Below are 115,343 nucleotides of genomic sequence, written 5' to 3' on the forward strand. Positions count from 1 at the left end.
CAAAAGGGATGTCGCTAATCCAGGAACACATATACCCCGTTTCATTTTGAAATTCACGTATAAAGATAAGTCAAAAGAAGTTGTTTTAGACGCGGATTACGAGGGAAATCCGAAAATGAAAGATGCAGCTAAATCCACTATCGATCATGTAATGACCATGCTTGCAGAAGTAAAAGCGAGATAAAGAATATTAGTGATAATTTTCACCGATTTGTTGGTCTTGGTGTTTGTGCTTGAATAATACTGCAAATGCAATTGCAATCGCGAGTGTATAGACAGCGAATGCGATCCAGATATGATGCCAATCTTTTAGAAATATGGCATGATCAAAGGTCCCATTCGATATATTCACGTCTCTCGAAGAGATGAAGTTCAATAAATTGGGATTATCTGATGTGGTATCCAGGTAATTTGATAATTCATTGACATTGTTAAAAGATAACGTGTAATACTTATCGATAAGCCATCCCGATGCGAGTGAGCCAAAGACAGCTCCAAAGCCGTTTGTCATCATCATGAATAAACCTTGCGCAGAAGATCTGATCTTCGAATCTGTGGTGGTCTCTACAAAGAGGGAACCTGATATGTTGAAAAAGTCGAACGCCATTCCATAAACAATGCACGATAAGATAATCATCCATAATCCGTTGAAGGGATCTCCATAAGCAAATAGCCCAAAACGTAATACCCAGGCTACCATTGATATAAGCATCACATGTTTTATCCCAAATTTTTGTAAAAAGAATGGAATTGCCAAGATGAACAGTGTCTCCGAAATCTGAGAAATAGACATGATAATGGTAGAATATTTTACCACGATAGCGCCTGCATATTTAGGATAAAACTTAAATTCATCGAGAAAAACATCCCCATACGCATTGGTTAACTGTAGTGCCGCCCCCAAGAACATAGAAAAGATGAAAAACAACGCCATTTTATAATTTCCGAACAATTTGAAAGCTTCCAAACCAAGTAGCTGCGTGATACTTGCATTGTCTTTGGTCAGATGTTGAGGAGGGCATTTAGGAATGAAGAAAAGCGAATAGACAGCAAGTGTGATAGATCCCGCAGCTGCAATATAAAATTGATATTCGGTGGCTTTATTTTCCGTCAGGTTCGTTATCCACATCGCAGTAATAAAGCCTATTGTTCCCCATACACGAATCGGAGGGAAAGCTTTGATGAGGTTGTATTGACCCTGTGTCAGCGCTGTATATGCAATAGAATTGGATAAGGCTAAGGTGGGCATGTAGCAGCACATCGCTGCGAGTATGATGTTAAAAAACGTTGAAGGCTCGTTGACCTGTGTAAGATAGATCATACATAAGGCATATAAAAAATGTAATGTGATATATAGTCGCTCTGCATTGGCCCATCTGTCTGCAATAATACCAATTAGTGTAGGCATAAAAAGTGAGGCAATACCCATAGTGGAAAATATAGCTCCAAATTGCGTGCCGTCCCACTGTTTTGTCCCAAACCAATAATTGGCTATTGTAATTAGCCATGCACCCCAAACAAAAAATTGCAGGAAATACATGATGGTTAGTCTCAACTTTGTAGACATGTGTATTTGTTACGATTTTCTACGTTCGATTTCGTCTCGAATCTTGGCAGCAGTTTCATACTGCTCATTCTCAATAGCTTTTTGGAGTGTTTTTTCTAACTGCTCGTCAGTGAGTGCGGCATAAGGGGATACCTCTGGCTTAATAGGAGCTTGTTCTTTTTCTGTGGGAGCTGACGGTGTAATAGCTTCGGAAGGAGAGCTGATATTCTCTAAGAAAGCAAAATCGTTGCTTTCTATAACGATTCCGGCAGAAGACATAATAAAATCATAGGTGTAGATCGGAGAATCAAAGCGCACGGCTAATGCAACAGCATCCGAAGTACGTGCATCAATTTCTGTGGTTTTCCCATCTTTTACACAACTGATTTTGGCAAAAAAGATTCCATCCACCAAATTGTAAATTAATACCTCATTGATGTGGATATCAAAAGTTTCGGCAAAGGATTTAAAAAGATCATGCGTAAGCGGACGACTTGGTGTCATCTTTTCAATTTCAACGGCAATGGATTGCGCTTCAGCGCTTCCGATAATGATAGGAAGCCTACGATTACCATTTACTTCTCCCAATACCAAGGCGTATGCACCCGACTGTGTCTGGCTATATGACAAGCCCACTATATCTAGCTTAATTTTCTTCATCCTAAAACACCTTACGGTAATACAAAGATGTAAAATATTCATGGCAAATTAAAAGACCTTAACAGTTTTCTGCTCAGGTCTTTTAATAACACTTAATCTATTGACTAATTCCCTTTGTACGCTTTAAGCGCAGCAATAAGTTGCGGTACAACGACGAAAGCATCACCTACTATCCCGTAGTCCGCCACTTTGAAGAATGGTGCTTCAGGATCTTTATTGATCACAACGATTGTTTTGGAAGAACTTACTCCGGCAAGATGTTGGATGGCTCCTGAAATACCTATAGCAATATAAAGATTGGGACTGACGACTATTCCGGTTTGGCCTACATGCTCAGCATGAGGTCTCCAGCCCGCATCGGAAACGGGTTTAGAGCAAGCTGTAGCAGCACCCAATACCTCCGCTAGTTCTTCTATCATTCCCCAGTTTTCAGGGCCTTTAAGTCCCCGTCCTGCCGAAACAACAATCTCCGCTTCCGGAAGAGAAATTTTATCAGTAGCACGTATGATTTCTTTTACTATTGTACCAAAATCTGTCGAAGCGATCTCAGGTACGAAATTTTCTATCTGTGCCGATGTTTTACGTTCTTCAATTTCAAATGCGTTTGGAGATAAGGTGATTACTTTAATCGGTGAAGTAAGAGTTACTGTTGCAATAGCTTTACTTGAAAAGGCAGTTCTTTTCATCTCGGCCACCTCGGCGTTAAAGGAGGGAACACTTATTGCTCCTGACACTAAACCAGCTTCGAGTTTTGCCGCAACGCGGGGAGCTAAGCCTTTTCCACTGAATGAGTTGGATAATACAACGATATTTGCCTGCTCTTTTTGTGCAGCAGCGACAATTATAGAAGCATATACCTGATTGACAAAAGATTTAAGATTGTCATTTGTCACCGTTAAGACTTTACTGATTCCATAGTTTTCTAGCTTTTGCAATTCAGCATCGGATACATCTCCTATGGAGATAGCTATGGCTTGGTCCTGTTGTAAATTTGCAATTTGTGATGCATAAGATGCCACCTCAAAAGCCGATTTTTTAAGTACCCCTTCTGTATTCTCTATATATACTAATACTGACATGTCATTTCTTAATTTAAGTAATTAAATAACTTTTGCTTCGGTATGCAATAAGTTTACTAACTCATTTATATCGCTTTCTGCTATCAATTTGACCTTACCTCTTGTAGCTGGTGTTTCATAATAGCTGAAAGATGTCAAAGCTTCCACTGGTATCGGTTCGATGATCTCGAAGGGTTTCGAACGAGCACCCATAATCCCTCTCATGTTCGGGATTTTTGGTTCGGCTACTCCTTCAGCGGTGCCGACAACAACCGGTAAATTTGCAGTCAATACTTCTTTGCCACCTTCTATCTCACGTTCGATAGTTGCTTCATTGCCTTCAATAGTTAATTTTTTAGCAATGGATACCGAGGGAATAGAAAGGAGTTCGCCAAGCATCGCAGGTACCTGTGCTCCGTTGTAGTCAATGGATTCCTGTCCGGTTAAAATCAAATCAAAATGATGAGCTTTCGCATATTCTGCGATTTGGTTGGCAACAAACCAAGCATCGTAAGGAGTTGTATTTATGCGTACAGCTTGGTCAGCGCCAATCGCAAGGGCTTTGCGGATGGTAGGCTCTGTTGTAACATCACCCACATTGATTACGGTAACTGTTCCGTTGGCTCCTCCATTTACAAGATCAACGGCTTTAGATAACGCAATTTCATCGTATGGATTTATAATGAATTGTATGCCAGCGTTATTAAATTCGCTGTTGTTATTCGTAAAAGTTATTTTAGATGTCGTGTCGGGGACATTGCTGATGCAAACCAATATCTTCATAATTAATAGCGTTTTATACAAACCTACTATTTTATCCGAATCTTCACTTGTCTGTTTCGGTCAATTTTTTGTCATTTTGTATGCTTGCATAGTAATTTGTTGTGTCGGTTTTGAGTCGATGTTAAAATGTAGGGAGTACTGTAATAAATGAAGGATTAAATTATGCAGTTTAGCAATATCCCTCGCTCCACCTGTCCGCCATTGGCCATGGCAGGGCTCCAATCTTTTTCTTGAAAAAAAGGTTGACAAAATTCAAGACTGTTTAGCCTATGTTCGATCCGCCAACTTGGAGCTACCACAGCGACCTCCCGAGGTCCTCATTCCTTTGGCCCCCCCCCCCGCACTAGACTTTGGGATGTCTTGGATCGTGCAAACCTAAATGTGATCAGGATGGTAGCTCCACGGGCTTGATCTCCATGTGCTAAAAGGTCATCCTTTTTTTACTTTACTGAGCATTGAAGTATCTTTAAACACTAACACCTCTAAAAAAAAACACCCTAACCGCTGTCATCATAAGTCTTCGTTTTGTTTTTTATGATGGAATGAGTTAATTTGTGCAAATCATAGAAATTATATTTCATGGATAGATTAACACAGCTATTGTCGTTTGTAGCAGAAAGTCCTCAAGATCCTTTTTTAAAGTATGCGCTCACGATGGAATACCTAAAGGCCGGAGATATGCAGAAGGCGGAACAGGGTTTTAAAGATCTGGTAGAAAATTTTTCCGATTATGTAGGCACATATTATCACTATGGGAAATTTTTAGAAAAAGAAAATAATAAAGAGGAAGCGTTAAAGATTTATCAACAGGGGATGCAGGTGGCTCGTAAAACAAGGAATATGCATGCTTTGGGAGAATTGCAAAATGTGTATAATTTGGCATCAGGTTTTGAAGATGATGATTATTAATTCTTAAAAGATAATACGATTACTGAATTTTGGTATCCTTTTTGAACTGCATAACCAAATGAAGTAAATGCGAGTATTTTCCACGATATTATTTTCTATTCTAGCTGTTTTTTTATTGTTTATTAGCTGTATAAATAATAAGAAATCATCCAGTACGCTTGACAAAAAAGAAAATTTGGAGTTTCTTTCTGCAAATGTTGTTGGTCACTATTCAGGTAAACTACCTTGTGCAGATTGCGAGGCAATCAATACGATATTAGAATTAAGTAAAGATCATTCTTACGAATTGAGATATGTATATGTGGGGAAATCATCTGATAAGTTTATAAAAAATGGAAACTGGAAAATAGAAAAGAATAATCTGGTTCTAGACGGGCTGGACTACGAATATAAGATCGTTGATGGCGTATTGTGGCAGCTCGATTTAGCGGGTAATATGATTACAGGAGATTTAGCCGAAAATTATCAATTAGAGAAGATAAAATAATAACATAAAAGAGGAGACTATCGGTCTCCTCTTTTATGTTATTAGACGTATTCACAAAGCTCTTTAAGCTTTGCAACTACAAAATCTATTTCGTCCTTCGTGTTGTTCTTACTGAAGGAAAATCTTACTGAGGGCCGTGAACTATCCGCTTTAATGCCACGTAAAACATGCGATCCGATATCAGAACCCGAGCTGCATGCACTTCCTCCCGAAGCAGATATACCGGAGATGTCTAAATTAAACAAGAGCATATCGCTCATATCCGTGCAAGGTAAGGAGACATTCAATACAGTGTACAGTGAGTTCTCAGCGTCTGTATTTCCATTGAATTTGACAACAGGAATAGCATTTTGCAATTCTGATTTCATATAATCTTTTAGACCTTGGATATACTGTCTGTGTTCAGACATGTCACGGTAGGCTATTTCCAACGCTTTTGCAATACCTACAATACCATATACATTCTCTGTTCCGCCACGCATGTTACGCTCTTGCGCTCCTCCATAGATAAGAGGTTTGATTTTATTCTTCCCATTAATATATAAAAAACCCACACCTTTTGGCCCGTGGAATTTATGCCCGGCTCCGGTAATAAAATCAATCTTTAAATCGGATAAGTCGTGTGTATAATGTCCCATCGTCTGCACCGTATCCGAATGGAAGACTGCATTGTATTGTTCACAGATTTCCGAGACACGCTTGATATCTGTTAAATTGCCTAATTCATTATTGGCATGCATAATAGATACAAAAGTCCGCGGATTAGTAACAAGTAGTGATTCCAAATGTGACAAATCAATGTTGCCTTTCTCGTCCAAGTGGAGAAAGTCCAAGTGTATTTTGCCTGTTTTTTCCAGCTCTTCTAATGTATGAAGTACGGCATGATGTTCTATCGGAGATGTGATCGCGTGTGTAATACCAAAATCTTCTATGGAGCGTACAATAGCCATATTATCTGCCTCGGTACCTCCAGAAGTAAAAAATATCTCGGAGGGAGAAGCATGCAATAAGTTAGCTATGGTTTTTCTTGCTTTTTCGATGATTGTTTTCACCTGCCGTCCATGAGAATGGATTGAAGAAGGGTTTCCAAAATCGTTTTTCATGGTTTCTACCATCACTTCTAATACCTCGGGATCCAAGGGTGTTGTAGCGGCATTATCTAAATATACGTGCATGGGACAAATTTAAGGAATGTAATGTAATTTAATGCCATTTATTTGGATTTTGGTCTTAGGAGCAAGGAAAATGATATTAAACTACCGATTAGCGATAAATATACAATCATATCACCTAATTTTGTGTAGACGGTAAGTTCCTCATTTAAATTTATTTCCTGAGACAAAGCGGCAGGTACCCACCATGCTGTTTTTTGAACGATATCACCCCGTTGGTTTATAAAACCTGAAATCCCTGTGTTAGCAGATCTTGCTACCCAGCGCCTATTCTCAATCGCGCGAAGTTTTGCATATTGAAGATGTTGGTCTTTACCGGAAGTGTTCTGCCACCAGCCATCATTAGTCACGATGGTGATAAACTGAGCACCTTTTTTAATATACTGTGCTACATAATCGCCCCAGATCGATTCGTAACATATTACCGGAGCTGCACCGATTCCACTTGCCGAGTAGAATACGGTAGGTGTCGGGTCACTGCCGTAACCGCCGGTAGTCCCCCCAAAATGATCGAATAAAGGTTTCATGAATGATAATGCGTTGCCAAATGGCATTTGTTCGACTCCGGGTACCAATTTTGATTTGTGATAGAACTGAAGCTTTGACGATCTATCAATGAAGACAGAAGCATTATAGCTGTCGAGAAACATATTGGCATAAGGTCTCGCGGTATGTGTCGCCTGGTCAGAAAACAGACGGTAACTTTCAATCCCTGAAAGTACGTTTCCATTGTGGTATTTATCCAAGAAATTGGTTATTTGCAGATATGCCGGATAACTCCTGAACTCTTCTTCGTTAATACCCCCTCGGGCGGAGATAGCCGTTTCGGGCCAAATGAAAAACTCCGTATTGGGTTTTGCTACACCTTCTGATAAAGTGATGAGGTTGTTTAGTTGATCCTCGGGAGGGATATGCCCAAATTTACCGTAAGGATCAATGTTGGGCTGTACGACAACAATTTCAGAAGGATTGATATGTTCTTCATAAATAGTGTACTGTATAATGGATACGACACTCGGGATTAGTACAGTAGCGGAAATTGAAATGACAAGCTTTTTTGTAGATAGCGATTCTGTTTTGCTGATACGTTGCCATACCAGGAGAAAAATGAGAATGTTCGTTAACCATATCCAGAGTGTGCCACCATATACGCCGGTCATATCATACCATTGTATCAACTGATGAAAATTAGCGAAACCATTACCCAAGGTCATCCATGGAAAAGAAAGATCCCATAGTTGGTGCAGGTATTCGTAGGCTATCCAAAAGGATGTCAACCCTAAAAAACTTAAAAATATTGTGTTGCGTTTACGCAATTGGTAGTATAGCCGAAACACTGCGGCCATCAACAAGGGGGCTAATCCGAATGGGATTAAAGAAATTAGTATGGATACCCAAGACGGTAAATAAGCATTCATGGCATTGAATACCCAATATATAGACGCTGTATTCCAGATAAAACCGGTTATAAATGCCAGCGTAAAGATCTTTTGGCCTTTTTTTGCAAGTGAACTGCGCATCACACGTTCACACGCAATCAATAACGGAACAAAGCCGATGAAAAGTAAGATACTACTATACGGTATCGGTGGCCAGGCCAACCAAAGTATAAAGGCACTTAAAAGTGCCAATAGGTAATTGTTCTTCATTTGTAAATCATGTTAACCTATCGACTAGCTACTTGTCGGTAGAACAGTGTATATATAGCCGAACTCTCGTTTTGCTATAATTTCGAAAGTATTTCTGCTTTCTTACTTTCGTATTCCGCTTGTGTAATTAGCTGTTTGTCGTACAGTGTTTTCAGCTTCTTTAATTTTGAGGTTAATTCGTCCTCTTCTTCTGGCTTCGGAACTGTTGCTCGATGAACCGTCTGCGCCGGAGCCGTGAAGCTGCTTGTGCCATCAGTTGCTGTTTTATCCTGTTCCGCTATAATTTTAGGAGCAGGTGCCACAATAGGAGGTCTCTGTACGTTCGCTTCATTTTCTGCCGGATCCGTACGGAATGGCCTGGCTTGTTCAGGCTCTGTAGGTGAGGGAGTGGGAGCTTTTTCAATAGGTGTACTGTTTTCAGCCTGACTTTTACTGCTTTCCAATGCATCTTTGATTAACTGATACAGCTTGCGTGCTTGTGTTTTTGGAATATAATCTATGCTGAGATTCTCCCCGGTAAACGGAATGACGGTGACCTTGGAACCAAAAATCTCTTCTTTAATTGCAATATCTTTAATGTCTTTCCAGGAGAAAATTTCAAAATTAGTTGCTAACCCAAATTTGGTAAACTCACATAAAAAGATACGTTTATTACTAATGGTGATACTATCTGGCAGTAACGTCACCGCAGGTTTTTTTTGCAAAGCGATATAGTTAATCGATTCGCCATGCGTTAACATGTCGATGATCTTGGTGTATATTTTCTCGATGACCTTCGGATCCTGACCGTCCTGTATGTATTTGTCTATGCTCATTTTATTTAATCGCTGTCGTTTATCTGTTGAACAAATTTTAGTACTAAGTTAAGATATAATTGTGAAAGATTTTTCATTTACAGATAGGTCGAACCATACGTCGCTCCTTAACTTTATTCCTTATTCTTAATCTCTATCTCGGTGCCCGCTACACAAAATACAAATTCGCCTTTGATGGGGTTGTTTTCAAAATGGTTTTTTAACTCTTCCAGTGTGCCACGCACATTTTCTTCGTACATTTTGCTCAATTCCCGTGATATAGAAGCCTGCCTGTCTGCTCCGAAGTATTGTATAAACTCGTCAATAGTTTTGAGCAGACGATGTGGTGATTCATAGAATATCATCGTCCGTTTTTCCGCTGCAAGCAGTTTCATTCGGGTTTGACGGCCTTTTTTTACGGGCAGGAATCCTTCGAAGCAAAACTTGTCGTTGGGCAGGCCCGAGTTGACCAATGCAGGCACGAAGGCTGTTGCGCCGGGGAGACACTGTACGGTAATACCTTCTTTTATGGCCGCCCGAACCAATAAAAATCCAGGATCTGATATAGCGGGTGTGCCGGCATCCGAAATCAACGCGATCTGTTGACCTTCTTTTAAAAACCGGATAATTTCGGCTACCGCCTTATGTTCATTGTGCTGATGATGCGCAAATACTTTTTTATCTATACCAAAATGTTTTAATAGCGGCGCACTTGTGCGTGTATCCTCGGCCAGGATCAAATCTGATTCTTTCAGTACACGTATGGCGCGAAACGTCATATCTTCCAAATTACCGATAGGGGTGGGGACTAAGTATAGCATAGTCAAAGGTAATAAAATAGTGTCGATTATACGATGCGGTGGATGAAAAGTAACCGATATGCTGAGCGCGAAATAGTAGAAAAGGAGGCAAGTGTTGGGTATTTTTGGGTTAATTTATTTAATCTTTGGTGTATCTTTTTAATCAAAAAAATCTACAAAAAACGTTTTTAAAACTCACCGAAGTCATTTTTTAAAACACTTCGAAGACTTTGTAAACTTGTCCACAGGTTTTGGAAAGTTTACGAAGCGTTTTTTTATTTTACCACGGTCGTTTTAGGCTTTTTTTTGGCAAAAAAAAAGCCTGCACCCATCAGGTGCAGGCTTAGGCCTGTAATGGAGCATGTTGAATTACTCGGTTTTCTTAAAAGTTAAGCCTTGCAGCAACGTCTTTAGCTGCTTGCCCGGGTGGAAAATCAAACGTGTACGAACGATGTTCGTGGCGTTGACCTCTTCTCTTGTATCGTTACCGGTGCTGTTCGAGCCCAGGCGAAAGGAACCCAGATTGCCCAGACGGACAATGTATCCCCGCGAGATGTTGCGCGGAATCTCCCTTAGCAGACTCTGCAGCACAGCATATACATCGGCTTCGTTTATAGACGAAGCATGTGAAATATCAGAAGCTAGATCTTCCAATACGATTTCTCCCGCATGTACCGGACGTGCGTAGAACTTTTTGGGAGCAGTAAGATCTCCCGGTTTACCGATTTCGACTACATTGTACTTAATTGCCATAATTGAAAAAATTAAATTTAAACACTAAACATTTACTTTATTCTTGTTGCAACGATACAAACATAGCGCATGGGGTTGACGCCGATGGGGTAATTTTGTGCCAAAATTAGGGGTACCCCCAAAAACTTTTTGGCACAAAATTACCCCTTTGTGTCTCAAAGACAGGATCCGGAGAGCCGTTTTTATTCATAGCGCGATAGATTGTTGGGAATCCAGTTCCTCTACCTTCCGTCAGATCGAGCTCTTTCAGAAAATCACCAATACGACGGTTACGGTAGTCTCGGGCAACTATACGTTTTTGATGGTTAAGTATTTGAGCATCTACAGGTGGAACAGGTCCGGGAAAACTTAAAAGCTCAATTTTATCTGGCCATATCTGTACTTCAATAGGACTTCCTATTTCGTAGCTCTTATGATACACCGCATTTGCCAATGCTTCCTCTACGGCTTCGTAAGGGAAATTGTAGAAACGTATAGCTTCTGCTTGATGGGGTACTTTGATAACGTTTTCATAGATGACAGTCGCTTTCAGGAAAGCTAAGCAGTTCCTCAATTGGACATGCAACAGGCCTTTAAAGTAATGCTCTGTAAATGATCGGTCGCTATCATCTTGGTGTACGACCAGCTCTATCCACGCTCTAGGAAAAAACTTTTCCGGAGTCCGGTTGAAAAACAACAAGCCTACATTTACCGGGTAACGATCTTCATCAGCACCTTTGGCAATGTGCATACTTCTAGAAAGATCAGCCAATGACATCTTTTGGCTCTCTTCATATAGCGTACTAAACTAAGGCGTACCAGATTATTAATATTTTTAAGATGTATATTCCAATTTATAATCTAAATGCCAAAATAAAATACAGCGTGAAATTCACCAACAACGACATAACCTATCTTCTCAATCTTTTTAAACGTCGCAAAGATGTATTCGCTTTGCGCTGGGAGAAGGGAAATAAAAGCGGCCATCTTAAGATATTTTGTATCTTAAAACACTGAATATTTGTTAACTTTGGACTCATGGGTACAACCAACACGACAAACCATATAGGCAGAAAAATGCAAAAAAAAGACCTCCATGTCACTTTCGGTTTCGCTGGAAATGCTACACTTATCCAAAGCCAAATAATCGATATCGAAAAAGGTGAGATACGAAACTTTAACGACCCACTTTCTCAGGGACCACTGTGTGATCTCGACGATGTGGAGGCAATAGAAAATCGAAAACGTTGGTTGCAAAACGTTTTTGGTTCCATACAATCAGAAGGCGGGTCTAATTTTATCGATGACAATCTAAGTCTTTTAAGGGAACTCATTGACACCTCCAATACGTATGAAAAGATATACTTATGGGTTGGTGATGAAGCCGATGAAAAGATTACTACAGCAAGACTGCTTTTTCATTTGCAGGATTTATCTATTCCTATCTATCGACTCAATTTCGATAAGATGGAATTTCAAAATGAGAAGGGTGTAAAATTGTATCCCACTTCGTTACAAGTAATGCGCGTAGAGGATATTTCAGAAGCTTCCCAACACTTTGATGAATTGAGCGCTGGTGATAAACAGTTTTTTGTTTCTATTTGGGAACATCTTCGCACAGATCAATCGGTAGTACATCTTTTTAACAGATCTGGCAAGTATGTGTCCGGCGAGGATACATTTTTCGATCAATATCTGTTAAATCACTGCACTGATAAACCTAAGCGTTCACCATTCATTGTTGCTGATACACTTTTTGATATTTGGGAAGAGTTCCGTGGCGGGTGCGTAGGTGATAGTTTTTTGTATCATCGTTTGAATGAGCTGGCACATGGCGGGAAGATTGAAATCTCAAACCGGCACGAAGATCCCGAAAGAGCTAAAGTGGTATATGATGTGCGAAAGTTAAATTAGTATTCTCGCTTCGTCTTCTTATCTTTGTGCCTATTAAAAAATAAATATTTATGTTGCAATTAAATTATATCCGTGAGAACAGGGATACGGTAATCGAAAGATTAGGCGTTAAGAATTTCAAGGATTTGAATTTGGTCGACGAAATCATCTTATTGGATGAACAACGTCGCAGGATTCAAAGTGAATCAGACGCATTATCAGCAGAGGCCAATTCTTCCGCTAAGCAAATTGGGGAATTGATGCGCCAGGGTAAGAAAGAAGAAGCTGAAGCCGTGAAATTGCAATCGTCGGGATATAAAGAGCAGATAAAGAATTTGTTGGCTGATCTGGAAGGCACGGAAAAGGAATTAAATGATAAATTGCTTCATTTGCCAAATCTGCCTCATACATCTGTGCCAAGAGGCGTAGCAGCGGAAGATAATGAAACCATTTTTGAGCATGGTAATATTCCTGATTTAGGGGAAGATGCACTTCCGCATTGGGAATTGGCTGCAAAATATGATATTATCGATTTTGAGTTGGGAACAAAAGTGGCGGGAGCAGGATTTCCGGTTTATAAAGGAAAGGGAGCCCGCTTACAACGCGGTTTAATTAATTTCTTTTTGGACGAAGCCGAAAAAGTAGGTTTTAAAGAGGTACAGGTGCCTATTGTAGTGAATGAAGCATCTGCCTATGCGACAGGGCAATTACCGGATAAGGAAGGTCAGATGTACCATGTTACGCAAGATGATCTGTATTTAATTCCTACGGCAGAGGTGCCTATTACGAATATCTATCGCGATGTGATTGTGAAGGAAGAAGATTTTCCGATCAAACACTGTGGATACACACCTTGTTTCCGTCGTGAAGCAGGATCGTATGGTGCCCATGTACGTGGTTTGAATCGTCTGCACCAATTTGATAAGGTGGAAGTCGTACAGATCGTTCATCCGGATAAATCTTATGAAGTAGTGGAAGAGATGAGTCTGTATGTGCAGTCTTTATTGCAAAAGTTGGAATTACCGTATCGTGTCTTGCGTCTTTGTGGAGGGGATATGAGCTTTGCATCCGCTTTAACTTACGATATGGAAACCTACAGTACTGCACAAAAGCGTTGGCTGGAAGTTTCTTCTGTTTCTAATTTTGAAACCTATCAGTCTAATCGTCTAAAAGTGCGTTTTAAAAATGCAGAAGGAAAGATGCAATTGGCCCACACCTTGAATGGGTCAGCACTGGCTTTGCCACGTATTGTAGCAACTTTATTGGAAAATAACCAAACTGATAGAGGAATCAAAATACCTGAGGTACTGGTACCGTATGTAGGTTTTGAATATATTGATTAAGATCAGGGGAGCCCTTCAAGGCTCCCCTAATCATTTATCGCCTCGGTTCCATCCTTACCAGATACTGGTCATTTTCATCTTCGAAGAGAATTTGAACAACCCAGTTTTCCGCTCTGGCGATCTCGACAAGCATCTTTTGATCGAGGTATAACCATTTAAAAGGCTCGCCTTTATTTCCGTTGTATTCGTATTGATAATTTATTTCACCAAAATAGTGAACTGGTCGTTGAATGCGGTACTCTTCGTAAAGGTAAGAGATATCTGAACTGTCAAACAGCAACTGGCCTTTTTCGCTTAATAATGATTTGCTGTGTTGGAGCAATTCCCGAAAACCGTCTGTCGTACCGGCAAGCCCTATTCCATTCATTAAGAAGAGCAAGGTGTCAAACTGTTGATTTTTTAATCGGAAAAAATCTTCCTGCAGGATGTGTTGTACACCGCGTTCGCGCATGATATTGCAGGCCGTAGCCGAAACTTCCAATGCCGTAACGTCAAAATTCTTTTCTTGAAGATACAGTGCATGGGATCCAACTCCCGCGCCCACATCCAATACCTTGCCATCGCAGAGCGATAAGGCGATGAATTCGAGTTCGGGAAACTCCTCTTCATCCCGATAAAAAACTTCTATGGGCATTTCCTCTATATCGCCATAGCTGCTATGGAGTAAAAGCGGTTTTTTTAATGCTCCATTCGTATGGAAATCGAATAAGGCTTCTCCGTAAACGTCTCTATGCATAGTCGTTGAAAGGTTATCTAAGATGGAACTGAATTTTGCCATATAAGCGTTGTTATTGCCTGCAAACTTAGATAATTATACCGATTATTTATGAAAAAAGCAAGCTGGATTATATCCAGCCCGCTTTTGTTTCAATTAAACTTATAGAAATGTCGTATTATCGGCTTCCCCGACCACTGCTTCTCTCGTTGCTATTGCTACTACCACGATTGGTAGATGAAGCGGACGTTTGACGGCTTGGCGCCGAGCTTCTCTCCACGCTGGAGCTGGCTGCCGGACGCGATTCACGTACACTTGCCTGTTGTACGCGTTGTGGTGCACTTTGTTGGGTACGCGGCTGACTGCGTTGTTCCCTTTGTTGTTGCTGACGTTGAACCGGTGGCGTGGTTTGTTGACCATTACCTCTTTCTACGGATGACCGGTTCGGTGTTCTAGCCTCCTGTTGCGGAGCGGCAGTAACTTTTTCCGGTCTGCTTTCTCTTTGTTGATTTTGAACGGCTGCATTAGGGTTCCTGTTTACAGTAGCACGATCTGATCGATCTGCCTGCTGCGTAGAGGAACTTGTCGCATTACCGGGTTGACGGTTGTTTCCGTTCGTAATCGTTGCATTCCCATTGCGGTCTATTCTCATTTCACCCGTATTATTCGTTCTTGAGTCATTAGTCCGGCCGATGGATGCATCTTGACGATTAGTGTTTCTATTATTTTCTACTTGTCCTCCAGCATTATTGCGACTGTTGCTGCGGGAAGTAGTTGCTTCCGGGCGACGGTTATTATCTCGGGCAATGGTATTGTCACGTGATGAAGAACGTGTACTTCTATTCTTGTCAAGTTCAGGTCTGTAGATAGAAACCGAACGGCTGTCGGTGCGTGAAGCTCCCGGACGATCGGAATGACGTACATTTCTTACGGTAATACGTTGTCCCAGTCTGCGTTCTAAATCTCTACGCGACGGCCCACCATAGTAGTGATGATTGTTAACTACATAGGTGTTATGTATGATAGTTGTCCGGTTAAAGAAGTTAGACCTTCCGGGGTAACAATATCTGTATACGTCTCTTGCAAAAATATGGCGTGTAGGTGCAAATATCCATAAATTTATAGGTAATCCGATAGATACACTCACGTTGAGACGTGGCGCCATCGGAGCCCATCCGTAGTACCCATCTCCAGAACGCCAGTCTACCCAAGCTGGCCCCCATTCGTATCCGGGTATCCATCCCCAACCTCTGTAATTGGTATATATCCACCTGCCGTAATGGAAAGGAGCCCACCCCCACGGATAGTTCGAGACCCAAGTGTTACCATATTCGGTCATCGTCCAATACCCATTAGAACTATAGGGACGAAAATCTGCACCGGCATCGGGAAACCAGATGTCTCCATAGGATGGGTCGTTGTCCCAGTATCCATGTGGTGATAATTCGTTGTAAAATACGTCTAACGATATTGCTCCGTGTACTTGTGCCTTGGCTTTGTGTAAGGAGAAAATGCCTATTAATAAGAAGACGATTACCAGAATCCGCTGTATTGTTGTTGTCCGAGTGTTCATAATATCCTTTATTTGAAATGAATGATGGTCTCTGTTTGTAATATGACGGTAAAAGGGTAGGGAAGGTTTAATGAGGTGCGTTATCAAGGTTCAGGACAGCGAAATTATTTTAAGAGTTTCTTACTTCTATCTGTAGAACTACAAAAAATTACCTTTTAGTGATATTTTTAACATGTCTAATCGTTTGCAAACCTTCATTAAGAAAATAAAAAGTTTGTACATTTGCCCAATCTTCGGGTGATTAATTTGGTTAAAATACTAGCTTCAGAAAATTTAATGGGAAGGAAAATAGAAAGTCTACTTATCGAATTCGCGAGAATACATCGGTTTTTTGTGCGATTTTTGCGTGAATTGGTTACTCCTCCTTTCGAATTTAAAGAGATCATTAGACAATGTTATGAAATTGGCTGGAAGTCGTTTCCATTAATTAGTTTAACCGGATTTATTGTTGGTTTTGTATTTACGAAACAGTCACGCCCTTCTCTCGAAGAATTTGGTGCAACTTCTTGGTTACCTTCTTTAATATCCATCGCTATTGTGAGAGCGTTAGCTCCTCTGGTGACAGCTTTGATTGCATCAGGAAAAGTTGGTTCTCAAATCGGAGCTGAGCTCAGCTCCATGAATGTTACCGAACAAATAGATGCGATGGAAGTGTCTGGTACCAATCCAACCAAATTTTTAATTGTAAGTCGGATTATTGCAACGACCACCATGATTCCTGTACTTTGTTTTTATGTAGCTGGTATTGGTTTGTTGGGGGGATATTTGAGTATAGCCGCAAAGGATGACATGAGTCTGTTGAGTTTCTTTAATCAGGTTTTTGAATCCATAGCTGTTAAAGATATTTTTGCAATGGTACTGCGTGCAATTGTGTTTGGCTTTACCATTGGCTTTGCAAGTTGTTATGTTGGTTATTATTCTTCTAAAGGAACAGAGGGGGTTGGAAAAGCGGCAAATGCAGCTGTTGTGTCTTCTATGTTTTTGGTTTTTATCGAAGAGCTGCTAATTGTACAAATTTTATCATTTTTTTAATCCATGGAAAAGACAACTCAAAATATAAACTACGAAGATGTAGTGATCCATGTGGATAAAGTGAGTAAATCGTTTGGGGATTTGCATGTCTTGCGTGATGTAGACTTGCAACTTTACAACGGTGAAAATCTGGTCGTGTTAGGTAGATCGGGAACAGGGAAGTCCGTTTTGATTAAATTGATATCAGGACTTCTGAAACCTGATCAAGGAAATATCAACGTGTTGGGTGAAGTGGTAAATATACTGGACGAACGTGATTTAAGGGGGTTACGCCAGCGTATCGGATTTTCGTTTCAAAACAGTGCGCTCTATGATAGTATGACGGTTCGCGAAAATCTGGAGTTTCCACTGGTGAGGAATAAACGAAATTTAACGCGAACTGAAATTGATAAAGAAGTAGAAGAGGTATTGGAGGGAGTTGGTTTATCCCAAGCGATCAATCAGATGCCTTCAGAACTTTCAGGAGGGCAGCGCAAGCGTATTGGTATTGCACGCACTCTGATTTTACGTCCCGACATTATGCTGTATGATGAGCCTACTGCCGGTTTAGATCCAATCACTTGTCTGGATATTAATTCGTTAATCAATGAGGTACAGGAGCGGTATAGGACATCTTCCATCATTATCACCCATGATTTAGCATGTGCGAAGATGGTAGGAGACCGTATGGTGATGTTGCTTGATGGTAAATTTGAGCGACAGGGAACATTTGAACAAATTTTTGACACGGAGGATGAACGTGTCCAACCATTTTATGATTATAATTTTATTGTTTAAAACAGATGAGTACAAGTGAAAAAAGGCGGTCGATAACGGTAGGTTTATTTGTGTTATTGGGATTGGTTATACTGGTAGCAGGGATACTTGTGTTAGGTACGCAACAAAATAAATTTAGTAAGAATTTAGTTATTACGACCTATTTCCATGATGTGAAGGGATTGAAAGTCGGGAATAATGTATGGTTTTCGGGGGTGAAAGTAGGTATTGTGAAAGAGATTAAATTTAAGAGTATTGACGATGTGAAAGTCGTGATGCATATTGAAGAAAAATCCAGTCAGTTTATCCGCGAAGATGTTGTTGCTAAATTAGGTTCGGATGGTTTGATAGGTAATGCCATCGTAAATCTTATTGGTGGATCTAATGAGGCACCTCCCATCAAAAATGGTGATGTGATAGATTCTGGAAAAGGCACCGATACGGAGGCGATGTTTGCAACATTGCAGACCAATAATGAGAATTTAGTTGAAATAACTAAAAATTTTGCATTGATCTCTAAAAATATGGTCGATGGAAAAGGAATCATGGGCGCTTTACTTACAGATTCTACGATCTCATCCTCTTTATCCGGATCACTGAATAGTTTGAATAAAGTGATGTCCGATGCCACTCAAGCTTCCGCAAACTTAGCCATATTGACGAAAAAACTTAATAGTAGCGAAGGACTATTCCATGATTTAACGACAGATACAGAAGTGTTTGCTAGTTTAAGAGAATCTGCAGCGCAATTACAGGGCGTTACGCAGACGGCAACAGCGCTGATGAATAATTTGAACGAAACCTCGGCAAGGTTAAATAGTCCGGATAATGCCCTTGGCGTATTGACAAATGATCCTGCCGCCGCAGACGAAATTAAGCAGATATTGAGGAACCTGAATCTTAGTACACAAAAGCTAGATCAAAATATGGAAGCTTTGCAAAGTAACTTTTTGCTAAGAGGATTCTTTAAGAAAAAAGCGAAGCAAGAAGCTAAACAGCTGGAAAGTCTGCAGAATACGATTCGATAGAGAATGGATAGAATCACAGATAAAGACGTATTATTTGAAGATAATCATTATATCGCTGTTAATAAGCGAGGTGGTGATATTGTACAGGTAGATCCTTCGGGAGATAAATCTCTTGAAGAGATGGTTAAAGCGTATTTAAAAATTAAATACAACAAACCTAATGACGCATTTGTCGGCGTTATTCATCGTTTAGATCGTCCCGTTAGTGGGATGATCCTGCTCGCGAAAACAAGCAAGGGACTGGATCGTATGAATCGGCTGTTTCACGATAGGAAAGTAGAAAAGACGTACTTGGCTTTGGTTAAGAATAAGCCAGATCACATGTCAGGTAAGCTGACGAACTGGTTGCTCAGGGATCGTAAAAAAATGATTACCAAGGCGTATGATCGTGAAGTGAAAAATGGAAGTTATGCGGAGTTGGATTATCGGGTTATTGGGAATTTAGAAGGATATTATCTATTGGAAGTCAAGCCACTTACCGGTCGTACGCATCAAATTAGGTGTCAATTGGCTTATATAGGGTGTCCCATTGTTGGGGATAATAAATATGGATATCCAAGAGGTAGTATTCGTCGGACTATTTGTCTTCATTCCAGATCATTGGAATTTATTCATCCTATAAAGGAAGAGCCCGTTCTTTTAACGGCACCGCTTCCGATAGATGGTTTTTGGGAAAAGTTTGAAACCCTTCTCAAAAGAACTTCATAACCCTTATGAGCAACAGAGGTGTGAAGACGATTTAAAGGACCTTGAGCGCCTTGGAGAGTAAGTACCTAAAGTCAAACGATACCAATTGAGTTTTAATTTTGTAAGTTTGTGACATGAAAGGATCATCATTGTTTATTCTTATTGTAGGAGTATCTTTATTTACGCTACTTTTTCAACCGAATGCAGCGATTGCACAATGTGCGATGTGTTCACTGAATGCGGAAAATAGTACGCAAGGTGAGAATACGCAAGGTAAAGGATTAAATGATGGCATTCTATTCCTTTTATCCGTTCCTTTCATCTTAGGTGTCGGGGTCGGACTGTTGTGGTATAAAAAATACCGTAACAAAGAAGAAAGAGCTTCTCTATTTCAACAATAATTAACAAAAACTATCAAGAGCTTTTGTTAATATCTGCTATGTATTCCATGACACTATCGAATATGAAAGCTTTCTCCAGATAATATAAGGCAATATGTTCTTGAAGAACGGACACATGGTCTTGTTGGAAAGAGTGGATAGCTTGCTCGTTGTCAGCAACAATTTGTACACAGTAGGTTGAACCTTCGTGAGGAGTATTGAGCATTTTTAGAAACTTTACTTCATTTTCGATTTTTAAAAGCCAATCTGTTTTCACCCAGTTTATTAACTGCTGATGATTTTCGTCATCTACGATAATGGAAATATTGTATAAGTACATTGCGTAAAATTACAATATTTTTTACATCTGGATTTCCTGTTTTTTATATTTATAATATAGAATGCTGTAAAATTAAGGTTGCAATGCAAGAGAAGTGTTAAAATTTTCTAATATTTGGAGATACGAGGTACTGTAAGATGTGGTTGATTAAAAGGCTTAATATTTATATATTGTTTTTCTTGTGCTCCTGCGGAGGCGCTCAGGATAGTACGATTCCTATACCCGATTTTTTTGAGAAAGCTGAGAAAACGAGCTTTAAACTTTCACCAGATGGAAGCAAGATTGCTTATTTGGGGTTGGAGGATCACTGTCGGAATATTTTTGTATTGGATATCGTAAATCCGGATTCTTCCAAACAGCTTACGTATCAAGATAATATGAATGTGCAGTATTTTTTTTGGGCGACCAATGATTCTATTGTTTATTCTAATTCTCAATCATTTGAAGATAGCCTTCGCCTGTACACAATAGATGTCAGGTACGAACTGTCAAAACCTTTGATCCCTGTTGATGACCATCAGATTAGATGGCTTAATACTTCGCGTGCTTTCGGGGGTAATATTTTGGCTTTGATGAACAGAAGGGATTCTTCGGTTTTTGACTTATACCGTATTCGATTGGACGGAACCGGTTCTACATTGATCGATCAGAATCCAGGGAACTTTTCATCCTGGTTTGCTTCCAATGATGGAAAGGTGCGGTTGGTAATGAGCAGTGATAGTGTTGAAGAAACATTTTGGTATCGTGTAGAAGAGGGAATGCCTTTTATTAATGTAATAAAAACAGACTTTGAATCGACAATTTTTCCTTTAGGCCCTGTAAGAGGTAATGTAAATAGCATGTATGCACTGTCTAATATGGGACGCGATAAGCTCGCTTTGGTCGAGATGGAAATTCAGTATGGCAGAGAAACTAAAGTTATATTAGCGGACCAAGATGCGGATGTCAATAGAGAAGGATACTTTTTCTCTCATGAAGAACCTCTATTTAGTACAGTGTATAAAAACCATAAAGAAGTCGTAATTCATAATCCCAAGTTAGCACAAATATATAGGTATATCAGAAAGAAATTTAGTGATTATAGTATAGATGTACTGGATGTAGATTCTATGTTCAATACCGTTATTTTTAAAACGTATACGGATCGTAATCCAGGTAGTATTTATTACTATCATGTCGCTAAAGATAAGGTAGTGGAGTTGACTGCTCAAAACCCAAAGCTTTCAGGGAAGTCTTTAGGACAAATGAAAGAAGTTTCTTATTATTCCAGGGATGGCAGAACGATAAAAGGCTATTTAACCTATCCGCTAAAAGAACAAAAATCGTATCCAGTGGTAGTTCTGGTGCATGATGGTCCCAATCGGAGAGACGTTTGGGGATTTAATGCGGAAGTTCAATTCTTGGCGAATAGAGGATATGCTGTTTTCCAGGTTAATTACCGCGGGTCTACGGGGTTTGGTAAAGAGTTTTTTACAGCGGGATTCAAACAATGGGGGGGAGAGATTCAAAATGATATCTCGGACGGAGTGACCTGGCTGATTCATCAAGGCATTGCCGACAAAACTCGTATTGCGATTATGGGGGCAGGGTTTGGAGGGTATTCCGCATTATACGCTGCTTGTTTTAATCCTACGCTCTATAAGTGTGCTATTTCTTCTTCAGGGTACATTAATTTATTTACCTATTTCAAAGAAATACCGCCCTATTATCAACAGTATCTGAAGTTGTATCATCGGATAATTGGTAATCCAACCAAGGAATATGAACTGTTTAAAGCAATTTCGCCTTTATTTCATGCCGAAAAGGTGAGTATTCCGATTCTGTTTTTTCAAGGAGGGAAAGATAAACATAGTAGTGTGACGGATGCGAATCAATTCATTCAAAAAGTAAAAAATAGAGATGTCCCTGTTCGTTATGTCTATAAAGAAGAAGAAGGCAAGCGCTTTAGAAAGGCGGAGAATATAATTGAATATTACCAAGAAGTAGAAGCTTTTTTAGCTTCGTATCTAAATTAAATGAACAAGTTCGATTTCAGATACCGGAAGAACCTTGGATTGCTACTCGCATTTTTACTGTTAGTAACAATGTTGTTTGTGGTGTCAGGTTTTCTTGCTCGTAATATGACCGTTAATTTTGTAGAGACCGAATTCAATAATAGGAAAGTCGAAGTCTTTGACGAATCCATTAAACCTTTTAATGAATTTTTTAGCACAAAAATACCAGAGGTCTCTTACTTCCAGGGATATATTGATTCTACTCAGGCATCGGGATTATCTAGTTCTGTTTTACGGAAGTTCCCGTTTGTAGATAAAATCGTCTTCTTTGATATTATATTTACGAATAGAGATTCCCTTACTAAAGGAGTGAAATTTAATAACTTGGTGATCTCTTCCAAAGCGAGCTATGATTATTATCTCAATAAAGATAATAGGCTTATCAGCGAGCGTCAGAATATCGATGAGTACCGTAGCTATTCCGATGAATTTAATAATATGGTTTTAAAACTCGTCGGCTATTTGGATCGGGTTACCGATTCCATCCGAATTACAGATAATGAAATTTACAAAGTGTTTTACTCTGTGCAACCAGGGAAAATAACCTATATGAATATTCCGAGGATTTCGGATTTAGTAGCTTATAAGGCCATGATGGGGGATGAAAACTTACCTAAAAGCACGTATGAGCAGGATATGTTTGTATTCTCCATTGATCCTCGGAAAATTAGAATTGTAAATAAGTATCCTAGTCTATATGAGGATATTTATATAAAACCTATTGTTGACCAGGGTGTGATAGAAAGCGAACCCTATCTCAGCACAGAGCTTCCGCTGCCAGGTGCACTTTCGGATTATAAATTACAGTTTGATACTTCTCAAGAGTATATTCAAAAGGAAGTCAATAAGCGCTTTTTTCCGGTGATAGGTGCATTATCTGTTTTATACCTGATTATGCTGTCTATAGGGTATTTGATATATCGTAATGTAATGATTAATAATAAATTGTATCAGTTGCAGTACGATTTTATTAATAATCTGACCCATGAGTTTAAAACGCCCGTTAGTGTCATTAAGATCGCAGGTAACAATATCAAGAGTGCGGAGAGCCTTTCCGTTAAGGAACGGGAAATGTATGGCAGAATATTGGATCAAGAGGCCGATAAACTGAATAGTTTGATGAATAAACTTCTTTCTTTTGCGCAAATAGAAAATAAATCGATGAAATTCAATGGTGAATATATTGATCTCAAAGAATTTTGTGAGCGCGTGTTTGATGCATTTAAATTGAAATATGCGGATCTAAAACTTAACTATTCTATTAAGGTGCACCATGAATTATATGCTGACCCAGTCCTACTGAATAGTGTATTTCAGAATCTGATCGACAATGCCTATAAGTATTCGCCAATTGATCGGAAAGTTTTACAGGTTGAGGTTCAACAAAATAAGAAGAATTTTGTTATTATATTTAAAGATCAAGGAATCGGTATCGATAAAAAGGAATTTAATAGTATTTTTAAGAAATTTTATCGCGTAAAGAATCAATTCAATCAACAAGGAAGTATTGGCCTAGGTTTGGCTTTTTGTAAAGAAATTGCTGAATTTATGGGCGGAGAAATAAAAGTAGAAAGCCAACTCGGTATTGGTACGATTTTTACACTTACTTTTCCATTAGATGTTAAAAAAGTTTAATTTATGGATAGAGATATTACAGTAGCGGTCATAGAGGACGACGAAAATTTGAGATTTTTGGTCAGTCATAGGTTGCAGACTGAAAATTACAAGGTTATTCAGAGTGGTAATGGTTTAGAAGCCGAAAAGATGATTCTTGAGGAACAGCCGGATATTGTGCTCCTGGATTGGATGCTTCCGGGAAAAGAAGGGATTGAAGTGTGTGAGTCTGTACGTAAGGCGGGGTTTGAGCAGATCATTATTATGATGACGGCTAAATCTCAAGATGTGGATAAAATCGATGCCTATAGCTACGGTGTTACCGATTATATTACTAAGCCATTTAATATGGATGTATTAGTCGCAATGATCGAGAATAAGGTGCGCTTTTTTGTGCCTAAAAGTAATAAAGATATTTACCATTTTGGGAATACAGAGCACCATCCACAGATACATTCACTGGTGAGAGATGGGAAGAAAATAGAGCTCACTATATTAGAAAACAGAATTTTGTTGCATTTTCTTCAAAATATGGGCAAAGATATTACGCGAGAAGAGTTGATGGAAGTGGTATGGGGCTATAGCTCCAATGTGAATACACGCACGTTGGATATGCATGTGGTACGTTTACGAAAAAAAATAGAGCATAATCCCGATAAACCTACCTACCTACAAACGGTAAGAGGGTTAGGGTATAAATTTGTAGACGAAGAATGATTTTTTTAAGTTTGGAAATATAAAAGAACTTTTCTATCTTCGTAAAGAGAGCAAGACCAGATTGTCCATCAGAGGATAATGTGGTCTTGTTTCTTTTTTTTAAAATAAATGGTAAAATAACTAGGTTAAATTAATATTATGGCAGAAGTAACTTATTACACAGAGGAGGGGTTGACAAAACTGAAAGAAGAAGTTCAGTATTTGAAAACTGAGGGAAGGCTTAAAATAGCGAATGCAATTGCTGAAGCACGTGACAAAGGTGATTTGTCAGAGAATGCAGAATATGATGCAGCCAAAGAAGCACAAGGTTTGCACGAAGCCAGAATTGCTAAGTTAGAAGAAGTATTGTCAAGTGCGCGACTAATTGATGAATCTAAATTGGATACATCAAAAGTATTAGCGCTTTCTATTGTAAAACTTAAAAACAAGAAAAATGGTGCGGAGATGACTTATCAATTAGTTTCGGAAACGGAAGCGGATTTGAAGTCAGGGAAGATTTCAGTGAAATCACCGATTGCGCAAGGATTATTGGGGCTTTCGGTAGGCGATATTGCTAAAGTAACTGTACCTGCGGGTGAAATAGAATTGGAAGTATTAGAAATTTCAAGATAGTATAAGATTAGGTTATGAGCGGTATTGCCATAACCGCTCACCAAATAACAGCAAAAGGAGCTCTAAAAGATAGAGCTCCTTTTGCTGTTAGTGTCTTTTTGCTGGTATCTTTTTGCTATATTTGTTACATATTTAATATTGATAGATATATGTCTACCATTTTTTCAAAAATTATTTCGGGAGAGATCCCAGCTTATAAAGTTGCGGAGAGTAATGATTATTTGGCTTTTTTGGATGTTAATCCTTTGACGAGAGGACACGTTTTAGTCATTCCGAAGAAGGAGATAGATTATATTTTTGATATGGAGGATGAGGGATATGTTGGAATGTGGATTTTTGCTAAAATTGTTTCTCAAGGCATAAAAAATATATTTCCGTGCCGTAAAGTGGGGGTTGCGGTAGTCGGATTGGAAGTGGCACACGCTCATATACATTTGATTCCCTTAAATCATGTACATGATATGAATTTTGAAAAGCCAAAACTTTCTTTACCAGCGGATGAAATGAATAAGATTGCAGAAGATATCCGTGAATCTATTGCTCGTATTACAAATTCCAATTAAGTTTGAAATCAACTATTCGAGAATTTAAAAAATAAATATGCAAGAATTCTTAATGTCCTTTCAGCAACTGATGGATCCCGAGTACTTATTAAGTCATGGTGGAATTTATATCGTTTGTCTGATTGTATTTGCTGAGACCGGTTTGTTTTTTGGATTTTTCCTTCCTGGTGATTATTTATTGTTTCTTGCAGGCTTGTTTTGTGCCTTGGGGAAAATCGATGTGACTATTACGACCATGTATTTTGGAATATTAGTTGCAGGTATATCGGGTAACTTTATAGGGTATTGGTTTGGTTATAGAACAGGACCGATGCTCTTCAAGCGACAGGATTCCTTTCTCTTTAAACGGAAATATGTTATTATGGCGGAAGAATTCTATCAAAAATACGGCGGAACTGCTTTGATTATTGGTAGGTTTGTCCCGATTATTCGTACATTTGCGCCAATATTCGCAGGAGTTGTCAAATTGAATTTTCGGAAATTTGTACTATTTAATATCATAGGCGCGATTTTGTGGGTTTCTTTATTGACACTTTCAGGCTATTTTCTAGGAGTTCAGTTCCCTTGGATAATAGACTATGTTGAATATATAATTGTAGGTCTGATCGTTATAGCATTTTTGCCTATAGCAATAGCGCTACTAAAAAGATGGCTTAAAAACAGAAAAGAAAATAAACATAACAAACAGTAACAAATTAATGAGTACACAACATCCTTGGCATCAAGTTTCTCCCGGCGAGGACTTGCCAAATTCTGTAAATGCTATTATAGAAATTCCTAAAGGTTCAAAGGCGAAATACGAAATTGATAAAGACAGTGGTTTAATCAAATTGGATAGAGTGTTGTTCTCATCTGTCATGTATCCCGCTAACTATGGATTCATTCCTCAAACATATTGTGATGACAAAGATCCATTGGATATTCTGGTATTATGTTCAGTAGATGTGTATCCAATGAGTTTAATTGAAGCCAAGGTAATCGGAGTAATGCACATGATTGATGGCGGGGAGCAGGATGATAAAATTATTGCAGTAGCGAAGAATGATATGTCGGTGAACTATATCAATGATTTATCCGAACTTCCTCCGCATACAATGAAAGAAATTGTACGATTTTTCCAAGATTACAAAGCTTTGGAAGAGAAAAACGTGACAATTGAAAATTTATATGGACGTTCTTATGCTCAAAATGTAATTTTAGAGAGTATAGAGTTGTATAAAAAGGAATTTGGAAACAAATAACGCATAAATGGCTCTTGATATTTTTTGGACTGTATTTTTAGTGCTTGCAAACGGATTTTTCGTTGCCGCAGAATTTGCTATTGTCAAAGTAAGGGCTTCTCAAATTGAACTTCAAGCAAAATCAGGAAGCAATGTTGCTAAAATTGCAAAAAATATTACAGAGCATTTAGATGGATACCTGGCTGCTACACAGTTAGGTATTACATTAGCTTCTCTGGCCTTAGGTTGGGTAGGAGAACGCGTGATGACGGAAATAGTGCATGAAATATTTGCGGTGTTCAACATTGAATTAGTCGGATGGTGGGCGAAATATTCTGGTCATGTACTTGCGTTTTCTATCATTACATTCTTACATATCGTATTTGGCGAATTGGCACCAAAGTCCATCGCGATCCAAAAGCCGGTAGCTACGACCATGCGGATTGCATTACCTCTTCAGTTTTTCTATTATCTTTTTAGACCGATAATATGGTTGCTAAATGGATTCGCGAACTTTTTATTACGACTTATCGGTATTGAAACGCATTCCGGTGAGGCAAATCACTCCTCTGAAGAACTGCAGTATTTGTTGGAAAAAGGTAAGGAAAGTGGAGCACTGAATAATTCGGAGCATGAGTTGATTAAAAATGTCTTCGATTTTAACGAACGAATTGTTAAAAATATCATGGTACCCCGCACAAAGATTGTTGCCGTAGAGGTCAATGATCCGGCAGATGAATTTATCAAGACTGTAACAGAGGAAGGGTATTCACGTATTCCTATTTATGATGATAATATTGATCAGATTGTGGGTATAGTTCATACCAAAGATATTCTTCCACTTATTGTAAAGGGTAAGGATGTGGTGTTGAGGAATATTATGCGCAAGCCGTATTTTATTCCTGAAACAAAGAAGATCAATGATTTGATGGCAGAGTTTCAGCTTAAGCGCATTCAAATTGCTTTTGTACTGGATGAATTTGGCGGAACGGCAGGGATGGTTACATTGGAAGATATTGTAGAAGAATTAGTAGGAGAAATTCAAGATGAGTACGATGAAGAAACTCCTGTAGTAGAGCGTATTTCGGATACGGAGTATATGGTCGATGCAGGAGCAAGTGTACATGATACTAATGGGTATTTGCCAATAGAATTACCCGAAAGTTCGGATTATGATACGATTGCTGGCTTGGTGAGTCATGTCTTTGATAAAATTCCAGATGTGGGGGAGACAGCCGAACAATTTGGATATAATTTTACCATTATGAAAAAAACGCAGCAAAATATTGAATTTGTGAAATTGGATTTAGTGGAAACAGGTCATGATAACGGGGGTGCTAAATAAGAAAGATGAATCTTTTTTATACACCTGAAATAGAATTCCATCATTCCTCTTTTTTATTAAGTGAAGAAGAAAGTAAACATGCTATCCGTGTATTGCGTCTTTCTGCAGGAAGCATTATCCATTTGGTAGATGGAAGAGGGGGGATGTATAAAACGGAGATTATTGAAGCTCATCCCAAAAGAACGAGCCTTCGGGTTATTCATGTAGAAGAAAATTATACTCTAAGTCCTTACCACCTTCATATTGCAGTAGCGCCTACAAAAAATATAGATCGTCTGGAATGGTTTTTGGAAAAAGCTACCGAAATAGGTTTGCAGGAGTTTACTCCCATTATTTGTGCGCATTCAGAGCGTAAAGAGGTAAAGACAGAGCGGTTGGAAAAAGTGGCAATAGCCGCAATGAAACAATCCCTGAAAGCTTATCTTCCTAAGATAAACCCTGCGATTTCATTTGCTAAATTTATAGATAGCCAGCAGCAGGATGTACAGTCTATAAAAGCTATTGCACATTGTGTAGATAGTGATAAAAAATATATCACCAACTCTTTTTCAAAAGGAGAAAACTATTTGATTCTGATAGGCCCGGAGGGCGACTTTTCTGAACAAGAAATCCAATATGCTTTGCAGGCCGGTTATACCCCTTTATCATTAGGAGCGGCAAGATTGCGTACAGAAACTGCTGCGTTGGCTTCTGTATTAGAAATATCGTTGCTTAATCGTTAGTTTAAGAGTTCCGCATTTACGATTTGAATTTCTGCGTTTCCTTTTAGCGGTTCGGGGTTGAATACCATCTTCCCTTTTAATTTTATAGGTTCGTCTGTAAACTTAATTGTACCTTTTTTCATAAAAATTTCTACCATAGGCGGTATTCCGTTGGTGCCACAAAACTGACATTGTGCTATAGGAAGGACTGAGAGCATGAATGTATTGTGGTTTCTGCCACTGGTAAGAGGTACCATATACCCTGGCAACTCGACAATCTTGTTCTCCAGTTTTTTTAATTCAGGAGGGTAATGAGGGGTATATACTTTTTTATTTCCTTCCGTACTTACTTTGTACATCATTTTGTCAATGGCTTCCCAGATATTGTTCATCATAGGGGTATGATCCGGCACATTGAGGTTTGGATAATCTTTTATCTGTGCATTAGAAACTGCACTGCTCAGTAAAAGTAAATTTAGTATAAGCAATAATTTATTCATATTTATCTATCTAACTATTTAACTTTCTAGCCTCCTAACCATTTAACCCTCTAACTTTTAGAAGATAAAGTTTTTGAAATCGTTGTATTATAGGCTTTGAATGCAGGAATTAATGCGGCGATGACACCCAGTAAAATAGCTGTAACTAAAATAAGAACCTCGTTCGGATATAATTTGAATGCTTCGATGAAATCCGCACTTTGGCTTGTCTGTGTGCTTATATAGTAAAGTGCACTATGCCCCATTAGCAAGCCGATACAACCTCCTATTAAGGTAATCACTAGCCCTTCGACTATTACCAGGGCGAAAAGTTTAGTTTTCGTTGCTCCCATGGTCCGCATAATAGCCATATCATATCGTCGTTCTTTCAACGCATTGTATAGGCTTATAAAAACGCTTAATGCGGCTATAAACATGATGACATAGGCCAATATAGCTAGTGAATCTAAGCCTACGCCGAGTAGCGAAAATATTCTGGAGCTCTCTATTGCGGGAGATGCAGCCTGCATGTGTGTGCTTTGATTGACTAGTCTAGGCAGTATCCCTATCGCTGCGGGAGAGCTATATTTGACTAATAGTGCTGTGATCTCTACGCCATGATCTTCGATCATGCCCTGGCCTATGCTTTTGACCAAGGTAGGGTCTTCCATTCGTGGTTTTTCCTTTGTAAGGGTTTCTGTTCCGTGAGCAGGATGTTGATGATCATGATCTTCTGCATGATCTTCTGCATGATCTTCTGCATGGTCATGCTCATTGCTGTGTTCATGATGATGCGCATCAGCAGTAGTTGTGTGCTTATGGTCTGCATGGTCATGGTTACAGTCGGGGCCATGTATATGTTCGCCATCGTGGGCTATACCATGTACTTCCCATACACTGGCCAGGTTGGAGAGTATCAGGTTGTCTACTACCGATCGGGAAGGAGCCAGGATACCCACCACTTTGAAAGGGTGGTTGTCATGTACATGAGCATCGGCCGATAGTCCGTGAGCACTGTGTATCTCATCACCGATCTTTAATAGGTGCTTCCTGGCGACCTCAGCACCGAGCACGATCTCAAAGCTTTTGGTCCAGAGTGCACCTTGTGCCATTTTAAGTTCATATAGCTCTATGAATGTGGCGTCGGTGCCAATGATACGGTGTCCTTTATAATTATCCCCCAATGAGATCGGAACAGCTAGCTGTACGAATGGGTTTGTGGCTATTTTATTCGCTTCTGCAAGCGATATATTACCTGTAGGGTTGTCGACATGATATAGGCTGCTCAGGATTAACTGCATCGGGCTGCCCTTTGCGCCGACCACCAGATCAACATTTTTGCTGTTATTTTCCAGCTGTTTCTCGAAGCTGTCTCCGGATATATAAATGACTAATAATATGGATACACCAAAAGCGGTCAAAAATATGCTTAATAGCGTCGATCCCCATTGTTGGGTAATGTTCTTCCAAGCTAATGCCAAAGTATTCATGTCAGAGTTGATAAGTGTTGGAGAAGTTGTCTTTAATTCTTTTGTCGTGTGTGGCGATTAATAAAGTAGCTCCATAAGAAGTAGCCGTTTCCAAAAGTAAGTCTAGAACGTGTCTTGTATTGGTGTCGTCCAGTGCAGCTGTAGGTTCATCAGCAATCAATAGTTTTGGATTATTAACTACGGCACGAGCTATCGCCGCACGTTGAAGCTGGCCTCTGCTTAGTTGAGATGGGTAACTATCTGCTTTGTCTGCTATCTGCAATTTGTCCAAAATTCTTAAGATAGCCTCTCGGTCAACAGCTTTTTTGGCCAAATGTTGCGCCAGCTCGATATTTTCTTTAGTCGTTAAATTCTTTAAAAGATGTGCCTCTTGAAAGATAAAGCCGATGTTTTCCGCACGGAATCTATCCAGCTGGCTTTCGGTAAGCTGGTATATGTCTTGCTCTCCGATATAGACTTTCCCATTGGAAGGCTTGGATAGTCCGCCCAGTAAATGAAGTAAAGTTGTTTTTCCTGTGCCTGAGTCTCCTAATAGAAGGGTGTGTTGGTTTTTTTCTATTGTGAAGTCAGGAAACTGAAGTTCGAGCGAAGGGGAATATTTGAACGTAAGATTTTCTGAACGTACCATGAATGAATTTGTTCCAGTAGTTTTTAGTTTCAACCTTAAAGGTATCGGAAATTGCTTAGAATAGAAAATCTTAATAAAAATATTACACGATTAACAACCTTCCCTTTAAAGAAAATTTAACGTATCCTACATAACTATGTTTATTTATCGTTCTGTTTTCGGGTATTTTGGTAATGATTCAGGTTGTTAATAAATAATTAACATTAGATTCAATTAAAGGTAATCTGTTGGTAACATTGAGTTAATGTGCCTCGTGTACTTTTGTGTTAAATTAAAATTAATTCAAGTTGAAACTAAATTTAAACATTAAAAGAGCAAGTCTACTGTTATCAGGTATAATAGTATGCTCGGTTGTTTCTGCACAGAAAGTGGATCCGAAAGGAAATGTCCTGCCAAAAGATTCCAATAAACAAGATACTACCAAGACATTAAATGCACAACAGAAGAATAGTGCCTCCATTGCAGATGGTGTTGCTGCTTCCGGATCAACTTTGGGTATCCGTGGTAGGATTATCGATGTGGAGACGATGCAGCCAATTTCTGGTGTAAGTGTTTCCTTAGCAGATAATAGTAAAGCGACTTCAACCAATGAAAACGGAGAATTTATTATTCCGGTAAACAAAAAGGGTATCTATGAAATTGTAAGCAGCTACCTGGGATATAATAAAGAGATCACTCCTGTGGTTTTAGCCGAAAAAAACTGGGAAAATATCAGTGTTGTTTTAGTAAGTGAGTCATCTGCTTTAGATGAAGTTGTTGTTACAAGAAGACGTGTGCAGGCCAGTGAAATCGCTTTGTTGGAAGAACGCAAAGCTTCGAATCTGATGGTGGAAAAAATAGGTGCACAGGAGCTTTCTAGAAAAGGAGTATCTGATGCTGAAGGGGCATTGACGAAGATGAGCGGTGTCACCAAATCAGCAGGTGGAGCTAACGTATTTGTACGTGGATTGGGCGACCGTTATAACAGTACTACGCTAAATGGTTTGCCTTTGTCTTCTGAAGACCCGCTTAATAAAAATGTTTCTTTGGATTTCTTTGGTACTTCTATTATTCAGAGTATTGCCGTTAATAAAACATTCAACCCTACATTGGGAGCGGATGTTGCAGGTGCTAATATTGATATTCTTTCTAAGGTACTTGCTGATAATAACTTTTTGGAAATTGGTGTTTCTACAGGTGTCAATACACAGGCGCTCAAAACAGATAATTTTCAGAAGATAACTGGCTCTAATTGGTTCGGGAGTTTGGCGGAGTCCAAAAGTACAATAACGAATGGAAGCAATTATGCCTTTGCCAATAAATGGAATCCAAAACCATTTGACGGGACACCAATTAATTCTTCTTTTTCATTAGCTGGAGGAAAGAGAGTGAGAGTAGGTGAAAATAACTTAAATGTGTTTTTATCTGCTAATATGAATTCGGAATATAAATACTATGATGGCGTTGTTCGCCAGACATTGACGAACGGCGAGATTTTCCTAGATCAAAAATCAACACTTTCTCAATATAATATCGATAAGACAGCCATTGCAAACTTGAAATATTCGTTTGGCAAACATTACGTGGCTTTCAATTCATTGTATATCAATAATCAAAGCCAAACATTTGAAGATAACTATGGTTTAAATAGTTTTCCAAATCCAAATGATAGAGGTTTGTTCAGAAGACAGCATATTGTAGATAATAATTTGTTTGTCAATCAATTGTTGTCAAAATTGGTGCTGTCTGATGTGTTGGATTTAGATCTTGGAATTGCGCATAACCTGGTGAAAGGTAATGAGCCTGATCGTCGAACTATCAGGTTGTCAGAAGTGTTTGAGGATGATGGTCGCAGCAATTTCTATTTGATGGGAGAGCAAAATTCAAATGAGCGATACTATTCGGATTTGACAGAAAATGCATGGTCGACAAAAGCTATTGCTACTTATAATTTCGATAAAGAAAGCGATTTTGAACGCAAGATTAACTTTGGATATAATGGTAATATCATCAATAGAGATTTTAATGCTACGTTGTATACGCACCTGATAGACGGAAGCCGTCTTCTAGATCCAAATAATGTTTATAATATAGATAATGTATTCAATAGTAGTACATTACAGTCTAATTTCTTTCGGTTGAGTTCGCGAATGGGGAATTTTGAACCCGAATGGTATAAAGCCAATAAGCGTGTGCATTCTGCTGTGTTAATGGGAATATATCAATTTGATCCTAAATTTACAGCCCTAATAGGAATAAGATACGATAATGTGTTCCAGGATGTTAGCTATAAAACAGCGTTAAATGATTCAGAATTGAACGATAATGAGCCGTTAAAGAAGAATTATGTGTTGCCAAGCTTGAATCTGAAGTATATGTTAACAGAAAAGAGTAACCTAAGAGCATCTGCTAGTATGTCTTATACTTTGCCGCAGTTTATCGAAATGGCTGAATTCTTGAACACTTTCTCCACTTACACTACGCAAGGAAATCCAGACTTAAAGCCCGTTCAGAATACAAATTTTGATGTGAAATGGGAGCTGTTTCCAACCGTAGGAGAATTAATTTCTGTAGGTGTATTTTATAAGCAGTTGAAAGATCCTATTGCGCGTACCGAGATGAGTGGTAATGTGATGACATATCATAATGTCGGATCTACCGCTACTGTTGCTGGTGCCGAAATCGAACTGAAGAAAAACATTCTAAAAACGATGACAGAAAATGGTGATAATGTATTGTCCGGAGGTCTGAACCTATCGTATTTGTATAGCAATCAAAAACTAGAAAATATCTTACCAAGATTTACTGCTGAAGAATCTGCATTACAGGGCGCATCGCCTGTGTTGATCAATACAGACGTGACTTACTTGTGGAATAGGAGAGACTGGAATTTGACATCTACTGCCGTATTGAATTATTTCAGTGACCGTATTTATTCTTTAGGTGGAAGTAATGCATACAGAGATATTATAGAAAAAGGAATCCCTACACTAGATGTTATTTCACAGGCAGATATTAAGAAGCATTGGGGTATTAATGTAAAGTTGCGTAATCTTCTTAATCCTGCAATTCGTTTAGAACGCGAGACAGATAATGGTGAAGCAATAGCATTAAGTTCGTATAAGCGCGGAATTGATATGAGTGTTGGTATATCCTATCGTTTTTAATGGTTTAGTAATATTGGGTTAACAGTTAGATTAATTTAAAAAGTTAAAATTGTATAAAATTAAAAAGATGAAAAGAGAATTATTTACTATTCTAGCAGCTTCAGTTCTTGTGTTTACATCATGTAGCAAAGACGATGATAATGGTAATGACAATGGTCAACAGTTGGTCGAATTAACGGTGTTGTCGGGACCTATCACTTCCAATGCTATTGTTAAAGGTAGTACAATTAATTTGACAGCTGCTACTATCGTTCGTGAGGGAGCTACATTAACTATCCCCGCGGGTACAACAATTACGGCTAACAGCCAAGGAGCTTATTTGTTGATTGAAAAGGGAGCAAAAATCATTGCTGAAGGTACAGCGCAAAATCCAATTAAATTTACTTCGGCAACAAAGAGCTCTGGTTCATGGGGCGGTTTGATTATCAACGGAAGAACACCGCTTTCTCGTGCTACTGAAGCTTCTCCAAGTAACTTTGAGACTGAAATCAACACAAATATCTTCTACGGAGGTAACGATGTAGCAGATGATTCAGGTGTGTTGGATTATGTTATTATTGAATATTCTGGAGCGAATATCTCGGATGATAAAGAGCACAATGGTTTGACGTTAAATGCTGTTGGTAACAAAACTAAAATCAGCAACATCTATATCAAAGATGCAGCAGATGACGGTATTGAATTCTTTGGTGGTTCTGTAAATGTTACGAACCTGTTAGTTGTAAATTCCGAAGACGATATGTTTGACTTTACACAAGGTTATACAGGTACATTAAAAAATGCTTATGGTATTTGGGAAGCTGGTTTTAAAACCAATGAAGTAGATCCTAGAGGCATCGAGGCTGATGGTAACCATGATGGAAATTTACCGGATGCTTTCTATCAGTCTAATTTTAAAATGGAAGATATAACTATCGTGCAAAACTCTACGACTACAGGTGTTGAAGGTACTATGCAAGATGTGGTCAAGGTTAGAAGAGGTGCTAAAGCTACAATCACTAACTTGTTGGTTAGTGTAGGAGCAACTTCTTTAGTTGGTGATATGATTGATTTTACGGATAGTAAAGGTGCTGGTAGCGCAACGATTACCTATACCCTTTTGCCAGCAGCTTTAACTGCTAAAATTAATCCTACGGATGCAGCTGGTATTACAAAGAATACAACTTCAACAGGTGCTAATACATCAGTATTTGCTTGGACAGGTTATACGTTCTAAGAATATTTTTTCTAACTAAACTATTAAAGCCGACTTCGAAAAGTCGGCTTTTTTATATAGTACCTGATTAGATCTATATTATTAATAATATTTCCTCGTCTCCTAATTATAACTGTCAGTGATAGTTTGACTAACTAATACACGAATATGCTAAAGATTAAATCTATACTTCCATTAACGATGATAATAGTTGGCAGCTTCATCGGCTGCGAGAAAAATACATCAGATGAGCCTGAAATAATGGATTCAGAAATCGTAGAGCCTGAATTAGAACAACCAATAGAAACTAATTTTGTGATTAAGAATCTTGCGGAGGATGATTATACAATCGATAAAGAAGGCTATGGCGAGCTTAATTTTTTAGGGTTCGGCTATGATGTTACAGGCAAATATTCTCACAGGAGCTCCGTTAAAGAGGCTGTAATCAATACGCCTGTATTTGGACAAGACAATCCCAGCCGTCTGGATGTGCGCCTCCTTCGTGAAGCGAGTTTTAACACCGTTTATGGTGCCGATTCGGAGGATTTTACGAAATGGTTGACAGGTGAAACGGCTGATGTCAATTATTTTAAGGGGAATATCATGCATCCTTTTCCAGATACCGATCCCAATGGAGGTGAATACATTTATGGTCTGTATGATACCTATATAAGACACAAACGACTTAGACTATTTCTAAATCCTGGGGAAAGCCAGTTGTTACGGTATTTGACCATAAATTTTCAAACAGATAGCAAATCTTTGGAACCAGCGGAACTTGTCAAAAAATATGGAACACACGTATTGCTCTCTTTGTTTACTGGAGCTAAGCTAAGCTTGGATTACCAAGCTGAATATTTAGGAAAGAAGGATCGACGTAGCGCTGTGGAAAATAGTTTTAGAATAGGTATAAACGACTGTTTTGGGTTGTTTTCTGGATTTCTTGATCCAGCAGATTCAATAGTACTTAAGGATGTGGCTGATCCGATAATCGCTTTTGAAGCAATTGGGGGTGACCCATCTAAAATATTAGTAAATAATACTTCAGGTCATAATCCGAAGGTAAATATTTCGGAATGGTCAAAGAGTATCAATGAAGATAATTATCGGTTCGTTTACATTGATGGTCTGGATAGCTTGTTGCCTATTTCAGAGCTTATTGAGGATATGGCGAAAAAACAAAAGGTAGAAATTTTTATCAACGAATATATCAAAGCGAACGAGGTGAAGGTGAATAACTACTAGCCGATAGGGAGCTCACCTAACCTGAAATATCCTGTATTTTTGGGAATAGTGTACTATCTCGGTTGATAGTGATATACGATTTCATACTTTTCGTGTTTATACTTATCAGCAACTTCACCTATATTTAGATTTTGTCCTTGTGGTGTTGGTTCACAAATCGAAAAATACTGTCCCTCATATTGTATGGCATTTCCGATGGTATGTTCAAATTGAACCCCCATCGTAATGTGCGTAGGATAGAGTATGGCAATCATGGGTAGATTGTATATCTCTTTTACCAAAAAGAAGAATAAGGCCGCACGGTCATCACAATCGCTGTAATTATTGATCAAGGTTTGTTCTGGAGATAACCGTTTCTCTATTCCAAAATTTTCATCGTCGTTCTCATATAAAAATGCATATCGTGTAAATCGCATCAGATAATCAACGCCATTTTTGGTATCCATATCTTTAACATTTTCTCGAAGCACAGGTATCAGTGATTGGTAAGTCACTTTAGTGAGCGGAATATTAAAATACGTTTCAAAATTAACCCCCGGATAGTTTTTAAAGATACGAGCTATGTTGTCATTTACCTTAATGTCGAATTCATATACCTTATCTTTATACTGAAAGTTTACATTTTTAACGGCATAAGACTCATCTTTAAATTCCGGCATTTCAGCTATTTTATAACTGAAATCTTTTGTAGCTCCGGGAATACGGATCGAAACAGGTTTATACACATCAGAGCGCTTAAATAACTTGCCGTAATCATGATAGTTGAGGCAGGTAAACTGTTGACCGTCAATTACAAAAAAAGGAATATCAGATATATCTTCTGTGTTTTTAATATAAAAGATAATTTGACCGTCGCCCACTGCTAATCTGGCATCATATCCGGATTTATTCATCAAATACCATTTGTACAGTGTATAACGATGATAATTAGCTGCTTTTGGGCTTATTGCTTCTGACACCTGTCTAATAAGCTGATAATAGAGCCAGTCGTTTAAGTTCTTTTGCTCTTTAAACGCCTTCAGATGAGTAATAAGTATGTTATAGTCCTCTGAATCAATAGTATTGTAAAATTCGAGTATCGATTTTTCATCTGTTTCTCCTTGGATTTGAATTTGAGGAGTTTTTGATTTGTCGAAAATAAAAGGCTCTTTGAAAAAATCTATGGTGTCTAATGACTGCCCAAAAGAAGCTACTGTATAGAGTAGAGCTACACAACATGAAAAGATATATATATACCGTTGCTTCATTCTGATAACAATTTATTAATATAGATTTAATATAAAAATAACAAAATAATTTTGATAAAATGGACTGAGGTTTATTGTTATAAACAATAATAGTTATTTTTTGTATTTTTATTTGTGATTTTGGCGACAATTGCTGAACTCGGAAATCTGTATTATCAATATATGAAGTATCTATTCTTTTTTGTAGTTTTTATTCAGTATGGTTTCGGGCAGTCTTTTAACGGCACTTGGAAAGGTGATTTAAAAGCGCAGGGAATGACGTTACCCTTTGTTGTTCACCTCATACAGGTAGAAAATGGTTATGAAGCTAAGGCCGACAGTCCGAAGCAAGGTGCTTTTGGATTGGCTGCAAAGGCAAAAGTAACCGGAGATAGTGTTGTTGTTTCTACGGATTATGGGGCAAAAGTCGTAGGTGTACTAACGGATGATACAACGATTACAAGCATTTTTTTTCAGGGTGGAATACAAATTCCGTTGATTTTAAAAAAACAGAAAGTTGTAGAAATGCCTAAACGACCGCAAGAACCCCAGGCTCCATTTTCTTATGATAGTGAAGACTTTGTAGTTGATAAAGATGTAAATACAACATTTGGAGGTACGATTACATCACCGAAGCAAGCTGGGAAGTATCCTGCTGTTATTTTAATCAGTGGAAGTGGGCAGCAAAATCGGGACGGAGAATTATTTGGCCACAGGCCATTCAAATTATTGGCCGATCGGCTTACACAGCAAGGCTTTGTCGTGTTGCGATTTGATGATTTAGGAATAGGAGAGTCAAAAGGAGATCTAATAAATTTCACTACGTTGACCCAAGCGGATGATGTCGAATTTCTGTTAACATATCTTTCCGGACATTCAAAAGTTAATCCGCAAAAAATTGGATTGATCGGTCATAGTGAAGGGGGAGTGATAGCACCTATTATTGCAGCTCGTAATAAGGAGGTGAAATATGTGGTTTCTCTAGCTGGAATGGCTATTCGTGGCGAAGAATTAACTTTGCGGCAAATGGCAGATATCAAGGGACAATCGGTAGAAAAAAAGAATTTTTACAAAGATTTGGTTACCATTATGGGTACAGGACATCCCGATCAAATACGCAATGACATGCAAAAACGAATAGATGCATATACCGAGACAGCAATAGATAAACTAACCGTAGAAGACACTGCAGGTATCAGCCGTTTATTTCTCCCTTGGTTTATTACTTTTGTCAAATTAGACCCTGAAACATATCTTAAAGATGTACATGTGCCATTGTTGGCTCTCAACGGAGCAAAAGATATACAGGTAGTCGCTAAAGATAATTTAGAAGCCTTCAGGAAATATCTTCCAAATAATAAGAAAAATATGTTTAAAGAATACCCGGATCTTAATCATCTTTTTCAGACTGCTACAACCGGAGATATACTAGAATACAGTGTTATCGAAGAAACTTTTAATGAGCAAGTGATAAAAGATATGTTGATCTGGTTAAATGGACTGTAGTCGATATCGGCAGTAGATCCAAGTTTATTTAATTTTTTCTCTAATAAATTGCGTACGCTATAGTCTAGATGTTCCAGATATTAGGATAATGCGCTAAAAGGAGGTTTTAGAAAGCCGATTTTTTACGTTTTAATATTTACTTTTTACTTCTTAAAATCCGTATCTTCGTAGCAATGGATAATTTTATTGTCTCCGCTCGTAAATACCGCCCTGTCACCTTCGATTCTGTCGTGGGGCAGCAGCACGTTACGAATACCTTAAAGAATGCAATTCTTAATAATCAGTTGGCACAAGCCTTTCTGTTTTGTGGACCCAGAGGTGTTGGTAAGACTACGTGTGCGCGTATTTTGGCAAAGACAATAAACTGTGAGGATATTTCAGCGTCTGCTGAAGCTTGTGGTACATGCGAAAGCTGTAAATCGTTTCAAAATGGTGCTTCATTTAGTATTCATGAGTTAGATGCTGCATCGAACAACTCTGTAGAAGATATCAGGAGTCTCATTGAGCAGGTACGTATACCACCGCAGGTAGGTAAGTACAAGATCTATATTATTGATGAGGTACACATGCTTTCTCAGGCAGCTTTCAATGCCTTTCTGAAGACATTGGAAGAGCCACCCACGTATGCAATATTCATTCTTGCTACAACAGAAAAGCACAAGATATTGCCTACAATATTGTCCCGTTGCCAAATTTTCGATTTCAACCGGATCAAGGTAGAGGATATGGCGGTACATTTGGCATCTATTGCGCAAAAAGAATCGATCAGCTATGAAGATGATGGCTTGCATATTATTGCACAAAAGGCGGATGGAGGTCTGCGTGATGCTTTATCCATGTTTGATCAGATTGCTAGTTTTTCCAATAAGCAAATTACCTATCAGGCGGTAATCGATAATCTGAATATTCTGGATTATGATTATTATTTTCAATTAATGGCGGCAGTTTCCCAAGAGAATGCAGCTGATACATTATTGATTTTTGATAATATCTTGAATCGGGGATTTGACGGAGGGCATTTTATTGCTGGTTTATCTTCGCATTTGCGCAATCTATTGGTCACGAAAGATCCAAAAACCCTGAAGCTACTCGAGGTAAGCGATAATATAAAAAAGCGCTATTTGGAGCAATCTCAACAAATCAACACCGGTTTACTGTTGTCTGCATTAAATATTGCAAACCAGTGCGAGGTCAATTACCGAACCAGTAAGAATCATAGGTTGCAAGTTGAACTAGCCTTGCTGAAGATCTGCCATTTGTCATCTGCCATTAGATTGAGCGTAAATGGTATATCAGCATCTAGTGCTGAACTAAAAAAAAAACTCCCTGAACCGGTAGCGATACCGCAAAATAGCTCTCCCGCTATTGTAAATAAAGCTATTCCTGCACCTGTAGTTTCCGGTGCAACAGTCAATCCTTCCGTTACCCAACCCGCATTGTCAGCAGTGAAACCGGCTGCTCCCGTAAAAGGATGGGGGAGCTACAAACCGTCAATAGCTGTTCCGAGCTTAAATACTGTTTTTGAAGAGAAGGCAATAGAGGAAGATGAAGAAGACCTGGTAAAAGGAAGCGAATTTAGGGAAGTTACATTAAACGGCTTTTTGGAAAAATGGAATGTGCTAGCTGAAAATCTAAAAGTAGAAAGCCGTATTACACTTTATACAATTATGACGGCAAGTCAGCCCCGTTTAAAGGGCAATTTAATCGAGATTGATGTCGAGAATGCCGTACAAATGGATCAACTTAGAGAAGGAAAAATAGATATCCTTAATTATCTTCGGGTGGAGTTAAGAAATTTTTCTTTAGAACTTGAAGGCGTGCAGATTGAGCAATCCAAAGTTCGGAAACCCTACACTTCGCAGGAGAAATATCAGGTAATGGCTACGAAGAATCCTGCATTAGAAACATTGCGCAAAACCTTTAACTTAGGACTAAGTTAAAAACCAAAATTTCTTTTCTTATCTTTGCGACAAATAGTACAATACGGTGGCTATTTTTTATATTATAAATTCGTAACATGGCTTTCCACATTAGAGACAATAGGGGTGAAAAAAGAGAATCCAATCAAATGGTTTTTGGTATCCGCGCAGTTATAGAAGCAATAGATAGCGGCAAAGAAATAGAATCCCTGTTTGTACAGCGTGGCTTAAGTGGAAGTTTGTTCCTGGAACTCAAATCCCTATTAAAGGAGCATAACCTAGGTTATCAGCAGGTTCCGATTGAAAAGTTGAATCGGATTACACGCAAAAATCATCAAGGTGTAATAGCCGTAATTTCCCCTATTGTTTATCATCAGATCGAAGACCTCTTACCGACAATTTACGAGAAGGGAGAAATACCATTTTTGTTAATGTTGGATGGTGTTACCGATGTACGAAATATGGGAGCAATAGCACGTACCGCGGAATGTGCAGGTGTGCATGCTATTATTGTTCCACGAAAGGGATCGGCTGAGATAAATCCGGATGCGATTAAGACATCTGCCGGAGCCTTATATAAAATTCCGGTTTGTCGACAAGATAGTTTGGGCAAAGTAGGACGATATTTGATAGAGTCTGGTGTTCAGTTGGTAGTGAGTACAGAAAAAACGCAGGATTCCATTTATGATATCGATTATACTGTGCCGACCTGTATTATAATGGGAGCGGAAGATGTGGGCGTTTCAGATGATTTGATCCGTATTTCGGATAAATTGGCGAAAATTCCGATGTTTGGTGAAATAGCATCTTTAAATGTATCTGTTTCGGCAGCTGTGGTAATATATGAAGCGATACGACAGCGCTCCAAATAATATTAATGCTTTTCAATGTCTCCCCAGAAGTTCAAAAGACAGTTAAGAGTTTATCGCATCGTATTCTATAAAGAAACTTTAGTAGATCCTAAGGAACATTTTTGGTCTTTTGTGGGTGCATTTATAGGGATAAGTATAATAGCTTTTATCCAATCTTTGAGTCTTCCGGATCTAGAGAATATTTTTTTGATAGGATCTTTTGGGGCGTCAAGCGTATTAATATATGGTGCCATACAAAGTCCGTTAGCACAGCCGCGTAATTTGATTGGAGGTCATGTCGTTTCGGCTTTTATAGGTGTTACGGTTGCCAAGGTTATGCCCGATATTATATGGCTGACTGCGCCTATGGCTGTAGCATTATCTATAGTCCTAATGCAGGTGACACGTACCTTGCATCCTCCTGGTGGGGCTACAGCCTTAATAGCCGTAACGGGTGGAACAAAGATAGCTTCAATGGGATACTGGTATGTGCTGAGTCCGGTTTTGTCGGGGGCAATGATCCTGTTTCTCGTTGCCTTAATATTCAATAATATCACCAAAAACAGACACTATCCGGTAAAAGACTCTCGCTTACGTTTATCAAGGAGAAGACAACTGCGTAAAAGATTTCAATAACCTCTCTCGCTTGAAATGAAATAATAAAAACTCGTGTTGGATTAGAATATAGTGTGGTTGTTAGGGTGTAAAGTTTATAGGGCTTCGTGTTAAAATATAAAACAAAAGGAGCTAGAACATAAAAAAGCTTCCTTAATTTGATAAGGAAGCTTTTTATTAAAGTAAGTGTTAATTTACTTACTAGTATTTGCTTTTCGTTTCGCGACGTTTGCCGGAGAAGTCGCGGAAACCGCCACCACCACTGCTGCGTTCTCGTTCTCTGCGTTCTCCACCGCTTCTGCGATCTCCACCACCGCTGTTACCAAAGCGTGAGCGTCCGCTGCGTTCGCCACCGCCACTACGTGAACGGCTACCACGATCTGAAGAACCACCTTCGCCGGATACTTCGATACGAATATTTCTTCCGTTGAAGTCAACGCCTTTAAATCCTTGGATTACTTTATCAACTTCAGCGTCTTGTACTTCAAAGAAAGTATAAACTCCTTTTAAGTCGATTTTACCAATTGATTTGCCTGATATTTTCGTAGTGTTACAGATGTAACCTAAAATCTCTCCGCGATTGAACTCGTCTACTGAGCCTAAGTTCATGAATAAACGTGTGAACCCTTTAGAACCACTACGGTCTCTACGGTCACCTCTGTCAAAATCACGATCACCTCTTCCGTTATCACGCGCATCGATATTCAAATCAGGCGCATTTTTATAATACTCTAAGAAACGGTTGAATTCTAGGGAAGCAAATCTTTTTACGATATCCTCTTTCGATAAAGATTCAAAACCTTCCATAATAGCCGGTAGGAATTGATTGATTTGATCTTCGTTGATCGTTACATTTTGAACTTTATCTACAATCGTTAATAATTGCTTTTCAACTACTGCAGCACCTTGAGGAACCTCTTTGCGTTCAAATGATTTACCTATTACTTTTTCCAGATGACGTATTTTGCTTTGCTCTTTAATATTGATTAAAGAGATTGAAATACCGGTTTTACCAGCACGAGCGGTACGGCCCGAACGGTGTGTATAGTTTTCAATTTCGTCAGGTAAAGAGAAATTAATTACGTGTGTTACGTTATTTACGTCGATACCACGAGCAGCAACATCCGTTGCAATCAACAATTGTAAATTGCGGTCACGGTAACGTTTCATCACTTTGTCACGTTGTTGTTGAGATAAATCTCCGTGAAGTGAATCTGCATTGTAACCATCCTTAATTAAGGCTTCGGCAATTTCTTGCGTTTCAATTTTTGTACGACAAAATACGATACCAAAGATATCCGGATTTGAATCTACAATACGTTTGAAAGCAGCGTATTTGTCTTTTGCTTTAATTAAATAATAGTTATGCTCGATGTTAGCATTACCTGTATTTTTGGTTCCTACAGTCATTTCTACTGGATCTGTCATATAGTTTTTAGCTATACGGCGAACTTCAGCAGGCATGGTAGCCGAGAATAACCATGTTTTTTTAGTGTCAGGAGTCTCTGACAAAATGTTGTTGATGTCTTCTTGGAAACCCATGTTCAACATTTCGTCCGCTTCATCTAACACAACATAATTTACTTGGGAAAAATCAATCGCTTTACGACCAATAATATCCAACATACGACCCGGAGTCGCTACTACAATTTGCACGCCACGTCTGATCTGACGTAGTTGGTCACTGATATTTGCACCTCCATATACAGCCACAACATTCACGTTGTCGATGTATTTAGCATATTTTTCTAAATCTTTTGCGATTTGCAAACACAATTCACGTGTTGGGCATAAGACCAACGCTTGTGGGTGTTTTTGAGAAAAGTCTAATTGCTCTAATAATGGAAGACCAAATGCCGCTGTCTTACCTGTGCCGGTTTGGGCTAATCCGACAAAATCGTCGTTGCCAGTCAATAAAACAGGAATGGCTTTTTCCTGTATCTCGGAAGGTTTTTCAAAACCTAACTCTGTGATGGCATTAACAACCTCATGACGGATTCCCAGTTCTAAAAATGGGTTCATGAAATAAATTATACAATAGGCTCAATTGCCTAAGGCGATGCAAAGATAGAAATAATATATTAATTATCCTATATTTCAGATTATTATAATTTTAAAAATCATTTTATGAGACGAATATGATATACTTGTATATGAAAAGTATAACCAGTTATACAGTAGTTTGCATACTGTTATTAATAGTAAATGGCGTTTTAGCACAGGATAAGCCTAATTCGAAGGTTTTTTTGGAAAAATTTAAATCTTTAGAAGGTAAGTATTTTGAAGGAAAAATAATTGCTGGTGGCAAAGAAGGAGACGGATTTACCGGACAGAAATTGATTATGAAGGTCATGCAGTATGAAGAGCGAGAGGTGAAGATCCCGTTTTTTGTAGGTGAGAATAAATCCAGAACATGGATATTTAGCTATTCGAATCAGGTGTTGACATTGAAGCACGATCATCGTCATGAAGATGGAAGTCCGGATGCGATCACTTTTTATGGTGGTACAGCGACAAATGAAGGAGCTAGCGACATTCAGATGTTTCCTGCTGACCAGGAGACATGCCAATTAATTGACTATGCATGTCAGAATGTTTGGTGGATTACGATAGATGAGACGACCTATACGTATAACCTGCGACGAATAGGCAGCGATCGTGTGTTTACGGTTTCATTTGATTTAACAAATCCCATAGAAAGTACCATGATGCCCTGGTAGTTTAAATACTCGTGGAGCTAGAGGCTTAGTAAATTTTTAATAAAGTGTCAGTTTTTTTTATTTTTTTTTAGCTTTGAGCTTATAAATATATTAATCTTAATTATGTGGTATAAAAAGTCGATTTCTAAATTGGTCGCGGAGGCTGAGCAAAGTGGTGAAGGTACATTGAAGCGAACCCTATCAAGCAGAGGGTTGGTAGCTCTGGGGGTTGGGGCAATTATTGGAGCCGGATTATTTTCGTTGACCGGCATTGCGGCAGCCGATCATGCTGGTCCTGCGGTGATGCTTTCGTTCATTATAGCCGCGGTAGGTTGTGCTTTTGCAGGATTATGTTATGCTGAGTTTGCGTCCATGATACCTGTGGCCGGAAGTGCCTATACTTATTCGTACGCTACAATGGGCGAGTTTATGGCGTGGATTATAGGTTGGGATTTGGTATTGGAATATGCATTGGCCGCCGCTACTGTAGCAGCAAGTTGGTCGCAGTATTTTAACGAAGCCCTCAAGATATTTGGATTTACGCTGCCCAAAGAGCTTTTATATTCCCCTTGGGTGGAACATCATCTGTCGGATGGTACCGTATTTAGCGGAGGGATGGTAAATCTTCCGGCGATTGTAATCGTCTGTTTGCTATCCTTGCTATTGATGCGCGGTACGCAGGAATCTTCTTTTGTGAATAATATTCTGGTCGTACTTAAAGTAGCCGTTGTATTGTTATTTATCGCATTGGGCTGGCAATTTATAGATCCGGCAAATCATACACCTTTTATTCCTGTGAATGAAGGGGAGACCTTACTCAAAAATGGCGAAATAGGGTTCTTTGATTTTTTCAAAGAGGGTTATTTTGGACATTACGGAATTAGTGGGGTATTACGTGCTGCTGGTGTTGTCTTCTTTGCTTTTATCGGATTTGATGCGGTCAGTACTGCTGCGCAGGAAGCCAAAGATCCTAAAAAAGGAATGCCCATTGGTATTATAGGGTCACTTGTCATCTGTACGATCTTGTATGTTCTTTTTTCTTATGTGATGACAGGCTTGGCACCGTATACGGATTTTAAAGGTGATGCTAAACCTGTAGCAACTGCGTTTGGAAAAACAGGATATCATTTTCTGAATACGGCGATGATCGTTACGATTCTTGCGGGATATACTTCCGTTATTCTTGTGATGTTATTGGGACAGAGTCGTGTCTTTTATACGATGAGTAAAGATGGTTTGTTGCCAAAAATATTCTCCGATCTATCGAAAAGGCAAACGCCTTGGAAAACAAATTTGATCTTCATGGTTTTCGTTAGTGTTTTTGCCGGTTTTGTGCCTGTTTCGGATTTAGGACACATGGTAAGTATCGGAACGCTACTCGCATTTACGTTAGTATGTATAGGTGTATTGGTGCTTCGGAAGAAGAATCCATTGGCCGAGCGTCCTTTTAAAACACCTTTTGTGCCGTTAGTGCCTATTTTAGGTATTATCGTTTGTGTGGCGATGATGGCATCGCTTCCGCTTGAAAGTTGGGAACGCCTTGCTATCTGGATGATTATAGGTGTTTCGGTCTATTTCTTATACGGAAAAAAGCATAGTGTACTGCGTAAAGAAATTGAAAGCGGAGAGTCCAATGGTTCTGGTCGCTAGTCGAAGGATCAGAATAGCCGGGGAATTGTGTATTAAAAAGGGAGCTCCTGAGGGCTCCCTTTTTTACGGCATAGCGTTTTTAATTAATAGAGTGTGAATTCTACGCGGCGATTTTGTTGGCGGCCTTCTGCCGTTGTATTGGTCGCAATTGGCTGATTAGGGCCGTAACCTGTAGCTTCGATGCGGGATGCATTAGCTCCTTTAGAAGCTAAGTAAGCTTTTACGGCTTCAGCACGCTCTTTCGACAAGCGTAAGTTTGTCTGCATTGACCCCGTGTTGTCGGTATGGCCAGCTAATTTCAAACTAAAGTTTTTTTCTATCAAAATAGCTGCTACTTTGTCCAAAGATGAATAAGAACTTGAGCGAATAGTGGCTTTACCTGTCTCAAACTCCAGGTTTTTAATTGCTTCATCCACAACTTTTTTATCTTCTTCCGTAATGACAATTTTTTCAATTACTTTGGTTTCATGCTTCATTTCAGGAAGTGGACAGCCTGAGCCATCTACCTTAACTCCTGCAAGTGTATTGGGACATTTGTCAAATTTATTTGCTACGCCATCTCCGTCGTCATCTTTCAAGTCATCATTCAGTTTATTCATTTGAGATTTTAGCTCATTGTTTGAAGCAACTAATGCGTCACGTTCCGATTTCAGTTCATCGTACTTTTGGGTGTAGTCATCTATTAATGTAGCGACAGGGTTGCTGTTTCCTAAGTAGGGTTTGCTGCCGTTGCCTAAAGCAATTTCTAACCCGGCATGTGCGTAAGAGAATAGGTCATTTTTATACTGGCCAGCGGCTCTTCCATCGAAATCTTGATTCGCCCAATTCAACTGGTACCCTAAGTCTAGGTTGATTCCCTTTGCTATAGCGAATTTAAAACCAGCATCTACAGGTACATACAATTTAGTTTGCGATTCGGCTGTATTTGATGTGCCATCAGCTAATGTAGAAGTAGTTTCGAAATTTAACCCGCCTATTCCTACGGCTACGTAGGGTTTGATAAAGCTATTAAAAAATCGCCAATTGGTATTGGCCATAGTCCATTCTGCGGATAAGGCTGTAGACCAAGGTGTTTTGGTTTCGAATTCTGAGACCTCATTACCTGTAGCATCTTCGTTGATTCCACCTACTTTGCCGCCCATGTATTGTGCTTTTAATCCAAATGACGGAGAAATTTGCTTTTTGATATAGGCGCTATATCCCAAGTTATGGTTTAATTTATCGAAACTATCACGGTTAAAACCAAAGATGTTGGACTGGTTCAGGAGGCCTGCATTAACACCTATTGACCATGTTCTGTATTCCGAAGTAGAACCTAAAGGAGAAGTACCTTCAATAGAGGTCTTATTTCTTTCCTGAGCAAATGATGCCGTAGTAATCATACCAGTAGCGATCAACATAGATACCTTTTGTAAATTTTTAATTTTCATAAAATTTAATTTGATAATAAGGTCTATGGCAAATCCTTTGCCAAATCATTCCATTGGTGATTTTTACTGGTCATAAACCCCATGAAAATATTTATGTGTAGCTATTGCGCTACAATATTAGGCATCCTACGGCAATCTAATGCTTATGATTTGGCAAAAAATTTTGGTATTTTGATTTGATAAGCCATTTTTTTGACAATATTTTCTGATGTGATTTGTCGTAAGAAGCCTTTTTTACTTTTTGTAACCAGAAGGATATCTATTAATTCATCTGCTATGACACTGTCGATCGCGGATGAAATATTCTCTTTGTACTGAATAAAGAAAGATTGATTCTTTACGACGTAGGAAATATTGTCTATTCCGGTTTCTTCTATGATCTGAGGTATAAAAGAGTCAAATTTTTTGTCAATATCGGATATCGGTGTATTGTCGGTGTTTATGTGTATCAGTATCAACTCGAAATCAGTATTAAATACTCTTATGGCTTGCTTCAAAACATCGATTTCCCCCTCTTTGAAATTACATAATAAACCTACTTTATCTTTTTTGAAGTTTTTTGAATTAAGTGGTATCGCTAAAACAGGTGTGGCCGAGTTCTGAAATACGTCATACATATTAGATCCGATTAATAAGGCATCCAATCCCGAAGAACCTTTTGTACCCATTACAATTGCGTCATACGAATTTGAATGTGTTAATTTTTTGATTTCTTCATATAGATTGCCATCTCTAAAAATAGCATTGATATTTACTTGTGGATACTTTCCTATTATTCTTGAAATCACTTGTTGCATATCTCTCTTTGCCATACCAACCCTGGGGTCAATTAAGTCTGGTGTGTCAATCGAATTGCGATATATATTAGTATGGTCTGTAAAGATATGAACCAAGTCTATATCGTGATAAGTTTGTTTTGCAATTTCACAACCCACTTCAATTGCATTTTGGGAATATTCAGAAAAATCTACCGGAATGATTATTTTATTTGTCATGGCTTAATGTGTTTTTTAATTATTGTCAAAGAATGTAGGTTTCCTTAGGTTAAGGGTAAGCTCTTTTGATACCGACTTTCTAAATAAACGTTCAAAGAAACTTTTACGTGTTTTAGTGACTACAATCATATCAAAATCTTCTTTATTAATTGTACTATTGATGACTTCTGCTATGGTGTCTAAATCCTTATCCGTTTCATTGATACACTCTAATGTACTTGAGACCTGTTCTATTCCATTTAGGTCTTGGATGATAAATACCCACGAGGCCAATTTTTCTTTAACTTGGTCTATATTTTTTTCATCCTTTACGACGTGGATAATTTCGAGATGCTGTATATGTTGAAATAAGTTCAGGAAATCCCTAAGCGTTTCTAATTCTTCGGGTTTGAAATTTGTTAAAATTGCAGCTTTTTCCAGTTTAAAATTTTCATAATTATTAGGAATGGCAATTACCGGAATAGGAGATTGTGCGCTAATTTGACTTGTATTGCTTCCCCAAATGATAGATTTATTACTGCCTTTGCCTGTTGTGCCCATTATGATAAGCCCAATATTCTCCCGTTTTACATATAATGGGAGAGTTTCTATTAATAGCCCCCTTTCACAAGTTGTCTCTATAATTAAGTCTGAAAACTCAGTAATGAGGTTATTACGCAACTCTTCGATTAATAGGTCAGCTTTGAAAATTTTATCATCTTCGAATTTTTCTGTGAGTTCTTCTGAATCAAAATTTGAAGACTGTGCCGTATAACAATGATATAAGGTGAGACTTGCATTGTTTTTTTGCGCCAGCTTGCAGGCATATTGTGCAGCAAATAATGCGTTTTCTGAAAAGTCTGTAGGAACTAGAATCTTAGTTTTCATGAAATGTTTATGTAATTATAGTCCATATAAATGTACTAAAAATAAATGAGGAATAAAGGAGTATTGTCACGTTTTAATCGCGGTGCTGTCATTTTGGAAGAGTTTTACATTCCTTTTGGTCTATAGATTTATCGTTGGAAGAGCAATCATTTTTAAGTAGATTTGTATCGTTTATTAAATTAGATATAGTTCATGACCAGTAGAGAAATACGCGAGGCTTATTTGAATTTTTTCAAAAGTAAATCCCATCATATTGTTCCATCAGCACCTGTTGTGGTAAAAAATGATCCGACATTGATGTTCACTAATGCAGGAATGAATCAATTTAAGGATTTGTTTTTAGGAGAAGTGACTGTTAAGTATCCGCGTATTGCAGATACGCAACGCTGTCTTCGGGTCTCAGGAAAGCATAACGATCTGGAAGAAGTAGGTATTGATACGTATCACCACACACTCTTTGAAATGCTGGGAAACTGGTCATTCGGCGATTATTTTAAAAAAGATGCTATTGCGTGGGCGTGGGAATTGCTTACAGAAGTGTATAAGCTGGATAAGGATAAATTATACGTTACGATTTTCGAAGGCGATGCTTCCGAAGGATTGGAACGTGATGATGAAGCTTTCGAATTTTGGAAATCACATATTGGAGAAGATCGTATTCTCTTAGGAAATAAAAAGGATAATTTTTGGGAAATGGGAGATGCAGGGCCTTGTGGACCCTGTTCTGAAATCCATTATGATATGCGTACGGACGCTGAAAGAGCAGCTACTAGAGGACAAGATCTGGTAAATGCAGACCATCCGCAGGTCATTGAAATATGGAATTTGGTATTCATGCAATTCAATCGCTTGAAAAGCGGGAATTTAGAACCTCTCCCTGAAAAACATGTTGACACCGGTATGGGGTTTGAAAGGCTTGTCCGTGCAATACAGGGGAAAAGCTCGAATTACGATACGGATGTTTTTCAACCGTTGATAGCATATATCGCGGAAAAGGCAGGTATAAAATACGGTACGAACGAAAAGACGGATATTGCTATGCGTGTGTTGTCGGATCATATTCGTGCGGTGAGCTTTGCTATTGCAGACGGGCAGTTGCCTTCCAATAATAAGGCAGGTTACGTTATTCGAAGAATTCTTCGTCGGGCGGTGCGTTATGCCTATACCTTTTTAAATTTTAGAAACCCCTTCTTTCACGAATTGGTACCCTTGTTAGCAAACCAATTTAAGGGTGTGTTTGATGAACTTTATCAACAGCAGGATTTTGTAGAAAAAGTGATATTAGAGGAAGAAGTTGCGTTCTTACGTACGTTGACGACCGGAATCCAACGTTTTGAAAACTACGCAGCAGATCATACATCTGTAGATGGAGATTTCGCATTTGAACTGTTTGATACGTATGGATTTCCGATCGATTTGACCGACCTCTTGGCGCGTGAAAAAGGTATTTCCGTAGATATGGAGGCGTTTCATCTGGCTTTAAATGTGCAAAAGGATCGTTCGCGGGCAGCTACGGTTATTGACGCAGGCGACTGGATTGTAGTTGGAGAGGAAGCTGATGTGGAATTTGTAGGCTATGATGTGTTAAAAGCTAAAACTGAAGTAATAAAATACCGTAAAGTTACGGCTAAAGGGAAAGATCAATATCAGTTGGTATTATCTGTTACCCCTTTTTATGCCGAAGGTGGAGGTCAGGTCGGAGATATTGGTGTCCTTATTTCTGAATCAGGTGAGAAGATTAATATTACCGATACCAAGAAAGAAAATGGTCTGATTATTCATTTTGTGGATCAATTGCCGGTATCTTTCGAAGGCTTTTTTGAAGCGAATGTAGATAAGGGAAAAAGACTGGATTCAGAGAGCAATCATTCAGCGACACATTTGTTGCATGCTGCGTTGAAACAAGTATTGGGTGAGCATGTAAACCAAAAGGGATCTTTGGTGTCTCCAGATATTTTGCGCTTTGATATCTCTCATTTTTCGAAAATGACAGATGAAGAGATTAAACAAGTAGAGGATATTGTTAATACCAAGATTCGTGAAAATATTGCACTGAAAGAGGAAAGGCAAGTGCCTTTTCAGCAGGCTGTCGATTCGGGTGTTACGGCCTTATTTGGTGAAAAATATGGTGACTATGTACGCGTCATAACATTTGATGATAGCTTTTCTAAAGAACTTTGTGGTGGTACACATGTTAAGGCCACGGGGCAGATTGGATTTTTCAAAATTGTTTCAGAATCTGCAGTAGCAGCAGGGGTAAGACGCATAGAAGCGATTACCGGAACTAAAGCAGCAGCCATAATTCGGGAACACTTTGAACTTTTTCAAAATGTCAAGGAACTTTTAAATAATCCAAAGGACTTTGTATCAGCTATCGGTAAAATAGTGGAGGAGAATAGTGTGTTGCGTAAAGAGATCGAACATACGATAAGAGAAAAGTCATTGTCGCTGAAAAAGGATCTTGAAGCAAAATTGGAAAATATAAACGGGGTTCGTTTTTTAGCTACCGTAGTGGATCTTCCCAATGCAGAGGCTGTGAAGACATTGGCCTATGCATTAAAAGGTGCTATCAACAATTTGTTTCTGGTATTAGGGGCAAATTTTGAAGGCAAACCGAGTTTGACGGTCGTTATCTCGGATGAGCTCGCAAAAGAAAAGGGTTGGAATGCCGGTAATATCGTTAGAGATCTTGCCAAAGATATACAAGGCGGTGGAGGTGGTCAACCTTTCTTCGCTACTGCGGGGGGAAAAGATGCTTCGGGATTAGATAAGGCTATTCAACGCGCAAAAGATTTTGTGAATTAACCGTGTAAAATGCAGGTAGTAAGATTTTGTGTAGGTATAGTATTAACATTCATTGTTTTATGGAGTTGCAGTCACAAGAATGTGATCTCTATTTCCGGACAAATAAATAATCCGGGCAATATAAAGGTAGTTGCCTTTTATGAAGGTGATCGTAAGTTGGATTCTGTTTTTTTAGGAGATCAGCATAAATTTAAATTCGAGCGACAAGCTACGCAGCCGAGACTTTTGTCTGTCGAATTAGGCAAAAATAGATACCCTGTTATATTGATACCTGGAGAAAAGATCCAATTTGTAACCGATCTTCATGATCCGGATCAGTACGATATTGTCGGATCCGAACTGTCGTCAAAATTGAAGGAATTTGCACCTGCAAAACGTCGCAAAGAATTTATTCAGGATTCCCTACAGGCATCCTTTGTCAAAGCTATCGCGGGAAAATCAGACATTGAAATTGAAAATTTGCGTTCAGAATACCTTACATCATTCAAGGAAGAGCTTAATTATTATACGAAGAAAGTTGTTGAATTTGCTGATCAAAATCGAAATTTAGCAGGTTTCTATGCTGTAAGCACGTTAGATCCTGAGATTGCGGAACAGGAGATCATCGCTTATGCGGAGCAGATACGGGATCAGTTTACTGAAAATAGATATGTAAACCAATTTAAGGAAGAGGCTGCTAAATTGAAGAAGTTAGCTGTGGGACAACCTGCACCCGAATTTGAGGCGTATACACCGGATAATAAAATCGTGAAGCTATCTGATTACAGGGGCAAATTGACACTGGTAGATTTCTGGGCATCATGGTGTGTGCCCTGTCGCAAAGAGAATCCAAATATCGTACGTTTATATAATCACTACAAAGATAAGGGGTTTACTGTATTAGGAGTGTCTTTTGATAATAATCCGGGATCATGGATACGCGCAATTGAAGAGGATAAGTTAACATGGACGAATATTTCGGATTTGAAAGCTTGGAGTTCGGATCTGGTGTTTACGTATAGAATAAAAGCAATTCCGGCATCAGTATTGGTTGATGCAAAGGGGAATATCGTCGCTAAAAATTTACGGGGGAAAGAACTGGAAGATTTTTTGAGTAAAGTGTTAAATTAGAGGTGCTTTATTAATTTATTAAGTTTATTTTAAGGCTTAACAATTTCATAACATTTCTTTAACTTTATATTACCATAAAGTACATACTTTTAATAAAAAAACAAATATGAGCGTCAAGCAGAAAATACTTGTGGTAGATGATGAAAAGGATATCTTAGATTTGATATCTTATAATTTAGAACGAGAAGGTTATCAAGTTTATACAGCCGCTAATGGAAGGTTGGCCATTGAAAGGGCTAAAGAGGTCAATCCAGATTTGATTATCTTAGATGTAATGATGCCTGTAATGGATGGTATCGAAGCCTGCCGTATTATGCGCTCTTTGCCCGAATTCAAACATACGTTTATGGTGTTTTTGACGGCTAGGAGTGAGGAGTATTCTGAAATTGCAGGATTTCATGTCGGAGCTGACGATTATATTGCAAAACCAATTAAACCGCGTGCATTGATGTCACGTATTAATGCCATATTACGTAGAAATGCCTCTGAGCCTGTAGAAGAAGAAACGGATAAACTTGAAATCATGGACTTGATCATAGATCGTGATTCGTTTCTGGTTTACCGTGCTGATGAAAAAATTGTTTTGGCCAAAAAGGAATTTGAGCTCCTGTATCTCTTGGCTTCAAAACCCAATAAGGTTTATACCCGAGAACAGATTCTGAAGGCCATTTGGGAAGATTCCGTAGTAGTGACGAATAGAACGATAGATGTACACATTCGTAAGTTGCGTGAAAAAATAGGTGAGAACTATGTGTCGACTGTGAAAGGGGTTGGGTATAAATTTGAGTTGAATTAGTAGAATACCCTCTTGTTCGTTAAGTTAATATATTATTGCTGCATATAAAAATCCTCTAACACCGGGAGGTGTCAGAGGACTAAACCAATTATTAACCTAAATTATGAAATAGCTATTTTACAATATACGTGCCAAATTCATTCATGTTTGCCTTCAAAAGATTTTATATGATCGCTTTCGCGTAAATTCATCAATGTTCATTTCTAAGGTATGAAAGGGTGCTAGGAGGTTTATCGGTTTACCTTACCTGTGGGCTGTCTGTATGCCGGATTTTTAAGTTCCCGTTTATTCTTTATATTTTTGTGGTAAATAAAGCACAATAAAATAGGATATGCCAGTCAAGATACCCAATAATCTGCCAGCAATAGAGCTTCTAAAAAAGGAAAATATATTTGTGATGAGTGACCTGAGGGCCAATGCACAAGATATTCGTCCCTTGCGTGTGCTTATACTTAATTTGATGCCTCTTAAAATATCTACAGAAACCGATTTTGTGAGATTACTTTCCAACAATCCGCTACAGGTAGAAGTAGAATTTTTAAGATTGGACACACATACGCCCAAAAATACATCGGAAGAACATTTGGAGATGTTCTATAAAGGATTTAGTGAGATAAAAGAGAATTTTTATGATGGTATGATCATTACTGGTGCTCCAGTAGAAATGTTGAAATTTGAGGAAGTAACCTATTGGGATGAAATTACAATGATTTTCGATTGGGCTAGACAGCATGTTACCTCTACATTGTACATCTGCTGGGCCTCTCAAGCTGCGCTCTATCATTTTTATGGCGTCAAAAAAATACCGTTGGACGAAAAGTTGTTTGGCGTTTTCAAACATACTGCTATTGAAAAGCGGGATCCCTTATTTAGAGGCTTTGATGATGAGTTTTTTATCCCGCATAGTAGACATACGACAATTTTAAAAACAGATTTGGAAAACAGGGATGGAGTTTCGATCTTGTCTGAGTCTCAAGATGCCGGAGTTGCAATCGTATCTTCCAGGGGGGGGCGTGAGTTTTATCTTACCGGACATTCGGAGTATGCGCCACTTACCCTTCATGATGAATATATGAGAGACTTGGAGAAAGGACTTCCGCTTGACATACCTCAGAACTATTACATGGATAATAACCCCAACAACCCTCCGTTAGTCTGTTGGACAGGTCATGCTAATTTACTTTTCAACAACTGGTTGAACTATTTTGTCTACCAAGAAACTCCTTTTGATTTGAATGATGTGGAATATTTAGGTGAAATAAAGAACCAGAACTAGACTGCTAAATTCATTATCTCTTATCACAGTTCAAACATGCAGTACTAAAACAGTGAAGTCCTGAAATAGTCAACCTATTTCAGGACTTCACTGTTTTAACTGCTTATGATAAATTAGTGTCAATAAATGTTACTTTGGATATAGTTTTTATGTGTTTCCGTTTGTATTTTTGATTTCTGTTGGCTAACCAGAGTTTTTCATAAAGAGAGAAAGTTTAAAAAAGTATATCTTTATTAGTGGTATTAAATATGTAAGTGATCTCCGGATCACATATTCCTATAGTTTAACACACCTCTAGTAGTAAGAGATAATAGACAATTATAAGCCATGAGAAGAAAATTGGTGGTATTTGTGGTATTGGCAGCTGTTATCGCTGTTGTTGGGATTTTCACCCTGCGTAAAGATCGCCCAGTAGATTTCAGTGCCGATGTAAAACCTATCCTGAATAAACATTGTATAACCTGTCACGGCGGCGTAAAGAAAAACGGCGGATTCAGTCTGCTGTTTGAAGAGGAGGCTTTTGCAAAGACCGAATCCGGGAACCCGGCGATCATTCCCGGTGATGCTGGTCATAGCGAATTTATTCGTCGGTTGACATCGGATGACCCGGAATTGCGTATGCCTTATAATGCACCTATGCTTAGTCGCGCAGAAATTGATATTTTAAAGCGATGGATCAATGAAGGTGCGAAATGGGGCAAACATTGGGCGTATACCTTGCCGGAAAAAGTCGAAGTTCCAAAACCGTTTTCCTTTGCCGGGCTTTTTGGAGGTATCCCTAAGGGCATAACGAATGATATCGATTATTTTATTCAGGATAAGTTTGCAGATAAGGGATTGTCCTTTTCTGAAGAAGCCGATAAAGAAACAATACTGCGTCGAGTCTATTTAGATTTGATAGGCGTACCTCCGAGTTTGGAAGAGGTGCGATCATTTGTTGAGGACGAACGCGATAACGCGTACCAGCTTCGAGTGGATAGTTTGTTGGCCTTGCCGAAATATGGTGAGAAATGGGCTTCATGGTGGTTGGATATGGCGCGGTATGCAGATACAAAAGGCTATGAAAAGGATGGCTCACGTCAGATATGGGCTTATAGAGATTGGGTCATCAAAGCATTTAATCAAGATATGCCCTTTGATCAATTCACTATTGAACAATTGGCTGGAGATTTGTTGCCGGAACCTACGAAAGATAATTTGATAGCTACAGCCTTTCACCGCAATACGATGAATAATGATGAAGGGGGAACGGACAGTGAAGAATTTAGAGTAGCTGCAGTACTTGACCGCGTAAACACGACTTATCAGGTATGGTTGAGTACAACCTTTGAATGTGTACAGTGTCATAGTCATACATACGACCCTTTTAAGTTTGAAGAGTATTATAAGTCTGTGGCATTTTTTAACAATACGCGCGATGAAGATACGCAGGGCGACCACCCGAAATTAAGGTTTTATAGTGCACAGGATGAACAGCGTATCGATAGTATAAAAGGATGGCTGAAAAATCACAGTAATGCCACTTTGCTGAAATCTGTCGATCTTTTTCTGCACACCTTAGAGCCGAAGGTTCATGCACATTATAGTGATCAATTGGTTAATGGCGCGTTGTACGATACCAAATGGTTGGGCGTACGCCATGGCGGAAGTGCACGTCTCCGCGGGATAACGCTTGATGGTAAAAAACAATTTTACATGAATTTCTGGACCAGCTTAACCGGTGGTAAATTGGAAATCCGTAAAGACAATCCGAATGGTCCAATATTGTCTATAGTTGATCTTCCTCCTACACAAGGTCGTCAGGTAATTCAAGCCCCTCTTGCAGATGTGAATGGGACCCACGATTTATATTTAGTTTTTAAAAACCCAACAATAGCCAAAGACCAACCGGTATGTATGATCGAATGGTTTGCCTTTCGTGAAGATTTCCCTATCAGCCAAGAACCAGGGACAGAAAAAATGCAGCATACCTTTTTACAGTTGGTGAATACACACCCCGAAAGTGTACCTGTGATGATTGAGAACCCGACAGAAATGCGTAGAAAAACTTTTGTCTTTGAGCGTGGCAATCGACTTACACCGGGCATAGAAGTCGAACCAGCGGTACCTGAATCGCTTAATGACTTCCCGAAATATGCACCTCTCAATAGGCTAGGCTTTGCACAGTGGATTGCAAGTAAGGACAATCCGCTCACCGCCCGAACGTTGGTCAACCGTGTATGGGCACAGTTGTTTGGTAGAGGATTGGTTGAACCGCTAGGCGACATGGGAACCCAAAGTACACCTCCAATCCATCAGGAATTGCTAGATTACTTGGCACTAGATCTCATGCATGAAAAGAACTGGAGTGTGAAGAAGCTGTTGCGTGAGCTTGTTCTATCTTCAACATATAGACAATCGTCGAGTTTAAATAATAAAAAAGTATCCAAGGACCCGGAGAATTACTACTTTGCACGAGGACCTCGATTCCGTTTGTCTGCAGAGCAAATTCGCGATCAAGCCTTAGCAGTAAGCGGCCTACTGAGTAATAAAATGTATGGACCAAGTGTAATGCCCCACCAACCCGATGGCGTGTGGATGACCGTATATAGTGGTGAATCCTGGAGAAAGAGCGAAGGTGAAGATCAGTATCGAAGAGGGGTCTATACGTTTTTAAAACGAACAAGTCCTTACCCTTCTTTCATTTCCTTTGATGCCTCAAGCCGGGAAGTATGTTTGGTGGATCGAATACGGACAAATACGCCCCTACAAGCACTGATAACATTGAATGATCCCGTATATCTGGAAGCCGCAAGACACCTGGCGAATATTATGGAAAAAGAAGGTGGAGGCGATCCCAAAGCGAGTATAGAAGTAGGATATCGCCGCACGATGTTTAAGCATCCGGGAGCTGAAAAAACACAAGCATTACAGAAATTATACGCCGAAGCATTAGCGAATTTTACGAATAAACCTAACGAGGCTGCGAAATTTATGAGGGTAGACCCTGCGACAATGAAGCAGCAGGAGTTAATTACGAAGGCAGCTTATGTGCTTGTCGCGAACGTATTACTGAATTTAGATGAGTTTTTAACGAAATCGTAAACACATGAAAGAGCTGGATAGGTTGATAAAGGAGGCGCAACAGTACCAATTGCAGGCCGTTACACGCCGTCATTTTTTGAAGGAATGTGTGGCAGGGATTGGGGGCATAGCATTAGGGGGCTTGTTAGCGAACTGTGCGGGCAACAGCGGAGGAATGGATGGTGTTTTAGATTTTAACGCATTAAATCCGTTAATTCCTAAGTCCCCACATTATCCCGGAAAGGCAAAAAGTGTCATATACTTGCATATGGCCGGAGCACCATCACAATTGGAATTGTTCGATTATAAACCAGCTTTGCATAAACTGCATAATCAACCCTGTCCCGAATCACTCTTAGCAGGGAGAAAATTTGCCTTTATCCGGGGTACCCCCAAAATGCTCGGCCCACAGGCAACTTTCAAGCAATATGGACAAAGTGGTGCATGGGTATCTGATCATCTACCCCATTTTAGCAATGTGGTGGATGAGGTAAGTTTCCTAAAAGCAGTACATACGGATCAATTTAATCATGGGCCGGCTCAGCTTTTTATGCATACAGGCAGTGCACGCTTGGGTCGTCCAAGTATTGGTTCATGGGTAACATACGGCTTGGGATCCGAAAACAGCAATCTACCCGGATTTGTGGTATTGACCTCTGGTGGAAAAACACCCGATGCAGGTAAGAGTGTATGGGGAAGTGGTTTTTTGCCCTCCGTGTATCAAGGAGTACAATGTAGATCAAAAGGAGATCCGGTTTTGTATATTGCTGATCCGGATGGTATGGACCGTGATTTAAAAAGGAGTGCAATAACTGCAATTAATGAGGTAAATAAAGAAGAATATAATACGTTTAAGGATCCTGAAACCCTTTCGCGTATAGCACAGTACGAAATGGCCTATAAGATGCAGGTCGCCGTTCCCGAAGTGATGGATATTTCCAAAGAACCGGAATATATTCATGAGCTATACGGTACAGACATAGGTAAAGAGTCTTTTGCCAACAACTGTTTGCTTGCGCGTAAATTAGTGGAACAAGGTGTACGTTTTGTACAGCTTTTTGATTGGGGCTGGGATAGCCACGGTACAAATCCGGCGGATTCTATTGATCTGGGTTTTCGGAATAAATGTCGGGAAATCGATCGTCCGATGACGGCTTTGATTATGGATCTAAAGCAGCGGGGATTGTTAGATGAAACGTTGGTGGTCTGGGGTGGAGAATTTGGACGTACGCCGATGCAGGAAAATAGGGATAACAGTGATATGCCTTTCTTGGGCCGCGATCACCATACTGATGCATACACGATCTGGATGGCTGGGGGTGGTGTTCGCAATGGGATTAGCTACGGCGAAACGGACGAGATCGGATTTGCCGGTGTCAGTGGCCGGACATCCGTGCATGATGTACATGCTACCATGCTCCATCTGCTAGGATTTGATCATGAAAAATTCACCTATGAGTTTCAGGGCCGACCTTTTCGTTTAACCGATGTAGAAGGAGACCTTATTCAAGCTATTGTTTAATGATTATCAAATGAAATATATCTGTTTTTTTATGTTGCTTGTTGTTGGAAATCTGCCATTATTAAAGGCACAAAACAAGCAGACCTTCTCTATTAAATATTATTGTACAAACTGGGGGATGAATGAATCTTGGGATGACTTCTGCCAGAAAGTAAAGCAAGCCGGTTATGACGGTGTCGAAACGTGGCTGCCGGGGACAACGGAAGAACAAGTACAGATGACTACAGCTTTGGAGAAACATGGGCTGGCACTAGGCTTGCTTTGTGGCGGTGGGGGTGCCGATTTTGACCAATATCTTCGCAGTTATACCAACAACCTGGAGGCCGCAGCTAACTTTAAACCAGATTATATCAATTGCCATACAGGGAAAGATTATTACTCATTTGATCAAAATAAAAAGCTGATCGAGGAGGGGGAACAAACGAGTAACCGTCACCAGATTCCCATCTATCATGAAACTCATCGCGGACGTTTTAGTTTTGCCGCACATATAACTAAGGAATTTTTGGAAAAGATCCCGCAGCTATCACTCGCTCTGGATATTTCGCACTGGTGTAACGTGCATGAATCTTTGCTGGGAGATCAGAAAGAAACTGTGGCACTAGCATTGGCGAGAACGGGGCATATACATGCCCGTGTCGGGCATCCGCAGGGGCCTCAAGTTAACGATCCTGCCGCACCGGAATGGAAAGCGACGTTGGAACAGCATCTTGCTTGGTGGGACGAAGTCGTAAAACTTCATAAACAACAAGGTAAAAAGCAGCTGACGATTACAACGGAATTCGGACCAGCTGGTTATTTACCCACGCTACCCTACACCCGGCAACCGGTGGCCGATCAATGGCAAATCAATGTATTTATGTTAAATCTTTTGAAAGCCAGATACGCGCAGCTATGATGTTTTTTGAAGAGCTTTCTACCTTTATCGGGCGCTGGCATCCACTGTTGGTTCATTTACCTATTGGTATGCTGGTGCTGGCTTTTGCAATGGCGTTGGCTACACGGTTTGACAAGAGCAGGGATTATCAAGCAGCAATTTGTTTCACCTTGTTATTGGGAGCTATTGCAGCTGTTTTCGCAGGGATAACAGGTTATCTGTTGTCTCGAAACGGTGGTTATGAAGCGGATGTGTTGAATTTTCATCAATGGTTGGGAATTGCTGTAGGAATAGTTAGTTTTTTAACTTTCTTTCTTTACCGTGATACTACGTCGGTGCGCACTTGGTTGGTCAAGATCCGTAAACAACGCTTTTGGTTTTTGTTCGTTATTGTCGTATTGTTAGGTTTTACAGGGCATTATGGCGGTACACTTACCCACGGAAAGGGCTATATCAAAGATGCGCTGCCAACCGGGATAAAAAATGCTCTTCGAATAGCTAATCCAGAAGAAGAGACGCTTACGTTGGAAAATGCGCAGGAAGCTATTGTTTATGAGGGGATCATACAACCTATACTAACGCAGCGTTGCCAAAGTTGCCACGGCGATAAGAAACAAGAAGGGGGACTGAGATTACATACACGTGAAAATCTGTTAAAGGGCGGAGAAAATGGGGTAGTGCTACGTAATGGTGACGCAACCAAAAGCGAACTTTATGCGCGGTTAATTTTGCCGGAAGGACACAAAGGACGGATGCCGCCAAAAGGGAGGACACCCATTACACCCGATCAGATTAAATTGATCGCCTGGTGGATCGAAACGGGAGCCGATTTTAATAAAAAGGCGAAAGAGCTTAAGCAATCGGACGAAATATTAGCGATCCTACAAAAACTTGAAAGCGGGGCAGAGGTACAAGAGTCTTCTCTTTTCGCAGGTTTACCGGAGGCGCCGCCACTTCCTGAAGAGAAAATAAGAAATTGGCAGGCTAAAGGTATTAAGGTGATGCCAGTAGCAACCGATAATAATTTTGTGATGATCAATGCGATAAACTATCCACAATTTAACGACGATGATTTAAAAGATCTTCTCCAAATCAAAGATAATATCGTTCAGCTCAAAATAGGAAGTACGGCGGTAACAGATGCAGGAATGAAATTCGTTATGGAATTACCTGTATTAATTCGATTGCACGTAGAACATACCGTTATTTCGGATGCCGGACTAGCACAATTAAAAGGCCTGAAGAATTTGGAATATATAAATCTGGTCGGTTCAAAAGTCACAGCGGATGGTTTAGCGTCTTTAGCTGCGATTCCTACTTTAAAACATGTTTACGCTTTTCAAACCCAAATGGTTGTTTCAACAAAATTGGGGAAAGGCAATGAAGATATGAAATTAGACACGGGCAGCTATCGACTTCCTTTTCTTGATTCCGATACCGTGCGATATTAGTATGTGTCACTTAAACTAAGTTCGGTTTCTCCATTACCATTCACCAATACAGAGGATCCGGATTACCATAGCTTAGCATCGTTGACGTATCAGGATAAAGAAGAGGGGAAGATCGTTCAGGTGCCGAAAGGAGATGTTTTTCATCAATTCCGTCAGGATGTGGATGCCGATAGATTACCGACGGTATCCTGGTTGGTGGCGCCATGCCGCTTTTCGGATCATCCCGGCTCACCATGGTTTGGTGCGTGGTATGTCTCGGAGACCTTGGGTATCTTAACCAAAAATCCAGAGATATGGAAGAAGACTATCTTCATCTTGACCTATCGCTGGCTGTTATCACATTTTATTGACGGGACACATTGATGTAGGAAGACCCAGCCAAACAGATCCATTGATGGGTGGGGAAACGCCGTATGACTGACCATATTCGTAGCATGATTTATACATATTTCAGATTGACTGTTGGCATTTTGATACAGTCAATCCGTTTGACAAGCGATTTAAAGGCGACTTTATTGAAACGCTTAAACTCTTGGAATTGGTAAAAAAAACTTACTACATTAGCAACTGACAGTCAAAAACGAACGAGAGTAAATTTTTATTATTTTTACCCTTGTATTGAAAACGAGAGTAAAACTTACACTTGCAGAATATGAGCAAATTTGACCATAAAATACCGTATAATGACCTGCCCTTGCTACCACCAAAGGCAGATATTGAAACGAAAGAAATACTTCGTACAACCATTTCGGCAGGTAGGGCTTTGGCTCGGCTGAATGGCACTTTAATGAATTTGCCCAATCCAACGCTGTTTTTAGACACGATTTATTTACAGGAAGCAAAAGCGAGTTCGGAAGCAGAAAACATAATCACAACAAACGATGAACTCTACAAATCTTTGGTAGCCGACAGAAAAGTGGAAAATTCAGCCACCAAAGAGGTTTTAAGTTACAAAGAGGCTCTTTGGTTGGGCTTGGAACAATTGAAGAAAAAGCCATTTATCACACCAATCTTTGTATAAGCATTGTTCAGTGTATTAAACAAAACACAGCTTCTATTCGGGTTACACCCGGAACTACATTAAGCAACACAAAAGGCGAAGTGATTTCACACCGCCAAGCCTCTAACCGTTACAAGCAACTATAATGACACGACACTACATAACAATCATATTGACCATTTTGACTTTGACTTCTGTTTACGGACAGGCAAACAAAGCATCGTGCGACTGCCCGAAAACGCAATATGCAGGAACAAAAGCTGACACGACTTTTTACCTCTCCAACGGTAAGACAGTTGTTTTATGTGGCTATAAAAATCCAGATAGCGAACCGACAACATTTTCTGAGTTCATACTTGCAGTTTGCGGACAAGATACAATCATTGACTTTTGGGGTGCGGTGCTGACTTGCCGACTGAAGGTTAATAAAGATACATTGCTTGTTGATCAACTTCAAAACCTGCCTGCAGGAAAGAATTTTAAATTTCAAGAAACAGTTTGGACAACTGAAAAAATACATTTCAGCGGACAAAAACTCGTTAGAAAACTTGTGGTTAACAGACAAATCAGAAAATATAGCCAAGACGAAATTCAATCTGTTTTAAAAACATACGAAACAGCAAAGACAGGACTTGACGACAATAAAATGGAAATTGCAAACAAACTATTCATTGCGACAATTTCAGGCGACAAAAAAGCGAGACAATATTTTAGGGAATTTAAGAGCAAGTTTGGGACACTTGACGGAGCATTTGCAGAAGAATATAGCGACTTGACAGCAATGTTGGAACTATGGGACAAAAAAGAATAGCTGTTTGTAATAGCAGTTTGGCGCAAGCGGGGGCTTTGTTCTCCGTTTGACAGTTTTTCGTAAACTTGAACTTTCGGCTTCGTAGCAAGTTTTGTGGTAAAAATCACCGCCCATCGCCAATCCCTTCTTTGCAAACACCAAGACCTCAATATTGGTTTGATGTTACATTAGGGAAATCGAATGTCCATTTATCCAATACTTGCAACACAGACCAAAATACCGTTGGCATCAGAGTTTATATCGGAAGTAGAATTGCAGAAAATATGCTACCCTATCTTGAAAGCAGAAAAATCGAAATTGAAGCTGAACTTGGAGAAACTTTGACTTGGAATCCAAATCCTGACAATAGAGATAAAGTAATTACTTTGATCAAAACAACTGACTTTGGAAACGAAAGACAAGTTGACGACGCTCTTGATTGGCTTGTACAAAAAACAATCCATTTTAGAACAGTATTTGCTAAAATAATTCGTCAGTATCAGCCAACTACCTGATTTCATTTTACTATTTTTGCAATATGGCAAGAGAGTTAAACAATATTGATACAAACTTATTGGAAAGCATTAAGCACATTGTTCTTAGTGCAAGGAAAAACGTATCTCAAAAAGTAAATCAAGAGCTCATCTTAACTTATTGGCAAATCGGGAAAGAAATTGTAGAAACCGAACAGAAAAACAACATTGACAATCAGACATCAAGACAAATCATACTCAACCTTTCCAAACAATTGACCAACGAAATAGGAAAAGGATTTTCCCGTTCCAATTTATTCAATATGAGGAAATTTTATATTGAATACACAAATGTCCAGACAGTGTCTGGACACCTTACTTGGTCATTTATTTGTGAGCTTTTGATTATTGAAGATAAAGAGAAACGGAGCTTCTACGAAAAAGAAATAATCAATGCTTCTTGGTCATTTAGAGAACTAAAAAGACAAATAGACAGTTCGCTTTATGAGCGTTTATTGCTTTCGCAAGGAAAAGCCAATAAAGAGAAAGTCTTGGAATTGGCACAAAAAGGACAGGAGCTAAATAAAGCAGAAGACGTATTGAAAAATCCTTACGTATTTGAATTTCTTGGCATTCCCGAAAATAAGCCGATTTTAGAAAAGGATTTGGAAACCAAACTTATCCGACACATTGAAGACTTTTTACTGGAACTTGGCAAAGGATTTATGTTTGTCGGTTCGCAACAACGGATAACCATAAACAATACACATTATTATGTAGATATGGTTTTCTATAACAAGATTTTACGTTGTTACATTCTTATAGAACTGAAAACCACAAAACTCAATATTGCAGACGGAGGACAACTGAACACTTATCTGAATTATTACAAAACAGAAGTGAATGACGAAACCGACAATCCGCCAATCGGAATAATTTTGTGTACAGAGAAAGACGAAATCACAGCAGAATATATACTTGGAGGGTTTGAGAACAACGTATTTGCTTCAAAATATGTAACTATCCTTCCTAACAAAGAAAAACTAATCGAGGAAGTAGAAAACGTAATGAACAAATAATGAAGAACGCAAAACAGGGCAAGTTTACAAACCAGATGGTCGGTTGGCTACTATTAGCGACAAACATTTTGACAGCAACAGTTTTGACAGTTGTATTAGCAAAGGAAAAATATCCGTCAAAAATTTATCACAAGTTTTTTTCAGGACAGGACAGGAAAAACCTATCCTTATCTTGACAATTCTCGCTATACAAACTATACAATCGTATATCCCTTGTATAAGGAACAGAAAAATATTGTAATGTTGGGCAACTCTTTGACAAACTACGCTAATTGGAATGAACTACTCAACAGACCTGACGTTGCAAACAGAGGAATAGGCGGAGATATAACCGCAGGATTTATCGGAAGACTAAATTACGTCATAAGTGTAAAACCAAAAATTTGTTTTGTAGAAGGCGGAGTAAATGACATAAGTCGTGGTGTTCATCAAGACACCATTATCAAAAACTTGACGACAATAATTGATACGCTACAAGCAAACAACATAAAGCCAGTTCTGACAGCAGTCACTTTGCTGACAGAGCAGTATAAATCGAAAAATCCTGTTGAGCAAAACAAAAAAATCAAAGAATTAAACAGACGAATATTCCAACTTGTTAAAGACAAAAACGTAAAACTGATAGACCTAAATCCTTATGTAAGTGACGAGAATTTCCTTATTCCTGAATATGCAGTTGAGGACGGCATTCATTTTACAGACAAAACATACTTGGTTTGGAAGCGTGAAGTAGAGAAAATATTAGAACAAGAAGGTATTTAAACAATGGTTTGGCATCAGGCGGGCTGACGTGGTAAATTGAACATTAGTGCTTTTTATTAACTTTGGTGCAAGGCTGAAAGTTTGTGCTTCCAATCCCGCCTATCGCCAATACGCGAACCGTTAGAGGTAATTGAAGAAGATGACAAAGACAAACAAAACATTGACTAAAAATAATAATATTTTCATTTATGCACTTTCCAAAACTTTTTAAATCCGAAGATTTCAATCTTCTTAAAGAAATCATTAGGGAGAATTCTTTTTCAAGTTTAATAACTTACAAGGAAAAAATTCTATCTACTAAAGCAATGATGCAATTGAATGAACTTGGAAATGATCTTTTTCTTATTGAAACCCATATAAATAGAGCTAACCCTGTTGCCAGAAAAATTAAAGAAGGAGATGAAGTGTTATGTGATTTTTTAGGAGCACATTCTTATATTTCTTCATCTTGGTATGACCACATAAATGTTTCAACTTGGAATTATGAAGAAGTTCAAATTTATGGTCTTGTTGAAATAATGTCTGATAATGAATTGTACAATCATTTGAAAAAATTGACTGACTTTTTTGAACTACCTCAAAAATGCCCAATGACATTAGAGCGTATGGGTACTGAATTTGTAGAAAAAGAAATGAGAGGAGCATTAGGTATAAAAATAATTCCAACAGATGTAAAAGTTAAGCGAAAACTATCCCAAAATAGAGACGAAGTAAATTATCAAAGAATAATTGAAAACCTAAACGAATCTAATTTTCAAATGGATAAAATTATGGCAAAAAAAATGACAGACTTGAAAAAATAAAGAACAACGAACCGCGGTTTGACGTAATGGGGGACATTCTTCGTATGAATATTTGTGCTAAATTTGAACTGTGTGCTCCGAGACCCGTCTGCGCCAAGCGGCGAAACCGTTACAGGCAATGTTAAACGACCGCTCAGCCCGATAGTTTGTAAAATCATCGGTGTAACTTCAACTCAGACTTTGCCGAAAATTGTGGGTTTAGCAACTTTTTACAAGCTTTGTGTAGATTGACTGTCCTTCGCTGACTTTTAGAAAAAATTATCACGGACAGACAATCAGACCTAACACGACTATAGCGATTGACAATAACAAGAAATGGAAAACAACAGAAAAGTAGCTTTATTTATAGCAACAAGTTTAGACGGTTACATCGCAAAACCGAATGACGACCTTAGTTTTTTGAAATTAGTAGAAAAAGAGGGCGAAGACTATGGTTATGCCGAATTTACGGCAACTATTGACACCATAATTCTCGGTAGAAAAACTTACGATTGGGTGCTTAGAGAAATTGGAAGTTCGCATTACGACAACGGTAACAGAGACGTTTACGTTATCACAAGAACCGAAAAAGCAAGTGTTGGCAGGACAACATTTTACACAGGAAGTTTGACAGAATTGGTAGAACAACTGAAAAGCAAAAACGGAAAAAATATTTATTGTGACGGTGGTGCAGACATAGTGAACGAACTTTTGAAAAGCGACCTGATTGACGAATTTATTATTTCGGTTATTCCTGTATTGGTTGGCAGCGGGACACGACTTTTTAAAGACGGCAGACCCGAACAAAAACTTAAACTCGTAACAACAAAAACATTTGATACGGGACTAACACAGCTTCATTACAAACGTGCCAACAACTAATCAGCGACAGAAAACACTGCCAATTTTGTGCTCCGAAACCCGCCCCAAAGGCCAATACGCGAATCGTTAGTTGCAATGGTAGGACGACCCGCACAACTTCGACAGTCGGACCTCTGACAGACAACCACCGCACGGAAAAATTTTAGCCGACCCACATTTAGCACCTTTGGTTTGCCCCGATACACAAAGCCAACGCTTCGCAAAACCAAAAGAGCCAATTAAGCGAAGCGAATCACGAATACCTTTAAAAACAAAATAACTAATGAGTAAATCTTGCCCACGCTACAACGAAGACAATCTACTCAATTCAAATTCCGATACTCAACAGGCGTTACCCCTGTTTTTTGCTTAAACAATCGGGTAAAATGTTGCGGATATTTAAACCCTAAATTATAAGCAATTTCACTAATAGACTTGTTATGGTCAAAAATCCGCTCTTTGGCAACTTCAATGACTTTGGATTGTATGTATTCTTGTGCTGTTTTTCCTGTTTCTTTCTTAATCAAATCACCAAAATAATTGGCAGACAAATTCAATTCATCAGCACAATAAGAAACAGACGGCAAACCAATATTAACAGGTTTTTCAGACGAAAAATAACCATTCAAAAATTCTTCAAATCGTTCCAAAACTCCTTTATTGACAATATCCCTTGTGATAAACTGACGGTCATAAAATCGGGTACAGTAATTCAAAAACAATTCAATGTTTGACACAATCAGTTGTTTGCTATGCTTATCAATGGCGTGTTTTAGTTCGTATTCAATTTTTGAAAAACAATCCTGAACTATCTTTCTTTCCTGTTCCGACAAATGCAGAGCTTCATTGACAGCATAAGAGAAAAAATGATAATCGCTTATGTTTTTCCCAAGCGAAGTTCCCAACAACAAATCGAGGTGGAAAACCAACGCAATACCTTGTGGCTGATAACATTCATCTTTACTTTCCCCAATGACCTGACCAGGAGCAAGAAAAATCAGTGTGCCTTCCTCATAATCGTAATTGCCCAATCCGTAACGCAAATCGCCACAATGAATTTGCTTTAAAAAGATAGTATAAAACTCATAACGCAAGCGTTTGAGTTTTCTTGGTTCGGCTTTATCCAAATGAACCACGCTTACCAAAGGGTGCAGAGTTTCATTGTTATTAAAGGCGTTGTATTCTTTTATGGTACTGAAATTCAGAATATCGTCCATTGCGGTACTTTTAAATTGACACCACAAATTTACAAAATCAATTCCCTTGTTTCACGTTACAAAAGCCCAATCAGTAATATTGGTAGGTAAAACCGCAATCTGTATAAGTACAGAAATTTTATTCTCTGCAATTTTGCATTATCAAATAAAGGATTTCCAAAAACTATCAACGAAATAAGAAAATGAAACAAATAACATTCTTACTAATAACAATAGCTATGGCAGCTTGTACAAATACGGAAAAGGCAAAAGACACGAACAAACAAAAACCTTTGATAATCGAAGAGCAGGGAGTTTTTGCCGTAGGTGGAACAGTAATAAAAGCGGACGGCACTTTTGACCCGAAAAATCCAACCGCAGACGGACAGACCTTGCACACAGACCACGCAACAGTACAATATCAAATACCCGAAAACGCCCGAAAATTACCTTTGGTATTTTGGCACGGTTTCGGACAAACGGCAAGAACTTGGCAGACCACAGCAGACGGACGTGAGGGATTTCAGACAATATTTTTACGAAAACAATATACTGTTTATCTCATTGACCAACCACGCAGAGGACAAGGCGGTAGAAGTTCACAACCTGTAACTATCAATGCAACACCTGATGAACAGTATTGGTTTGGAATGTTCCGTATAGGGATTGGAACAGAATATTTTCCTGATGTGCAATTCTCAAAAGACCCCGAAGCACTTAATCAGTTTTTCAGACAGGTAAGCCCCGATTTAGGCACAATAGATTTTAAGGTTAATGTTGATGCCGTTTCCGCATTGTTTGATAAGATAGGACAAGGGATTTTGGTAACACATTCGCACAGTGGCGGACAAGGTTGGCTCACGGCAATCAAAAATGATAATATTAAAGGCGTTGTATCTTACGAAGCAGGTAGCGGATTTGTATTTCCACAAGGCGAAACACCCGAACCAATGCAAAGCTCAGCAGGCGTATTAGAAGCCGTAGCCATTCCGAAAGAAGACTTTTTGAAGCTAACTAAAATACCAATCGTTATTTATTATGGCGATTTTATTCCCGAAACACCATCAGACAATTACGGTACGGATAATTGGAGAACTCGTTTAGCAATGGCAAAAATTTTCTGCAATACTATCAACAAATACGGTGGTAATGCTTCGGTTGTACATTTACCAGAGATTGGAATAAAAGGCAATACACACTTTCCAATGTCCGATTTAAACAATGCAGAAATTGCAAACCTTATGGCTGAATGGCTAAAAGAAAAAGGATTGGATAAATAGTAAAAACAGATGGTGAAGCAACTAAAAACAATCAGCCTTATAGCAATGGTAATTTTCGTTTCAATGTTTGCAAATCAAGTAAAAGCACAGCAAATGACAACACCCGATAATAGTTTAAGCGTAAAAGAACAAAGCATTATAACCATTTCGGCATTGACAGCAAAAGGCGATTTAGACAGGCTAAAAACAGCCTTGAATACAGGGCTTGAAAATGGGCTTACCGTTAATGAAATAAAAGAAGCATTGGTACACACGTATGCTTATTGCGGATTTCCCCGTAGTATCAGAGGCTTACAAACCTTTATGCAGGTATTGGACGAACGCAAAGCAAAAGGCATTAACGATAAGATTGGCAACAATGCTTCGCCCATTGATGAAACAGGCAGTAAATACGAACGAGGTAAAAAGATTTTGGAGGAACTAACCCAAACGCCACAACCCGAAACGCTTACAGGCTATTCAGCATTTGCCCCGACAATAGATACCTTTTTAAAAGAACATTTGTTTGCAGATATTTTTGAAAGAGATGTATTAAACTATGTTCAAAGAGAATTAGTAACCGTTTCCGTAATAGCAACCATTGGCAACGCAGAACCTATGTTGCGTTCGCATTTAACCATTTGTTTGAATGTAGGTTTAAAACCTGAACAGTTGAAAGAATTTGTAAGTGTCATTAAATCAACCGTCGGGAAAAAGGAAGCAAAATCGGCACAGAAAGTTTTGGACGAAGTGCTTAAAACAAACAAATCAAAATAAGTTTAGTATGAAAAAAATAACGGCAATAATCGCAATAGCAATGACAACAATAGCAACAGATACGCTAAATGCACAACAATCGCAGTATTATAAAAAGGCAGAGCAAAACCCTTTTACTTTGGTATATGAAGGAGCAATTACAGAAAATGTAAAAGGCAAAGTAAATATTCACCCTGTTACCTATAAAATAAAAGATATTACCATTGTAGCCAATGTTTACACACCAGCCAATTATAACACTTCGCAGAAATACCCTGCGATAGTTTTAGCACACCCCAACGGTGGCGTAAAAGAACAGACAGCAGGACTATATGGGCAACGTTTGGCAGAACAGGGATATATTACTATTGTAGCAGACGCAAGCTATCAGGGCGGTAGTGGTGGCACACCCCGAAACGTAGATAAACCTGCAAACAGAGTAGAAGATATACACGCAATGGCTGATTATATTTCTAAATATGCAGGTGTTGATACTTCAAAAATCGGGTTGCTTGGTATTTGTGGCGGTGGCGGTTACTCGTTAAAAGCAGCCCAATCAGACAAACGGTTTAAAGCTATTGCTACATTAAGTATGTTCAATTCGGGTTTAGTAAGATGTAACGGCTTTATGAACTCACAATTAAACACCATTCAGGAACGGTTAAAACAGGCTTCTGATGCAAGAGCTTTGGAAGTAACAGAGGGCAAAATACTTTATTCAGGAGTAGCGAGCATTACAGATGAAGAAATCGTCAAAACACCAACCGACCTGTATCGTAAGGGATATGAATATTATTACAGAACCCACGCACACCCAAATTCAACCTTTCTGTACACCACAAGCAGTTTAATGGATTTAATGACTTGGGACGCTACCGACCAAATAGAACTGATTAACCAGCCTTTATTGATGATAGCCGGAAGCAAAGCCGATACAAAATATATGACGGACGAAGCATTTATTAAAGCCACAAATGCAAAAAATAAAGAGTTGTTTTTGATTGACGGAGCTACCCATATACAAACCTATTGGAAGCCCGAATATGTAAAACAGGCAGTAGATAAATTGGTGAACTTTTATCAAACGAACCTTTAAAATTCAAAGCAATGAAGTATCACTTTAACTATATTCTACCGTTTGTAATAGTGCTTTTCACAGCGTGCAACAACAATCAGAAAATGGAAGAAACAACACAGCAAAACGAAACTGTTTTTCCGAAAGGCGAAAGGATTACCAATGATAATTTTACAGGAACGGTTTGGCTCAACTATTTGGCTGAAACCGACACTATCCACAATGTAAATATAGGTTCAGTAACCTTTGAAGCAGGAGCAAGAACAAATTGGCACTATCACAAAGGCGGTCAGATACTTTTGGTAACAGCGGGCAAAGGTCTGTATCAGGAAAAAGGCAAACCGATTGAAATTATTAAAAAAGGCGATGTAATGAAATGCCCGCCTAACATAGCGCATTGGCACGGAGCAACACCCACCGAAGCAATGACACATATTGCCATAGGAACGAGCACCAATATTGGCGGGGCTGTTTGGTTGCAACCTGTAACAGATGAAGAATATCACAACAAATAAAAACAGGCGACACACAAGGACAAGCACATTTGCAAACCGCTACAAGCCAGCTTATCCAAATCTTCAAGGCTTTTTATTATTGCTTCTTTAATTATCATTTTCTGTTTGATGGCTGTCGGCCTACGATTGGCTATAACAGTTCGGAGCTTTGCGTTCGGGCATTTTTTCGCTTCACCATTTGTGTTTTAATCGTCATAAGTGTTTCACCATTTTGATATTTGCTCTTTCGTAAAGTCCGCTTTCTAATTCAACTTCTTCAAAGCCGTATTTTCTGTATAAGTGAATTGCCGATTGCAAAATTGTGTTTGAGTATAAAATAAGTGTCGGTATTTGTTTTTGTTTGGCAACATTCAAGCAATGTTCCAGTAATATTGTCCCAATACCGTGTCCCTGTGCTTTGTCGCTGACAGCCATTTTACCCAACTCGTAAATAGTTTCACTCTTTTTTAATAATGAAGCTGTTCCAACAATTTCGTCATTGAGTTTTGCATAGTAAATATGTCCGCCTTTGTCTATGATATATTTTTTAGGGTTTGAAAGAGATACTATATCACCTTCTTCTACACGAAAATATTTTTCAAGCCACTCGTAATTAAGCGTCTTTATCAGTTCAGACAGTTCGTCAGAAAATTCTACAATTTGAATATTATACCTGTCGTTATTCATATTGATTATTTAATTTCTACGTGTTCTGAATTGCCTTTTTCGTTTCCGTTTGTTAACCATTCCCAATTCAGATTTAATTTTTTCGTATTTGATAGTTCCGTCATAATAGTTACAAAATTTTCGGGCAATTCAAAATTGTAAAACTGAATTTGGCGTTTACCTATACCAAGTCTGAGTAGCTGTTCACGATACAATTCCAAAAGTGTAGATTTGTCCGATCTGCGTAAACCACTAACCACTTTTATAAGGTCTTTTTCCCTATATGACAGTAGTTTTCCTATGTATTCTTTACGATGGATGTAATGTTCCATAGGGTGAAGATACAAATAGATTATCGAAACTTGTTGAAATTGAAGTCCTTGATTTACTTACACAAAAAGATAAATGGCATTAGTGTGCAGCATATTAAAAATGATGTTGTTCGGTTTATACCTAACGATGATGCGTTTGATATTTGGAGTCGAAAATATTTTCTAGATCTTATTCAAAGATTGTTTTTCAGCTAAACAAGAAATAGGTTTGTTTCTCATGCTGGAGGGTGCCGTCATAAAAAAATCCTGAAGCGGGGAACTTCAGGATTTTTAACTAACCAATTATTAACCTAAATTATGAATGCAAATATCAACGCAAACAAAATGCCAAATTTTATATCCGATAGCTAGTTTAACAAAACTTAACAACCTCAAAACGGTTCTCCCTTTTTACCTATGCCAGGAGCAGTGCCGACCGCCAGATACTATCCATTTACAATAACTCAATGTATTATTTTTGCACCGCATATCGAGGATATCAATAAGATATTTACGCCTGTACTCCTCCATTGCCTCAGCCCGTATTTTGATACGAACCGTAATTGGACGTTCCCATAGCCATTTCGTAATTGTAGCTTACAAAGTGAATGTTACAGATCAAAATTAGATATGGCTATCTGCTATTCGATAGTATTCCGTATCTTAGACAATTACATGTAATCGAAACTCATGCCTAACATTTATATTATAGCGGGATGTAACGGAGCCGGCAAGACGACTGCAAGCTATACGGTGCTGCCAGAAATATTAGATTGCAAGGAATTTGTCAATGCAGATAATATTGCTGCCGGTATTTCTCCATTCAACCCCCAAAGCGTAGCGTTAGCAGCTGGTAGGATTATGTTAGAACGGATATCCGAGCTGATGAAAGAAGGAGCTGATTTTGCTTTTGAAACTACACTTTCTACCAGAAGCTACATGTCCCTGATCCGTAGATATCACCGCGGGTTGTCAAACTTGTTAAATCTCTATCTACCAATATGTGATCGATGGATGATTATGGACAATATGGATCTTGTGCCGGAGATTATAACACAAAAGGATGAGTTTGGAGAAGTCGTTGTAAATAACGAAATTTGGTCAAATATAAATGCATGTTATTATGGCAAAAGATAAATTAGGTACTACTATACCGTTAACCGAACGTATTCGTTTAGGTGTACAGAAGGCTTTACGCAAGCTTGCCGAAGAAAGTGCACTTAAAGGTGAGACTTTGGTTGTCAAGATAGACGGAGAGGTAAAAGATATGCCAGCTAAAGACTTACTCCATACATTGCCTCAATAGAGGTACAAATATTTAAATCACGTTAAACCCTTTAGGAATCTTGGCGATATCAAGGTGTAAGGGATCAGCGCCGTTTAATAGAGCGTTTATCACTTCATCTTTCTTTATTTCTTCAAATTGATCGTAACTCAGATCAAACAATGCCTGGAGATTTACCTTTTCTAGCTCTTCTTTTCTATCCACAAAATGATCAGAGTAGATCCGTATAAATTCCTTCTTCAGGATTTCCTTCACCTGAAAGCTTCGGTATTGTAAGAATTCACCCTCTCTGATCCTGAATAACCGCTTCAAGGCCGCAAAGTCATAAGCCTCCGTTTCGGTTATAGCGCTATCTTCAAGGATATGGTTGGCATAGGAAAGCAAGAGATCATAAGTCTGACCGGTGAAAGTTACCGTATGAAGAACAGAAAATCTTTCTTTGAACAATCCAAAGAATAAGCTACTTTTGAAAGGTGAACTCTGCAATCATGTTGCCAAAAACTCTGCACCATTGTTGCCAAAAGTTCTGCACCTAAATTACCAAAAGTTCTGACATCGTATTTACCAGTTACAGGCTGTCGGATATAGCTCCAAAATGTTAGATAGTATGTACATGGATTATTGTGCTATTCTTATCCTTTGTTGTTGTGTTATTTTTATCCTTCGTCGCTGTACTGTTCATATTTTCTGTTGTTATTGTATAAATAAGCTTTTAATTTATTTTTATAAGACAATGTAGAGTGAAATGGCAGCGATAAATGCAACTGGCACCATTAACTATATAAGTTAGCGGTTATCTATAACATACTAATCAACTTCCCATTGTGTTAGATCATCTACCGGATTAGTGTAGTCTTCCTTCTAGCCATTCTTTCATATTGTCGGGAGTAAATTCCCGATCAGTGTTTTCGATAATCCACGACAAGAAGTTCTTTGGTCCGCCATTGAGATATGGGGCAGGGGATACCGGATAGAAGCGAGTAGGTAGGAGCATCATAACTTCAGCAAATTCTGATGATTCGACATCGCCAGGTACATTCATTGGTAGGGCACTCATGCCACAGCTCAACAAAATATGATATGGTCTATCATCGACTGCTTTAATAAAGTAAATGTCTCGATGGATTATTTCAGATTCTATTTCATCAAAAACAACAATGTCATCTTCATCGGTGAAAAATTCATCTAAATGAGAATCAATAATCTCTACACTATTTGGAATGTCGTTTTTCATTGTTTCAGTTGTAATATTTTTTATCATCAGCGACTTTTCGGATTGCCCAACCAGCACCAGTTGGTATAAAGTTGGGATGAAGGTATCTAATTAGTAATTATACTGGCGTAAGATATATCCGTGATCAGTACTATAATCATTAGGATGATCAGTGAACAAAAGATCATGTGCCCTATCAGAAAAATAGTCTTTTTTTTTCGTGGTTCCTCCTTATTGCGATAACTTTTCCAGCCATAGTAAAGCCCGATAGGTGCCAATATAAATACGAGTAGGAGTGGAATAGCCACTACTGTCTCGAAAAGCACTTGATATTTATGTTGTAAATCTCTGGTCAATGCAATGACTAGCATGTAAAAAAGGAAAAAACTTCCATATCACCGAAAAGTGAAAATAGATTTCTTAAGATAAGTCGAGTCAGTTTTTGCTTTCATATTTTATGTACCAGCCACAAAGTTGATGCGACGATTAGACTAATAAATATTTGCTACATTGGTTTTCTAATAATATAATTCTACCTCTAATATACTTTATATTTATTAATACACAATAACCTAAGTTGTTTTACCTTAGATACATTAATGGGTGACTACATTGATATGTAACTTATGCATCATTTACGAACGATCCAAAATATACCAGGGGTCAGACACGAGCGAGACGCTCGCTATAGGAGGCCAGCAGGGAAGCACCTTCCATATTTATCATCTTCCTGACGTCAGGAAAATGATCGTATACAACTCCTCCGGCATTTGCACATGCTTATTTTGCTTTTAGGGTCACTTTTTCAAAGTTTTCCAATTTTGTATAACCCAAGAAGGAGCTGCACCACCAGCTTTTTTCGTAGCATCTGATGTTGTCGTATCACAGTATGCTCAAGTCGCCAGTTGGTACTTCCAGAGTAGATCATTACAACCAGCCGGCTCTGAATGAGTTTCTTTTTTATCTATTTTAAAATTATTTGCCTACCAACTCTTCCTTACCAAATGCTTGTTTATAGCCTGGCCAATGATTTGTTTGTTCTCCATCTTATTCGCATATTTTATGGGAGCGTTATAAAGTTTTTTACCTGATTAAGATATACCGCACGTGGTATGGTTGGATTATGCGATGATAACCGCATAGCTCTTCGAGAACGTCGTTGTATGATCTCAATTACTCTTCTGTAATACTTGGCAATATTAGTAGACTTGATCACACTTATGATCGTGCAAAAACAATTAATGGAGTGATATCCCCTGTGTCTGCTACTCTTACTGCCTGTAAATAGGATACCCGTGTTTCCCCTTGTCGTACAAGATTTGCTGCGCCCCAGCTAAAGACATCTTGCTTAAAAATCTTGTCAATGATAATATCGGCCATAAGTCGGCTATGTCTACCATTACCATTTGCAAAACAATGGATACTTACAATGCGATGTTTGAACCGTAAAGCAATCTCCTCGGGTGGATAAGTATGATGTTCCACCCAATATAAGGCGTCGTCCAATAACGTTCTTAGCTCCGGACCGATCCTATATCTAGCAATACCGATATTCTTTTCAGTATTCCTGAATTGTCCGGCCCACGACCAAACGTGACCATACATCCTTTTATGTAGCTGGCATATAAAAGCTTCCGTTAAGATCTGATCTGGTCTGAGCCTGCGCGTAAGTACCCATTGCATAGCCTCTTCAATGTTTTGCTGTTCAAACTCATCGAGTTCACCCCGTGTGGATATGGTGTCAATCAGCAAACCGTCTATTTCTTCAGGATCTAATGGAGTCTGTCCTGGATTGTACTCAAAATCTAATCCCATAAGATTTTAGGCATTTCGTTCACAATTTCAGCAGTTCTTTCCTGTATTGCTTTTTCAATACGTTTCTTTGAATTTTCCTGTTCTTCGAGTTTCATGGAATTCGAAGTACGCAATACAATCTGCATCGCCAGCTCTTTTGCTTTCCGTTCAATGAGATTTTCAAGAGATCCATCTTTGGGCACAAAACCATACACAAGTTGCATATCTAAGGCATGAGCAGTTTCTTTTAAAGCTTTTAAAGATATAGTACCATCTTTTTCACGTCGTTCCATATCCTGTACACTTTGCTTGGTAATAGATAATCTATTTCCTAATTGCTGCATAGACATTCCGAGTGCGGTACGGATAGCACGAATCCATCCACTTGGTGGTATTGATGTGTTTTGAAGATCCTTAAAAACCTTCATTTTAGCGCTTAAATGCTGTATTTGTAATTTTTTCTTAATCATAAGTCAAGTTTTAATATGATAAAAACCAGTCAAATGTAAGGTTATAATGTGACATATTCGTATTTAAAGTAATACTGCAAGCTTACTTTATAATAAATTAGTAATACTGTAACATGACTTTTATATAAAATAGGTAAGACTTTAAGCTTACTTGTGATCATAATATGTCAATCTATAGTATGACAATGTAGGTCATTTGTAAAGTGAAAGGTTGACAAAGATTTGTGCTTATCGGTTATAGCTTAGTGAAAAATCTCCTAAGTAGCTCACTTTACTTGGTGGATAATAGTATAATCAGCGGTTTTGTTTAGACATTTTAAGTGCTTTTTTTTAGATATTTTTTCGCGATTTAGTATTTTTATCCATTTGTATTATAGGTGGTTGTGTTTGTCCTGTCTAAATATTTTAAATATTCATTAAGATAAAAAGCACAACAGCGTTATCTAATCTCCTGTTGTTAAATTCTACCAGACCTTCATCATTCTTTCTCCGCGCTTCGAGCTCACTAATTGCCTGCGTGCAGGACGCTGATAGGATTAGTAATAAGACTATCGCGAGATAATTATACGTGTTTGATTTCATGGTTAGTTTATTTTAACACCTTGCATCTAAGGTAATTAGATTCTTGTTAAAAAGCAATAATGGGTGCGGACGATTTTCAAAATAAACCAGGGGGTCAGCATGCTCCGGTATCAAACAAAAATCCTGAAGCGGGGAACTTCAGGATTTTTAACTAACCAATTATTAACCTAAATTATGAATACAAATATCAATGCAAACAAAATGCCAAATTTTATATCCGATAGCTGGTTTAACAAAACTTAACAACCTCAAAATAGGTCCGTTTTTACCTATGCTGCCAGCAGCGCCGACCGCCAGATACTATCCATTTACAATAACTCAATGTATTATTTTTGCACCATTTACCGTAGATGTCGGCGCAGTACTTCTGCCGCTTTTTCCGCCTGTGCTTACTATATTTCCTTATATACCTATCCCCCTTTTTACGGTTTCCCGTATAGTCCGCGTTCCTTAGCAGAGTACCTTTAGTAGCAACCACAAGTTGTTATATACTATGAAAGCAGAAACAATCATTACAACGATAGCTTCTGGATATGCGAAGGCTGTAGACCGGGATAAGTATATAACAGGAAATCAGCTAGGCAATACTCTAATTCGAATTGCTTGCTTTTGAAATACCTCCTATAATTTGTATATTTGTCTGTGCACAATTAATATAAATGAGAGATGTTAAATCAGAATTACAAAATATCATTTATGGAAATGGACAGATTGGCAATCAAAGCCAACTCCGGAAAATCCAAAATTTCCTTAGAGGCTATGCGTGCTCAGGTCAAGGATCTGAAAAACAAGAGCGTCTCAAAAGTGAAGAAGAAAAACTTATCTTAGCTGCGGAGAAATCCAATTTTTTCTATGCTCAGGATATAGACGAAAGTTTATTTATCAGTGAAGGTGCAGAGCAAAGAGTGTATCGTCACGACGGATATTCTGTAATCAAATTGAATTCAGGTATTTTTTACGAATCCTGGCTTGATTATTTTAATAGTATTCTTATTCACAATTATTTCTTCTCCTCGACATCTTACGAATTTTTGGGATTTAGATTTTATAATGACAGCTTGGCCGCTGTTGTTAAGCAGGATTTTATTGTGTCCGACGAAGTCACAGATTTAGCTCTTGTAAAACAGTTTATGGTATATAATACATTCAGTAATGTTCGAAATAACGATTACGAGAGCAAACTGTATGGAATTATTCTTGAAGACCTACATGATGAAAATGTTCTTTTTAAAGATGGGGTATTCTACTTCATTGATACAGTGTTCTATTTAAGCAAAAATTTTTAAATCTCCATTTTTTTGCCTACGCTACCAACAGCAGCAGCCTCCAAATAGTACCCGTTTTGTTCTTTATTCGGAATATCCAACAGGGGATACCGGATAGAAGCGAGTGGGTAGTCGCGCACTTTATCCACCAAAATCCTTCATCATAGAATCCGCTCGATACATTTCCTTTCACACTTGGGATTCTTTTGATGAACGCGATAAGTTCGACAAGTGGTGTATTGCGCATAGTCATGTTTAAATCACGTTAAACCCTTTAGGAATCTTGGCGATATCAAGGTGTAAGGGATCAGCGCCGTTTAATAGAGCGTTTATCACTTCATCTTTCTTTATTTCTTCAAATTGATCGTAACTCAGATCAAACAATGCCTGGAGATTTACCTTTTCTAGCTCTTCTTTTCTATCCACAAAATGATCAGAGTAGATCCGTATAAATTCCTTCTTCAGGATTTCCTTCACCTGAAAGCTTCGGTATTGTAAGAATTCACCCTCTCTGATCCTGAATAACCGCTTCAAGGCCGCAAAGTCATAAGCCTCCGTTTCGGTTATAGCGCTATCTTCAAGGATATGGTTGGCATAGGAAAGCAAGAGATCTATGCATTGGAGCTTGATATCCTCAAAACTTTGAATCGCATGGCTTTCCAAGATTTTGTCAACATCATTTTTCTCGGTATCTTCCTTTGGCAATAGATCTGCAATATCGAGTAAGTACGTAGGGGTCTGTTCTCTTGTTTCTGGCTGTTGGATATAGCTCCAGAAAATGTCAGATAGTATATACATAGGTCGTATTGGTTAGTTATTTTTAGATGTTTACCTGCCTAAGATACGTGATATGTTTGGTTTTACCTGATCTTTTCCTCATATTCTCCCTTGATCTTGTCTGTTTTCAGTTCGATGATGACGAAGCATTTCAGGATATAGTTATAGAATACCAAATCGATAAAGAAGTCACATGTCTCTGTACGAATGTGTTTTTGCCGTGCTACAAAAGCAAAACCTTTACCTAGCTCTAACAAGAACTGTTGTATATTGTCTATCAGTGACTGTTCGAGTTGCTTCTCTGTGTAAGTATAGTTTGTCGGTATGTTCAGAAATTCCAACACGGTCGGATTGCGGATGAATTCACGGTTATCCAATTTTAGATCCTTTGTATTTTCCAACATTTCATCTTCCACAGGCTGCGCGTTTTGTGAACACAGGAGGCGCTGATAATATAGGGTGTTGATATTACGTTCCAAGGTTCTTACTGCCCAGTTTTGTTCCGAAGTCTCTCTAAGATAATAGTTGCGAGCATCTTTATTATTTACTCTCATAAGGAGTTGAAAATGAGACCATGTTAATTTAGCAGACACTGTCTGCTGAATTTGGGAGAAGTCGGGGAAGGTCAAATAGAATAGGCGGAAATTACGAATATTGGTCTCTGAAAAACCACGACCAAGCCTTGTTGATAGCTCTAAGGAAAGGGTTTTGATTATTTCTCCTCCATACTGTGCTCTTTCGGCTCCATGTTGTTCTTGTTCGACAATCCGTTTACCCGTTAACCAATAGGCCTCTACCATGGCTGAATTGGTAGCACTGTAGGCTTTTTTTCTTGCCTGTTCTAATATGAGCCTTATGTCATCAATGAATTTTTCCATATTCTACTTTCCACTCCTTTTATTTACATCCACTCTGGTCGGTTTTTAGTTTTTCTGCTTGCACGATCTGTTGAATTGCAGCTAACGGTTTGCGGCTTGGCGTAGTGGGGGCTTTTCAGCACAACACTTGATACGAAGCACACAGTTCAAAATTAGCACAAATTTTCATACGAAGAACGTCCGCCCCCATTACGCCAAACCGCTGTTATCGGCTGCCCTTCTTTCGTCCGTTGTTAGTCTGTCGGGTGTTGTCGGTGCGTTGGCTGGGTAGCTCTTTTGCATTTTTCTGTTGGGTCTTGTGCGGTTGAGAAAATGCAAATGTGCTACCCAATAGCGTGGACTTTGTTTGTCTTTGTCCGTTTGTGTAGCTGATAAGTCAGGTTAAGTATAATGTTATTCTCGCTTATCTTAGATGTACCTGTTACAGGAATAATTGGCAGTCGGGTAAGGTGTATATAACCAATGTCAAATTTCAGGTTGGGTAAAACTTTGTATTCAAGATTAAGCCCAATTCTGTCGTGGTCAAAAACGTGTTCAATGGGTGTTCCTGCTACGTTGAAAAAAAGTTCGTCAAACACCGTCAGTTTGATATGTTCCGTGAACTCATACCGCACACCAAAACGTGCCCTTAACCGTGTAATATCGGATTGCGAATTGCTGAAAATGCGATACTCCAAAGCATTTCGGTCTATAACGTATAATTTTTTGAAAATTTCGTGCTGTAATTCTACTGCTGCCGAAAAACGGATTTCGCTGTTTGGTGTTACCGTTTCGTCTGTTTTACTTTGAATAATCCTGTAATGGGAAAAATAAGCGAATGGCGAAAAGGAAAATTTTATATCTTCCTTATGCTGATAATGTACCCAACTTCTAAGCGTGAACATCAGGTTTTTATCAAACATATTCTTATTCTCAAAACCGTTTTGCCGTCTGTGCTGAAATTCCGTATCAATCTTAAATTTATTGCCAACAGGAACACTCAACGTACTACAAAACCAAGCGTTGTAATGATATTGTGCCTGTAAAGTTTGGGCAATAGAAATCCATATTGCTGTTATCAGCAATTTTTTAAACCAATTCATAACCGATATTTAGTGCGGAAGTTTTTCTCTTAAATATCCATAAACCCAAGTTCCCGCAATGGCACTCAAAAGTGTAACGGCAATGACGGTTGCACCTGTTCCGATTTGTGCAAATAACGGACCCGGGCAAGCTCCTGTAATTGCCCAACCGAAACCAAAAATCAAACCGCCATAGATTTGACCTTTATTAAATTCTTTGGGTGAAATTTTAATCGGCTCGCCATAAATTGTTTTGATGTTGAATTTCTTAATCAGGAAAACGGAAATCATACCCACAACAACGGCACTTCCGATTATTCCATACATATGAAACGACTGTAAGCGAAACATTTCCTGTATGCGAAACCAACTTACTACTTCGGCTTTTACGAACACGATGCCGAATAAAATGCCGACAACTAAATATTTCAAATTATGATACCACTTGTGTTCCAAACGGCTTTCGTTTACACACATTGCATCTAACTCACGAAGTTTTAAATCCTTTTCTGTATCTGTATTTTGTTGCATTTATACTGTGTTTAAAGTGAAAGAATAATTGGTAAAATGAGATTTGCCATAATGAAACCGCCAATCATAAAACTTATGGTAGCAATCAATGACGGTAATTGCAGGTTAGACAATCCCATAATGGCGTGTCCACTTGTACAACCACCTGCATAACGTGTTCCGAAGCCTACTAAAAAGCCCCCGACTATCATCATCAAAAAGCCTTTCAGGGTAAACAGCGATTGCCAATTGATGATGTCTTCAGGAACTAAATTATTGTAATTGGTTATGCCATATCCCACAAGCTCTGTGGCTAATTTTGGATTGACTTCAACAGGATTGGGATTTGATAAAAGGTTTATGGCTATTGCTCCGCCTAAAAATATGCCGAATACAAAAAATAAATTCCATACTTCTTTTTTCCAATCGTATTTGAAAAACGGAATGTTGGCAGGCATACACGAAGCACAAACGTGTCGTAATGATGAACTGATGCCGAATGATTTGTTACCAATAATTAAAAGTGCAGGAACGGTTAAACCGATTAAAGGTCCTGCTACATACCACGCCCAAGGCTGTTTAATAATCTCTATCATTTTTACTTTATCTGTTTGTGTTAATTAAATTTTCCAATTCGTTTGCAGCAACAACACCCGATTGTCGCCAAAGTGGTTTACCGTTCTTGAATAAAATAAGCGTTGGAACACCACGTACCTGATAAGCTGCTGCTGCTTGCGGGTTTTTGTCCACGTCAATTTTGATGATGTTTGCGTTTTCGCCTACACGGTTTTTTACATCTTCTAAAATGGGCGACATCATTTTACACGGACTGCACCATTCGGCAAAAAAATCCACTAATACAGGTTTGTCCTGATTTATTATTTCCTGAAATGTCATACTGTTTTGTTTTTATTGTTCTGAAAAATTGAGAATAAAATCCCACCCATAATTGAGCCGTAAATAGTGCTGTTTGCAGGGTTTGAAGTAATGGCACAACTGCCCGAATTGCAACCGACAAATTTCCAATAGAGATAACCGGCTATTGCTCCTATAATCACACCAATTATGGTAAGCAAATGTTTTTTAGCGAACTTCTTCATAGGTAATATCTTCCACTTTCTTATTGCTTTTTGATACAGGCGTATTACAACCCGAAGCACCGCAACAACCAATATTCAGCAATGGCATTAAAGAAAATAATCCACCTAATGCAACAAACAACCATTCTTTTGCCTGAACTCCCTGCACTATAATGAAAATGCCTAATGCCAATCGCAGCACACGCATTAAATCCCAATTTCTTAAATAGTTTTTCATTTTAATTCATTTTTCCGATGGCACAACTCACATACGATTTTGCTTTTTTCAACAGGTCATTATTTCCTTTTTCGGGATAACCCATTTTTGAAAGTGCCTGTACCAAAATTGTTTTTTCTGCCGTACCGTCAATGGTTACTGTTTCGGTGTCTTTGTCAATGTTTACATTTTGTACACCGTCTATTTTGAGCAAAGCGTTTTTGATGCTGCTCACACAACCACCGCATTTGATATTTTCTACTGCTATATTATGTATCATCATCTTTTCTTTTTTGAAGTGTTGATACCGAAAGGCAAATACAATGGGCAAAAACTAATGAATGACGTAAGCACAAACACCACCGCTAAAATGCCCAATATGATTGCCAATGTTCCCGAAATGACATTCGTGAAATACAATGCTGCAATAACAATCGCTATGAGTATTCGGATTGCTTTGTCTGCTGTTCCCATATTCTTTTTCATCTTTTCTATTTTTTTATCAGGTTAATAAATACTTCTGAATAGGCTCTTGGCGGAATACTGTTGTAACATTCGTCCATTGTTTTAATGGTAAAATGTGGTTCAAAAATTGGTTTGTATTCGCAAGGGCAACCGCCAAACGGTGGAAACGGTTGGTCAAATTGTGTGTCAAACAAAACCCCGATTATTTTACCGTTTTCGTTGAGCAACGAAGCCGTTTTTTCTGCATACTCTTTTCTACGAAAAGGTGGAATGGCACAAAAAAATGTTTGCTCAATGATTAAATCGTAATTGCCTTTGTGCTGAAAAAAATCTTCGCACAATACTTTTACTTGTGGCTTGTCGGCAAATTTTTCTTGTAATGCTTCAACGGCTTTTGGTGCAATATCAATCAATGTGATGTTTGTAAATCCGTTTGTAATCAAAAAATCTGCTTCGTAAGCATTGCCACAACCCGGAATTAAAATGTTTGCATTTTTATTCGGGTATTGTGTCATAAACTCGGTAATGGCAGGCGAAGCCTGACCCATATCCCAACCTGTTTCATTCTTCTGCCAACGCTCGTTCCAATAGTTTTGGTCAAGCGGATTTTCGCACTGCGTTACACAACATTGTATGTCTTTTTCTTCTTTACTCATTTGCTGCCTGATTTACATTTTGCCAAGTGCCTCCATTGATGACATTCTGAAATCCGTTTTGCTCCAAAATACTTTTTGCCTGACCGCTACGGCTGCCACTTCTGCAAAAAACAACGATGCTTTTCTTGTTTTTGAATTTGGATAACTGACTTGGTAGTTTGTCTAACGGAATGTTTACCGCACCTTTTACGCTACCTGCCGAAAACTTGGCAGGTGTGCGAACGTCCACTAAAAACGCACCGTTTTTTACAGCTTCTTTCAAGTTGCTGTTGTCTGTTGGTGCAAACATATTTTTGAAAATTCCAAACATTGCTATTATTGTTATTGTGATGAAAATTAGTTTAACACTTTGCTTTGACATACGAAATCAGTTTTAGGAACATTGGTTTGTACAATGGCATTGAAACCGCCTTCTACTTCGGTAAAGTTTCTGTAACCTCTTGCCTGTAAAATGCTTGCTGCAATCATACTGCGATAGCCTCCTGCACAATGCAGGTAAAAATGCTCTTGCGGATTGATGTCTTTAATCCAATCGTTGATGTAAGCCAATGGCTTGCTGTATGCTTCCTCGATGTGTTCCGCTGCATACTCGCTTTCTTTGCGAACGTCTATGATTTTGCTTTCGCCAATTTTTACTTCCGAAGCAAACTGTTCGGGTGTAATGCGGTTTACGGTGTCGGTTTCTTTCCCTGCATTTTCCCACGCTTCAAAACCGCCTTTCAGATGCCCCAATACATTATCAAAACCTACACGGCTCAAACGTGTAACGGCTTCTTCTTCTTTGCCTGTTTCTGTTACCAACAAAATCGGTTGTTTTACATTTACAATCATTGCACCAACCCAAGGGGCAAAATCGCCACTCAAACCGATATTGACAGATTGCGGAATGAAACCCTTAGCAAATTCTTTGTCGCTTCGTGTGTCTAAAATCAATGCTTCTGTGCTTTCTGCTACCGCTTCAAATTCTTCTACTGAAAGTGCTTTCATTCCGTGTTTCAAAACTTCGTCAAAAGTGTCGTAACCCTTTTTGTTCATTGCTACGTTCATACCGAAGTAGGCGGGCGGTGGCAATAATCCGTCTGTAACGGCTTTGATAAATGCTTCTTTGCTCGGTTGGTTCAAAGCGTAATTCATTTTCTTTTGATTGCCCAAACTGTCCACCGTTTCTTTCATCATATTTTTTCCGCAAGCCGAACCTGCTCCGTGGGCAGGATAAACGGTTACATCATCGGGCAACGGCAGGATTTTTTTGTACAGGCTTTCGTAAAGCAATCCTGCTAATTCTTCCTGTGTCATATTCGCTGCTTTCTGTGCCAAATCGGGTCTTCCCACATCGCCCAAGAAAAGTGTGTCGCCACTGAACAAAGCCGTTTCTTTCCCGTTTTCGTCAATCAACAGAAAGCAAGAACTTTCCATTGTATGACCTGGTGTATGCAATACTTTTATTTTTACATTGCCCAATTCAAAAATTTGATTGTCCTCTGCAACAATCGCTTCAAATTCGGGTTTTGCTGTTGCTCCGTAAACGATTGGTGCATTTGTCTTTTTGCTCAAATCAATGTGTCCGCTTACAAAGTCTGCGTGAAAGTGTGTTTCAAAAATGTATTTGAGTTTCACACCGTCTTTTTCCAAACGGTCTAAATAGGGTTGCGTTTCACGCAATGGGTCAATAATGGCTGCTTCGCCATTGGAAGTGATGTAATATGCACCTTGTGCCAAACACCCTGTATAAATTTGTTCTACTTTCATTGTTCTTTATTTTTGTTATTTAATGATGCAAAATTGCGAAGTCGTTTTCTTGTTTACAGTTACATTGGTTACACAAGCAAAAATTATTTCAAAATTGTTTCTTTGATGATGATGTAAATGCCCATTACTAACACAAACCAACCAAATGCAGGTTTGAGTTTTGAGCCGTCAATTTTTTTAGAAAGTGCCATTCCGATAAAAATTCCAATAATGGCAAATGCGGTAACTTTTGCAAGAAAAATATAATCAATAACTGTTTCGCCACTTTCGCCAAAAAATCCAATCAACGATTTTGCAGCAATAATTACTAACGAAGTTCCAACGGCTTCTTTCATCGGTAATTTGCTTAACACTACCAACGCAGGAATTATTAAAAAACCACCACCTGCACCAACAAGTCCTGTCAAAATTCCTACAACAGTTCCCTCAACAAGAATTAAAGGATAATTGAATTGTTGTTTTTGTGGTTCTTCATCGCAACATTTTTTATCCTTTTTAATCATACTGTATGAGGCGAAAATCATCAGCACGGCAAAAAGCAACATCAGTAATATACTTTTGGTAACGGTAAAATTTCCGATGCTGAAAATTTCCTGCGGAATGGCAGGAACGATATAAGCCCTTGTGAGAAAAACGGATATAATGGACGGAATACCAAAAACAACTGCTGTTTTGATATTAACCAATCCTTTTTTGAAGTAAGAAAAGGAACCGACTACGCTTGTTGTGCCGACAATGAAAAGGGAATAGGCGGTTGCTAAAACCGCATCTATACTGAACAAATAAACTAAAACAGGAACGGTAAGAATACTACCACCGCCACCGATTAGTCCTAATGCTATGCCGATAAAAATTGATGCTAAATAACCTGCTATATCCATAGACCTTTGAAATTGATGCCGCAAAATTGCATCAACTCAAAAACCTGTACAGCCACTTTTGTTACACAAGCGTAATTTTGTTTCTACCCAACTTAACCTTTCCGATTTCTTCCAACTGTTTTAACAGTCGTGAAACTACAACACGGGCAGTTCCCAACTCGTTGGCTAATTGTTCGTGGGTAATGTTTAGTGTTTTATTTCCTGTAAGTTCTGCTTTTCTGTTCAGCAAAGCCAACATTCTTTCATCAACTTTTTTGAAAGCAATAGCATTTACAATTTCCAACAGTTCTTCAAAACGTTTGTGATACAAACGGAAAATGTAATCTAACCATTGCGGATATTCTTTGATAAACAACGATACTTTTTCAATGGGCAAAAACAAAATTTCAGCATCGTCTTCAACTTCTGCTTTTACCTTGCTTGTTTCATTGTGCAAACCGCCCAAAAACGACATAATGCAACTTTCGCCTGCTTTGATGTAATACAACAGAATTTCCCTGCCGTCTTCTTCCGTTCGGATAACTTTCAGTGTTCCTTTGGTAACAATCGGAATAGAACGAATATGTGCGTTTTCGTTTAGAATAATGTCGCCTGCTTCATATTCTTTTCTTATACTGTATTGATGTAGTTTTTCTACTAATTCGGGCGATGTTTTAAATTCTGTTATTTGTTGTAAATCTTCCATAGTGCAAAGTTAGAATTTTGTTTGGGTGGTAGGTGGGCTTGGGTCGGGCAAAATTAAATGTGGTGTTTTCGTGTCGGCTTGTGCGGTGGCAAACACCTCTTTTAATTTTGCGAAGCGTTGGCATTTTTCTATTTTCTGTCCGTCCGTTGATGTCTGCACGGTGGTCGGTCAGGGTTGCCGATAACTCCCTAATATGTGCAATAAATTTAACTTCCTAATTGTATATTTCGTTTAATAAAAACGGATTTTGCCTATATTGATATTGCGCTATCGATCCTGTATACCGGTTAATAATCGTTTGCTGTGGCCTCGCAATTTGTGATACCACATATTGTCTATGCCTATACTATTTGTTAAAAGCTTGTTTATTCCTATAAAATTAACAAACCATTTCGTCAAAAGCAATACGATGTGCTATACCGGTCACGAGCGAGAGGCTCGCACCAGAATGGGCCATACAACGTTTTGTCGTTTGTGGCGGTAATTCTCCTAACTTTCTTTAAGCACGCCACCGTCTTTTGAGAGCAAAACCTCATCCATTGCAAATGTGCTGTTAAGGCAGCTAAATTAATTTTATTGTCTTTTTAAATTCCTCAAATTCTTTACTTGCGAATTGTCTTTGTGTTATTGATTGATGGCAATTAAAGTCATAATACAAACCATTGTGTTCTGCTTTAAAAACCTTAAGTTCCACTTTGAGCGGTTCATTTATTTCTATGTGTTCAAACATATACTCTGCGTCATACTCGTAAAACTTGCAATTACTAATGAGGTAAGGGGCATACTTTTTTGTCACTCGAAACTCCTTTAAAATTTTTGAAATCCCAAATGCTGACATTTCCATTAGTTCTTCAAATGTTTCGTAACCTAAATATTCAAGTTCTTCTTTTGGAGTGATATTAAGTGTAATTGTTGGTGAGAAAAGTCCTGTATATTCCGGTTTGTCCTGATAATATTTTGTAGCAATGCAGATTGGCTCTCCTAATTCTTTCCATATTTCTTCGACTGTCTCATCAAGTCCTTCTCCAAACACTTGTTCACTTTTGATTTTTCCAAAGTCTTTGATAGCAACAAATCCCCAGTCCTGCGGTTTATGAAATAATATTCCAAGTTTTTTGTTTACATAAATGTTGTCATTAATAGCCACAGCTTTTAACGGGTCTATTGCAAGTCCAGTTAATGCAATACTTGTCAACCTTAAAAATTCTCGTCTTCCTATACCCATTGTAACGCATTAATGATTCTTTCTTTAATGGGTTTGTCGGAAACGAAAGATAGAACTGCTTCATGTGAGACTTCTCATGTATAACGTATCTGCATAACCTTTTTATTTATATTCTTTAAACCTATCATCTCTCCCTCAGCCCTTCTACGGTTTCCCGTAAAAGCTTTAGCTTTTACTAAATGCAAGTGACGGATTCAGGTTCATGAGTTTTGCTTGGTTTATTTAGTTTATAATAGTTTTACGCGGAGATCTCAATCTGTGACCTTCAAAATTTACTTCTTTTTCACCCATTCACTTTGGTGGAGTAGATCTCTAATATCGATTTTAATATATTCTGCGATTTTATAGAATTTGAGAATATCAGGTTGTTGTTTATTGTGGACCCATCTAGATACGGTTGACTCAGACACATTAAAAAGATTTGCAATTTCTTTATTTTGAATTCCATGTATTATGAAAATTTCTTCGAATCGATTAATTTTAATCATAAAAAATATTTTTAAGAAAATACTTGATGTTTATAATCAAGTATTGTATATTTGTGTTAATATTTATTGCGACACTTAACTAGCCTATTTTAAATTAGGCTAGTAAACGATGTCTCTCTTATTGGAAAAATCCGCCAAATTTTGCCCAAGAGAGTACCGTGAGGTCGCCCACATATTACTGGAAATTATATCTTTGTATATTATGCCAGTATGGGCGGTCTTTGCGTTTGTACTTCTTAAGGGCCCTAACAGATTTTCTGTTAGAGAGGTTTACCAGGCGGATTTCCTCCAATTTAGAAGAAGCAAGGCCGTTCCAGCTGGTTTTCAACTAGAACACTCTTCGAGATTCATCGTTGTTCATAAATTGTAAACATTATGATAACACGATTAAAAACCGCCACTACCCGCCAAGTCTCGATCAACGATCGTTGCCCACGGTTTTCCCGTAAACTTCTTTTAAAGAACATAATCCGTGCGCCTGATTAACTCGCATAAAAAAATCAGACAGCAGGGGATAGGAGCGTGTACCGCCAGCAGACGCAATGAATGGTACCAACACAGCATATATTTTTTCTCCCAACCCCGCTAGTGTCTGTCAACCGATCTTCGTTAAAATATGTACACAATTGTTTACATAGGCTATCTAAATCAGTTTGTTATTTTGATTCTTGATACAATAAAAGTAGCATAATTATTTAGTACCTACAAATGATTTGAAATGTTTTTTATTGATTTGCAATAATAAGAGATCGGTTTTTTACCATATTTCCGTGAATGGCTTAAATGAAAACCGTTTAAAACCTGTTATGAAAAGTCTAAAAGCGCATTCGGAAAAACAAATAATTTATTTTTTGAACTGCAAAGGTTGGGTAGGAGTTAGGTAGAAGGAGATAGGGGTTAGGGAGGATAGCTCGCGAGCAACCTTTGCATTAAGCAATTACAAGAATGCGAAAATTACGCAAAGGGGAAAGCTATGGGCTATTGCCAACGATAGACGATACCCTAAATACAATAAAAAGATCGCCACTTCGCTCTGATCATCGCGATGACATTGCCGAAGAATCGTTAGAAAGATTACCGCGTCACTCCGTTCCTCGTAATGACGATGATAACGGTAGGAATGTGCTATCTAATGACAGATCATCACGTCGCTGTAATACTGATGATGACGAAGAAAACAGTTTTTGGGAACTACCGGATCATGTCCGATTAGATGACCAAGATAATTGTCCAAAAAATCCGCGAAATACCTACTTATTTCTGCGAACTGTTCGTAAAAGTGTGTTTAGTGCGTTTAAACGCAGTTTTAAAAACCATGAAATGCCTGTGCAAAATCCGCGAACCGGAAAAATTAATGTAACAAATAACAATTTTTTAGGGAGCATTCTACGAATATGTTGCCTGTTTTTCATATGTGTGTTGTTTAGTGATGCCCAGGCGAAGCCCGCTAGAGAGCGGGTTGTTAATGGGCAGATAGCGGTAGAGCGTATTAAAATTGGAGACCAAATCCCACCTGAGTTTTGGGAAAGAGCCTATCGGATAGTAAACCATCCTGAGGGGAAGTCCAGATTTTCATTTAATGAAATTAGAAATAGACCGCTTATTATTATTGATTTCTGGTCGACCCGATGCGGTACTTGCCTAGCCAATCTTCCGAAGCAGGAGAATCTCAAAAAAACTTTTGGCGATAGTGTCGCATTTATATTGGCTACGAATCAAGATGCAAAAGCAGGTGACTACCTGAGGGATCACGGCTATACCTTGTCTTCTGTGGTAGAGGTACGGGAAACTTTATCAAAATACTTTCCACAGCTGTTTCTTCCCATGTACGTTTGGATCAGTGGTGATAAAGTGGTTGCCATTACCCAACCGACCGAAGTAACAGAAGAGAAGCTAAGAAGCTACCTTGTGAATGGGAAGGCTCCAAGACGTCTTCGCGAAGATAGAATGGAATTCCGTATTGAAGATCCTTTCATGGCCGATAGTCTTATCTTCAATCCTACGGTATTTCGACATTCATTTACACTGGCAGGCTATCTTAAAAATGTGGCAGCTGGTGCGCAGTTTAAACCGGGTAGGCACGACAGCCCTACGTGTTTTGCGATTACTAATAGCAGTGTTAAGAAGATATATCAGAGCATTATAGCGCTTGACCATCCTGATCTGCGGAATCCGAACCGTCTCGTTTACCAGACGAAGTGGAAAGACATGATAGTCAATACAGAGGTGGATTACTACTACCGGGATAGTACGGCGCATCTGTATTCTTTACAGTATTCTTCTTTCATAGCGGATAAGGCTAAACTTGGGAGCCAACTACTGGCGGAGGTTAACGCTTTTTTTGCCGAGAGATATCATATTGTAGGTGAAGTGCAGCGGATGACAGTTCCGGCTTTTGTTTTAAAGAAATATACAGATTTAAATAAGAAACTTGTTACCGATCAAACCACGACTAGCGTACCCATATACCGGTTTGTCGATATGTTGGATGTGCAGAGCCACAAGTCGAAGACATTAATACCATGGGTGAACCAGACCGGCGAGAAGATGGAGTTGATCGCCGTTCCTGATATACTTCCAGAAGGACTGGAAGATATTAACAGGTTTATTATGCCACAAGGTTATAAGATATCGAAAGAAATGGTCGAGCTTGATATGTTCGCTATTCGAGACCTGATCGATAACAACCAGAAAGGAGGCACACATGATTAAGTATGTATGTTTGATCGTAAGTCTTTTATTAACGGTATCGATCTCTTTGGCACAAAAAGAAACTGTCGTCTTTCTGGATATCAGGAATGCGGAAGATAATTCGGGAATAGCGGGGGCTGTAATACATACCGAAGGTATAGGTAATTCTATTGTTGTATCCAGTACGGAAGGGAAATGTAAATTAGTTTTTACCAGTCTTCCTATCCGTATCCGGATAGCACACATGGCCTTTAAAAAAATGGAACTAGAGATAACGGAGGGGGGTGAACAAATTGTTTATCTGGATCCGCTAAGGAGAGAGCTCGAAGAGGTGCAGATTCATACTGGATACGAGAGCATTCCTAGAGAACGTGCCACGGGATCATTTTCATCACTTTCTGAAAAGGAACTGGAGCGAAGGGCTTCTCCCAGTTTGGTAGACAGGTTGGAGGGTACAGTCAGTGGGCTTAATCTCGATAGCAGATTGGAAGGTAGAAATAATGCGTTGATCGTGCGGGGCTATTCTTCCATACGGTCAGACAGAACACCGTTGGTCATCTTGGATGGTGCGCCTTATGAAGGAGATCTATCTGCTCTCGATCCCAACATCATCGCATCTATCACCGTATTGAAAGATGCTGCTGCCGCTTCGATTTGGGGAGCTCGCGCTGGAAATGGGGTGCTGGTAATTACAACAAAATCGGCCAGTGGTATGGGTACACAGGTCAAACTCAATAACTACTTAACGGTGGGAGCGATACCAAACCGCCATTACGATGCTTTTTTGCTGAATAGCCAGGAATTTATTGGTTTTGAACGTTATCTTTTTGACGAAGGATATTATAACGCATTGAAATCGAATCCAGGCTACCGCTCGTTCTCACCTGTTGTCGGACTTCTGTTAAAGGAGGCATCGGGCGATATAAGTTCGACGGTATTGACAGAGCAGTTGGCCCAATTAGGACAAGAGGACGTACGTTTGGATCTTGATAAGTATCTATTTCAGAACAGTTTTGAACAACAGCACAGTGTACAGCTCAGCGAGTCGGGAGAAAAATCAGCTCATTTCTTTTCTGGAAGTTGGAACAGAAACCGTTCCTATATACAGCGAAATGCTGATCAACGGCTTGCGTTGTTAGCAAGATCAACATTTAAAGTTGGCTCATGGTTAGAACTTTCGCCCAATATTCAATATAATAGAGGTATGTACCGGAATGAGGGGAGCACGTATAGGCAGATAGGCACAGGAGGGTTATATCCTTATGCCCGATTAGCTGATGGGGAGGGAAATGCGCTGGCATTAATTGACAATTACAATCCGTTGTTTTTGGAAGAACAAGAAAGTACCTCCCGTTTGGACTGGGATTATAGACCGCTGGAAGAGATGGCATTAAATCAGAATAGAAGGGAAAATAAACAGCTCTTAATGTCTTTCAGGACACAGGTTAACATAACCACAGGATTGAACCTACAGTTACTGTATAATTATCAGGATATCTCGGATCAGCTTAATCTTCTTTACGACCGAAAAAGCTACTATGTAAGAAATTTACGAAACAGGTATGCTTATGAAGAGAACGGGACGCTTCTGTTTCCAATAGCCGACGGAAGTATATTGAATAAGGAAGATGGCCGTATCTTATCGCATTTGGGCCGAGGGCAGGTAAACTTCTCAAGATCTTGGAAAAATTCTGATGTGAATCTATTGGCGGGTATGGAAATTAAACAGACGGTTGGCAGGCAATCATCTACTATGGTATATGGATATAACCCTGAAACCTTAACTTTTCAGACCCCCGATCTGAATACACGATTTTTGACTTTTCCGCAAAATAGTCGTGCATCTATACCCTCGGGGATAGGTTTTTCCGATCGTACAGACAGATTTTTGTCTTATTATTTCAACGGAAGCTATGCATTCAAAAATCGATACTTGATGTCCTTTAGCGCCCGCCGGGATGCCTCTAATTTATTCGGTGTCAATACCAATCAAAAAGCGGTTCCTCTTTGGTCTTCTGGTTTGGCTTGGACGCCTAGTGCGGAGGATTTTTGGTCACCAGATTTTTGGCTCTCTTTTCTCAAGATTCGCGCCACGGTGGGGTACAGCGGGAATGTCAACAAATCTTTAACGCGGTATAGTACCGCGCGCTATGGAAATACACTGTTAACCGGCCTACCCAGTGCTCAGATTCTTACACCACCTAATGAAGATTTAAGATGGGAAAAGGTGAAAACTGCTAATCTCGGACTGGATTTCGGAATTGAGGGGAATAAATGGAGTGGCTCTGTTGACTATTACCAAAAGCGAGGAACAGATCTTATCGGTGAGGCCGCACTAGATCCGACAACCGGCTTCTTCGTTGCCGATAAGTTTACATTTATTGGTAACAACTCGGAACTAAAATCACAGGGTGTCGATTTCCGCTTAAATGGGAATTTTAGAGTAGCCAAATTGGAATGGACACCCAGCCTTATTCTAAATTGGAATAGGGATGAAGTGGTTCGCTATTCAGGAACGAATACACTAGCGTTGTTCTCTTCGTCTTTTTCGGCTCCAATAGAAGGAAAACCATTAAACGGTGTCTTTAGCTTTCCATGGGCAGGCCTAGATCCAGTAGATGGAAGTCCCCGGTTTTGGTACGGAGATGAGATAACACGTGATTATGCTACTTTAAAAACCAATACCACTTTTGAAGATCTAACCTTTCACGGAACGTCCTTGCCTGTGTACTCGGGTTCCTTTTTTAACAGGCTTGTTTTCAGGCCGGTGGAACTTTCATTTAGTATTTTGTACGGATTGGGACACTACCTACGTCGCCCAAGTATCAGCTATGAAGATTTGGCGACAAATTGGGTAGGACATTCCGACTACAGTAAACGATGGATGCAGGCTGGTGATGAGCAATTTACTGAGGTGCCGGCTATGCCCAAGGTGGCCGATTTAAGTTTATGGACTATGCTATATACCAATTCCAGTACACTGATAGAACGGGCAGATTATATTTATTTAAAAGATATTCGTCTTGCCGTAGATCTCATGGGAGTGAAAAGACTTCCCGGTAAGAAAATAGTTAAATCAGCAGACTTATATCTAATGGTCAACAATGTTGGTCAACTTTGGGTAGCGAATAGTGCGAAACTGGATCCGCTGACCCACGAGAGCGCTTTTGGAAGACAGCGCTTTTGGACAGTAGGACTGAATTTTGGATTTTAATAACTGAAAAAATGAGAACGTTAATTTTAATAATTTGCTCCTGTTTATCCGTCAGTTGTATGGACGATTTTTTATCGGTGAAAACCGACAAGAGCATGATTATCCCATCAACATTGGAGGATTTTAGGGCTTTGATAGACAAGGCTGATGTAATGAATCAAACATTACCATATCTATCTCATCTGTCGTCCGATGATTTTTTTATACTTACCAATAACTATGCTTCCTTGACAAATATTTTAAAGCGCAATGCCTATGTTTGGAAAAAAGACCTTTATGAGGGTACTTCCGTAACGGACTGGAATAGAAGTTTTCATCAGATATTTTATGCGAACAATGTATTAGACGGACTGCAGAACTTAAAAAGTGAGGAGATAGAAGCGAGACATCTTGAGGGTGGTGCTTTATTTTTTAGGGCTTTTGCTTACTATAACTTGTCACAGGTTTTTTGCGCTCCTTACGATATTAAGGGAGAAAATGGTGGTCTAGGACTTCCTTTGCGATTAAAAAGTGACATAAGTGAGGTGGTCGGTCGTTCTACAGTGGAGGATGTCTATATGCAGATGGAAAAGGACCTGACGCGTGCAATAGTTCTGTTGCCCGAGCAATCAACTATCAAGACGAGACCCACCCAGTTTGCAGCAGCTTTGTTGTTAGCACGTGTACAATTATTGATGGGAAATTATGAAGGAGCTTTGTCTTCTTCACAGCGTATAATGGATAACTTTGAGCTATTGGATTTCAATACGCTTAACGCGTCTGCCACATATCCTATGGGGCAATTTAACAAAGAAGTTCTTTTACATAGTTCAATGTCATATACCTCTACAGTTTCTTCAACAGACTATGTGGACACGTTGTTAATTGGCGCTTATGAAAAAGATGATCTACGTGCCACCTCATGGTTTGTTCCCAGGAATGGCTATCATGTATTTAAAGGTAGTTATACCGGTGGTGCGTTGCTGTTCAATGGGCTGGCTGTAGATGAGGCATATCTTATCGCGGCGGAATGCTCGGCCCGACTAAATCTACTAGCTGAAGCCAAACGTATATTGTTGGAATATTTGACTAGTCGGTATGCAAATAATGTTGCGGTAGATCCGGTGACAGGGGATTCGCAGGCCGATGTTTTGAGAGCGGTTCTATTGGAAAGGAGAAAAGGTCTGCTGTACCGTGGGATAAGATGGTCGGATATCCGTCGCTTGAATAAAAATGATAATGCAGGTATAACGATTTCGCGAATGCTGGAAGGGCAGGTAATTTCATTAATTCCCAATAGTCTCAACTATGTGCTTCCTATTCCGGATGAGGTAATATTTCTTTCGGGAATAGCACAGAACCCCAGAGAATAATAAAAATCCGGCTCCGATCTTCGGGGCCGGATTTTTATATTAGTTCATGATTTTACTCACATAGTTTACATAGTTGGCTTCATGACCAGGGATAACGGTACGATTAGATCCGGTACCCTCTGTATCCTCTTCATTGTACAGTTTTGCACAATCCGGTTCCTCCAAAGTTTCACATTCTGGATCAGGGCCTTCTTCGAGTACTTGAGTGGGTTGATTACTCGAGTTAACTTCGAACCAAAATTGATCATCTGCTTTTTCTGGATTTATCCCAAAGGACATCATTAAGTAACTTGCTGAAGCAATGCCTAAAGCTATTAGCGGCATTGCGTTTTTAAAAATGAATCTTTTCATTTTGTACAATTTAAATGTTTTATAAAATTGATAGTATTTCGTCTTTTGGCAGACGATGGGCCTGTAGCGGAATTCTCCCTGAAAGCTCCGTTACGATTTAAATGACGTTGTAAAAAATATCCGATGATGCTAAGAGAGAGGAAAACTAGGTTAAACCAAAAATGCCATGTCCATCCAAGCTTAGGGATAACAGATCCGCATGAGCATGGTAGCCCCGTTTTTCCGAGTAATAAGGCCATACCTACGTAGTTAGTGAATAGGGCCATCATGAGCGATGAAAGTGCAAATCCGATATGCCTACTTTTTCGAATGATCAGCAGAATTCCGATGACTAACTCAGTGAAGGGTAGAGTATATATTAATGCTTCACCTAGTTTATTTGAAAATGGCTGACGATAAATTCCCGCTTTGAAGACTTCAAAATTGTAAAGCTTATCGATCGTAATCGGAATCCACAAAAAGAGTAGTACTACAATGATAATGTTTACGATTTTTTGTTTCTTTTTCATCTCTTTAAAGTTTACACTACAAAGGAAAGTCAGAAAAAGCAGGAAAATGTTACTGGTTTACGGAATCGATGTTACCTTTTTTCGGAAAATGAAGGTTGTAAACGGTTATTTTGATTGTTTATCAAGTTCATGTGTGTTAAAGGCGTTATTCCGGTTTCGCGTTTGAAAAATCGATGAAAGGCAGATCGGTTTTCAAAGCCGCAGTATAGTGCAGTCTCTCGTGCGGTTTTACCTTCCTGTAGTAAGCCTTTAGCCTTCTCCATAACGCATTGCTTCTTAAAGGCATTGAGTGTGATACCGCATTCTTCCTTAAAAATAGCGCTGAGGTGCTTCAGGCTGATCGCAAGCTTATCGGCAACCTCCGCCAGTTTCAGGACGATGCCAAAATCTTCTGTATCGATCTCGATAATCTTTTTCGCTGAGGTCGCTAGGTACTGGTTATAATTGTCGGGGCCCTGCTCGCGCAATACGCTGTCTTTGGAGAAGTGGTGCAGCTGCCGGAGGTGTTCGCTGATAAATACCGCATGATCCATACTTCCTTTTTGGAGATTACGGCATAGATGATAGATGTAAGTGGCCGTAACCGGGTCAACGGGAAAATCTATACTCGCTACGGGATAAGGGCAGTTTTCAAAGTGTGCCCGCAGGGGCGGCTGCAGGAATTTGAAGGTCTCATCGGCACCATACCGAAAGATCCCCGTATCAAAATAAAAGCTGAACAGCCGATGCCTGCCATCAGATACCTTGAACCAATAAGTGCCTGGCACCAGATAAATGTAAATCGCACGTTGGGCGTCGAGGTGAAACAGGCATTTGCCGGCGTCGTCCCGCAATTCGATATGTCCCCGGTTTTGCATCAGATAGAATACATGCACATCCCGCTGTTTGACTTCGATTGGGATATCGACGGCTTCATCCAATACGATGTCGTAGTGTTGCAGGTAACCGTACCAGCCTTTAAAGCGTTGCTTAATGCAGCTGCGGCTTCCTTGTTTTCGATAGAGGATATCGCCATCGCTAAAGATAATGGAAGGGGATAGCGGTGCAGTTAGTGCTGGGCCAAGCGGGCAGCCAAAGATGTGGTCGAGTTCAATAAAGTAGGTTTTTTTCATAGCTAGCTATTTTAGGCGGGCTAATTTCACACTCGGCATCCACAGCGGCACAGAAAAATCGTACGTCAGCGATTTTGGTACGTATATCTTATTTTTCTGGGGTAGATCGTATATATTTTGTGGTGGGTCGATTTACCTTGTTCCAGATCGGGTAAAAATCAGTTATGGGATAACGTACGTTTTTTTTCGTTTTTAACAAAATAACTCTTGCACCTTGCCGGGGATTAATCAGAGTTATTTCTGTTTTACACAGCAGATAAGGCCAGTCGGGTGTGTGAAGCGCAATTAAAAACGTAAACAGGTTCAATAATGAAAAATGCAAAAGAACAAGTACTGATGCGCCATCAAGAGATGGTGTTGGAAAATGAGGTGATCGCATGGTCGCATCTTCAAAAAATCTTTGGATCGGAAGGGGACCAGGAGTCCAAGCGTAAATGTCCAATCGTAACGCCTTTATTATAATCTATCACTTACCACAGATCAGACCCTCCGTTTAAGGCGCGGCGGGTCTGTTTTAACCAAATTAAAGATCATGTATAAACCAATAAGCGATTGGGATTTTGCGTTATTCAGCGCTAATCTCCATCAATATCTACCTGAGATATCTTGGGCATACCATACAACGGTATATGAGCAATGGAAGGAATGGCACTACGGGGACATCGTGCGCAATGCGATTTTGGAGGGTGATGAGCTGGATCAGATCCGTAAGCTTCCACCCGGTGTGTTCGTTCTTTTCCATACGGGCCATCACATGCAGGAACCGCTGTCGCTAGCCAAAGCGGGCCTGCTCTTTGATATCATCCTAGACCGTACTGTATACACGCGGTCAAAGCTTGTTTTTGATCGCTTGCAGCAGGAAATGAACCGTGATGGGTTCGAGTACCAGTACCTGTTTAGTGAGGATGCGTCTTTGCTGTTGCGCGTACGAAATAGCCTACGCCAGGGGCGGCACATTCTGGTATTTGCCGATGGCTCCTCGGGTACGCCGATTGCGGGCAAAGATGACCGAATCCTGGTTCCGTTCTTGGATGGACAGCTGCATTTGAAAAAAGGAATACCCCTCATGGCACATATTTTTAAGGTAAGCTTATACCCGATTTTATCCGTACCGACCTGTCGCGGAGTAAAAATAGTGTTACAAAAATCTATCATGGCAACAAAGGGTGAAAGCCGATCGGATTTTATTTTCAGGGGGGGACGGGCGCTCTTTTCTGTACTGGAACCGGTGCTGCGCGATGCCCCCTGGCAATGGGAATGTTGGCTGTATTTACACACTAACGGCATGTTAAAGTTGATCGATGAAGATTTAATGGAAGCACGCAAAAGGGATCCGATGGTGTTACTTCCATTAGGCGATAAGTACTACTTGTTCGATAGACGTTATTACAATGCGCAAAGGTTAAATTTTGTACTTAAGCTATGATTTTTTAGTTTTAAGATATCTATATCCTAATGATGAAAAATAGCTTATATGTTATGTTACTTTGGAACCTATTGAGTTTTGTTGTATTCTGTTTTTTTTTAACCGTGCTAAATATACTATCCGACCAAATGGAAATTCCGCTGAGTCACATTACGGCAGCTAGTGCTTTGTTCGCATTCTTCTACATGGTACTTTTTGTAGCCTGCTGGTATCTCGTTATGACAGACTGGTATAACCGGCTGATTGGAGCCATGCTTACGTTGCTTGCGGTCGGGCTGGCGATGTGCTGCATGTATCCTATGCTATACGATTGGTTGCCCCGGTTAGGGGTCGTATTTCAGCGGGCGGATACTGATTTTGATCTTGGGGAATTCCGGAGCCGTATCCTAACGGCATTCAGTTTCGTATGGACCTGCGCCTTCGCTATGGTATTTTTGGTTCGAAATGCACAGAAAAAGGCAGCGATTCGTAAAGCCGAGGTGGAACGCGAGGCACTGATGGTTAGTATAGAAGATTTGCGTGTACGTATAGAGGTTAAAAACCTGGCACCTCATTTTATCGAGGCGGTTATTGCAACCACGATGGGTAAGCTTACCATGGATAACCAGGATGATTACTTGGATACGCTGATGGTATTATCGGAGGTGATGCGTTACGCGCTCAAGATGCAGGAGGCCGAGTTGGACATAAGATTCGCCGACGAGTGGCGGCAGGTCGAAAATTTGGTGCGATTAGGCAAAAGCTACTTCGGTGATAGATCACTCATATTGGAAGCGCCAGTAGATAAGCCGGATACCTATATTCCTATTGGAACATTGTTGGCTCCGGTAGAGAACATGATGAAGTATGCTACGCTGACAACAGCCTCACCGGGTCATATCGTTTTAATGTCGGACAATCGGCAGTGGCGATTCAGATCGAGCAATCGGTTTCGACAAGAAAAGCGGAATAGTATACCGGGAACGCGCATGGGCTTTATACTCATGCAGCAGCGGATTGATGCGGGTAACTGGCCCATTCGTATTGAACGTGTAGAAGACGGCGACTGCTTTACGGTACACGTCGCGGGCGAAATTGCTACGATATTAAGCAACGGAACATGGTAAAGGACGTATATACGATCATGATCTTGGACGACGATCTGTCTTCGACAAAATTATTGCAGCGAATGTTGCTCCGCATACCGTATGTCGACGTAGTCCATGAGGTGAATGACCCTGAAGAAGCATTAAAACTTCATCATGTTGATCCCGTGGATATTTTGTTTTTAGATATGGAGATGCCGACGATGATGGGCTGGGAGTTTGCCCAGTTACTGGATAATCCGCCGGTTATCCTCGTGTTTACTGGGCACGGCCAGTACGGTTTTGAATTTCAAAAAATCAAGGCAAAAGCATATATTAATAAGCTTTTTTCGTGGGACGAACTGAATTACGCGATTACGGTGGCCATCAAAGAGGTGGACGAACGCGAGGAGGCAAAGCGGAATCTGAATACGATGATCCCCATACGTAATTTTAAAACCAAAAGAAGACAAGTGATCGAGTTGGCTGATTTGGAATATGTCAGTGTGAACGATAATATCGTATCCCTGTACTTCAAAGATAAAGAACCGATCGAATACCGGATCGCACTAACAAAACTCATGCAAGACCTACCGGATCATCGGTTTGTTCGGATAAGTGCGAAGGAAGCAGTCAATATAGATGCTGTTAAATCCTATTCCAGAAAAGAAGTGCATCTCCATGGTCATGCGAAACCGTTGGCTATTTTGAATCCAGATGCCTATGATAAGCTAACAGAGTCGATGAAAGGTGGAAACTAATGGAAGTTAAAATGCCCAACTGATCAATATAGTGGGTAAATGTTAAAACCAGCCGCTTTTGGAAGTGGCGAAAAACGTGCTAACCAGTTATGAAAAGTTTAGTAAACCTTGTCCTTCAGGTTTTGAAGGATACTTATTTGTTAGTAAACGAAATCAAACAACATATCGGATACCGTAGGCTTCCATTGGAGAAAAGGCGACGCTGGACCAAGTGGGAGGTAATCCAGGAGCTTGGTATGAGCGAGTCTACGTACAATCGCCATATCAAATCGGGATTACTCAGGCCGATGCGCCTTACCGGTGAGGACAACTATTTTGAGGAGGATCTGCAGGAGGCGTTCGAGCAGAGCCGGCTCAAAGGCAGGATCTGATTACTGTCTTACAGTATACTTTAGCAGGGGTGCAGCTTTATGTAGGAGTTGTAACAGGTCTGATGTGCTTTGTATTGACTTCTGTAGGCATGCTATTGCATTTTGTATCTCATCTATCACCTGCTGTATGTGCGTTAGCAAGGTCCGACAGTACACTATGCCGGCAGATACGTCTTTTATACATCCTTATAAGTCGTATAACGGCGTGTGTATGCCTGTTACCGCATGGAATAGATAGGATGCAACATGCCGTACGTATGCTATAGAGTGGGGTAGTCTCCATAACAGGTTGTATATCTTGTTTAGCAAGATTTGTATTTCGCGTAGCGTACGTTGAATGTACGCCACAATGTGCTGTATGCTGTGTTTTTTGGTGTTGTTTAGATTTATCCTGTCTGAAAATGTCTCATCGTGTCAATTTATGCCAAATCGTGTCAAAAGTCGACATGGGTCACTTTGCATACCTACGTTTGTATCGTTCGGTCAGCTCGCGAGGACTAAGGAACGAGAAGAATAGGTGAGAGGTGAATGTCGGCTTCATAGATCACCCTGTTCACGAAAACTAAAAAAAATGGCAATTAAAGCAAAAGCACTCATCAGTTTTTCTCGGATGAAAGACGATGAACTCGTAGTGACAGCCAATACCATTATTGGCGCAATGACAGACAACAGTAATTATCCCGCCCCGGCACCTGTGCTCGATGATGTTCAGATCCTGTTGGATGACTTTACGGGAAAACTGGCAATATCCCGCAAGCGCGGATCACCGGAGGATACGGCGATTAAGAATGATAGCAAGGAACCGCTTGCTGAGGCATTGCAACAACTTGCCTATTATGTGAATTCGGTGGCTAAGGGAAGGCTTGCTATTCTCTTGAGTTCGGGATTCCCGACAAACAGTATGGGATCTGCGACTTTGGTGCCGCTAATGGTGGAATCGGTGAAAATGAGTGATGGGCGGCAGTCGGGACAGGCTCGTTTAAACTTTGCAGCGCAGCGAGGGGCACTGATCTATGAGTATCAGTACCGGATGATCACACAGCCGGAGTCGGAATGGAGCGACCGCCTCACGACGACATCGAGTCGCAACAATATACTCGCTCCACTAGAGGTCGGGAGGCGCTATGAGGTGCGTGTACGTGCCGTTAATACGCAGGGAGCAGGCGACTGGAGTCAGACCGCTAGCATTTTGGTACGATAGTGATTGGTGACTATGAAGACACATACACTCTATCTCCGACGGAAATACGGAGAGAAGGGAACAAATGGAACCATCACCTATAATGGTGAACACGTATGCCATACAATTGAATTACCGGACCAGAACAACACGCCGCGGCTGAGCTGTATCCCGGAAGGACGCTATAAATTGGAAAAGCGCGTCTATCCGAAAAATGGCGAGCAGATCGGTATCCCTGCCGTACTCGGTCGTGAAGCGATCCTGATCCATGCAGGTAACGATGCCCAGAAGCATCTGCTCGGCTGTATTGCTCCGGTTACGACATTGACCGGGGAAGGCACAGGCGACGACAGCCGTAAGGCTTTGGGAAAACTGAAAGCACTGGTGTACAGTATGTGGGATATGGAGGCAGAAGTGTTTTTAGTGATTAGGGGGTAGAGAATTAGGAATGACGAATTAGAAAGTTTCACTTCTTATCCTTTTAACCTTCTAACTTGTTAACAATCAAAACAATGAAACACATCATAAACAAAATCAGCCAAGCAGTACAGGTGGTATTGCTGGCTCCAATTAAATTGCCGGGCAAGGCATTGAATATTTTAAAATATGTGGCCGTAGGGCTGGGGATTATCGAATCGGTACTGGATAACGGGAAGCAGGAACCGGAAACTGAGGGTCGGGGATTGGATAAAGGGAATGTGGATGACGGCGAGCAAGCGGAGGGTAATATCGCAGAAAGGAAGGAGAAGCACGATGAGGCCACTGAATAATGTACAGATGGGTACGCTTGGTGGTACGCTGTGTTCGATCTGGAATAACTTCGACTGGTCTAATATGCTGCATACAGCATTAATGGCGGCTATCGGTGCTACGGTCAGTTATCTCGTAAGCCGGCTATTGGAAGGGAAACAGCGACGGCGATAGGATGTTAGACACCCTGGGAGTATGCATACTCCCAGGGTGTTTTTTATACGGCTTGCTTTTCAACGGAATGTACAGCATGTTCCAAACGTCCGAATATTATTCAATAAGCGAGTTGATATCACGAACTGCGTGTCGTACGGCAATGTCCTTCATCAATATATCATCAACCAATGTGTTTAGGATAAGGGGAATGCCTGTTTTGATGTATTCGGCTATTCCTCCGGATTTGAGATACGCCATCACGGCAGCTTCTCCGCTATCTAATGATTTAAAGCGTATAAACTCAGAATAGGAAAATGGAAATAATTCCATAGACAGTTTAACAAATCTTTCAAATGAAATGAAAGAAGTTGCTGCGTGGCAGATATTTTTATTTTTTTTTAAAAAGACACTTGACTTTTTGCAATCGGATATTTTAATTTGTAATCAAATTTTAAACTTAGCAAGGGGTACATTTACCGAGCATTTTTTTGTGACTATTATTCTATAAAATATAAATTTTAGTTATTGGATTATGTTAACACGATTACAATTTAACCACGCACAACAATTTAGTTTTTATGCGCTTTTTTTAGCGCTATTCTTTGGTTACAACTACCAAGCTCATGCACAGCAGTCGGCAACACAAAGCAACGCCAAATCTGCTTTTGAAACACCATTAATCAACATCGAAGCGGCTTCAAACGAACCTTTTCGGTACAATGCCACCCTACGAAATGGTGGCGGAGAAGCCGTCCTGTACGACTTGGATACCCAGTTGCCTGCCGGTTGGCAGATCAGTTATCGGGTTCAGGGAAGTTTTGTGAAATCGATCCGTTTAGAAGCCGGACAAATGCAGGACGTCAGCATAGAAGTTAACGCGGCGTATACAGCCAAACCCGATAAATACAAGATACCCGTTCGGGCTGTATCCAAACAGGATACCCTCAGCCTGGACCTCGAAGCCGTGGTGAAGGGCTCGTATAGCATTGAAATGACAACCCTCACAGGTCGGCTTAGTGACGAAGTAGTGGCCGGAAGCAGTAAGGAAATACAGGTCATCTTAAAAAATACGGGCACGCTGCCACTTAACGATGTGGAACTAAGCTCCCAATTGCCTGCCAAATGGGAAGCTACCTTCGAGCCTGCGAATATCAAACAGCTTGAGTCCGGAAAAACCGTTGATGTAAAGATCAACCTTAAAGTGCCCGACAAAACGATTGCAGGCGACTATGTCGCTAAATTTACGGCCAGAAATCCAAACGGATCGGCAGAGATTTCCTTCCGCGCTGCGGTAACGACATCCATGCTGTCGGGCTGGATAGGTGTACTCATTATTTTAACTGCAATATGCTTGGTCTATTATCTCATCCGGAAATACGGCCGCAGATAGGAGGTTGAATGATGAATGATTCGATAATACAATTATCCGGTCTGACAAAACGATACGGGTCGTTGACGGCGGTCGATAACCTGAATCTGTCTATAGCGAAGGGCGAAATATATGGCCTGTTGGGGCCAAACGGCGCAGGAAAGACAACGAGTATCCTGATGATGCTTGGTCTGACGGAACCTGACGAAGGTACAGCACATGTATGCGGACACAATGCAACACGAAATCCGATAGCTGTTAAAAAAAAGGTAGGTTACCTACCCGACAGTGTGGGCTTCTATGATAACATGACCGCGCTCGAAAACTTACGTTTCATTGCCCGTCTCAATGGATTATCTGAAGCGGAGGCGCACACGCGATCTACGGAGATGTTGCAAACCGTGGGGCTGGCGCAAGCGGCACACAAAAAGACGGCAACCTATTCGCGCGGGATGAAACAGCGGCTTGGCCTTGCTGATGTGTTGATTAAACAGCCCGAGGTCATCATTTTGGATGAACCTACCTTGGGTATTGATCCGAGCGGCGTAAACGAATTTTTGTTATTGATTAAACAGCTTAGTAGGGAGCAAGGGCTCACCGTGCTGCTCTCGTCGCACCATCTGCATCAGGTGCAGCGGGTATGCGACCGGGTGGGTATATTCGTCGAAGGGAAGCTGTTGGTAGACGGTAATATCCAGACACTCGCCAAAGACTTACTGAATAAGGAAGGGTGTACCACTACCGTGGTGTTGCAGACCGTAGAAGAGGCATCGCTGCAGCAGATCAAAGCTGATTTGGAAAAGCTACAGGGTTTCCAAACCTTGTCCATTAACGACAAGGTATTGGAACTGGAGACAACGGCCGATATAACACCCGAGATCGTGCGCACAATGGTAAAGCATGGAGCGGATATCATCGGTGTGCAACGGAAAGAATATAGCTTAGACGATATCTACGAGAAATATTTCGAAGACCATTAAAAACCACATTATACATATATGAACAATTTAAAGGTTTCTTTCAAAGCTGACCTCCTCACCATATTAATTAATAAAGAGGTTGCTGCCCATATCCGTAGCTGGCGCTTTATCGTATTGATCTTGCTCGTGCTATTAACGTTTTTAGCATCGACTTATGTCTCATCGGCAAACTTGCGCAATGCAGTTAATAATGCACAGGATCCGGATCAGGCTTTCCTGTACCTCAAGCTCTTAACCAATACAGACAATTCGGTGCCTGCATTTCATGTGTTCCTCAATTTTTTGGCCCCACTGCTCGGCATTGCATTGGGTTTTGATGCCATCAACTCGGAGCGAAATGGCGGAACCCTTACCCGCTTAATGGCACAGCCTATCTATCGGGATAATTTGTTAATTGCTAAATTTATAGGACCTTTAATCATCGTAGGTACCTTATTGAGTGCACTTATTCTGTTCCTGATAGGGGGAGGATTATTGGCAACCGGCGTGCGGATGGAACCGCAGGAGGTGTTGCGGATCGTCGGGTTCGTTATCCTGAGTGTTATCTACATCGGCTTTTGGCTCAGTCTTTCCATCTTACTCTCCATCCGGTTTAAACAGGCTGCTACCTCTGCGCTTACAGCCATAGGGATTTGGTTGTTTTTCACGGTATTTTTTCCGATTGTGATTAATCTGCTTGTACACGCGCTGCTGCCCAATCCTAATTATTTGTCGGAAGCGCAATTGATTAAATACAACGAATTGATATTGAATCTGCTGCGCCTATCGCCGGGGCAGCTCTATACCGATGCGACAACGACGCTGTTGATCCCTTCGGTACGTAGTCTTGGCCCGGTATCGATGGAACAGATGATCGGTGCGATTCCATCGTCGCTCGGTGTTAAAGATAGCCTGCTCATCGTATGGCCGCAGCTAAGCGGACTGATTGCTGCTACGGTGGTATGCTTCGCGCTTTCGTACTACATATTTATGCGAAAGGAAATACGGAGCTAATCCGATCAACATTAAAGCAGTCTCCTACAGTTCTCTTTGATAAAGATAGGAGACTGCCTTATGTTATGGTTATGAATCTTGTATAATTCAGGGTGTCATGATATTCTATTCCAATTAACACTACGTTAATATTCGTTTCATATTTTTGCGGATATGACAGTGGTTAAACGAATAGATTCCGTTATGCAGGACAACCTGACCCGCTTGGTAACAGGTGATCAACAGGTATTTAAGCTGGTTTTCGATCACTATTTTCCTATAATATACCGACGGATCTACAGCAGGTTGCACGATGAGGAGCAAACGGATGACTTGGTGCAGGAGGTTTTTTTAGCCCTGTGGCTGGGTAGAGAAAAGTTAACGAATGTAGAATCGCTGGATGCCTACCTTTCGGGGATCGCTAAAAACCAGCTGCACAGTTATTTTAGACGTAATAAAAAACGGCTCCTTGAATCGGATTATACCGAAGCGCAGTGTGCTAACCTGTACGATGAAACCACAGAACCGGATTATGTGCTGGAGACCAAGCAGCTCCGGCAGGACATCGAAAAAATAGTCGAAAGTATGCCCGCAACAATGATGCGCTGCTTTCAACTGTACCACAAAGAAAGATATTCCATAAAGGAAATTGCCATGACATTAAGCCTGAACGAACAGACCGTTAAAAACCACCTGAGCGTTGCCAAAGATCGTATTAAGAAACTTCTCCCCCAGTTGGGATTTCTAGCGATACTATTTTTTAAGGATACGATTTAAGCCCTTTATCGCTTATCCGGCTGTCTAAATCATATACTTTTTGTTGTTCATAAAAAAGAAATGATTTCTTAATATTTAATTAAAGTACTTTCTGCTTCCAATAACCACTATACAGAGAACATCATGGAATGATCGCAATAGAATATGGAAGATAACGAATTCGAAGACTGGTACAATAAGGCGGATGAAAGTACACCTATTCCTGTGTTAGATAATCAGGAATATAGGAACCTGCGTCAACAGAAAATATGGAATAGCATTAGCGCACGGATTAGACCGAAAAAGCGCATCAAAGTCTGGCAGCTTATTGCGGCTTCTTTTCTTCTTGTAGGTATAACAGCTATGTATATGGTTAATCACCTGCACACAGAATCGGCAAAGGTCGAATATGTACGCCATCAATATCAAACACAGCGTGGTGAATCAAAAGAGATCACCTTGCCCGATGGTTCCCTGCTTTATTTATTTGCCGATAGTCGCGTAAGTCTGGATTCGGCGCACTGGGCAAGTAATCGGGAATTGCTGTTGGAAGAGGGGGAAATTTTTGTTGATGTAAAGCGGGATACGGCACATCCGTTCCGTATTCATACCGATATCCATGTTATTCGCGTGTTGGGTACTTCTTTCCGGGTGCGTAGCTACAGTAATGATGATGACCGTGAGGTTGCTGTAAAAACCGGATTGGTGGAAGTGAGCGGTATAGCGAATCAACTGGAGAAGCTGCACCTGGCAGCAGGTGAAAAACTAGTGTATCAACTGGCCTCGGGACGCTACCAAATCATGGAAGAAGATGTGAGCGATATAGATAGCAAGATCTATGGGAAATTAGTCTATAAGCAAGAACATTTGGGACGGATTCTTCAGGACTTATCGCGGATGTATGATGTGGATATAACCTGTAAAATACCTGGTGAAGAGCAGTATACGGTTACGTTTGATCGGAAATCCCTTCAGCGTGATTTAGAAAAATTGGAAACGATAGGTGGCCTGAAATCAAGGCGTGTCAATGGTGTTATAGAAGTGTATAAATAAAAAAACCGTTCTGGGCCAACAGAACGGTAAGATAAATTAAACATTAAATAGTTATTTAAAACCTCAATCAAAAGTATGAAATTATTTTTAAAAAAAACGCTGGGATGGACCAACGGATGGTCGTTCTATGTTAAATTATTCCTGTTGTTTTTAACAGTTGTACCGGATGCCGTTGCGCAGACAGATAAAAAGATGGATATTCAGCTACAGGCTGAACCCCTTATTTCGAGTTTAGAGCGGGTAGCCAAAAGCTATGGATATACCCTGGAATTCAAGAACGGTCTTATACCGGCTAATGCAAAAGGGACTGCAAAATCGTATAAACAAACGACTTTACCCGTTATTCTAGACCAGATGCTTGAGAATTTTTCAATTGGATATAAACTAGATGGCCGTAGTGTATTATTGTTTCAGCAGGAAAAGAATAAGAACGAAAAGCCAAATCAGCGGATTATTCAAGGGCATGTTACTGATCAAAACGGAGAGCGGCTCCCCTTTGCTAACGTGGAAGTAATACCATTGGGGCACAACAGCATTACAAGTGCGGATGGATCTTTCCGATTTGTGGTTCCAAATGATAGACCATATAATTTGGTGGTTAGGTATATGGGGTATGAACAGTTTGCTCTGGATCTGGGAACCACCCCGGTACAAAATCCGATTACGGTGAAAATGCTTCCTTCTACGCATGAAATGACCGGAGTAGAGGTAAAAGGGATGCGAAAGGGAGAGGTAACGGCGCTAAGTGCCATGCGCGAAGCGCCTAATATGCAATATGTTCTTTCGAAGGAACAAATTGAACGCTTTCCTGATCTCACAATTGGCGAAGCCTTACAACGTGTACCTGGTATTACTATGGCATATTCGTATGGACTGCCACAATCTGTTATCATGCGCGGTCTGGAGGCAGAAGATGGATCGGTAAGTATAAATGGCAACCGTATGCCATCTACCGAACCGCGGTATCGGGTAGTGGATCTAAACGGTATTCTGGCTTCTACGGTAGAGCGTATTGAGGTACACAAGACCTTGACACCCGATATGGAAGGAGACGGTACGGCCGGAACCGTCAATATTGTAACCAAGAACCCTCCGAGCGGATCACGCTTTTTCGATGCCAATGTATCGGGAGGACATAATTTTATGTCTGCTAAGGAAAATTATATTGCCGGCCTAACCTGGGGACAACGGCAGAATAAATGGGGGTATGTAATGGGGGCCAATTATTCCAAAACCGGAAGAGGTGAGGATCGGATCAAGAAGTCATACGGTAGTACGTTTGGTGGCGAAGACCTGTACACCTTGTTAAAGGGTATTGAATTGGAAGCTACAGATATAGAGCGCAAAAATCTGGGTATCCAAGGGGAACTGAATTACTACCTAAATGATAACGAAAAATTCTACCTGCGGGGAAGTTACAATGGCTACATCGACGAACAATATCAGCACAATCAAAATTTCGGTATCAAAAAGTACACAGCTATAGACCATGCGGATGATATTATCATTGAAGGCGATGGATGGTACCGTCATCAGGAGCGGAATACGCTCATGCTGTCTACCGGAGGGAAGAAGTTTTTTGGACAATTGGGAGTCGACTACGACATGAGTTACGCTAATGGATTCTATGAAACGGATCGAAATTACCGTAGCTTATTTGAACAGAAAAAATTAAGCGGAAATATTGATCTGAGTGACCCTCAAGCACCTCAGATTCGTTTTGATCAAGAGGATGTTTACCAGGCTGGTCTTTTTGAGCAGAAATACCTGCGGGATAGAAAAGAGAAAAGTACGGATCGGGATCTGAACATCAGTCTAAATATGCAGCATCCTTTCCGTCTTTTTAGTGCAGACAAAGGTATATGGAAAATGGGGGGACGATACCGGAATAAATCTAACGAGCGCAACCGCTCTGAAGACGAGTACAAGTCGGTTAATAAATTAACATTGGAAGGTCTAACAACGAGTTTCAAGCGTAATGATTTTTTTCAGAATAGCTATAATCTGGATCTTTTTCCTGATGCACTGAAATCGTACACATACCTGCAACAAAATCCGGATTTGTTTTCCTTTGACGAAGCGGGGAGTATCCGAAACTCAATTCCCGATACCTATACGGGTGGTGAATCGCTGATGGCGGTATATAGTATGGTGAACTGGACCATTCGTAAACTTGCTGTAGTTGCGGGTGTACGCTACGAGCGCACACAAATAGACTATACGGGATCTGTACTTAAATTAGGCGTGAAAGATGTGTTTAAAGAGGATTTAGAAGTTGTTTCCACGAATCATTTTGACGGTTTTTTACCCAGTATTAATTTGAGATACGCCTTGGACCACCGCACTAATCTACGTTTTGCAATGACACGTTCCTTATCTCGTCCGGGATATTTCGATTTGGTTCCCTGGGAAGAAGCACGCGAGCAAAACGGTAATATTAAACGTGGAAACCCGAACTTAAAACAGGCTTCTGCGACTAATTTAGACT

General features: G+C 39.6%; 119 protein-coding genes and 1 pseudogene (2 of these 120 cut by a window edge). 69 read left to right on the plus strand and 51 right to left on the minus strand.

The features are described 5' to 3' along the window. A protein-coding gene (locus tag E4F24_RS10140; protein WP_140938584.1) for a hypothetical protein crosses the window boundary here: on the plus strand, window positions 1-184 show its end. It extends 233 nt beyond the left edge of the window; only the last 184 of its 417 coding nucleotides appear in the window; the start codon falls outside the window, past its left edge; it ends in the stop codon at window positions 182-184. A 6-nt stretch (window positions 185-190) separates the two neighbouring features. On the opposite strand, the gene E4F24_RS10145 is transcribed toward E4F24_RS10140, so the two are convergent. The 4 genes from E4F24_RS10145 to E4F24_RS10160 all read right to left on the minus strand — a co-directional run bounded on the left by E4F24_RS10145 (window position 191) and on the right by E4F24_RS10160 (window position 4,047). Further along, a complete protein-coding gene (locus E4F24_RS10145; RefSeq protein WP_140938585.1) occupies window positions 191-1,567 on the minus strand; it encodes a nucleoside permease in 1,377 nt (458 codons plus the stop codon). Between the two features lie 9 nt (window positions 1,568-1,576). Then, window positions 1,577-2,206, minus strand: coding sequence for a bifunctional nuclease family protein (locus E4F24_RS10150; RefSeq protein ID WP_140938586.1), 630 nt, complete (start codon window positions 2,204-2,206; stop codon window positions 1,577-1,579). Between the two features lie 104 nt (window positions 2,207-2,310). Continuing rightward, window positions 2,311-3,285, minus strand: coding sequence for an electron transfer flavoprotein subunit alpha/FixB family protein (locus E4F24_RS10155; protein ID WP_140938587.1), 975 nt, complete (start codon window positions 3,283-3,285; stop codon window positions 2,311-2,313). A 21-nt stretch (window positions 3,286-3,306) separates the two neighbouring features. Next, window positions 3,307-4,047 (minus strand): electron transfer flavoprotein subunit beta/FixA family protein, encoded by a 741-nt coding sequence (locus E4F24_RS10160; RefSeq protein ID WP_140938588.1) that lies wholly within the window; start codon window positions 4,045-4,047, stop codon window positions 3,307-3,309. Between the two features lie 579 nt (window positions 4,048-4,626). Here E4F24_RS10160 and E4F24_RS10165 point away from each other — a divergent pair. Beyond that, complete coding sequence (locus E4F24_RS10165; RefSeq protein WP_140938589.1) at window positions 4,627-4,956, plus strand: tetratricopeptide repeat protein; 330 nt, start codon at window positions 4,627-4,629, stop codon at window positions 4,954-4,956. A gap of 175 nt (window positions 4,957-5,131) precedes the next feature. Next, window positions 5,132-5,443, plus strand: a complete 312-nt coding sequence (locus tag E4F24_RS10170) for a copper resistance protein NlpE (RefSeq protein WP_216629162.1) — start codon at window positions 5,132-5,134, stop codon at window positions 5,441-5,443. A gap of 41 nt (window positions 5,444-5,484) precedes the next feature. Here the strand turns inward: E4F24_RS10170 and E4F24_RS10175 are convergent, their stop codons facing one another. The 6 genes from E4F24_RS10175 to E4F24_RS10200 all read right to left on the minus strand — a co-directional run bounded on the left by E4F24_RS10175 (window position 5,485) and on the right by E4F24_RS10200 (window position 11,368). After that, a complete protein-coding gene (locus E4F24_RS10175; protein WP_140938591.1) occupies window positions 5,485-6,618 on the minus strand; it encodes a cysteine desulfurase family protein in 1,134 nt (377 codons plus the stop codon). A 38-nt stretch (window positions 6,619-6,656) separates the two neighbouring features. Beyond that, the gene (gene lnt / locus E4F24_RS10180) at window positions 6,657-8,264 is read right to left on the minus strand and encodes an apolipoprotein N-acyltransferase (protein WP_140938592.1); all 1,608 of its coding nucleotides are present in this window, start codon (window positions 8,262-8,264) and stop codon (window positions 6,657-6,659) included. Window positions 8,265-8,338: 74 nt separating this feature from the next. Next, window positions 8,339-9,079 carry a PH domain-containing protein gene (locus E4F24_RS10185; RefSeq protein WP_140938593.1) on the minus strand — a complete coding sequence of 247 codons (741 nt, stop codon included), beginning with the start codon at window positions 9,077-9,079 and terminating at the stop codon, window positions 8,339-8,341. A 113-nt stretch (window positions 9,080-9,192) separates the two neighbouring features. Next, entirely contained in the window at window positions 9,193-9,879 is a 687-nt protein-coding gene (gene rsmI / locus E4F24_RS10190) for a 16S rRNA (cytidine(1402)-2'-O)-methyltransferase (protein WP_181182433.1), read from the minus strand. Between the two features lie 348 nt (window positions 9,880-10,227). Beyond that, window positions 10,228-10,611 (minus strand): HU family DNA-binding protein, encoded by a 384-nt coding sequence (locus E4F24_RS10195; protein ID WP_140938595.1) that lies wholly within the window; start codon window positions 10,609-10,611, stop codon window positions 10,228-10,230. A 106-nt stretch (window positions 10,612-10,717) separates the two neighbouring features. Further along, a complete protein-coding gene (locus E4F24_RS10200) occupies window positions 10,718-11,368 on the minus strand; it encodes an ATP-binding protein (protein WP_140938596.1) in 651 nt (216 codons plus the stop codon). Between the two features lie 260 nt (window positions 11,369-11,628). On the opposite strand from E4F24_RS10200, the gene E4F24_RS10205 reads away from it, so the two are divergent. Both E4F24_RS10205 and serS read left to right on the plus strand, forming a co-directional pair. Then, a complete protein-coding gene (locus E4F24_RS10205) occupies window positions 11,629-12,504 on the plus strand; it encodes a DUF1835 domain-containing protein (RefSeq protein ID WP_140938597.1) in 876 nt (291 codons plus the stop codon). Between the two features lie 50 nt (window positions 12,505-12,554). Further along, window positions 12,555-13,826: a serine--tRNA ligase gene (serS, locus tag E4F24_RS10210; RefSeq protein WP_140938598.1), complete on the plus strand. Its 1,272-nt coding sequence runs from the start codon at window positions 12,555-12,557 to the stop codon at window positions 13,824-13,826. Window positions 13,827-13,860: 34 nt separating this feature from the next. Here the strand turns inward: serS and E4F24_RS10215 are convergent, their stop codons facing one another. Beyond that, a complete protein-coding gene (locus E4F24_RS10215) occupies window positions 13,861-14,604 on the minus strand; it encodes a methyltransferase domain-containing protein (protein ID WP_317130743.1) in 744 nt (247 codons plus the stop codon). 115 nt (window positions 14,605-14,719) lie between these two features. Beyond that, a complete protein-coding gene (locus tag E4F24_RS10220) occupies window positions 14,720-16,114 on the minus strand; it encodes a DUF6600 domain-containing protein (protein WP_140938599.1) in 1,395 nt (464 codons plus the stop codon). 276 nt (window positions 16,115-16,390) lie between these two features. Here E4F24_RS10220 and E4F24_RS10225 point away from each other — a divergent pair, with 276 nt between their 5' ends. From E4F24_RS10225 to E4F24_RS10245, 5 genes are all read left to right on the plus strand, one after another. Then, complete coding sequence (locus tag E4F24_RS10225) at window positions 16,391-17,146, plus strand: MlaE family ABC transporter permease (RefSeq protein ID WP_140938600.1); 756 nt, start codon at window positions 16,391-16,393, stop codon at window positions 17,144-17,146. A 3-nt stretch (window positions 17,147-17,149) separates the two neighbouring features. After that, on the plus strand, window positions 17,150-17,923 hold the full coding sequence (locus tag E4F24_RS10230; RefSeq protein ID WP_140938601.1) for an ABC transporter ATP-binding protein: 774 nt from the start codon (window positions 17,150-17,152) through the stop codon (window positions 17,921-17,923). Between the two features lie 5 nt (window positions 17,924-17,928). Continuing rightward, complete coding sequence (locus E4F24_RS10235; protein WP_140938602.1) at window positions 17,929-18,930, plus strand: MlaD family protein; 1,002 nt, start codon at window positions 17,929-17,931, stop codon at window positions 18,928-18,930. A gap of 3 nt (window positions 18,931-18,933) precedes the next feature. Further along, a complete protein-coding gene (locus tag E4F24_RS10240; protein ID WP_140938603.1) occupies window positions 18,934-19,638 on the plus strand; it encodes an RluA family pseudouridine synthase in 705 nt (234 codons plus the stop codon). Window positions 19,639-19,751: 113 nt separating this feature from the next. Beyond that, window positions 19,752-20,018, plus strand: coding sequence for a hypothetical protein (locus E4F24_RS10245; protein WP_235891198.1), 267 nt, complete (start codon window positions 19,752-19,754; stop codon window positions 20,016-20,018). A gap of 13 nt (window positions 20,019-20,031) precedes the next feature. Here E4F24_RS10245 and E4F24_RS10250 read toward each other — a convergent pair whose 3' ends face one another. Further along, window positions 20,032-20,337: a DUF4286 family protein gene (locus tag E4F24_RS10250; protein WP_140938604.1), complete on the minus strand. Its 306-nt coding sequence runs from the start codon at window positions 20,335-20,337 to the stop codon at window positions 20,032-20,034. Between the two features lie 137 nt (window positions 20,338-20,474). Here E4F24_RS10250 and E4F24_RS10255 point away from each other — a divergent pair, with 137 nt between their 5' ends. The 9 genes from E4F24_RS10255 (at window position 20,475) to E4F24_RS10295 (ending at window position 29,184) form a co-directional block, all read left to right on the plus strand. After that, complete coding sequence (locus E4F24_RS10255) at window positions 20,475-22,352, plus strand: alpha/beta hydrolase family protein (protein ID WP_140938605.1); 1,878 nt, start codon at window positions 20,475-20,477, stop codon at window positions 22,350-22,352. After that, window positions 22,353-24,026, plus strand: a complete 1,674-nt coding sequence (locus tag E4F24_RS10260) for a sensor histidine kinase (protein ID WP_140938606.1) — start codon at window positions 22,353-22,355, stop codon at window positions 24,024-24,026. It begins immediately after the preceding gene. 3 nt (window positions 24,027-24,029) lie between these two features. Next, the gene (locus E4F24_RS10265) at window positions 24,030-24,722 is read left to right on the plus strand and encodes a response regulator transcription factor (RefSeq protein WP_140938607.1); all 693 of its coding nucleotides are present in this window, start codon (window positions 24,030-24,032) and stop codon (window positions 24,720-24,722) included. A gap of 138 nt (window positions 24,723-24,860) precedes the next feature. Next, entirely contained in the window at window positions 24,861-25,334 is a 474-nt protein-coding gene (gene greA, locus E4F24_RS10270; RefSeq protein WP_140938608.1) for a transcription elongation factor GreA, read from the plus strand. Window positions 25,335-25,483: 149 nt separating this feature from the next. Then, window positions 25,484-25,897 (plus strand): HIT family protein, encoded by a 414-nt coding sequence (locus E4F24_RS10275; protein ID WP_140938609.1) that lies wholly within the window; start codon window positions 25,484-25,486, stop codon window positions 25,895-25,897. Window positions 25,898-25,934: 37 nt separating this feature from the next. After that, a complete protein-coding gene (locus E4F24_RS10280; RefSeq protein WP_140938610.1) occupies window positions 25,935-26,588 on the plus strand; it encodes a DedA family protein in 654 nt (217 codons plus the stop codon). Between the two features lie 7 nt (window positions 26,589-26,595). Continuing rightward, entirely contained in the window at window positions 26,596-27,138 is a 543-nt protein-coding gene (locus E4F24_RS10285) for an inorganic diphosphatase (RefSeq protein WP_136901080.1), read from the plus strand. 7 nt (window positions 27,139-27,145) lie between these two features. Continuing rightward, window positions 27,146-28,462 carry a hemolysin family protein gene (locus E4F24_RS10290; RefSeq protein WP_140938611.1) on the plus strand — a complete coding sequence of 439 codons (1,317 nt, stop codon included), beginning with the start codon at window positions 27,146-27,148 and terminating at the stop codon, window positions 28,460-28,462. A 5-nt stretch (window positions 28,463-28,467) separates the two neighbouring features. Next, window positions 28,468-29,184, plus strand: a complete 717-nt coding sequence (locus E4F24_RS10295) for a 16S rRNA (uracil(1498)-N(3))-methyltransferase (protein WP_140938612.1) — start codon at window positions 28,468-28,470, stop codon at window positions 29,182-29,184. Here the strand turns inward: E4F24_RS10295 and E4F24_RS10300 are convergent. Genes E4F24_RS10300 through E4F24_RS10310 form a run of 3 tightly spaced genes read right to left on the minus strand, consistent with a single transcriptional unit; the run spans window position 29,181 to window position 31,760 of the window. After that, entirely contained in the window at window positions 29,181-29,663 is a 483-nt protein-coding gene (locus E4F24_RS10300) for a hypothetical protein (RefSeq protein ID WP_140938613.1), read from the minus strand. The two genes, E4F24_RS10295 and E4F24_RS10300, sit on opposite strands and share 4 nt — an antisense overlap. A gap of 50 nt (window positions 29,664-29,713) precedes the next feature. Beyond that, window positions 29,714-31,132 carry an ABC transporter permease gene (locus E4F24_RS10305; protein ID WP_140938614.1) on the minus strand — a complete coding sequence of 473 codons (1,419 nt, stop codon included), beginning with the start codon at window positions 31,130-31,132 and terminating at the stop codon, window positions 29,714-29,716. Between the two features lies 1 nt (window position 31,133). Then, window positions 31,134-31,760, minus strand: coding sequence for an ABC transporter ATP-binding protein (locus E4F24_RS10310; protein WP_140938615.1), 627 nt, complete (start codon window positions 31,758-31,760; stop codon window positions 31,134-31,136). Between the two features lie 287 nt (window positions 31,761-32,047). On the opposite strand from E4F24_RS10310, the gene E4F24_RS10315 reads away from it, so the two are divergent. The 3 genes from E4F24_RS10315 (at window position 32,048) to E4F24_RS10325 (ending at window position 37,346) form a co-directional block, all read left to right on the plus strand. Next, on the plus strand, window positions 32,048-34,906 hold the full coding sequence (locus E4F24_RS10315; protein ID WP_140938616.1) for a TonB-dependent receptor: 2,859 nt from the start codon (window positions 32,048-32,050) through the stop codon (window positions 34,904-34,906). 67 nt (window positions 34,907-34,973) lie between these two features. Next, window positions 34,974-36,122 (plus strand): hypothetical protein, encoded by a 1,149-nt coding sequence (locus E4F24_RS10320; protein ID WP_140938617.1) that lies wholly within the window; start codon window positions 34,974-34,976, stop codon window positions 36,120-36,122. A gap of 147 nt (window positions 36,123-36,269) precedes the next feature. Continuing rightward, window positions 36,270-37,346, plus strand: a complete 1,077-nt coding sequence (locus E4F24_RS10325; protein ID WP_140938618.1) for a hypothetical protein — start codon at window positions 36,270-36,272, stop codon at window positions 37,344-37,346. Window positions 37,347-37,399: 53 nt separating this feature from the next. Here the strand turns inward: E4F24_RS10325 and E4F24_RS10330 are convergent, their stop codons facing one another. Further along, on the minus strand, window positions 37,400-38,593 hold the full coding sequence (locus tag E4F24_RS10330) for a hypothetical protein (protein ID WP_140938619.1): 1,194 nt from the start codon (window positions 38,591-38,593) through the stop codon (window positions 37,400-37,402). Between the two features lie 162 nt (window positions 38,594-38,755). Here E4F24_RS10330 and E4F24_RS10335 point away from each other — a divergent pair, with 162 nt between their 5' ends. The 4 genes from E4F24_RS10335 (at window position 38,756) to E4F24_RS10350 (ending at window position 43,484) form a co-directional block, all read left to right on the plus strand. Then, complete coding sequence (locus tag E4F24_RS10335; protein ID WP_140938620.1) at window positions 38,756-40,078, plus strand: alpha/beta hydrolase family protein; 1,323 nt, start codon at window positions 38,756-38,758, stop codon at window positions 40,076-40,078. A 173-nt stretch (window positions 40,079-40,251) separates the two neighbouring features. Then, window positions 40,252-42,018: a DNA polymerase III subunit gamma/tau gene (locus tag E4F24_RS10340; protein ID WP_140938621.1), complete on the plus strand. Its 1,767-nt coding sequence runs from the start codon at window positions 40,252-40,254 to the stop codon at window positions 42,016-42,018. 77 nt (window positions 42,019-42,095) lie between these two features. Then, window positions 42,096-42,869 (plus strand): 23S rRNA (guanosine(2251)-2'-O)-methyltransferase RlmB, encoded by a 774-nt coding sequence (gene rlmB, locus E4F24_RS10345; protein WP_140938622.1) that lies wholly within the window; start codon window positions 42,096-42,098, stop codon window positions 42,867-42,869. A gap of 15 nt (window positions 42,870-42,884) precedes the next feature. Continuing rightward, window positions 42,885-43,484 (plus strand): HPP family protein, encoded by a 600-nt coding sequence (locus E4F24_RS10350; protein ID WP_140938623.1) that lies wholly within the window; start codon window positions 42,885-42,887, stop codon window positions 43,482-43,484. A 180-nt stretch (window positions 43,485-43,664) separates the two neighbouring features. Here E4F24_RS10350 and E4F24_RS10355 read toward each other — a convergent pair whose 3' ends face one another. After that, complete coding sequence (locus E4F24_RS10355; protein WP_140938624.1) at window positions 43,665-45,485, minus strand: DEAD/DEAH box helicase; 1,821 nt, start codon at window positions 45,483-45,485, stop codon at window positions 43,665-43,667. A 131-nt stretch (window positions 45,486-45,616) separates the two neighbouring features. Here E4F24_RS10355 and E4F24_RS10360 point away from each other — a divergent pair, with 131 nt between their 5' ends. Beyond that, the gene (locus tag E4F24_RS10360) at window positions 45,617-46,183 is read left to right on the plus strand and encodes a hypothetical protein (RefSeq protein WP_140938625.1); all 567 of its coding nucleotides are present in this window, start codon (window positions 45,617-45,619) and stop codon (window positions 46,181-46,183) included. A gap of 102 nt (window positions 46,184-46,285) precedes the next feature. Then, window positions 46,286-47,812, plus strand: coding sequence for an amino acid permease (locus tag E4F24_RS10365; protein WP_140938626.1), 1,527 nt, complete (start codon window positions 46,286-46,288; stop codon window positions 47,810-47,812). 83 nt (window positions 47,813-47,895) lie between these two features. Here the strand turns inward: E4F24_RS10365 and E4F24_RS10370 are convergent, their stop codons facing one another. From E4F24_RS10370 to E4F24_RS10380, 3 genes are all read right to left on the minus strand, one after another. Beyond that, window positions 47,896-49,242 carry an OmpA family protein gene (locus E4F24_RS10370; protein ID WP_140938627.1) on the minus strand — a complete coding sequence of 449 codons (1,347 nt, stop codon included), beginning with the start codon at window positions 49,240-49,242 and terminating at the stop codon, window positions 47,896-47,898. A 143-nt stretch (window positions 49,243-49,385) separates the two neighbouring features. Beyond that, the gene (locus E4F24_RS10375; protein ID WP_140938628.1) at window positions 49,386-50,237 is read right to left on the minus strand and encodes a universal stress protein; all 852 of its coding nucleotides are present in this window, start codon (window positions 50,235-50,237) and stop codon (window positions 49,386-49,388) included. A 15-nt stretch (window positions 50,238-50,252) separates the two neighbouring features. After that, window positions 50,253-51,104 carry a universal stress protein gene (locus tag E4F24_RS10380; RefSeq protein ID WP_140938629.1) on the minus strand — a complete coding sequence of 284 codons (852 nt, stop codon included), beginning with the start codon at window positions 51,102-51,104 and terminating at the stop codon, window positions 50,253-50,255. A 192-nt stretch (window positions 51,105-51,296) separates the two neighbouring features. On the opposite strand from E4F24_RS10380, the gene alaS reads away from it, so the two are divergent. The 16 genes and pseudogenes from alaS to E4F24_RS10460 all read left to right on the plus strand — a co-directional run bounded on the left by alaS (window position 51,297) and on the right by E4F24_RS10460 (window position 69,772). Further along, window positions 51,297-53,909, plus strand: coding sequence for an alanine--tRNA ligase (gene alaS, locus E4F24_RS10385; RefSeq protein WP_140938630.1), 2,613 nt, complete (start codon window positions 51,297-51,299; stop codon window positions 53,907-53,909). Window positions 53,910-53,918: 9 nt separating this feature from the next. Continuing rightward, window positions 53,919-55,019 (plus strand): TlpA family protein disulfide reductase, encoded by a 1,101-nt coding sequence (locus E4F24_RS10390; RefSeq protein WP_140938631.1) that lies wholly within the window; start codon window positions 53,919-53,921, stop codon window positions 55,017-55,019. Between the two features lie 106 nt (window positions 55,020-55,125). Further along, a complete protein-coding gene (locus E4F24_RS10395; RefSeq protein WP_140938632.1) occupies window positions 55,126-55,815 on the plus strand; it encodes a response regulator transcription factor in 690 nt (229 codons plus the stop codon). A 331-nt stretch (window positions 55,816-56,146) separates the two neighbouring features. Further along, a complete protein-coding gene (gene metA, locus E4F24_RS10400) occupies window positions 56,147-57,091 on the plus strand; it encodes a homoserine O-acetyltransferase MetA (RefSeq protein WP_140938633.1) in 945 nt (314 codons plus the stop codon). Window positions 57,092-57,418: 327 nt separating this feature from the next. Further along, window positions 57,419-60,175, plus strand: coding sequence for a DUF1553 domain-containing protein (locus tag E4F24_RS10405; RefSeq protein WP_140938634.1), 2,757 nt, complete (start codon window positions 57,419-57,421; stop codon window positions 60,173-60,175). Between the two features lie 4 nt (window positions 60,176-60,179). Next, complete coding sequence (locus tag E4F24_RS10410) at window positions 60,180-61,676, plus strand: DUF1501 domain-containing protein (protein ID WP_140938635.1); 1,497 nt, start codon at window positions 60,180-60,182, stop codon at window positions 61,674-61,676. A gap of 10 nt (window positions 61,677-61,686) precedes the next feature. Continuing rightward, window positions 61,687-62,574: a sugar phosphate isomerase/epimerase family protein gene (locus E4F24_RS10415; RefSeq protein ID WP_140938636.1), complete on the plus strand. Its 888-nt coding sequence runs from the start codon at window positions 61,687-61,689 to the stop codon at window positions 62,572-62,574. Then, on the plus strand, window positions 62,571-64,004 hold the full coding sequence (locus E4F24_RS10420) for a c-type cytochrome domain-containing protein (protein WP_140938637.1): 1,434 nt from the start codon (window positions 62,571-62,573) through the stop codon (window positions 64,002-64,004). Before E4F24_RS10415 ends, E4F24_RS10420 begins: the two co-directional genes overlap by 4 nt. Before the next feature lie 42 nt (window positions 64,005-64,046). After that, window positions 64,047-64,328: pseudogene (locus tag E4F24_RS10425) on the plus strand (alkaline phosphatase family protein); the annotation flags it as partial. A 328-nt stretch (window positions 64,329-64,656) separates the two neighbouring features. Further along, window positions 64,657-65,025 carry a Fic/DOC family N-terminal domain-containing protein gene (locus E4F24_RS10430; protein WP_216629163.1) on the plus strand — a complete coding sequence of 123 codons (369 nt, stop codon included), beginning with the start codon at window positions 64,657-64,659 and terminating at the stop codon, window positions 65,023-65,025. A gap of 160 nt (window positions 65,026-65,185) precedes the next feature. Then, on the plus strand, window positions 65,186-65,815 hold the full coding sequence (locus tag E4F24_RS10435) for a hypothetical protein (RefSeq protein WP_181182435.1): 630 nt from the start codon (window positions 65,186-65,188) through the stop codon (window positions 65,813-65,815). A gap of 128 nt (window positions 65,816-65,943) precedes the next feature. Beyond that, window positions 65,944-66,309 (plus strand): DUF4268 domain-containing protein, encoded by a 366-nt coding sequence (locus E4F24_RS10440; protein WP_181182436.1) that lies wholly within the window; start codon window positions 65,944-65,946, stop codon window positions 66,307-66,309. Between the two features lie 23 nt (window positions 66,310-66,332). Further along, on the plus strand, window positions 66,333-67,346 hold the full coding sequence (locus E4F24_RS10445) for a PDDEXK nuclease domain-containing protein (RefSeq protein WP_140938641.1): 1,014 nt from the start codon (window positions 66,333-66,335) through the stop codon (window positions 67,344-67,346). A gap of 240 nt (window positions 67,347-67,586) precedes the next feature. Continuing rightward, a complete protein-coding gene (locus E4F24_RS10450; RefSeq protein WP_140938642.1) occupies window positions 67,587-68,108 on the plus strand; it encodes a GDSL-type esterase/lipase family protein in 522 nt (173 codons plus the stop codon). Window positions 68,109-68,296: 188 nt separating this feature from the next. Beyond that, window positions 68,297-68,911 carry an FMN-binding negative transcriptional regulator gene (locus E4F24_RS10455; RefSeq protein WP_140938643.1) on the plus strand — a complete coding sequence of 205 codons (615 nt, stop codon included), beginning with the start codon at window positions 68,297-68,299 and terminating at the stop codon, window positions 68,909-68,911. Window positions 68,912-69,226: 315 nt separating this feature from the next. Further along, complete coding sequence (locus E4F24_RS10460; protein WP_140938644.1) at window positions 69,227-69,772, plus strand: dihydrofolate reductase family protein; 546 nt, start codon at window positions 69,227-69,229, stop codon at window positions 69,770-69,772. Window positions 69,773-70,074: 302 nt separating this feature from the next. Here the strand turns inward: E4F24_RS10460 and E4F24_RS10465 are convergent, their stop codons facing one another. Then, window positions 70,075-70,968 (minus strand): helix-turn-helix domain-containing protein, encoded by an 894-nt coding sequence (locus tag E4F24_RS10465; RefSeq protein ID WP_140938645.1) that lies wholly within the window; start codon window positions 70,966-70,968, stop codon window positions 70,075-70,077. 218 nt (window positions 70,969-71,186) lie between these two features. Between E4F24_RS10465 and E4F24_RS10470 the strand changes: the two genes are divergently transcribed. From E4F24_RS10470 to E4F24_RS10485, 4 genes are all read left to right on the plus strand, one after another. Further along, on the plus strand, window positions 71,187-72,227 hold the full coding sequence (locus E4F24_RS10470; RefSeq protein ID WP_140938731.1) for an alpha/beta hydrolase: 1,041 nt from the start codon (window positions 71,187-71,189) through the stop codon (window positions 72,225-72,227). 63 nt (window positions 72,228-72,290) lie between these two features. Then, window positions 72,291-72,983, plus strand: coding sequence for a carboxymuconolactone decarboxylase family protein (locus tag E4F24_RS10475; RefSeq protein WP_235891200.1), 693 nt, complete (start codon window positions 72,291-72,293; stop codon window positions 72,981-72,983). A gap of 7 nt (window positions 72,984-72,990) precedes the next feature. Beyond that, window positions 72,991-74,058, plus strand: coding sequence for an alpha/beta hydrolase (locus E4F24_RS10480; RefSeq protein WP_140938646.1), 1,068 nt, complete (start codon window positions 72,991-72,993; stop codon window positions 74,056-74,058). An 83-nt stretch (window positions 74,059-74,141) separates the two neighbouring features. After that, window positions 74,142-74,552 carry a (R)-mandelonitrile lyase gene (locus E4F24_RS10485; protein WP_235891201.1) on the plus strand — a complete coding sequence of 137 codons (411 nt, stop codon included), beginning with the start codon at window positions 74,142-74,144 and terminating at the stop codon, window positions 74,550-74,552. Between the two features lie 192 nt (window positions 74,553-74,744). On the opposite strand, the gene E4F24_RS10490 is transcribed toward E4F24_RS10485, so the two are convergent. Together E4F24_RS10490 and E4F24_RS10495 are read right to left on the minus strand one after the other, a co-directional pair. After that, a complete protein-coding gene (locus E4F24_RS10490) occupies window positions 74,745-75,218 on the minus strand; it encodes a GNAT family N-acetyltransferase (RefSeq protein ID WP_140938648.1) in 474 nt (157 codons plus the stop codon). Window positions 75,219-75,223: 5 nt separating this feature from the next. Beyond that, the gene (locus E4F24_RS10495; RefSeq protein WP_140938649.1) at window positions 75,224-75,529 is read right to left on the minus strand and encodes a hypothetical protein; all 306 of its coding nucleotides are present in this window, start codon (window positions 75,527-75,529) and stop codon (window positions 75,224-75,226) included. 669 nt (window positions 75,530-76,198) lie between these two features. On the opposite strand from E4F24_RS10495, the gene E4F24_RS10500 reads away from it, so the two are divergent. Continuing rightward, on the plus strand, window positions 76,199-76,645 hold the full coding sequence (locus tag E4F24_RS10500; RefSeq protein ID WP_140938650.1) for an ATPase: 447 nt from the start codon (window positions 76,199-76,201) through the stop codon (window positions 76,643-76,645). After that, window positions 76,632-76,814: a hypothetical protein gene (locus tag E4F24_RS10505; protein ID WP_140938651.1), complete on the plus strand. Its 183-nt coding sequence runs from the start codon at window positions 76,632-76,634 to the stop codon at window positions 76,812-76,814. The genes E4F24_RS10500 and E4F24_RS10505 overlap by 14 nt, the downstream gene beginning before the upstream one ends. A 12-nt stretch (window positions 76,815-76,826) precedes the next feature. Here E4F24_RS10505 and E4F24_RS10510 read toward each other — a convergent pair whose 3' ends face one another. From E4F24_RS10510 to E4F24_RS13810, 5 genes are all read right to left on the minus strand, one after another. After that, on the minus strand, window positions 76,827-77,240 hold the full coding sequence (locus E4F24_RS10510) for a hypothetical protein (RefSeq protein WP_140938652.1): 414 nt from the start codon (window positions 77,238-77,240) through the stop codon (window positions 76,827-76,829). 397 nt (window positions 77,241-77,637) lie between these two features. Beyond that, window positions 77,638-78,084, minus strand: coding sequence for a suppressor of fused domain protein (locus E4F24_RS10515; protein ID WP_140938653.1), 447 nt, complete (start codon window positions 78,082-78,084; stop codon window positions 77,638-77,640). Window positions 78,085-79,224: 1,140 nt separating this feature from the next. Then, window positions 79,225-79,821, minus strand: a complete 597-nt coding sequence (locus E4F24_RS10520) for a mobile mystery protein B (RefSeq protein WP_140938654.1) — start codon at window positions 79,819-79,821, stop codon at window positions 79,225-79,227. Beyond that, the gene (locus E4F24_RS10525; RefSeq protein WP_140938655.1) at window positions 79,812-80,270 is read right to left on the minus strand and encodes a mobile mystery protein A; all 459 of its coding nucleotides are present in this window, start codon (window positions 80,268-80,270) and stop codon (window positions 79,812-79,814) included. Before E4F24_RS10525 ends, E4F24_RS10520 begins: the two co-directional genes overlap by 10 nt. A gap of 405 nt (window positions 80,271-80,675) precedes the next feature. Next, entirely contained in the window at window positions 80,676-80,852 is a 177-nt protein-coding gene (locus tag E4F24_RS13810) for a hypothetical protein (RefSeq protein ID WP_181182439.1), read from the minus strand. Between the two features lie 659 nt (window positions 80,853-81,511). On the opposite strand from E4F24_RS13810, the gene E4F24_RS10530 reads away from it, so the two are divergent. Then, window positions 81,512-82,138, plus strand: coding sequence for a putative polyvalent protein kinase domain-containing protein (locus E4F24_RS10530; protein ID WP_140938656.1), 627 nt, complete (start codon window positions 81,512-81,514; stop codon window positions 82,136-82,138). 16 nt (window positions 82,139-82,154) lie between these two features. On the opposite strand, the gene E4F24_RS13815 is transcribed toward E4F24_RS10530, so the two are convergent. The 18 genes from E4F24_RS13815 to E4F24_RS14150 form a co-directional block, all read right to left on the minus strand. Beyond that, window positions 82,155-82,364, minus strand: coding sequence for a hypothetical protein (locus tag E4F24_RS13815; RefSeq protein ID WP_181182440.1), 210 nt, complete (start codon window positions 82,362-82,364; stop codon window positions 82,155-82,157). 8 nt (window positions 82,365-82,372) lie between these two features. After that, complete coding sequence (locus tag E4F24_RS10535; RefSeq protein WP_140938657.1) at window positions 82,373-82,915, minus strand: hypothetical protein; 543 nt, start codon at window positions 82,913-82,915, stop codon at window positions 82,373-82,375. 62 nt (window positions 82,916-82,977) lie between these two features. Beyond that, window positions 82,978-83,772 carry a PDDEXK nuclease domain-containing protein gene (locus E4F24_RS10540; protein WP_140938658.1) on the minus strand — a complete coding sequence of 265 codons (795 nt, stop codon included), beginning with the start codon at window positions 83,770-83,772 and terminating at the stop codon, window positions 82,978-82,980. A gap of 323 nt (window positions 83,773-84,095) precedes the next feature. Further along, window positions 84,096-84,854 (minus strand): DUF2490 domain-containing protein, encoded by a 759-nt coding sequence (locus tag E4F24_RS10545; RefSeq protein ID WP_140938659.1) that lies wholly within the window; start codon window positions 84,852-84,854, stop codon window positions 84,096-84,098. 9 nt (window positions 84,855-84,863) lie between these two features. Then, entirely contained in the window at window positions 84,864-85,364 is a 501-nt protein-coding gene (locus E4F24_RS10550) for a DUF6691 family protein (RefSeq protein ID WP_140938660.1), read from the minus strand. An 11-nt stretch (window positions 85,365-85,375) separates the two neighbouring features. Then, window positions 85,376-85,939: a YeeE/YedE family protein gene (locus E4F24_RS10555; protein ID WP_140938661.1), complete on the minus strand. Its 564-nt coding sequence runs from the start codon at window positions 85,937-85,939 to the stop codon at window positions 85,376-85,378. 7 nt (window positions 85,940-85,946) lie between these two features. Further along, the gene (trxA, locus tag E4F24_RS10560) at window positions 85,947-86,240 is read right to left on the minus strand and encodes a thioredoxin (protein WP_140938662.1); all 294 of its coding nucleotides are present in this window, start codon (window positions 86,238-86,240) and stop codon (window positions 85,947-85,949) included. Beyond that, window positions 86,237-86,443 (minus strand): DUF6132 family protein, encoded by a 207-nt coding sequence (locus E4F24_RS14025; RefSeq protein WP_140938663.1) that lies wholly within the window; start codon window positions 86,441-86,443, stop codon window positions 86,237-86,239. Before E4F24_RS14025 ends, trxA begins: the two co-directional genes overlap by 4 nt. Continuing rightward, entirely contained in the window at window positions 86,427-86,660 is a 234-nt protein-coding gene (locus E4F24_RS10570; protein WP_140938664.1) for a hypothetical protein, read from the minus strand. Before E4F24_RS10570 ends, E4F24_RS14025 begins: the two co-directional genes overlap by 17 nt. A 1-nt stretch (window position 86,661) precedes the next feature. Next, window positions 86,662-86,922, minus strand: a complete 261-nt coding sequence (locus E4F24_RS10575; RefSeq protein ID WP_140938665.1) for a heavy-metal-associated domain-containing protein — start codon at window positions 86,920-86,922, stop codon at window positions 86,662-86,664. After that, window positions 86,919-87,125 (minus strand): YgaP family membrane protein, encoded by a 207-nt coding sequence (locus E4F24_RS10580; protein ID WP_140938666.1) that lies wholly within the window; start codon window positions 87,123-87,125, stop codon window positions 86,919-86,921. Before E4F24_RS10580 ends, E4F24_RS10575 begins: the two co-directional genes overlap by 4 nt. 5 nt (window positions 87,126-87,130) lie before the next feature. Then, window positions 87,131-87,760, minus strand: a complete 630-nt coding sequence (locus E4F24_RS10585) for a methyltransferase (protein ID WP_140938667.1) — start codon at window positions 87,758-87,760, stop codon at window positions 87,131-87,133. Next, the gene (locus E4F24_RS10590) at window positions 87,753-88,049 is read right to left on the minus strand and encodes a rhodanese-like domain-containing protein (protein ID WP_235891202.1); all 297 of its coding nucleotides are present in this window, start codon (window positions 88,047-88,049) and stop codon (window positions 87,753-87,755) included. The genes E4F24_RS10585 and E4F24_RS10590 overlap by 8 nt, the downstream gene beginning before the upstream one ends. Before the next feature lie 47 nt (window positions 88,050-88,096). Then, the gene (locus tag E4F24_RS10595) at window positions 88,097-89,509 is read right to left on the minus strand and encodes an MBL fold metallo-hydrolase (protein WP_140938669.1); all 1,413 of its coding nucleotides are present in this window, start codon (window positions 89,507-89,509) and stop codon (window positions 88,097-88,099) included. Between the two features lie 83 nt (window positions 89,510-89,592). Then, window positions 89,593-90,390: a sulfite exporter TauE/SafE family protein gene (locus E4F24_RS10600; RefSeq protein ID WP_140938670.1), complete on the minus strand. Its 798-nt coding sequence runs from the start codon at window positions 90,388-90,390 to the stop codon at window positions 89,593-89,595. A gap of 61 nt (window positions 90,391-90,451) precedes the next feature. After that, a complete protein-coding gene (locus tag E4F24_RS10605) occupies window positions 90,452-91,075 on the minus strand; it encodes a Crp/Fnr family transcriptional regulator (protein WP_140938671.1) in 624 nt (207 codons plus the stop codon). Between the two features lie 562 nt (window positions 91,076-91,637). Beyond that, window positions 91,638-92,300, minus strand: coding sequence for a hypothetical protein (locus tag E4F24_RS10610; protein WP_140938672.1), 663 nt, complete (start codon window positions 92,298-92,300; stop codon window positions 91,638-91,640). A gap of 272 nt (window positions 92,301-92,572) precedes the next feature. Further along, window positions 92,573-92,788, minus strand: a complete 216-nt coding sequence (locus tag E4F24_RS14150; protein WP_140938673.1) for a helix-turn-helix domain-containing protein — start codon at window positions 92,786-92,788, stop codon at window positions 92,573-92,575. A 945-nt stretch (window positions 92,789-93,733) separates the two neighbouring features. Here E4F24_RS14150 and E4F24_RS10620 point away from each other — a divergent pair. Genes E4F24_RS10620 through E4F24_RS10630 form a run of 3 tightly spaced genes read left to right on the plus strand, consistent with a single transcriptional unit; the run spans window position 93,734 to window position 100,045 of the window. After that, window positions 93,734-95,500 (plus strand): TlpA family protein disulfide reductase, encoded by a 1,767-nt coding sequence (locus E4F24_RS10620; protein ID WP_140938674.1) that lies wholly within the window; start codon window positions 93,734-93,736, stop codon window positions 95,498-95,500. Next, window positions 95,493-98,693: a SusC/RagA family TonB-linked outer membrane protein gene (locus E4F24_RS10625; protein WP_140938675.1), complete on the plus strand. Its 3,201-nt coding sequence runs from the start codon at window positions 95,493-95,495 to the stop codon at window positions 98,691-98,693. The genes E4F24_RS10620 and E4F24_RS10625 overlap by 8 nt, the downstream gene beginning before the upstream one ends. Window positions 98,694-98,752: 59 nt before the next feature. Continuing rightward, complete coding sequence (locus tag E4F24_RS10630) at window positions 98,753-100,045, plus strand: RagB/SusD family nutrient uptake outer membrane protein (protein WP_181182441.1); 1,293 nt, start codon at window positions 98,753-98,755, stop codon at window positions 100,043-100,045. A gap of 39 nt (window positions 100,046-100,084) precedes the next feature. Here the strand turns inward: E4F24_RS10630 and E4F24_RS10635 are convergent, their stop codons facing one another. The 3 genes from E4F24_RS10635 to E4F24_RS10645 form a co-directional block, all read right to left on the minus strand. Continuing rightward, window positions 100,085-100,396 (minus strand): hypothetical protein, encoded by a 312-nt coding sequence (locus tag E4F24_RS10635; protein ID WP_140938677.1) that lies wholly within the window; start codon window positions 100,394-100,396, stop codon window positions 100,085-100,087. Then, window positions 100,393-100,905: a MauE/DoxX family redox-associated membrane protein gene (locus tag E4F24_RS10640; RefSeq protein WP_181182442.1), complete on the minus strand. Its 513-nt coding sequence runs from the start codon at window positions 100,903-100,905 to the stop codon at window positions 100,393-100,395. The genes E4F24_RS10635 and E4F24_RS10640 overlap by 4 nt, the downstream gene beginning before the upstream one ends. A gap of 71 nt (window positions 100,906-100,976) precedes the next feature. Then, entirely contained in the window at window positions 100,977-102,017 is a 1,041-nt protein-coding gene (locus tag E4F24_RS10645; RefSeq protein ID WP_140938678.1) for a helix-turn-helix domain-containing protein, read from the minus strand. A gap of 336 nt (window positions 102,018-102,353) precedes the next feature. On the opposite strand from E4F24_RS10645, the gene E4F24_RS14065 reads away from it, so the two are divergent. The 9 genes from E4F24_RS14065 to E4F24_RS13820 all read left to right on the plus strand — a co-directional run bounded on the left by E4F24_RS14065 (window position 102,354) and on the right by E4F24_RS13820 (window position 107,743). Then, the gene (locus E4F24_RS14065; protein WP_262708997.1) at window positions 102,354-102,479 is read left to right on the plus strand and encodes a hypothetical protein; all 126 of its coding nucleotides are present in this window, start codon (window positions 102,354-102,356) and stop codon (window positions 102,477-102,479) included. 70 nt (window positions 102,480-102,549) lie between these two features. Further along, complete coding sequence (locus tag E4F24_RS10650) at window positions 102,550-103,443, plus strand: lysophospholipid acyltransferase family protein (RefSeq protein ID WP_140938679.1); 894 nt, start codon at window positions 102,550-102,552, stop codon at window positions 103,441-103,443. Between the two features lie 128 nt (window positions 103,444-103,571). Then, window positions 103,572-104,549: a LytS family sensor histidine kinase gene (locus E4F24_RS10655; protein ID WP_140938680.1), complete on the plus strand. Its 978-nt coding sequence runs from the start codon at window positions 103,572-103,574 to the stop codon at window positions 104,547-104,549. Next, window positions 104,543-105,268 (plus strand): LytR/AlgR family response regulator transcription factor, encoded by a 726-nt coding sequence (locus E4F24_RS10660; RefSeq protein WP_140938681.1) that lies wholly within the window; start codon window positions 104,543-104,545, stop codon window positions 105,266-105,268. Before E4F24_RS10655 ends, E4F24_RS10660 begins: the two co-directional genes overlap by 7 nt. Window positions 105,269-105,357: 89 nt before the next feature. Continuing rightward, on the plus strand, window positions 105,358-105,639 hold the full coding sequence (locus tag E4F24_RS10665) for a hypothetical protein (protein WP_140938682.1): 282 nt from the start codon (window positions 105,358-105,360) through the stop codon (window positions 105,637-105,639). Between the two features lie 517 nt (window positions 105,640-106,156). Further along, window positions 106,157-106,840, plus strand: a complete 684-nt coding sequence (locus tag E4F24_RS10670) for a fibronectin type III domain-containing protein (protein ID WP_140938683.1) — start codon at window positions 106,157-106,159, stop codon at window positions 106,838-106,840. Window positions 106,841-106,852: 12 nt separating this feature from the next. Then, complete coding sequence (locus E4F24_RS10675; RefSeq protein WP_140938684.1) at window positions 106,853-107,257, plus strand: DUF5675 family protein; 405 nt, start codon at window positions 106,853-106,855, stop codon at window positions 107,255-107,257. Between the two features lie 74 nt (window positions 107,258-107,331). Continuing rightward, complete coding sequence (locus E4F24_RS10680) at window positions 107,332-107,589, plus strand: hypothetical protein (protein WP_140938685.1); 258 nt, start codon at window positions 107,332-107,334, stop codon at window positions 107,587-107,589. 7 nt (window positions 107,590-107,596) lie between these two features. After that, window positions 107,597-107,743, plus strand: coding sequence for a hypothetical protein (locus E4F24_RS13820; RefSeq protein ID WP_181182443.1), 147 nt, complete (start codon window positions 107,597-107,599; stop codon window positions 107,741-107,743). 96 nt (window positions 107,744-107,839) lie between these two features. On the opposite strand, the gene E4F24_RS10685 is transcribed toward E4F24_RS13820, so the two are convergent. After that, complete coding sequence (locus E4F24_RS10685) at window positions 107,840-108,055, minus strand: hypothetical protein (RefSeq protein ID WP_181182444.1); 216 nt, start codon at window positions 108,053-108,055, stop codon at window positions 107,840-107,842. Window positions 108,056-108,257: 202 nt separating this feature from the next. On the opposite strand from E4F24_RS10685, the gene E4F24_RS10690 reads away from it, so the two are divergent. From E4F24_RS10690 to E4F24_RS10715, 6 genes are all read left to right on the plus strand, one after another. Beyond that, window positions 108,258-109,115: a COG1470 family protein gene (locus tag E4F24_RS10690; protein WP_140938686.1), complete on the plus strand. Its 858-nt coding sequence runs from the start codon at window positions 108,258-108,260 to the stop codon at window positions 109,113-109,115. A gap of 11 nt (window positions 109,116-109,126) precedes the next feature. Next, window positions 109,127-110,074 carry an ABC transporter ATP-binding protein gene (locus tag E4F24_RS10695; RefSeq protein ID WP_140938732.1) on the plus strand — a complete coding sequence of 316 codons (948 nt, stop codon included), beginning with the start codon at window positions 109,127-109,129 and terminating at the stop codon, window positions 110,072-110,074. 18 nt (window positions 110,075-110,092) lie between these two features. Beyond that, window positions 110,093-111,067: an ABC transporter permease subunit gene (locus E4F24_RS10700; RefSeq protein WP_140938687.1), complete on the plus strand. Its 975-nt coding sequence runs from the start codon at window positions 110,093-110,095 to the stop codon at window positions 111,065-111,067. 153 nt (window positions 111,068-111,220) lie between these two features. Further along, complete coding sequence (locus tag E4F24_RS10705) at window positions 111,221-111,823, plus strand: RNA polymerase sigma factor (protein ID WP_140938688.1); 603 nt, start codon at window positions 111,221-111,223, stop codon at window positions 111,821-111,823. A gap of 144 nt (window positions 111,824-111,967) precedes the next feature. Then, window positions 111,968-112,855 carry a FecR family protein gene (locus E4F24_RS10710; RefSeq protein WP_140938689.1) on the plus strand — a complete coding sequence of 296 codons (888 nt, stop codon included), beginning with the start codon at window positions 111,968-111,970 and terminating at the stop codon, window positions 112,853-112,855. Between the two features lie 75 nt (window positions 112,856-112,930). Further along, on the plus strand, window positions 112,931-115,343 hold the 5' portion of the coding sequence (locus E4F24_RS10715; RefSeq protein ID WP_140938690.1) for a TonB-dependent receptor. It continues 620 nt past the right edge of the window; 2,413 of the gene's 3,033 nt are visible here — the first part of the coding sequence; its start codon is at window positions 112,931-112,933; the stop codon falls past the right edge of the window.

Source organism: Sphingobacterium lumbrici (genome assembly GCF_006476045.1).
Taxonomy (GTDB): Bacteria; Bacteroidota; Bacteroidia; order Sphingobacteriales; family Sphingobacteriaceae; genus Sphingobacterium; species Sphingobacterium lumbrici.

What these genes read in the sequence shown, in the direction of transcription:
- E4F24_RS10605 (WP_140938671.1), bottom strand. Translation starts at nt 91,075, where the DNA reads ATGGAAGATTTACAACAAATAACAGAATTTAAAACATCGCCCGAATTA.
- E4F24_RS10255 (WP_140938605.1), top strand. Translation starts at nt 20,475, where the DNA reads ATGTGGTTGATTAAAAGGCTTAATATTTATATATTGTTTTTCTTGTGC.
- E4F24_RS10655 (WP_140938680.1), top strand. Translation starts at nt 103,572, where the DNA reads ATGGAAATTCCGCTGAGTCACATTACGGCAGCTAGTGCTTTGTTCGCA.
- E4F24_RS10360 (WP_140938625.1), top strand. Translation starts at nt 45,617, where the DNA reads ATGAAAAGTATAACCAGTTATACAGTAGTTTGCATACTGTTATTAATA.
- trxA (WP_140938662.1), bottom strand. Translation starts at nt 86,240, where the DNA reads ATGACATTTCAGGAAATAATAAATCAGGACAAACCTGTATTAGTGGAT.
- E4F24_RS10580 (WP_140938666.1), bottom strand. Translation starts at nt 87,125, where the DNA reads ATGAAAAAGAATATGGGAACAGCAGACAAAGCAATCCGAATACTCATA.
- E4F24_RS10595 (WP_140938669.1), bottom strand. Translation starts at nt 89,509, where the DNA reads ATGAAAGTAGAACAAATTTATACAGGGTGTTTGGCACAAGGTGCATAT.
- E4F24_RS10545 (WP_140938659.1), bottom strand. Translation starts at nt 84,854, where the DNA reads ATGAATTGGTTTAAAAAATTGCTGATAACAGCAATATGGATTTCTATT.
- E4F24_RS10150 (WP_140938586.1), bottom strand. Translation starts at nt 2,206, where the DNA reads ATGAAGAAAATTAAGCTAGATATAGTGGGCTTGTCATATAGCCAGACA.
- E4F24_RS10500 (WP_140938650.1), top strand. Translation starts at nt 76,199, where the DNA reads ATGCCTAACATTTATATTATAGCGGGATGTAACGGAGCCGGCAAGACG.
- E4F24_RS10355 (WP_140938624.1), bottom strand. Translation starts at nt 45,485, where the DNA reads ATGAACCCATTTTTAGAACTGGGAATCCGTCATGAGGTTGTTAATGCC.
- E4F24_RS10230 (WP_140938601.1), top strand. Translation starts at nt 17,150, where the DNA reads ATGGAAAAGACAACTCAAAATATAAACTACGAAGATGTAGTGATCCAT.
- greA (WP_140938608.1), top strand. Translation starts at nt 24,861, where the DNA reads ATGGCAGAAGTAACTTATTACACAGAGGAGGGGTTGACAAAACTGAAA.
- E4F24_RS10370 (WP_140938627.1), bottom strand. Translation starts at nt 49,242, where the DNA reads ATGAAAATTAAAAATTTACAAAAGGTATCTATGTTGATCGCTACTGGT.
- E4F24_RS10305 (WP_140938614.1), bottom strand. Translation starts at nt 31,132, where the DNA reads ATGAATACTTTGGCATTAGCTTGGAAGAACATTACCCAACAATGGGGA.
- E4F24_RS10250 (WP_140938604.1), bottom strand. Translation starts at nt 20,337, where the DNA reads ATGTACTTATACAATATTTCCATTATCGTAGATGACGAAAATCATCAG.
- E4F24_RS10445 (WP_140938641.1), top strand. Translation starts at nt 66,333, where the DNA reads ATGGCAAGAGAGTTAAACAATATTGATACAAACTTATTGGAAAGCATT.
- E4F24_RS10625 (WP_140938675.1), top strand. Translation starts at nt 95,493, where the DNA reads ATGATTAAGTATGTATGTTTGATCGTAAGTCTTTTATTAACGGTATCG.
- E4F24_RS13820 (WP_181182443.1), top strand. Translation starts at nt 107,597, where the DNA reads ATGGGTACGCTTGGTGGTACGCTGTGTTCGATCTGGAATAACTTCGAC.
- E4F24_RS10145 (WP_140938585.1), bottom strand. Translation starts at nt 1,567, where the DNA reads ATGTCTACAAAGTTGAGACTAACCATCATGTATTTCCTGCAATTTTTT.
- E4F24_RS10155 (WP_140938587.1), bottom strand. Translation starts at nt 3,285, where the DNA reads ATGTCAGTATTAGTATATATAGAGAATACAGAAGGGGTACTTAAAAAA.
- E4F24_RS10635 (WP_140938677.1), bottom strand. Translation starts at nt 100,396, where the DNA reads ATGAAAAGATTCATTTTTAAAAACGCAATGCCGCTAATAGCTTTAGGC.
- E4F24_RS10160 (WP_140938588.1), bottom strand. Translation starts at nt 4,047, where the DNA reads ATGAAGATATTGGTTTGCATCAGCAATGTCCCCGACACGACATCTAAA.
- E4F24_RS10330 (WP_140938619.1), bottom strand. Translation starts at nt 38,593, where the DNA reads ATGAAGCAACGGTATATATATATCTTTTCATGTTGTGTAGCTCTACTC.
- E4F24_RS10525 (WP_140938655.1), bottom strand. Translation starts at nt 80,270, where the DNA reads ATGATTAAGAAAAAATTACAAATACAGCATTTAAGCGCTAAAATGAAG.
- E4F24_RS10490 (WP_140938648.1), bottom strand. Translation starts at nt 75,218, where the DNA reads ATGAATAACGACAGGTATAATATTCAAATTGTAGAATTTTCTGACGAA.
- E4F24_RS10620 (WP_140938674.1), top strand. Translation starts at nt 93,734, where the DNA reads ATGCGAAAATTACGCAAAGGGGAAAGCTATGGGCTATTGCCAACGATA.
- E4F24_RS10320 (WP_140938617.1), top strand. Translation starts at nt 34,974, where the DNA reads ATGAAAAGAGAATTATTTACTATTCTAGCAGCTTCAGTTCTTGTGTTT.
- E4F24_RS10390 (WP_140938631.1), top strand. Translation starts at nt 53,919, where the DNA reads ATGCAGGTAGTAAGATTTTGTGTAGGTATAGTATTAACATTCATTGTT.
- E4F24_RS10340 (WP_140938621.1), top strand. Translation starts at nt 40,252, where the DNA reads ATGGATAATTTTATTGTCTCCGCTCGTAAATACCGCCCTGTCACCTTC.
- E4F24_RS10420 (WP_140938637.1), top strand. Translation starts at nt 62,571, where the DNA reads ATGATGTTTTTTGAAGAGCTTTCTACCTTTATCGGGCGCTGGCATCCA.
- E4F24_RS14025 (WP_140938663.1), bottom strand. Translation starts at nt 86,443, where the DNA reads ATGAAGAAGTTCGCTAAAAAACATTTGCTTACCATAATTGGTGTGATT.
- E4F24_RS10570 (WP_140938664.1), bottom strand. Translation starts at nt 86,660, where the DNA reads ATGAAAAACTATTTAAGAAATTGGGATTTAATGCGTGTGCTGCGATTG.
- E4F24_RS10325 (WP_140938618.1), top strand. Translation starts at nt 36,270, where the DNA reads ATGCTAAAGATTAAATCTATACTTCCATTAACGATGATAATAGTTGGC.
- E4F24_RS10410 (WP_140938635.1), top strand. Translation starts at nt 60,180, where the DNA reads ATGAAAGAGCTGGATAGGTTGATAAAGGAGGCGCAACAGTACCAATTG.
- E4F24_RS10495 (WP_140938649.1), bottom strand. Translation starts at nt 75,529, where the DNA reads ATGGAACATTACATCCATCGTAAAGAATACATAGGAAAACTACTGTCA.
- E4F24_RS10365 (WP_140938626.1), top strand. Translation starts at nt 46,286, where the DNA reads ATGTGGTATAAAAAGTCGATTTCTAAATTGGTCGCGGAGGCTGAGCAA.
- E4F24_RS10450 (WP_140938642.1), top strand. Translation starts at nt 67,587, where the DNA reads ATGTTGGGCAACTCTTTGACAAACTACGCTAATTGGAATGAACTACTC.
- E4F24_RS10480 (WP_140938646.1), top strand. Translation starts at nt 72,991, where the DNA reads ATGAAAAAAATAACGGCAATAATCGCAATAGCAATGACAACAATAGCA.
- E4F24_RS10200 (WP_140938596.1), bottom strand. Translation starts at nt 11,368, where the DNA reads ATGTCATTGGCTGATCTTTCTAGAAGTATGCACATTGCCAAAGGTGCT.
- E4F24_RS13810 (WP_181182439.1), bottom strand. Translation starts at nt 80,852, where the DNA reads ATGAAATCAAACACGTATAATTATCTCGCGATAGTCTTATTACTAATC.
- rsmI (WP_181182433.1), bottom strand. Translation starts at nt 9,879, where the DNA reads ATGCTATACTTAGTCCCCACCCCTATCGGTAATTTGGAAGATATGACG.
- E4F24_RS10660 (WP_140938681.1), top strand. Translation starts at nt 104,543, where the DNA reads ATGGTAAAGGACGTATATACGATCATGATCTTGGACGACGATCTGTCT.
- E4F24_RS10300 (WP_140938613.1), bottom strand. Translation starts at nt 29,663, where the DNA reads ATGAATAAATTATTGCTTATACTAAATTTACTTTTACTGAGCAGTGCA.
- E4F24_RS10640 (WP_181182442.1), bottom strand. Translation starts at nt 100,905, where the DNA reads ATGAAAAAGAAACAAAAAATCGTAAACATTATCATTGTAGTACTACTC.
- E4F24_RS10540 (WP_140938658.1), bottom strand. Translation starts at nt 83,772, where the DNA reads ATGGAAAAATTCATTGATGACATAAGGCTCATATTAGAACAGGCAAGA.
- E4F24_RS10600 (WP_140938670.1), bottom strand. Translation starts at nt 90,390, where the DNA reads ATGGATATAGCAGGTTATTTAGCATCAATTTTTATCGGCATAGCATTA.
- E4F24_RS10470 (WP_140938731.1), top strand. Translation starts at nt 71,187, where the DNA reads ATGGCAGCTTGTACAAATACGGAAAAGGCAAAAGACACGAACAAACAA.
- E4F24_RS10335 (WP_140938620.1), top strand. Translation starts at nt 38,756, where the DNA reads ATGAAGTATCTATTCTTTTTTGTAGTTTTTATTCAGTATGGTTTCGGG.
- E4F24_RS14150 (WP_140938673.1), bottom strand. Translation starts at nt 92,788, where the DNA reads ATGATTAAAATTAATCGATTCGAAGAAATTTTCATAATACATGGAATT.
- alaS (WP_140938630.1), top strand. Translation starts at nt 51,297, where the DNA reads ATGACCAGTAGAGAAATACGCGAGGCTTATTTGAATTTTTTCAAAAGT.
- E4F24_RS10285 (WP_136901080.1), top strand. Translation starts at nt 26,596, where the DNA reads ATGAGTACACAACATCCTTGGCATCAAGTTTCTCCCGGCGAGGACTTG.
- E4F24_RS10380 (WP_140938629.1), bottom strand. Translation starts at nt 51,104, where the DNA reads ATGAAAACTAAGATTCTAGTTCCTACAGACTTTTCAGAAAACGCATTA.
- E4F24_RS14065 (WP_262708997.1), top strand. Translation starts at nt 102,354, where the DNA reads ATGCGCCATCAAGAGATGGTGTTGGAAAATGAGGTGATCGCATGGTCG.
- E4F24_RS10430 (WP_216629163.1), top strand. Translation starts at nt 64,657, where the DNA reads ATGAGCAAATTTGACCATAAAATACCGTATAATGACCTGCCCTTGCTA.
- E4F24_RS10195 (WP_140938595.1), bottom strand. Translation starts at nt 10,611, where the DNA reads ATGGCAATTAAGTACAATGTAGTCGAAATCGGTAAACCGGGAGATCTT.
- E4F24_RS10550 (WP_140938660.1), bottom strand. Translation starts at nt 85,364, where the DNA reads ATGCAACAAAATACAGATACAGAAAAGGATTTAAAACTTCGTGAGTTA.
- E4F24_RS10280 (WP_140938610.1), top strand. Translation starts at nt 25,935, where the DNA reads ATGCAAGAATTCTTAATGTCCTTTCAGCAACTGATGGATCCCGAGTAC.
- metA (WP_140938633.1), top strand. Translation starts at nt 56,147, where the DNA reads ATGCCAGTCAAGATACCCAATAATCTGCCAGCAATAGAGCTTCTAAAA.
- E4F24_RS10650 (WP_140938679.1), top strand. Translation starts at nt 102,550, where the DNA reads ATGTATAAACCAATAAGCGATTGGGATTTTGCGTTATTCAGCGCTAAT.
- E4F24_RS10520 (WP_140938654.1), bottom strand. Translation starts at nt 79,821, where the DNA reads ATGGGATTAGATTTTGAGTACAATCCAGGACAGACTCCATTAGATCCT.
- E4F24_RS10485 (WP_235891201.1), top strand. Translation starts at nt 74,142, where the DNA reads ATGGAAGAAACAACACAGCAAAACGAAACTGTTTTTCCGAAAGGCGAA.
- E4F24_RS10235 (WP_140938602.1), top strand. Translation starts at nt 17,929, where the DNA reads ATGAGTACAAGTGAAAAAAGGCGGTCGATAACGGTAGGTTTATTTGTG.
- lnt (WP_140938592.1), bottom strand. Translation starts at nt 8,264, where the DNA reads ATGAAGAACAATTACCTATTGGCACTTTTAAGTGCCTTTATACTTTGG.
- E4F24_RS10555 (WP_140938661.1), bottom strand. Translation starts at nt 85,939, where the DNA reads ATGATAGAGATTATTAAACAGCCTTGGGCGTGGTATGTAGCAGGACCT.
- E4F24_RS10240 (WP_140938603.1), top strand. Translation starts at nt 18,934, where the DNA reads ATGGATAGAATCACAGATAAAGACGTATTATTTGAAGATAATCATTAT.
- E4F24_RS10295 (WP_140938612.1), top strand. Translation starts at nt 28,468, where the DNA reads ATGAATCTTTTTTATACACCTGAAATAGAATTCCATCATTCCTCTTTT.
- E4F24_RS10455 (WP_140938643.1), top strand. Translation starts at nt 68,297, where the DNA reads ATGCACTTTCCAAAACTTTTTAAATCCGAAGATTTCAATCTTCTTAAA.
- E4F24_RS10700 (WP_140938687.1), top strand. Translation starts at nt 110,093, where the DNA reads ATGAACAATTTAAAGGTTTCTTTCAAAGCTGACCTCCTCACCATATTA.
- E4F24_RS10165 (WP_140938589.1), top strand. Translation starts at nt 4,627, where the DNA reads ATGGATAGATTAACACAGCTATTGTCGTTTGTAGCAGAAAGTCCTCAA.
- E4F24_RS10630 (WP_181182441.1), top strand. Translation starts at nt 98,753, where the DNA reads ATGGACGATTTTTTATCGGTGAAAACCGACAAGAGCATGATTATCCCA.
- E4F24_RS10375 (WP_140938628.1), bottom strand. Translation starts at nt 50,237, where the DNA reads ATGACAAATAAAATAATCATTCCGGTAGATTTTTCTGAATATTCCCAA.
- E4F24_RS10185 (WP_140938593.1), bottom strand. Translation starts at nt 9,079, where the DNA reads ATGAGCATAGACAAATACATACAGGACGGTCAGGATCCGAAGGTCATC.
- E4F24_RS10610 (WP_140938672.1), bottom strand. Translation starts at nt 92,300, where the DNA reads ATGGGTATAGGAAGACGAGAATTTTTAAGGTTGACAAGTATTGCATTA.
- E4F24_RS10590 (WP_235891202.1), bottom strand. Translation starts at nt 88,049, where the DNA reads ATGTTTGCACCAACAGACAACAGCAACTTGAAAGAAGCTGTAAAAAAC.
- serS (WP_140938598.1), top strand. Translation starts at nt 12,555, where the DNA reads ATGTTGCAATTAAATTATATCCGTGAGAACAGGGATACGGTAATCGAA.
- E4F24_RS10290 (WP_140938611.1), top strand. Translation starts at nt 27,146, where the DNA reads ATGGCTCTTGATATTTTTTGGACTGTATTTTTAGTGCTTGCAAACGGA.
- E4F24_RS10215 (WP_317130743.1), bottom strand. Translation starts at nt 14,604, where the DNA reads ATGGCAAAATTCAGTTCCATCTTAGATAACCTTTCAACGACTATGCAT.
- E4F24_RS10530 (WP_140938656.1), top strand. Translation starts at nt 81,512, where the DNA reads ATGAGAGATGTTAAATCAGAATTACAAAATATCATTTATGGAAATGGA.
- E4F24_RS10475 (WP_235891200.1), top strand. Translation starts at nt 72,291, where the DNA reads ATGTTTGCAAATCAAGTAAAAGCACAGCAAATGACAACACCCGATAAT.
- E4F24_RS10505 (WP_140938651.1), top strand. Translation starts at nt 76,632, where the DNA reads ATGGCAAAAGATAAATTAGGTACTACTATACCGTTAACCGAACGTATT.
- rlmB (WP_140938622.1), top strand. Translation starts at nt 42,096, where the DNA reads ATGGCTTTCCACATTAGAGACAATAGGGGTGAAAAAAGAGAATCCAAT.
- E4F24_RS10685 (WP_181182444.1), bottom strand. Translation starts at nt 108,055, where the DNA reads ATGGAATTATTTCCATTTTCCTATTCTGAGTTTATACGCTTTAAATCA.
- E4F24_RS10275 (WP_140938609.1), top strand. Translation starts at nt 25,484, where the DNA reads ATGTCTACCATTTTTTCAAAAATTATTTCGGGAGAGATCCCAGCTTAT.
- E4F24_RS10710 (WP_140938689.1), top strand. Translation starts at nt 111,968, where the DNA reads ATGGAAGATAACGAATTCGAAGACTGGTACAATAAGGCGGATGAAAGT.
- E4F24_RS10310 (WP_140938615.1), bottom strand. Translation starts at nt 31,760, where the DNA reads ATGGTACGTTCAGAAAATCTTACGTTCAAATATTCCCCTTCGCTCGAA.
- E4F24_RS10665 (WP_140938682.1), top strand. Translation starts at nt 105,358, where the DNA reads ATGAAAAGTTTAGTAAACCTTGTCCTTCAGGTTTTGAAGGATACTTAT.
- E4F24_RS10645 (WP_140938678.1), bottom strand. Translation starts at nt 102,017, where the DNA reads ATGAAAAAAACCTACTTTATTGAACTCGACCACATCTTTGGCTGCCCG.
- E4F24_RS10465 (WP_140938645.1), bottom strand. Translation starts at nt 70,968, where the DNA reads ATGGACGATATTCTGAATTTCAGTACCATAAAAGAATACAACGCCTTT.
- E4F24_RS10680 (WP_140938685.1), top strand. Translation starts at nt 107,332, where the DNA reads ATGAAACACATCATAAACAAAATCAGCCAAGCAGTACAGGTGGTATTG.
- E4F24_RS10225 (WP_140938600.1), top strand. Translation starts at nt 16,391, where the DNA reads ATGGGAAGGAAAATAGAAAGTCTACTTATCGAATTCGCGAGAATACAT.
- E4F24_RS10395 (WP_140938632.1), top strand. Translation starts at nt 55,126, where the DNA reads ATGAGCGTCAAGCAGAAAATACTTGTGGTAGATGATGAAAAGGATATC.
- E4F24_RS10350 (WP_140938623.1), top strand. Translation starts at nt 42,885, where the DNA reads ATGTCTCCCCAGAAGTTCAAAAGACAGTTAAGAGTTTATCGCATCGTA.
- E4F24_RS10585 (WP_140938667.1), bottom strand. Translation starts at nt 87,760, where the DNA reads ATGAGTAAAGAAGAAAAAGACATACAATGTTGTGTAACGCAGTGCGAA.
- E4F24_RS10265 (WP_140938607.1), top strand. Translation starts at nt 24,030, where the DNA reads ATGGATAGAGATATTACAGTAGCGGTCATAGAGGACGACGAAAATTTG.
- E4F24_RS10260 (WP_140938606.1), top strand. Translation starts at nt 22,353, where the DNA reads ATGAACAAGTTCGATTTCAGATACCGGAAGAACCTTGGATTGCTACTC.
- E4F24_RS10690 (WP_140938686.1), top strand. Translation starts at nt 108,258, where the DNA reads ATGTTAACACGATTACAATTTAACCACGCACAACAATTTAGTTTTTAT.
- E4F24_RS13815 (WP_181182440.1), bottom strand. Translation starts at nt 82,364, where the DNA reads ATGCGCAATACACCACTTGTCGAACTTATCGCGTTCATCAAAAGAATC.
- E4F24_RS10245 (WP_235891198.1), top strand. Translation starts at nt 19,752, where the DNA reads ATGAAAGGATCATCATTGTTTATTCTTATTGTAGGAGTATCTTTATTT.
- E4F24_RS10220 (WP_140938599.1), bottom strand. Translation starts at nt 16,114, where the DNA reads ATGAACACTCGGACAACAACAATACAGCGGATTCTGGTAATCGTCTTC.
- E4F24_RS10695 (WP_140938732.1), top strand. Translation starts at nt 109,127, where the DNA reads ATGAATGATTCGATAATACAATTATCCGGTCTGACAAAACGATACGGG.
- E4F24_RS10675 (WP_140938684.1), top strand. Translation starts at nt 106,853, where the DNA reads ATGAAGACACATACACTCTATCTCCGACGGAAATACGGAGAGAAGGGA.
- E4F24_RS10535 (WP_140938657.1), bottom strand. Translation starts at nt 82,915, where the DNA reads ATGTATATACTATCTGACATTTTCTGGAGCTATATCCAACAGCCAGAA.
- E4F24_RS10205 (WP_140938597.1), top strand. Translation starts at nt 11,629, where the DNA reads ATGGGTACAACCAACACGACAAACCATATAGGCAGAAAAATGCAAAAA.
- E4F24_RS10575 (WP_140938665.1), bottom strand. Translation starts at nt 86,922, where the DNA reads ATGATGATACATAATATAGCAGTAGAAAATATCAAATGCGGTGGTTGT.
- E4F24_RS10415 (WP_140938636.1), top strand. Translation starts at nt 61,687, where the DNA reads ATGAAATATATCTGTTTTTTTATGTTGCTTGTTGTTGGAAATCTGCCA.
- E4F24_RS10460 (WP_140938644.1), top strand. Translation starts at nt 69,227, where the DNA reads ATGGAAAACAACAGAAAAGTAGCTTTATTTATAGCAACAAGTTTAGAC.
- E4F24_RS10705 (WP_140938688.1), top strand. Translation starts at nt 111,221, where the DNA reads ATGACAGTGGTTAAACGAATAGATTCCGTTATGCAGGACAACCTGACC.
- E4F24_RS10175 (WP_140938591.1), bottom strand. Translation starts at nt 6,618, where the DNA reads ATGCACGTATATTTAGATAATGCCGCTACAACACCCTTGGATCCCGAG.
- E4F24_RS10405 (WP_140938634.1), top strand. Translation starts at nt 57,419, where the DNA reads ATGAGAAGAAAATTGGTGGTATTTGTGGTATTGGCAGCTGTTATCGCT.